The following is a 115,343-nucleotide window of genomic DNA, read 5'->3' on the forward strand; positions in this document are numbered from 1 at the left end:
GATAGTCATCCGGATCGCTGCCATTGGTGAGGCTCTTCTTTGCTTCCTCGCCCTGGGGTCGAAACGCACCAGGCAGCAGGCGGATCGCGCTCTCCTCCTTGCGCTTGTTCCAGGCCTCAAGAAGGCCGCGCGTTTCCGGAACGCCGCTTGCGCCGAAGTGGATAACTCCTCTTAATTCCGAGGTCATGCGCTGACGATTGACACCAAGGCGGTGAGCCATAGCATTGTCGAGGCTCGTGATGACCCCGGTTGATACAAAGCCGAGCGCAGGTGCGGTGCCGATTCCGCTACCCGGGACGTACCTCATGCGCGGACAGACGAGTTCCTTGGGCTGCCATTTCCGAAGTGTGTTTGCGCAGGTTATGTTGAAGTCGGTGCCGTTGTAGTTCGTTGCGAATGCCAGTGCCCAACTGCAGCACATCCGGAGTAGCGCAAAGCACCCAACGATAAGCCAAACGCAGTCGATCGTCTGAAGGAATGGATTGCCATCGGCATCATGGCCCTCCACGGAGAAGGAGGCGTCTAGTTTGTGACCGTCGTATTGGACCCAATCGCCGTACTGGAGAGCAAAGACCTCCTGTAACTGGCCCGCGCTGACAGCGTCTTCCACTTCAAAGTCTTCGTCGACGAAAGGTGTGCCGCGGCGAGAATCCTTGATGAACTCCACGATGCTACGTCGGGCACAAGTTGTGTCGTTTGCGGGGTAGCGATCACTTGGAACCTTATCGCGGATAAAGGTCCTGATCTTTTTGAAAAAGTTGTTGAAGTCCTTACTAGGAACGTTCCGCTTGGGCAGCTGCCCTGAGTAGGCTGTCAGCCGCTCTTCAAGCTCGGGGAGCAGTTTCAGCACCTTCTTGAAGGCTCCGGGGCCTGCCAACTGTGGAAAGTCTGCGGGTGGGGCGGAGATGTGGTTACGGATTTTGTGCGGCAAGCACGCACGCCAACCCCACGGCCTACCGTCGGGGGCCATCTGCAAAGCGTTTCTGATTGTGGATCCTAACGTGCCGGGATTGACCCCATGACGCCTAGCTGCGCATGCGATAGTAACGCCTGCGGCTACGGCCTGAAGGGCTTCGCATCGGGCCGTGTAGCTTCGATAGGCTTTCGGCGTCAGCTGAGATGGAGCAATCAGATCCCATGATGAAATCTCTTTCAAAGCGAGCACGCTCATTTGCCTGCGGCCTCCAGGCGCACCTGTGTGCCTGCAGTGAGGCGCTCGCTGAAATTGATGCTGAGTACGCCCCTATGGATCAGCAGGCATGTAACACACCGGACATCCCGCCAGTCGAACGTACCGTTTAGACTGGTCTCAATGCCGTAGAAAGAACTCAGGGGGTTGGCGTTCATGTGAAGGCAAACAGCCTCAATGAACACATCCACGGCCTTGAGGTCGGCAGCAGACTGGACATACGGTAGGAGTTCAAGCCGTGTCGCATTGGCGATCCGGGCCGTGAGCAGTGATTGCGGCTTGCGGATGGTCAGGGCGATTCCAGCGGCTTTCGCTGCTTCCATGAGCTTGGCGCAAGCCGCATTCTCAGCCCGTTCTGCGTTGGTAGTGGGCTTAGTCTGCCGTCGGAACGCGATGAAGCTCTCCGCGCCATCCGTCTTGGCAAGCCAGAAGCACAGCTGGATCTCACAACCTTCGATAGCGAGAGTGCGAGGACGCTCCACGTAGCTCGCCACCGACAAGTCAAACTCTAGCTCCAAGGCTAAGGCCAGCCGGCAGGGCTCGACAACGGTAATGGTTCGGCCGCCGTTCTTCGGCGAGAGGAAGTGATAAGCGTCAAGCCTGATCTGCTCCCTGGGCGTGAGGCTCCTCGCTGAATAGGGAAGGTGAGACGGTGCCTGCGTGGCGTCAAAACGAGGGCTAGTCATGATGCACCCGATCTAGCCGGCGACCAGGCCCCGCAGATTCAGTTACACCCTTATGAGATGCTTCCGATTTCGTAGACATTCTCCTACTCCTGTCAGCTCTTTCCCGCACCCGCACTTTCCGAAAGAAAGGGGTGGACGAAGGGGCGAAATGGGAGTAATTTCGGGCTTGGGACGCAAGCCTTAGAGCTACTCCACGCCCGGTTGCCGCCGGGCGTTTTCATTTCTGGCGTCTGCCGCTACAACGTGCTCTTGGGGCGCCCATATTAGGCCGGCGCCTTCACCTGTTTCGATCATGGGCGCGGCGGGCCATGGATCGCAGACGTGCTCTCAATGAGCTTTAGGTTGGTAATGCTTGGTCAGGGGCCATGAACTGAGAGGCGAGCCAGTGGGCCACATCCCGGGACAGTGCGAACTTCCCCCGCCGCCTCTCTAAGCTGAATACGTGGACTGGAACAGTTCCTCGGGCCTGCGCCTGGCGCAGGCCGTCCAAGGACATGTAACCCAAGGCGCGCCAAAGCTCGTCTTGACCGAGTAGTGGGCCATAGCGATAAAGCAAGTCGCGGGCCAGGATCTCTTCGAGGTCCTCTTTGGAGAACGACTGACTCGCTGATAGCGCACCGCTCACTGACCACCTCCAGGCAGGTTCGTCTAGACAACGGTAGCCCACCTTTGACTGGAAGGGTTAGAGTAAAGTTGAGCGCCAACTTTACTCTGGTACTACTGGGCCACTCATTGGAGGCGCCCTGATGTCCGATGACGGTTATGCAACATATGACTTCAAACGCGCGGCCGTGCTCCTGAACCGCGTCGAGCGCGGGAACCCTGTTCGCTTTGTAGACAGGCAAGTACGTGTGCTTCAGACCGGCGCTTGGTTTGAGGCCGTTCGACTGAGCTTGGGCGGCAACGAATGTGGGCGCCCGCTTACCGCGTACGCCGTGGGAAAGAACTTGGAGCCCATGACTTACATCTCAGGGAAGGATGGCTATACATCGAACAAATGGTCCAGATATGCCGCCGGCATACATCGACCAACTCCCCGGACGCTCGATCAGGTTGAGGCGCTGGCTCCTGGCGCAAGAGATTGGATTGACGCGCCTCATTGGCGATTGCTCAACTGCTCTCGAGCATTACACGCTGATGACGATGCGCTGAGGCAGCTGGCACCACCTATTTTCGACACATTGTTCGACCGTGCCGCTAGCGATCGTAGGCACCTTAAGACCAAGGCATTACAAGACTTTTGCCTTGATGAACTAGCTGCCTGCATCAACGGCATTGAGGCGCTCTGCGCAGCAGTGTGGGTGCTACGTGAAGCTCGCGAAAATGGTGATCAGTGGACTTGCCTGGAGGTTGGCGCCCACCTTCACCGGATCCTACTCATGACGGTTTCGTTTGGCGTTCCATTCCTCATGCGATCCTCCCTCATCGCATTTTTTCATAGGAATATCTTTCCGCTGGCCAGCTCAACTGACGTGATCATCAACCCATCGCTGATGGATTTGCTGGCCGCAGCGGATGATTTCCTTATTCATCTCACGCGGCTGGAAGATGAGGAGGACCTTGGTGATCAGCAGCTTGGGGACACCTCAGGATGGCGAAAGATGTTGGACGGCACCCTGGGCGATGATCTCCTCCACGGGCTCTCGCCCGGTTACCAGCTCAGACCAAGCGCCACATCAGTTGACGCAGCAAGGTTTGTTGTCACCCGCACAGCGCTAAAGGTGTGGGGCAAAAGGATCCTCGATGGCCGAAGTCGACAGCGGATTGTTCCCAAGGCGGTGTGGCGTCAGGTGCGCGGCTTGGCGATTGAATAGTTACCACTCGGTCACGCTAATGGGGGGGCTTGGGGACCTAAGGGCTGGAAGATAGCTAGGCTCCGCCCATAGTCGATCAACTGACGCTGGAAAGACTGGCACGCACAGGAGGATACTTCCCCTATTCATCAGGGGGGGGGGGGAGTATGAGGCACCAAGAATTCCGGATGACCGGCGCATTGCTTGCGTTGTCTGTCGCGCTAAGTGCACAGTCACAGGCAAGTGGCGCGCCCGGCGATGGCGCTCAGCCAAGGAACACTCAAGGGGTAGCTGTCCAGGGCCATCCGCTGGCCAGCCAGGCTGAGCGGCCTACGCCCTTGCTGACGGCATCGGCATTGGCAGCAAGTGCCGGTGCAGCCCGCACTTCAAACGACGCGAAGATCGAACTGATGCTTCGCCGGCAGGAAGACCTGATCAGGAGCATAAAGGATCTCAAAGGCTCGCCTCTGAAAGAGCTGGCACCGGCAATATTGAGCGTGTTGGGCGTACTCCTTGGTGCTGCCTTGGCAAACTGGTCAACCTCTCGACTGCAGAAGAGGCGCTTGGAGAATGAGAACAAGGCATCGCGGGCAACGGCAGGAATCACTGCCGCGTCCAAGCTCATGGACTTCAAAAGCCGTCAGCTCTATGAGCTGTACGCTCCGCTTGAGGCGCTGCTGCGTCAAAACGTGACGGTGCGAGGCGAGCTCTATCGGATGCTGATTGAGAGCGCGTGCACAGACCGCAAGTACGAGATGAGGACCGATCCGAAGAGCCGCAAGGGGCGGTCACTTTTTGTCGTTCCCGCCGATGGTTCTGATGCACTACCGTTTAGACTCATTGAGCAAATGGCCTATCTGCAGGCAAACCATAGGAATGTCATGGGGCCGGTCAAAGAGATCGTGTCGGTTAACGAGCGCATCGTGGCGCTTCTTCACCAGAAAATTGGCTTGGTCCGGAGCGAGAATCGGAAGCTGAGCAAGCGCTTGGGTAGATTCTTGGCGCATCAGGGCGTGCTGCAGGCCGCCGTGAACCCGGCAACGGGCGTCTCCGCGCCCCTGCCGTCCTACACAACCACTTTCCCACGACGACTGGACAAGCTGGTCAAAATTGATGCAGACATACTTCGAGAGGAGATCAAGGGCTGGCAGGCCCGGACAGCTACATGGGCGGCGCCTCTTGAGCCCAGTTCCAGGGGAGAGCACCAGTGATGGGTGACATCTTCATGGACTATCAATCGACGACCCCGATCGATCCGCGGGTTCTAGAGGCGATGCTCCCGTATTTCACTCAGACGTTTGGCAATCCTCACTCATCTGAGCATCGGTTCGGTATCACCGCTCAACTGGCCGTTGACCAGGCCCTGAAAGATGTCGGGCGGGTCATTGGGGCAACGGCACATGAGATTGTCCTCACCTCTGGCGCCACTGAGTCAAACAATCTGGCACTTCGCGGGACGCTCCCCAAGCGGGGCAAGTCTCACCTCATCAGCTGTGTCACTGAGCACAGCAGTGTGCTCAACACGCTGTCAGCTCTTCAGGACAGCAGTTGCTCAACAACACTCTTGCCGGTGGGTGATGATGGCCTGATCGACCTGGAGGTGCTGGCAGCCAGCATCACGCCGTCCACCCGGATCGTGTCGCTGATGGCGGTAAACAGCGAAATTGGGGTGATACAACCCTTCGCCGACGCCGGTGCGATCTGCCGGGACCGGGGCGTGCTGTTCCATGTCGATGCAGCGCAAGGGTACGGCCGGATTCCGATTGACGTTCATCGTCAGCACATCGATCTTTTGAGTGTCTCCGCCCATAAGATCTACGGACCGAAGGGCATTGGCGCGCTGTTTGTTGGCGAACGCGCTCGTAAGGTGCTTCGACCCCTTATCACCGGAGGAAAGCAGCAGGATGGATTGAGGGCCGGGACCATCCCCGTTCCACTTGCTGTTGGATTTGCCGCAGCGGCGCGACTGATGCTGGAAGAGGGGAGCGCCGAAGGGCGTCGGATCTCAATACTTGCTGGCAAGCTTTTGACAGGCCTGACGAGCAAGCTCGCGGGTGTCCACCTCAATGGCAGTGCCATAAGCAGGTACTCAGGCAACCTGAACCTGCGGATTGAAGGGGCTGATGCTGATAGCCTGCTGCTCATGCTCCCGGAAATTGCGATGTCGACTGGGTCTGCGTGTAGCTCTGGTACTCCAGAGCCATCGCCTGTGTTGACAGCCCTGGGGCTGTCTAAGGAAGAGGCATCCCAGTGCCTGCGAATTGGTTTGGGCAGAATGACCACTGAAGTCGAAGTGGACTATGTAATAGAACGGCTATCGTCGGCAGCTGGGCAACTGCGGGGCTAGTCGACCTCGGGACGGTGTCAAGATTGACCCCGAGGAGCAGCCGCCTATACTCAGCATAGGCGGCAAGCCATAGGGGCAGGATGCCGCACCAAAAAGGCTTAAAAATCAAATGCTTGATGCCGCAACTGCGAATCTTGCCGAACGGACCTCGGGAGATCGCTTCTCTGGCCACGAGTCCTTCCCATGCCGATATGGGTGGCTGCCGAAGTTCTATGACCTGCTGATCCGCCGCCCTGAGGCCGTTCGTGAAGATGAGCAGGTCATGGTGGCTCTTGGTATTGGCCGAAACATGGTCAAGTCCGTACGCTTTTGGATGCAAGCGTTTGGCTTGATGGTGGATCAGCCCAGGATGGAACCGGTAGCAACTCCTTTCGCTACCTGGCTGTTGGACCAGCAGAGCGGAGCCGACCCCTACTTGGAGGATGTTGGCAGCCTTTGGCTGCTGCATTGGCGCTTGGCCGCCAAAGCCGACTTGGCTGCTTGGCATGTCGCATTCTTCCAGCTGCCAGAGAAGGAGGTTCTCAAGCGCTACCTTCTTCAGCGACTGGAACGGCACGCGGTGTCGCTGGACAAGAAGCTGTCTGCCAGCACCGTCAGACAGCACCTAGACATCTTCCTCAGCACCTATGCCGCCTCCCCGAACGCAGAGCGTGCCAGCGTGGAGGAACGCTTGGGTAGTCCTCTTCAGGAGCTGGGCTTGGCCCGCATCGCACCTGCGGGCGAGAAGGAGGAGCTGATCGAGTTCTCACGGGGACCTTGGAAGCATCTCTCGCTGGAGACCTTCATTTGCGTGTTACTGGATTACTGGGAGTTGGCCGCCCCAAATGACAAGACCATCTCGCTTCGATCACTTCAAACTGGGTTTGGCAGTCCAGGCCTGACGCTGCGCTTGGACGAGCGCGCGCTCTTGCAGCTGCTCGCCGACGCGTGTGCGTTGAGGCCGGACCTTTTCCACCTGTCTGATAGCGCAGAGCTTCAAACAGTCACCCTGCTGTCCGCAGACGTGCGCAAGGCCAAAACTGAAGTGGGGTATGTATGAGCAATCGCAAGATGACTATCAGGGACGTCCTTGGCGTGCGCAGCCGATACGTGCGCGCCGTCAACATCTCGCGTGATCTGGACGATGCCGGGGCGCTCGATGGCTATCTAATCACTGACGGAGTTCGTCAAGCGCTCGCGCGGCTATCCAAGGGTCTGTCCGCCGCGTCTACGCAGCGAGCGTGGCGGGTAACCGGAAGCTATGGTAGCGGCAAGTCAGCGTTTGGCCTGTTGCTTGCGAACATCTTCAGCCAGCCATTGACCAAAAAGGGCGCCGCAGGCGCTGTTCTTGACGAGCAGGCCAAGGACCTGCTGCCGGACCTGCGCAAGTTGCCGCGCTATGAGGTGCTCGTCATCACAGGTGCCAAGGAGGATGCGAGCATTGCGCTCGCTCGAGCACTTGATGAGCTCTTGGCCAAGCGCCGAACCAGCCCGACTCAAAAACAGTTGCGTAGCCGGCTGGGTGACTTCATTCAAGCCCGGCAGACCGCGAAGGTGCCGGCGGGTGATGTGCTGCAGCTTTTGGGAGATGTCCGGGCACTGATCGCTTCTGCCACGCTGGCGTCCGAAGGCCTGCTGATCCTTGTCGATGAGATGGGACGGTGGCTCGAGTATGCCGCTGGATCTGATTCCAGCATCGACGCCTCTTTCTTCCAGGCGCTGGCCGAGCAGTGCGGTGGTCGTGTTGATGACATCCCAGTAGCAATTATCGGCTTCCTGCACCAGCGTTTTGAAGACTACGCCGGCGGCCGCCGGGATCGCCGAGCAGGATTGGAATGGGCCAAGGTTGCCGAGAGATTTGAGGACATCTCGTTTGTCCAGTCCTTTGAAAGCACTGCCAAGCTAGTTGCTCGCGCACTGGAGCCCGATCGGGCAGCCTACAAGCGTGCCGGCGTTGCAACGCGCGCCAAAGATCTGTACCAGCAGGCGAGCAAGATGGGGCTGCTGGACTCAGGTCTGCTGAAGGGGGAGGGCGCGAGCGGTGAGGGTCTCTACCCGCTCCATCCCACCGCACTGCTTTCTGCTGTATCCATGTTTAGGCGCTTTGGCCAGAACGAGCGCTCTACCTTCTCGTTCCTGCTGGCCTCTGAGCCTTTTGCGTTCCAAGACTACATCGGTCGGCGCAACCTGGATCCGGGTGAGTGGTATCGAATCACTGATCTGTGCGACTGGCTACTTGCCCAAGGGACATTGCGCACGCTTGATGAGGAGCGCTTGAAGCGCTGGTCGCTTCTGCAGGAGACACTTCGTTCTGCGCCAGTCTATGAGGCCGAAGAGCTGATGTGCCTCAAGGCGGTCGGCCTAATGAATCTCCTGGAGCCCCAGCCTGGACTTCCTGTAACTCTGGCAAATCTTTCGTTTGCCCTACATGACCGAATCGACTCACCGCCCATCGCTGAGGCAGTTGAGAAACTGATCCAGAAGTCTCTGCTTTATGTACGTCCTGCAACTCAGGAGCTGTGTCTGTGGCCGCAAAGCAGTGTCGATGTAGCAAGCGAGTACTCGCGCATCCGCAAGAGTTTACAGCCTGCGGAGCGACTTGGCTCGTTGCTGCACCACCTTCCCGATGCGCGGCCGATGGTCGCCCATCGGCACTACTTTGAAACCGGCACGCTTCGCACGGCCCAAATTCACCTGCTTGACGAGATCGAGCAGGCCCATGCCGGGGCAGGTAAGGGCATCCTGGGGGATGCCGAGATTGTGATTGTGCCGTGCTACCCCGGCCAAGACGTTGCATCCCTGAGCCGACAGCTTCAGGAGATGAGTGCATCGTCGGTGCCTGGCCGCCTTTTCGCTCTGAGAGGGGTGAGCGAAGACGACCTTGAACTAGCCGATGACCTGGCCGCCTGGACCCAGCTGGAAAGTGAGTGCACGGACTTGCGCGTGGATACCTACGCCCGAAATGAAGTCAAGCAGTCCATTCATCGCGTAACGGCCAACATCTCGTTGCGCCTGGCGGATCTGCGCGCCCCCGGGCAGGGGGCTGACGTGGTCACTTGGTGGCATATGGGCAAGCGGCTTGAGGTCCGCTCGGGTCGGCAGCTCAACCAACAGCTTTCCACCATTTTCGATGAGCTCTACGGTCGGGCACCGCGGGTCCGCAACGAGCTGATCAATCGTACGGCGATCTCCAGCGCAGCTGCTGCGGCCCGTCAACGACTGCTGGAGCGGATGTTTGCCAATACTGCCGAGCGTGATCTGGGTATTCAGCAAACGCCTCCGGAAATGGCGATCTACTTGTCATTGTTCAAGGACACTGGACTGCATCGCAATGACGGTGCCGGCTGGCGCTTCTTTGCGCCGTCGGCAGGGAGCGACTGGCTGCCCGCCTGGGAAGCGCTTGGCGAGCTGCTTGAAACCCAGGGCCTGGTCTCCGTCAGGCAAGTTATGGACCATCTTGGAGCAGCGCCGTTTGGCATGCGAGACAGCGTCTCCCTGCTCCTGATTGCCGCCTTCCTGCGCGTCAATCGTGATGCAATCATCCTGCGTGAGCGAGGCAGCTATCTTACGGCATTGGAAGACAGCCACCTGGGGCGTCTGGTGAAGAAGCCCGAGGCTTTTGAACTTCACATGATCCACGCCCAGTCCTCTACAGCTTCGGTGCTGGCCATGTACCAGACTGTGCTGCAGAAGCACCTCGGCTCCTCCGGGGTCGGCGCGACGGTCGCGGAGATCACTCGCTCGATCTACGACTGGTACTTGACCCTCCCGGAGCACACCCTCAACTCCACAAAGCTTGACCCCTCGTACCGCGCTGTACTTGCCCTGCTGAACAAGGCATCTGATCCGATCGAGCTTCTCACAGTCACAATTCCGTTCGCCTTGGGCGCGATCAAGGTCCGTGAGCCGATCAATGGACAGAGCAAGGTGGCCGTTGAGGTTCTTCGCGCTCGCTTTGAGGGACTGTTGCGCGCAGGCTCCGAGCGTCTCAACGAACTCCGCTCGGAGATCACCTTGGTACTGGCACAAGAAGTGGGCGTGCGGGATTCCGTAGCTGTGCGGCCTCACATCATTGCACTGTCACAGGGGGCCGCCGGCGAAGTTGTCGACTATGCGCTCAGAGCCTTCATGCAGCGATCGATGGATGGACAGCGCGATGATCGCCAGTGGATCGATTCGCTGGCGAGTCTCCTAGGGGGGCGGAGCATCGATACTTGGCACGATGAAACGATTGTTCGATTCCGCGGCGAAGTTCGTCGGGTTTACACCCTGCTGACGCGCGTAGTGGCGTTGAACAAGTTGACCGGGACTTCGAAGTCACCGGATCACGCCGCCGTTGCCGTGCATGTCGTGGATCAGAAGGGCAAGGAGCGATTTGTCGCTGTACCAGCCGATGCCGAGGGAATGCTGGCCTCAGAGGATATGGCTGACCTCCGGGAGGCACTCTCCCGCCTGCCCGTGCCGGCGTATGCGTTGGCTCGCCTGCTTCTGGAATTCTCATCAGACCTACCCGCAACCCAGCCGGAGAGCGCGGCATGACCGAACCTCGACACATTCTGAGCCTATCGGGCGGCAAGGACAGTGCCGCCCTGGCACTGTACTTGCGTGATCGAATCCCAAACATGGAGTACATCTTCAATGACACAGGCAAGGAGTTGCCCGAGACGTACGAGTACCTCGATCGAATTGGCGACTACCTGGGCCGGCCTGTAATTCGCCTCAATGCTGACAAGGGCTTTGACCATTGGTATGAGATGTATGGCGGGATGATTCCCTCCAATCATCGCCGCTGGTGCACCAAGATGCTCAAGCTCAAGCCCTTTGAGGCCTATATCGGCGAGGAGCCGGTACTGAACTACGTTGGCATCCGCGCTGACGAAGATCGCCAAGGCTATGTGAGCACCAAGCAGAACATCACTCCGGTCTACCCGTTCATCGAGGATGGTTTGGTCTACGCGGACATCGTGCGAATTCTGCATCAATCCGGCGTTGGCATGCCCCCTTACACCAAGTGGGGCCGCACGCGTTCCGGTTGCTTCTTCTGCTTCTACCAGCAGAAGATCGAGTGGGTAAATCTCTTAGAAACCTACCCCGACCTCTTTGACAAGGCTGAGGAGTACGAGCGGGAGTACGTCCCGACCGGAAATCTCTTCACCTGGTCGCAGGGGGAGCCGCTTGCGGAGCTGCGCAAGCCCGAACGAGTGGCTCAGATCAAGCAAGACGCACTAAAGCGACCGGCTAGAGCGTCCTCTAAAGACAATCAATCCTTGGCCGATATCTTCCGCGCGCAGCGAGAGGTAGTCGAGGACGATGGCTGCGTGGTGTGCACCGTCTGATTAAGCGCGTAAAGCAAACTGCTAAGGAGACCAGGGGATGGCATTTCATATCAGTGCAAGGACGATTCTTCAACTCGGCGCGGAGTTGATCTCTTCCGATGCAGTTGCGCTCTATGAGCTGATAAAGAACTCAGTTGATGCCAAGTCCAAGAAGGGCGTGTCGATAGAGTTCGACATTGTCATAAAGGATTCGGACTATCGATCTGCAATCGAACTCGCAGATCGAGACGGGACACCAGCCCAACGGCGCGACGCTGTTCGTAGCGCGCTGCTAGCCTCAATTCTGGGAACTGCGCCCGATCCTCAGGCGTCGAAATTTCGCCAAGCGATCGAAGCTCCTTCCACCTTGGCCCAGCTGTTGGACGTCGCAGAGCAGGCTTATCGCCAGTTCAATACCATCACCGTTCGCGACTGGGGACATGGAATGTCTCTCGCCGACCTGAAGACGATCTACCTGACGATCGGCACGACAAGTCGCGCGGCCGAGGTTAGAAAGGCCTTAAAGGGCGGGGCGACGTCGACACCGTATCTGGGCGAGAAGGGTGTCGGGCGGCTCTCAGTGATGCGTCTGGGCCACCGACTTCGCGTTGAAACAGCAACAGCATCGGACGAGGCAGTCAACGTCCTTGACATTGACTGGCGCAAGTTCGAAGAGGCAGATGACCTTCCGGCTACATCGGTAATTGTCGAGCCCAAAAAGGGCGGCCCGAAGGGCTCTGACGAGTCCTTCACGAGGCTCTTCATCTCAGACCTTCGCTCAACTTGGACGGCAGAAGCAGTCGAAGCCGTGATGGCCAAGCAAGTCGTCCGCATGATGGACCCATTCTCCTGGACCGGTCGTAGATTCCCCGTCCGATTCCTGTTCAACGGTGAGCCTGTCGCGAAAGAGCGGTCCGTATCCACAGAGCTTCTAAAGAATGCGCACGCTAAGTGCTCAGGCACGTTCAAAGTCACCGAGGAAGGCGCCATATCGCTAACGATTGAGATGGAGTCACTCTTGTATGACGGACCGAAGCAGACCCTAACATTCGATAAGACGGATCTGTATCCAATGGCCGGCCTAAAGGATGCGGGGCAACCGTTCTCGGTTCTGTCTAGTATTGGCGACTTTTCCTTTGAGTTTTACTGGTTCAACCGTCAAAGGATTAAGGCGATTCCCGGCTTTGACCGCGCGGAGGTTCTCAGCCTGGTGAATGCCTGGACGGGCATTCTCTTGTTCCGTGATGGCTATCGTGTCATTCCGTATGGCGACGAGGGAGACGATTGGCTTGGTTTGGATCGAGTAGCATTGTCATCATCTGGCTACAAGCTCAATACAAAGCAGATCATTGGGCGCGTTCGAATTGGCCGTCTATCGAATCCCAAATTGTTGGACCAGACCAATCGCCAAGGATTGATCGAAAATCCAACAAAGCTTGCCCTTACTGCGCTGCTGAACCACCTTATCCAAAAATGGTGGCGCGGCTACCTGACCGAAGCAACGCGCGCGAAGAAGAGTGGCGATAAGGCCAGCTATGATAGTCAAGGTGAATCCGGCGGCGTCAAGGAGCTTCAGAAGCGTGCTGAGGCGTCGCTGAAGTCAATCGGAAAGGGATACTCGGGCGATGCATCCCATTTGCAGGAGGTTCAAGACGCCTTCCTGGAAATCAAAGATGCCCATCGTCGCGCCATCCAGCACATTGAAGAGATCGAGGATCAGAAGGAACGACTCACTCAGTTGGCTGGCATCGGACTAATGACCGAAGTGGTGGCTCATGAATTGACTCGCGCCACAGAAGATACATTGAAAACGATCAAGGCAGTTCCGGCTGGCTCGTTGGATGCTGGCACCGCTTCCGCGCTGAAGACGCTTTCCAAGCAGGTCGGCGTGATCAAGAAGCGGCTTCGCGCCCTGGAACCCCTCTCCATACCCTCAAGGCAGCGCCGAAGTGTTCAGGACATAAGCCGCATTGTTTCGTATGTCCTTGAGGGGCATACATCTCAGTTCGAGCGTCATGGCGTAACCGTAGTCACAAATTGTGACGATGTAGGAATAGTCAACGCCTTCGTAGCCGAGGGCAACATCGTTCAAATACTTGAAAATTTGATCAACAATTCAATCTTTTGGCTCGATGTATGGCGTGAAGAATGGCCGAATCACAATAGCGCGATAACCCTTGAAGTGCTTAGCAATCCGCCGCGCATCGCCTTTTCGGACAACGGGCCCGGCATTCCAGTAGAAAGGGAACGGATCGTTTTTGAGCCATTCTTCTCGACAAAACCGGATTCCGATCTGAGGCGAAAGGGCCTTGGCCTTTACATAGCCAGGCAGAGCGCCGAAATGCAAGGTGGCAGCCTTAGGCTATCTGGCGAGGGGGAGACGCGCCCCGGTCGATTCAATGGATTTGAACTAGAGCTCAAGGAAGGAGCTGAGCAATGACTCTGCGGGATGTTTTTGAGGGGGCGGAAATTCGCCATGCCATCATCGTCGATGATGCTTATGATAAAACTCCAAATACACCGTTAAGCCGTGATGAAGCGCAGCAGGTCATCGACGGCATAGGGGAGGCATTTGACGATCTCCTGGAAAAGCTGAAGCTCGCCGTCACTATTGATGATGGCGAAAGCATTGACGATATGGATGACGATCAGCTCCTGATCGAATACCTCACGACACTGCCTGGTACCGCCACTCTCTACCTGGAAAAAGCCAATTACCCAGGAGTTATAGATCTCTTCAAGCCCTACGATGATCAGAAGGGAAGCCGCCGGCGAGAGGTGGACGTCCTTGAAGCCAAACTGGTGGCTGCCGGGTTGGAAGTTCAGTGCTATGGGGCTGGTGATGAAATTGATGATAGCAATCCGCCTCACTTGCTATTCCTTGACCTTCAAATGCACGATGCCGCGGGCGGTGCGGTCAGCACTGATGCCGCCGTTGGTGCCTACAACCGGATTCAAGGCAAGCATGGCGGACATCCGTTCGTGTTTTTAATGTCTACGCTCTCAGGCGCGCTTCCTGCGTCATCCGAAATCTTTCGTAATTCGGCGGATATCTACCACTCTCAGTTTGAAGCACTGGACAAGAATCTATTTTCTCAGGATCAGATGTTTGAAGAGGTGCTCGATAGCTATGCGCGATCGTACTCACACCTGACGCGCATGCGCCTGGCGATTGATGGCGTAGTAGAAGCCATTGGTGAAGCGGCCACTTCACTGCGGCGATCGCTCCTCGATCTGGATATCGCGGACTATCGAATCCTCCAGTCGAACACTGCGGGGATCGAAAAGATGCCAATGGGCGTTTACGTTACAGAGCTATCTCTCGAGTACTTGTCGTATCTAATCGAGTCCGATTCAAAGCTTTGGAGTTTGGCCGCCGAGATTGATGCGTGGAAGAGAGAGAATATTCCGCGATCACGCTTCGCTTTGCGCCCGTCTGTGCGTGATCTATATACAGGAAATGTGATCCACGCCCCGTCCCGGCTGGAGCAGGAGGCGAAGCTCCGTCGTGGGCCGAAGGATGGATTCTTCTACCTTGGCGACATCTTCTTTCGTGCTGAAGACTGCGTTAGGGGGAAGATTCCGCGGATCGCGATGGCTATCGCTACGCCTGCTTGCGACCTTGCACGCCCCGACAAGGTGATTGAGGGAAGAACGATCTTGCTCTGCTGCGGAAAGGTGTCCAAGACAAGTTCGCAAGCCCCGATTCCCACAACGCGCGGCGGCCTGCCTGTGACCTTGCTAAGCCATCCAGCAGAAAGCGCCCAGAAGTTGCATGTCGAATGGGACATCAAAAAGCTGGTCACTTGGGATTCGACCATCGTCAAACGCTTCATGAGGGGTGCCGGTGACTGGACTCGGGTCGGACGACTGCGCCCGTTGTACGCCCTCCAGCTACAGCACGCCATCACTTCTGATTTGAGCCGCGTGGGCACCCAGCGCCCGCCGAGCGAGCCGGTACCTCACGGCGTCGAATTACTTGTTCGACTGGGCGGAAAATGGAAGTCAATCGACGCCAAGGACATCGGCTCGTCTGTTGCTGCGGCAGTCTATCGATCAACGGACGGTGCTGATCGGTACTCGTTTGTGTTGGCCGATCCTACGCTGTCCCGCCTTCGTCGCATGATCTATACGTACCATAACTCGACGGATCGAGATGTAAGAAAGGTCGCGAAATGGCTGATGGGCCTAAAGGACCTGGACAAAAAACTGATCTATCTCGACTTCCCGGTGAAGAAGGACGACCCTAGCCAACCCATTTACCCTCTTTCACAAGGAAGGCGAAAGCTCGCTCATCCAAATTCGATCGTTTTCATTGATAAGCGAATTAAGTGTGCCTACGCCAAGGTGGGCGGCGGCGTTGTCCAGGACGACACCCATCACACGGCACATTTTGCGATTCGATTCGTGAGTTTGAATAAATAGCAGGGATGAGCCGGAGACGGGGCGGGTCTTGTCTGCGTGCCCCGTCTAGCCTCTGGATCTTCCAAGGACTTACGGTGCGAAAGATGCTCCGATTAGGTGTCACTGCTCCCGATTAACGCGATCGACGGAGCCCTGCCTTGCACTAAGGCTCGCCCCTCAACATGTTTCAGCGAGGACGCAACAGAGATGGCGGCGTGGAGACCATGCAACTACCGGCGTCTCCCTGTAAATCTAACGTTTGCCGGTCGAGATCGCGCCAGAGGGAGTTGTGTCCAGAAGGTTGGCGGCGGGATTGGATTGGGATGAGCCGGCTTGGAAGTAGCCAATGACGCTTGCTACTGAGCGATGATCGGTCATGGCCATCAGTGCTGGCAGTGCAATCCCTCTCCGAGCCCCTTCTGTGACGAAGCCTGATCGAAGGCTGTGGCCACCGAAGTCTCCTTCCAGCCCGGCCAGCCGGGCCCGGTCCTTGACGATCGTCGCTACGGCCTTCCCGCTCAAAGCGCCCCCGATGGTGCGTGGCCACACCCGCCGGAAAATTGGCCCGTCCACGATGTTGGCGACTTGAAGCCAGTCCTGCAGGGCTTGCGCGGCCTCGCCCATGATGGGCTTTTCAGGGCTGCCACCCGCGGCCGGTCCGGTTTGCAAGGTCTTGCCGCTGTCCAGCAGATAGGTGAAGCCGCCCTCCGGGAGGCGACTGAGATTGGCCAACGTAGCATCGGCGACCTCGCTTCGCCGGCGTCCACCACTAGCAAAGGCAAAGTAGAGCAGGGCGCGATCACGCTTGCCTTTAAGTGAGTCATCACAGGTAGCGGCCATGGCCCGTACATCCGCAGCCAGCAACGCGGCCTTCTTCGCTGGACGCTCACCCCGCTTGTGGGAGGCCCGACGCCCTTTGGACAGCAACGTCCGAATGGCGCGATCTTCGCACGGATTCAGCTGACGAGCCTGTTTGTGCGCGGCCGACAGTACCGCTACCCGGTGCACCAAGCTGGACAGCGCCAGCGGACCAGGCTTCTTCTTCAGGCCAGCCGCCACGAGGGCGCAATCCAGATCTGCCGGCAGATCCCAGCGAAGCCCCGCATCACCTGATCGCCCCATGTGATCCACGATGAACTGAACCACCGCGGCGGGCGGGACGGGCAGGGTGATGGCCCTGCCATAGCGACCTACGAACCAGCCCGCCCAATAGCGCAGGGCGCCGGCGTAGCTGCGGGTAGTGTTAGCCGCTTCGGCCTCCTGCAGGATGTCCCGCGCCGCCTCTGCCGCAGAGGCGGCGAGCCGCTCTGGAGCCAGCCCCGAAACGAGATCACTCGGCACAGAAATGATATTATTCATATGCACTATGTATCGCTCACTATGAATTCATCGAGGTACGTCTGATAAATATGCCTTATCAGACGTACGCCGCCAAGTTGCGCTTTTTTGGACGAGGATGCCGCAATGCCCAAAGGAATCACCGAACTGGAAGTCCACCACGCTGCGGACGACATCGTCGCCATGGGCGAGCGGCCAACTGTGGAGCGCATCCGTTCCCACTTGGGCACTGGATCACCCAACACCGTGACCCGCTGGCTGGAGACTTGGTGGCAGACCCTCGGCGGCCGCTTGCGCCAACGCGCCATCGAAGCGGCCCAGCCTGGTGTGCCTGAGCGGGTGGCGAGCTTGAGCCAGCGGCTATGGCAGACCGCTCTGCAGGAGGCCGACGAGCACGCCAAGGCCCAGTTGTTGGCAGACCGCCACGCCTTGGAAGATCGCGAGCTGGTTATGTCCAACGGGCGAGTGGCACTGGCTCGGGAAGTTGAAGTAGCCCGCGAGCTTCAGCGTGAAGCCGAGTCGCGGGCAGCGGCGACGGCCGCGACCGGAGAGCTGTTGGCCACCCAGGTGTCGCAGCTGACTGACCAGGTGCAGGACCTGTTGCGCCAACGAGACAGTGCCTATGTACGGGCCGAACGACTGGAGCAGGATTTGGAAGCGGCGCGCCGCAGCCTCGATGAAGCCGGCGTCTCCCATGAGCAGGAGCGCAAGGTGCTCGAGGCGCATGTGAGGGCGGTGGAAGATCGGACCCACGCGGAGGTTGATCGCCACCGAGTGGCGCACCGCGCCGCAGAGCAGGAATGGGCGCGCGAACGCTCTATGTGGGCTCACGAACGGAAAGAGAGCGAGAAGCAGGCCCTAGCGGCGACCGAACGTGAGCGGGATGCCGGGCGCCGCGCCGACAGAGCGAGCGCCCGGGCCGACGGGTTGGAGGCGCAACTGACCTCGCTCAAGGAGGCTACCAAGCGCTTCACCGAAGCGCTCCGTCGTAACCCACCGGTCTCGCCGGTTCGTAAGGAAAACAAGGCCAGGAGAACGGCCAAAAAGGCAAGCATCGCTCCCAAGTGATCCATTCACCGGCCCTGAGCAGGATCCAATGGACGACTTGTCGTAGTTCCAGCTACGGACAGTGCGATGAATTTGATGAGTTTGGGACAATGCGCCCCTTTATTGGCAACGACGGCCAACGTGCCTGTTTCGGCCAGACCTAGGACAGTGCCCCCAATTTCCATGGGTCAGGCCTGCATGAAGGCTCGATGGCGGTGGCCGGTAGCGCTCTGCGCCCCTAGGGCCGAGACACATTGCGCCGCGGGCCAGGAACTCAGCCTCCCTACCAGGATCCTTCAGGCTAAGGGCCTGGGCGCCCGGCGAAACGCAGGCAGAGTAGACAGCCGCTAGATCCGCATACGCTTGCGTTGCTCGCCCTTGCAGAAGGACCGGATGGGGGAGGGCGACAGAAGAGTCCGCGTTTTAGAAGGGCAATGCGCCTGAGCGCCATAGATGCCGAGAACAGGCGGCACTTCTCCGCGGGTGGGTATGCGGGCTGGCCGTCAAGCCATAGGGAAGCTCGGTGCAACTGCCCGGCCCACATTCGGACCCGATGCCGGTGCCTTATGAGCCGCGCGAAACGACCGACGGTCGCCGACGCAGCGCGTAATTAGAACTTCCAGCGGCTGGCCGGCCAAGCCCAGTACGCGTTCCCAATCGGCAGGAAGGTCGCCAACGCCACATCGAGTATCAGGGGGCGACGCCATTCTGGGCTGGGGAAGAAGCAATAGTCAGTATGGGCAAGTCCTCCAGCCTGCTCTCGCTGCAGAAGCCACTTGCACTTTGATTCAATCTGGCGGTCCAGGGCAGCGACCGCTCGCATTTCACTCATGCCGGTTCGGAGGAGCTCCGACGCAGCGCCGCGCATGCTTGACCAGAGAACATAACGCTTCCGACCGAGACTGAGCCGCTCCCAGTCACTGCCAGCGAGCGAGCGGAGTCGCTTCCCCGACTCAGGGTCCATTCGGTGCTTGCGCAGGAGGCTCGTAAGGTAGGCGTTGGCCTCACCTTCGGCGAGTGTCTCCCAGAGCCGTCGCTTCGAATCGACCGAGCATTCTCGAGCCCATGCCAGCAGAATGGTGGTCAAGCTGTAGCCAAGATCAATCTCTGGGCGACTCCATGGGGCGCGGTATGACCACGCAAGCGGTTCATACCGCGATCGCGCAGCATTGCCAGCAAAAGGGAGTGAGACTGGATCTAAAACTCTGAGAGTTGAGAGAGTCTCAAGAGCTTGAGCCGCGAGCCCTTCACTAGCGACCGGACTACTCTCATTCCTCGATCTCTCAAGGGCGCACCACGCGCACGCCAAGAGAGGGCCAATCGAACGAACAAATGTGTCCAGTTCTGGCCAGGTTGCGAGGAGGGTCGGTTGGTTAACGACATAGGCCACTTCGCCCCTCGAATCGCTCGCCAGTGCGCAAGCATATCAACCTGATCACGCAGCGTCTATCTGATCTTCCGATATCCCAGAGAACGATTACGGCAACCCGTATGGCGCATTCCAATGCCCTGGTTCGGCCATCGGATTTTGCAACACGTCGCTCGCACTCCCTTTCACGCAGCTCCAGCACCAGGAACGCGTCTTCCCTCGCTTGAACATGGCTCCGATTCCCGTGGCGGGGCCGACAGGCCCCTACCACGGTCCCCCCAAGCTGGCCGGATGGTGGCTACGGCCTACGCCAAGAGTCGCAGCTCGGTGCCGGCTGTGACCCACCCACTGGAAGGTGGCATGGCTTCTCCAGGCGAGCCACTGCAGGGCAGAGCCGATAGCTTCTTACCAAAGGCGGTGCTGCATGCGAGCCAAATCCAAGCGGCTTGGCTCAACAAGGCGGTAGGACGAGAAGTCGCGGGCGGCCACGCACTGACTGCCGTTCTTCGGCAGGGCCAAGCCTTCATACAGGACCTGGGTCCTATCTAAGTCGCGAGCGCAGCACTTGATCTTGCACCCCGAATACTGGCTGCTGGCGGCGATCAAAACTTCCGACCCCAACTGACCGCAATGGACTGGGTTGACCAACGTAACGAAATGTCAGGTCATCATTCCATCGGTTCAGCGGTGACGACCCGGTCTCTACCTGAGGGAGCTCATCGCGAGCACCAGCACACCAACACACACGCCCGTTGACAGTAGGGAGGCTATCAGCGCCCTTTTCGGGCCTCCGTATAGTTTGCGGCGGACCGCCTTGCGATTCCTCTCAATATGGCGGTGCACTAGCAGCCAAAGGACGCCGGGCAGCAGAATCAGCGGTGAGTTCATCACCCAATGAAACACGGGCTCAGCGAAGCTGCGATGGTTCATTGACCATGTAAGCCATTGGGTGAGCAGGCCAAGGTACAACGCGACCGAGCTAATCTGGACCACATGGAATCGGTAGCCGACTCGCGGCCGCGCCCTTATGTTCCACTGAGTGACTACGATTTCAAAGCGGTGCATGAGCATCGCTATCGCCGCGATAGAGCTGATGAGGACACATCCAAAGGCCGGGATCAGAGCGCTGCTGAGTTCAAGCATCGTCTTCAGTTGGTCAAATGCGACTTGGCCGGACTTCGCCACGACTATGGCTTCATTCATGTCAACGAACATGGACTGGAGCTGGCCGTAGGCGACCGCCCATGGCCCAGTCGCAACGCTGATAAGCGCCAGACCGCCCAGGAACTGTGTCCACAGGGACGTTCTGGGCGTCACCGGGAATGATCGCGGATTGCCCCAGAGCGGGAAGACTGCCAAGAGCATGTAGGGATGACCTGCGGCCCATCGCCTCGCTTGCCGCTGCCTCCGGTGGGCGATTGCCTTCAGCGTGCGAATCTTCTGGATCGCCGCTGCCTCGAGCAAGGCCACAAGTGCCGATGTTCTATAAGCCGCGCGAACTGCCCACAGTGCACGGCGAGGATTTCGCTTCAGCACTTTGCGAAGCATACTTGGGGTGGGGTGATTAAATGATCTCACGTCGACAACTGTAAGGGACCTAGTCGATGGCCGACGACGACGACTGCGGATCTCTTGGTTCCAACAATTGCTCTAAAGATTCGGCTATCCCGGTCGCCGAACAACCACGTTGCTAGTGCCCACAGGACGTTGACTGCGCACAACGAGATCGGAAGCAGCAATTGACTACTTCTAGACGAGCTCGAGCGCAGACGAGCTGGGCCGCGTAGCCAGCCGGATCGGTACAGACGTGCTCAGCCGGCGGCGACGACGGAACCTGCCGGCCTCGACAGGACAAAGGGGAGGTCGCAGGTGTGAGCCTACTGGTACGCAGCTAGACGATGATGCGCCGCGCGTGATAGCACACGTCAGCCCTTAAGTCGCCTCTCAAAATCAGCGATGAGCTTGCCAAGCGAGAGTCCGGACAGGTGCGCGATGTCTCTCAGCTCCACGACATCTATCCTACGCTTGCCAGTCTCAACGTCGCTAATGAACGACTGACTGCGTCCGAGCTTATGTGACACTTGGGCTTGGGTAAGGCCGGCTGCCACCCGCGCGTCCCTGACTGCTTCAATCAGGGCAGCGTACTCCTTGCGATGGATGGACTTCGACACGGCCGCACCTTTGTTGAGCGGCTTCAGAAGCTATATCCAGTTCTCCGATATCTAAAAACCCGATATTCTGTGCTCTCTACAGACAGAGGTAGCAGATGAGGCGCAAGCGACAACAACACGATACGGGGACAAGCGGCCGACTGAGCTTCGTACTTGCATTGACAGGCCTACTTGCTGCCTGTGGCGGCCCGGCCGACAAGTAGATGGTCACAGATGGCACCCACCAGCAGTACCGCGCCTCTATTGACGCAATTGACAGGGAATTGAGTGCCCTTGAAAGGGAGGCCTTCAACTGGGCTGTCGCCGGCCTAGACCTCGATAAGCTGAACCAAACGTACCCAAACGCCACCGTTAGACAGGTGGTAAGAGGGCAGGTAAGGCACATCAAAGCCAGCAGTCCAAATGAGATCCGCTCACTCCAAGAGCAGGCCAAAGCACAGTTGCCGACAATGGCTGAGCTTGGGAAGGTTCGCACCAGTGGCGAGAGGCTGGACATTGAGGACAGCTTTTTTGGCCCCAAGCCGGTCATTGAGGCCCGCATCGCCAATGGTTCATCCTTGCCGCTTAGCCAAATCAGCTGGTCGGCGACGCTCTTCATCAATGGCAACCCACAGCCTGTAGCCAAGTCCCAGGTGCGCAGTGACTTCCGCTCAATTGATGGTTTGAAGCCTGGTCACGAGATCACTGCTCGCTTCAATGTTGGCGTCGTCAAGGGTGACGAGACGTGGTCGACGTTGGCGATACGGCAAGCGTCGTCCACGCGCGTCGAACTTTCGGCAATCCCCGAGACAGCGATGGACTTCGGTGACAAGCCGTACTTGACCGCCGGCTACCAGAAGAGAGTTGAACTATTGGAACACCAACTCAAACAAGCCGAGGAATTTGCGGACACCTGAGGCTTCAAGGTCCAGCCATTGCAGGCAGCCTGCGTTGGCTGGACCGCTCAGCCCTAATGCAAGTCCCTCCCATCCACAAGGATAGCGACCAATGCGACCCACCATCCTTGCCATGGATCTTGAAGGCACCCTGATCTCAAACGCAGTAAGCCAGATCCCACGCCCAGGACTCCATCTATTTCTTGATGCTGTAAACGAACTCTTTGAGCGCCTGGTCATCTATACCACGGTCCCGGAGCCCGTCTTTCGAAGAATTGCTGAGCTGCTGGTCGCCGAGCAGTGTGCACCTCCCTGGTTCGCTCAACTGCCTTACACAGCCTGGCATGGAATTACGAAGGATCTACAGAACGTGTCGCCAAGTGCGGGCTCAGCCCTCCTGCTGGACGACCACAAGGCTTATGTGCATTCAGGGCAAGAAGACTTTTGGATTGAAGCTCCTTTGTTCAGCGCTCCTTACCACGTGAATGACTGCGGACTGGAAATCGCCCTTGGCAGGATCAGAGAGCGATTGGAGTCGACCAGGCAATCTGGTCGCAAGTGATTGGGAATCGGCGGCATGCGTGGGAATGCAGCGATGGCAGAGGGACAGAACCAGCTCAAGGTTCAAGGAGAATAGATGATGCGTACCAGCTTGACTCACCCACTAGTCATCGCAGAAGTACCCGTTGGAGAAGCGGGAGGGGCCATCGGCGTCACCTTCGCGCCTGGCAAGTACCAAGAGCTCGCCATGACTGGCGCATGGGCGAGAGATCTTGATGTGGACATTTCTGCGATTTACACGTGGGGCGCTAGGCACCTAATTTCCCTACTAGAACCTTGGGAGTTCAATGAACTTCGGATCGAAAATTTACCCAAGGTGGCAGCGGGGAAGGGCATCTCTTGGTACGGACTGCCGATCACCGATGGCGCTGCACCAGATTGGAGGCTGCTCCGACAATGGTCAGCGCTGAGTCCTAAGCTTCTCGATGGCCTGCTTCGCGGGGATCGAGTTGTAGTCCACTGCAAAGGAGGACTGGGACGTGCAGGTACTGTTGCGGCCATGCTTCTGCTGCAGACAGACGCAACGCTAACAGCTTCAGAGGCCATCGCCACCGTTCGTCGTGTCAGGTCCGGCGCCATTGAAACCCAGGCTCAGGAGGCGTTTCTTCGCTACTGGGCGAAATGCCGTCACCCATAGGTTAGCTGGAGGCGAATGGGGATGATCATGACGTTGAACAAGACCGGACTTGCAGATCGGAAGGCTTACGGGTGATTACCGGTCAGGGTCTAGGCGGCGCTGCGCTGCGATGAAGGCTGGTCGGCAATCACCTAGCCCACGCTGCACCGACAGGCTCCATTGTCGATAAAGCGCACACGCTGGAAGGATGGAACACGATTGACAGCGATGCGTGGCCCTCCTTCGCCTATACGCTTTATTTCGCTTGGCTGACTGCAGGCGCCCTAGACTTGCACTGGGTAGACGAGCCGAACTCGCGAGTACATCAAGAGTCCGCGAGATGCCTTGCATGGTGCGCAGTTCGCACGCATGTGCGTTAGCGAGCTTGTGTGGCTATCTCTCTACCCGAATCTCCTCGTTGGCGCGTTGATGCTCGCCTTGGCGGGTTTGCTATTGGGATACGTGTGCCGCCGATGGCGTGCGTCGTATATCGCTACTAGAGCAGCATGCCGGCAGCGTTCTGGATACTTGCCCGTGATCTTTGCGGTGACCATCTGCGGGTCAGCCGAGGCTGGCTGGCAAGGGGGCTTGAACCCTAGACCCACTTCTACCTGGGTCATCTGGGCCGCGCCAGCCTTCGCGTTGGTAGTCGTCCTTGGCTTGTCGGTTCTTTGCTGCCTTGCGCTACTGCAGAAGACGGTCGTTGTGAATTCGTGGGCAATGGGTTTTCACGGAAGTGCCACATAAGGGGGGCTACAAACGGGACTACCTCCCGCGGAGTGGCGCCTTCATGAGCGACGACAAGAAAAAGACCGGTTCCCGGATCGTGATCGCATCAACGTGAACGAGGACTACGAGCTTCAGTATTGGACCAAGGCATTAGGTGTCACCGCGGCCCAGCTTAAGGAAGCGGTGAAGGCCGTCGGCCCGACGTCGGCGGCGGTTCGTAAGCACCTGGGCAAGTGACGAGCGCGCGGCATGTCCCTCACCGAATATCGCCGCAAGCGCAGCTTTAGCAAAACCAAAGAGCCCGAACCCGGCAAGGCACTACCCGTCGGGCAGCGGGCCATCTTTGTCGTTCAGTTGCATCATGCCAGCCGTCGTCACTACGACTTCCGCCTCCAGATCGGTGACGCGCTGAAGAGTTGGGCCGTGCCCAAAGGGCCAAGCTACGACCCGAAGGTCAAGCGGATGGCCGTTGAGGTGGAAGATCATCCCGTCGACTACGCCAGCTCCGAAGGCGAGATCCCCAAGGGCGAATATGGCGGCGGGCATGTCGCCCAGTTCGATCACGGGGTATGGGCCACCGAAGGGGATCCCGAGGCCCAACTCGCCAAGGGGCATCTGCGCTTTGAACTGTTCGGGTCCAAGCTCAAAGGCGGATGGCACCTGGTCCGCTCCGGCAAGCCGGCCCGCCAACCGCAGTGGCTTCTCTTCAAGGAGGACGATGCCTACGCCAGTCAGGTCGAGGCCGATGACCTGTTGGGGGATGTCGCCGCGCCCCCTGCCGCAGACCTCAAACGGGCCGGTAGCGGGATGCCTAATAAGAAGCGGCTCAAGGCGGTCCCCGTCGCAAAATCCGTCCGACGTGTGGATTGGGCCAAGAGGGCGTTAGCGCTCACCAGTAGTAGAAGGGCCGAGGTCCCCCAGGGCCCGTTCGAGCCCCAGTTGGCCAAGCTGGGCGAATCGCCACCCAAGGGCGACAAGTGGGTTCACGAGATCAAATGGGACGGCTACCGGATCCTCGCCGCGGTGGCGGAAGGCGAGGTTCGCCTGTGGTCGCGCAATGCGTTGGAATGGACCGGCAAGATTCCGGAGATCCTCGACGCCATCGCTGCATTGGGATTGAAGTCAGGTGCGCTGGACGGGGAGCTGATTGCGGGGCGCGGGACAAAGGAAGACTTCAACCTGCTCCAAGCCACCCTGACTGGCGAGCGCCAGGGTGCGCTGTCCTATGCGCTCTTTGACCTTCTGCATATCAATGGCGTGGACATCGCCGATGCTCCGCTGCTGGAACGAAAGGCGCTCTTGGAGGAAGTCCTGAAGGGAGCCCCGACCCATTTGGCCATGAGCTCACACATCGCCGGCGATGGGGAGGCGGCCTACCGTTTGGCGGGTGAGCAGCATTTCGAGGGCATCATCTCCAAGCGCGCCGATCGCGGCTACCAGGGCGGCCGAGGCGAGGATTGGAAGAAGACCAAGCAGTTGGCCAGCGACGAGTTCGCCGTGGTCGGCTACACGGCACCCAAAGGAAGCCGCACCGGTTTCGGATCGTTGCTGCTAGCCAAGCCCGACCCTAAGCATGGATGGCTCTACGTGGGTCGCGTCGGCTCGGGGTTTTCGGACACCTTGATTGGGGAGCTGACGGCGCTGATCGGCACCGCCGGCGGGAAGAAGCCCACCGCACATGTCCCAACGACAGAGACCGACTTGCGGGCCGCCACCTGGTTTGCGCCCCGGTTTGTCGTCGAGGTCTCCTACCGAGGCATTGGCGGACAACAATTGCTGCGCCAAGCGTCGCTGAAAGCGGTGCGGCCCGACAAAGACGTGGCCGATCTAACAGACTCGGATCAGAGCAACGATTCCGGCGGCGGTGCTACATCTGCCGAGCCGAACAAACGTGAGAAGCAAGCCGTCACCAAATCCGAGCGCGGTGTCGCCGTCTAACCCACGAACAGCAAGGGCAGGGCGGATGCAGGAGAGCGAGTTCCCCCAAAGCTCACCAGCCCGTCCAAGTTGATCTTCCCCGACATCAAGGCCACGAAGCAGGATGTGTGGGACTACTACAGCGCGGTCATGGACCATCTTCTGCCTGAGATCGTTGGGCGTCCACTGTCGATCATCCGCTGTCCAGCTGGGACCGGCCGGCCGTGCTTCTTCCAGAAGCACCACACTGCGGGTCTGGAGTTGGTCAGTTCGGTGAAGCTCAAGGAAGACAGTGGAATCAATGCCCACTACCTGGTGGTTGAAGACGCTGCCAGTCTCTTGGAGCTTGTCCAGTTCAATGCCTTGGAGTTCCACCCTTGGGGCAGCCGCGCCGATTCGCCCGACCGCGCCGATCGTGTGGTGTTCGATCTTGACCCGGGCCCAGACGTGCCGTTTTCCGAGGTCAAGAAGGCTGCAACCGACATTCGGAAGCTCCTTCAGAAGTTGGAGCTGGAGTCCTTCCTGCGCGTTTCCGGGGGCAAGGGCTTGCACGTGGTCATGCCGTTGAATCCGGGATGCGATTGGGATCTGACCAAGCGGTTCGCCCATGGGTTCGCAGACGCTTTGGCACAGTCTGAGCCGCAGCGATTTTTAGCGACGTCGACCAAAAGCCTGCGCGACAAACGCATCTTCGTCGACTACCTGCGCAACGGCCGAGGGGCAACCGCTGTTGCGTCGTATTCCTTGCGAGGTCGGCCGGGCGCGCCCGTGGCAATGCCCATTGCATGGAGCGATCTGTCGAATCACCCGCGCAGATGCCTTCATCATGAAGGACGTGCCTGCCAAGCTCAAACGCAGGCGCAAGGACCCTTGGGAAGGCATTGAATCAATCCAACAGAACCTGGCACGATGGGCGTAGGACGACTGATCCCCCTTACCAGGTGCCGTCGCTTTTCAGGAGGAATCACTATGCGTCGATCCATCGTTTGCGCCGCCGTCGCGTTTGTCCTGTCTGCGTGCGGAAGCGGGAACACAGAGTCCAGCGTCCATGCCCCCGGGGCCGAAGAAACCGCGAAGACCAAAGCGCTCGAGACCGCGGCGGCCGTGCTGCAGGACCGGCCTCCGGTCGACGCCATCAACGCCTATCTGGACGGGTTCCATTTCTACAACGGCCAGATGAAGGTCCAAATGGAGGCTCACCACTACTGCTCCATCCTCAACGAGGATGTCATCCAGTGCACGATCTACGACGGCAATGTGAAAGACGCCAAGTTGATGGGGGTGGAATACATCATCAGTGAGAAGCTGTTTGCAGGCCTTCCTGAGCAGGAAAAAGCGCTGTGGCACAGCCATGTTCAAGAGGTGAAATCGGGTCAGCTCATTGCGCCAGGGATTCCCGAGGTGGCCGAGCATGCGCTGATGGAGAAGCTCATCCAAACGTATGGCAAGACATGGCACACCTGGCACACGGACTTGGACAAGGACCTGCCCCGAGGCATGCCGCAGCTGATGATGGGGTTCACCGCAGACGGCCAAGCGGACCCAGCCATGGTCGCTGCCCGTGACGCCCGGCTCGGGGTCAGTAGTGAGGACAAGCGGAAGCGTCGTGCCGATATCGCCGCGCCCCCCATCGATGCAGGGGCGGATGCGTGGCAGAAGGGGAATGTCATCCAGATCGAGGATCCGACCGACGGGCATGCTCACGCACGGAAAGAAGAACCTGACGCGCCGTCCGACGGGGACAAGAACGCGACGTCCAAGGGCAGCTCAGAAGTGTGAGGGCGGGCGTCGAGGTCAAGACCACGACCAAGACGTCCGTGGACTGTTACTTGGTTTCGATGACCAGAGCCCCATGGAACACCGGCAGCATTGGGCTGAGCGGCATTCTCGGTGCCAAAGGGTGCGCGGAACGCTTGAAAGGCTCTCCAAAAGCCGAGAGCCGCGCGTTGCTGACGGCGTGATGCGAGCCACGCTGGCCGCAGCGGAAAAGCGCGCCGCCCGGAAGCTCTCTCAGGGAGCCACGGGTTGACGCGGTGGTCGTGCTGCAATGGCTGGAGCCACCGGTCACGGCAGCAGCATACCGCCGGTGGCGCCGATCACCTCACCGGTGATGTAGCTCGACTCTTGGGTGGCCAGCAGCACGTAGGCCGACGCCATTTCCACCGGCTGGCCCGCACGCTTCAGCGGTGTCTGCGAGCCGAATTCCGGGATGGCCTCGGGCGGCTGGCCGCCAGCGGGCTGCAACGGGGTCCAGATTGGACCTGGAGCCACGGCGTTGACGCGGATGCCGCGCTCGGCCACCTGGTGCGCCAAGGCCTTGGTGAAATTCACGATGGCGGCCTTGGTGGGGGCGTAGTCCAGCAGGTTTGGCGACGGTTGGTCGGCCTGAATGGACGCGGTGTTGATGATGGTGCCGCCGGCGGGCAGATGCGGCAGGGCAGCCTTGCATACCCAGAACAACGCGTGCACGTTGGTGCGGAAGGTAGCGTCGAACTGCTCGGTGGTGAGGTCTTCGATCTTCTCCACGGCCAACTGCTTGCCAGCGATGTTGGCCAGCACGTCCAGCCCGCCTAGCTCCTTGACCGCCTGCGCCACCAAGTCGCCGCAGAACTGCTCATCTTGGAGATCACCCGGGATGGCGATCGCCTTGCGGCCTTCGGCTTCAATCAGCGCCACCACTTCGGTAGCGTCGTCTTCTTCTTCGGGTAGGTAGTTCAGCGCCACGTCGGCGCCCTCGCGCGCGAAGGCAATGGCTACTGCGCGGCCGATGCCGGAGTCGGCGCCGGTCACCAGCGCCTTGCGACCGTTCATGCGGCCCAGGCCCACGTAGCTCTTCTCGCCATGGTCGGCCGCCGGCGAGAGCTCATGAACGCTGCCGGGCGGGGTTTGCACCTGGGCCGGGTAGGCCGGCTGGGGAAACTGGGTCAGCGGGTTCTGCATGTCGTATTGGTTGCGAGAAGTCATTGGAATCCTTGGAGGGAAGAGGGAGATGCAGGCTTTACAGGGTGACCGCGCCGCCGGAGACGGTGAGCAGTGCGCCGGAGGTGTAGCTCGCGCTGTCGGCAGCGAGCATCACGTAGGCGGAAGCGAGCTCGGCCGGCTGGCCGGGACGACCGAGCGGGGTCTGGCTGCCGAACTGCTCAACCTCCTCTGCGGCCATGCCGGCGGGAATAAAGGCCGTCCAGATCGGGCCAGGCAATACAGCGTTGACACGGATGCCTTTCTCGGCGAGAAGACCGGCCAGGCCGATGGTGAGGTTGGCCACCGCGCCCTTGGTGGCGGAGTAGGGCAGGATATTGGGGGTCGGCTTCTTGGAGGCAGTGTTGATGATCGAGCCGCCGTCCTGCAGGTGCGGCACGCACAGACGGGTCAGGTTGAAAACGGCATGCACATTGGTATCGAACGTTTTTCGCCAGTCGTCCAGGGTGATGTCGTCGAACGATTCGAAGTAGCGCTGATACGCCGCGTTGTTGACAAGGATGTCCAGCCCCCCAAGTTCGCGGGTTACCTGCTCAATGAGTGCTTCAGCTTGGGCGTCGTCGCTGATGTCGCAGGGGCACAGGACGGCCTTCTGGCCCGCCGCTTCGATAAGGGTGGAATGCTGGCGGCATCCTTCTCCTCGCCCTCAAGGAACGCGATAGCCACATCGGCGCCCTCCCGGGCGTAGGCAATCGCTACTGCCGCGCCAATGCCACTGTCCCCGCCGGTAATCAGGGCCTTCTTGCCCTTCAACAGGCCGTGACCAATGTAGCTTTTCTCACCGTGATCCGGCCGAGGGTCCAGCGCGTCGGTCTTGCCGGGAAACGACTGCTGCTGCGCCCTGAACGGAGGCTTCGGGTAGTTAGTTACGGGCATCGACTGAGCCTCTATCGGGGTGAGGAAAGCTCAGTGTGTGGACGCCCTAGTAAACGTCGCGGCCCAGTGGTGTGGATGTGATGTGCAGGGGCAGGATCGACCGGAGTGGTCAGAGCGGGTGGGCGATGGTCGTCATGATGCTGTTCTCGGCTTGGCGCGAATCAAGCCGCGTGTGCTGAACGACGACCGGAACGTCGGATCCTATGACGCACGAATAACCCATAGCACAGGGCATCGGGGCAGGCACCTGAAGATTCTTGAAGCGCTTGTGACACGTGCGCCTGGCGGGGACGGTGAAACGCTAAGGGCCCTGCGGGTGGCGATCCTTGAAATGCAGCGTCAGGGTGATCGCCGCATCGGTGAAACCCGCGTTGAGGATGCAGCAGGTTTCATGGCTCTGCAGCTGATGTAGCCCTCGGCAATCGCCCAGCATCGCCGACCGAGGGACGCCGGCTCATTGGGGCTCATCCGCGACGTCCTCTCGGCTTGCTCTCGGCTTGCCACCCCCGGCAGCCCATTGTGTGATGAGGGCTGCACTGCCGACAGCAATCGCGTCCTCAACTGCGCCCGTGCTGCTTTGGCCGAAGCGGGCGATCGCGCGCATCCGCAGGTGAAGGTCACGTAGGCCATACCAACCGCAGCGCCAGCGCCTAGAAGCGCGCCCAGCTTTCGCTGCCGATGGGGAGCAAGCGCTGCGCCCGCAATCATCCCCGTAGCGAGCCGCGCCACCATGCCTGCCGGAACGATGCGGTCGGGGGCCGTTTTCATCTTGTCACCGACGAGCTCACCGCCTGCCAATGCGAGCACTCCTACGGAGGCGAGCTTGTTGGCCAGAAGACGAGGCGCACCGTTGTCCACCGGCAGTTACCGCTCCGTGCGGCGCTGGTCACCGCGGCCAGAGGGGTCATCGCCCGCATGCCAGCGACTGCTCCCATCAATATCGAATGGATCAAGGCCATCAGGTTCTCCTGAACGGGGTGAAATCGCTGGAGTCGGTCCTCGGGGCTTTGCGGGACGCTCGCAATCTTCCGGTTTGGCGGTGCGTCCGCCTCCGGCATGTCCTTGACCCACCAGGTAGCGTCATTGTTCCGGAGCTTGTCCGGGGTGTGCACTCTGTCCTGGTTATCCACGTCGCTGCCGGGATTGAGGGGCAGTCGGCACATGGGTCGCCCCATGTTTGGTATCGTCCCCCATGCTGCTCCTGCCGCCATGAGCACGGCGTTTGGGCGGGCTCCACACCTTCACCACGCTCTAGCGAAGTGGTGAGGGAATCTGATGCAGAACTCTGAGGATTAAGACGGCCTAAGCCGCAAGCCTTTCGCTAGCGACCGGTTCGCTTTCGGCCCCTAAGCTCTCAGAGGCACAGCTAGCACACGCTAGAAGGGATAAAGTGAGCGGACAAGAGTGTCTCGCTCGGGCCAGGGCCCTATGAGGATAGATTTACTAACCGCACAGCCGCGAAGTCCTGTGTTCGGCTTTCCGAACGAAAGAGCAAGTCGTCAAGGAGGCGCCACATCTGGCAAGGCTCCTCAACCAGACGACTGCAATGCTTGGGTCACTAAAGAGCGTTGACGCACTCACTGAGAGCGCCATGAGCTACCGTGACGACTTCGGTCACTTGGATGCGTTCAAATCGATAAATAACTAGTGGAGTTTCACATGCGGTGTCGCGGTTCTGCGAATTGCATCGGAACAGGTTAGCGTCAGAGTCCTACGCCATCCGAATAGAGCTGCCCTATGCATAATCTGCAGCATAAAATAGCCAAGCTTGGGTAGAAGTCCATTGAAGGTAAGTGGTCTTCCGCTTAGCAATGGCAGCTCACCAGTAGCCTTCTCGGTGCCGAGATTCACAAGTGAGCCCTTATCCCGATACTTGAAAGGCTTGCTGCTTGCAGCCGAGTTTGGTCGAGAAATTCTTTCAAGCAAGTACATCGCCTGCTGATGCGCTACTTGTGCTGTGCTAGGCAAGGTGCGCTTGCTGCTTGCATCCACGACGGACGCGCAGTCACCGATTGCATAGATGGAGTCAGGCTGGGAGGTCCTTAGGAATTCATCGCAGACAAAACGCCGTGACCGATCTAGCGCTAGACCCAAGCGGGATGCAACGGATCGCCCAGCGACACCAGATGCCCAGACTCTAATGTCGCATGGGACCGAGTCTCCATCTTTGAGGAAGAATCCTTCAGATGTCACGCTTTGCACCGCCGCGTTGAGGCGGACGGTAACGCCGAGACGCTTGAGTGCGCTCGCGGCGAAGAGTGACACAGGCTCTGCGCTATTGGCGAGAACACGCGGAGCCATGTCAATAAGCGTGATATCGAACTTGGAAGCCGTCAATAGACCAGCAGACCGCTCCATCGCGCCCAGCGAGTGGCAAAGCTCCGCAGCCAGCTCCACCCCCGTCGCGCCCGCTCCGACGATCCCGATTTTTAGGCGCTCAACCCTACCGGCCGAGACGAGGACAGCTGCCTCGAGGAGTTCCCGTTGGAAAGCAATTGCCAGGTCAGGGTCGTCCAGCATGAGGCAGTACTCCTTCGCCCCAGGCGTCCCGAAGTCGTTGACCTCAGAGCCAAAAGCGAGCACCAGCGTATCGTAGCTAATGGTTCGTGCATCGAGAAACGCTCCCCCTTTCGCGCTTGCAACTGGTCCGAGTGCAACTTCCTTCCTATTTCGATCCAATCCAGTCAGTGGACCGAGAAGGAAGCGAAAGCCATTCTTTTGAGCCAACGCTAGGTAGGGAACGCCTACGTCACTCTCACGATGTAGTCCCGCTGCCAGTTCATGGAGGCGCGGCTTCCAGAAATGAAGAGGAGCGCAATCGACTAACCCAACCTCCAGATCCGCCTTCTTGGATACGCGGCCCAGCGCACAAGCCAGTTCGGCGCCGCCTGCGCCTCCGCCAATGATCAGAACCTTATGCGTCATGCGAATCCTCCTCGTGAGGTAGTGATGCATCTGACCTTGGCACAGCCGCCCCATTCTCAAGCTTGGAGACTGGACAGCGCTCAAGAGCGCTGCGAAGCGGAGCTTCAAGGCCAATGCAGCGTTCGTACTCAAGGGGCTTACAGAATCGTAGGTCAAGCGCAGCCGCATGTGATTGTGCGAATACTCAACGAGAATTGTCATATACCCCAATGACCCTTGCGGCGGGCATGCCTAGGATCGTTCCTGAGCAACGATTCAGACAATCCAGAATGACGGCATCGCAGATCGATCACTTCCTCACGGCCTTGATGCCTTTTGCGACGGGGCAAAGAGCGAGTACCGCGGCCCCGCTCCCTGCGTGAGTCGTTGGAACTTGTCGCAAAGTGGAGTACCCAATGATGACAGGCGTTGAGGACAGGGTGACTCTTCCCAATGGTGCCCACCCAAGCACAGAGAACTTTCTCCCCTGCAATTGCTGCGAAGAAGATGTGGGAAATTGAGCAAAATTGATCCTCACGATTCTCGCCAAGATGACTAACTCGCTACGGGACTCTGAGTGCAGCCTCCTAGCTGAATCTCGCATCCTCCGGGAGTTTGCGTATGGATGCCGCGCGGTCTCGCGACGAAAGGATACTTGCAGTCCACACGATCTCTCCTCGGTGAGGGGCCTCGAAGTTGGCCATACGGCGGTCGGAGATGGGATAGCTAATGAATGCGCCTGATGAAGTATTGGAACGGATAACACCTGATATGCGAATTTCACCTGCTATGCGTACTTCAGCACCAAGTCGAGGAATTGGATGGTTGCGTAGACACCGGTCCATTCCGCCTTGTGCCATCTACCTGCTTTGCTCTTCATTTGCTTCCAATGCGCAGCCAACTCTTTCCACAGGGATGACGTACGAGCAAGCAAATGCGCGCCTTGCCGCTGTGTCGGACGCGCTCGCTGCAGCTAACGCGGCGACAGAGGGCAACCGGGATCTCGCAGAGGCTAGCAATAGCTTACGTCTGCCTGACATCTCGCTTGACGTCAGGCAGCTGAAGCTGCAGAAGACCTTGGATGTGCCGCTAGGCCCCTTGGCGGGGATCGCAGAGTCCGCTGGGTTGGCCGATTCTTTTAGCTTCGTTGACCGCGATTGGCACCTCCGTCCGATTGCAAGTGTCACGATGCCTCTCTACACCGGAGGAAAGATCCCGGCCGTACAACGGGCTGCCGCCGCGAGAGTACGTCAGGCTCAGGCGGAAGAGCAGGGCGTCAGGCAATCTGAAAGTGTACAGCTGATCCAGACCTACTTTGGCCAGCAGCTCACGTCTCACGTTCAAACTGTCAGGCGCACCGTAAGAGACGGGCTTCAGCACCATCTTGATGACGCCGAAGCCCTCGAAAGCGAAGGAATGGCTACCAAGGCTCAGCGGCTTCAGGCCGCGGTAGCTCGTGACCAAGCTGAGCGCGACCTCCAGTTGGCCATCAACGACCGAGCAACAATGGGAGCCACGCTGAGTCAGCTTCTCCGAGCGGGACAGGCCATCGAGACACTTACTCCGTTGTTCGTAATCACGACCCCGCTGCCGGAGATTGAAAGGCTCCGACAGTCAGCATTAAGGCGACAACCGCAGATCCTCAAACTCCAGGCGCTTGTCGATCAAGCCGAGCAGGCTGTCGCCGTGAAGCAGGCAGAGCTAAAGCCGCAAATCTTTCTCTTTGGACAGAAGGATCTCAAAAGATCGGATGCCCTAGCTACTGAACCCGATTGGGTGTTCGGAATTGGACTTAAGTACTCACTCCTTTCGTCCAATAACCGACCCCGGCAAATCAGTGCTGCTCGCAATCAGGTTGAGCAAGCGCGGGCAAGCCTGCGGGAAGTTCAGAACCAGATCGAGATTGCGGTTACCAGGACTGCAAATGCACTCGACAGCGCGAGACGGCAGTTCCTACTACTCGATAGCTCCTTGGAGCAGGCCGAAGAAAATCTCCGTTTGCAGGATCTCTCCTTCAGAGAAGGGCAAGCCAGCTCGCTCGATGTCATTGACGCTCGTTTGAGGCTGGGCAGCGTCTCTGCTCAGAGAGCAAGTGCGGCCTATCAGTATGACGTGGCATTAGCACAGTTGCTCGATGTGGCCGGGCAGACTGACCAGTTCCCCACATACATCCAGAAAGCTGACAGAGTAATCTCGCCATGAGTGTTCAATCGAAAGCTCCCAAAGCGCGCGCCAGGAAGTTGCTGCCAGTAGCAGCTGCAGTAGTCATAGTGGCAGGCGGGCTTTTTCTTGCCTTACGAAAGCCAGACGACGTCGTACAGGGCATGGTGGACGCAGATTCGATCAAAGTATCCGCAAAGATCACAGCTCGCGTGGCAGTTCTAGAGGCGCATGAGGGCGACGCTGTCAAGGCGGGCCAGGTGCTCTTTCAGCTTGACAGTCCTGAAGTGGAGGCAAAGCACCGTCAAGTCTCCGCGGTACTGGAGGCGGCGAGAGCGCAAGAATCAAAGGCCGATGAAGGCGCACGCAGTGAAGACATTCGTGCCGCTCGTGCCAACTGGTCCAGGGCCGAGGCTGGAACAGTTCTGGCGCGAGCGACCTATCAACGCATCGAGAGGCTCTATTCTCAAGGGGTAGCTACCCTGCAGAAGAGAGACGAGGCTCTTGCTCAATTTCGGAGCGCTGAGCAGGCATCGGCTGCGACGCGAGCACAGTATGATCTTGCGCTCGCGGGGACAAGAAGCCAAGACAAACTTGCTGCCCAAGCCCAAGTCATGCAAGCCGAAGGCGGCGTGGCCGAGGTAGAGGCATCGCGGATTGAGGTGCAGGGCATTGCGCCAAGCTCTGGCGAAATCAGCCGAAGGCTTGCCGACGTCGGAGAACTCGTTCCTGCAGGCTATCCGGTGTTCACGTTGATCGATATCAACCGTCAGTGGGTGTCATTCTTTATTCGCGAAGACCAGTTCAACGCAGTGAAGATTGGACAGCATCTTCAAGGACAGATTCCTGCTTTGAAGCTTGAAAACGCGGAGTTTGAAGTGTACTTCATCAATCCCGCCGGAGACTTTGCAACTTGGCGCGCGACTCGCCAGTCCTCCGGTTACGACGTGAAAAGCTTCGAGGTACGGGTAAGACCGGTGAAGCGCTACGCTGGCCTACGCCCTGGTATGACTGTGCTCTTCTCCTGGCCGCAGGGATCAGAGTGAACGTCTCCTCGGCCATCCTTGCGTCCGCAAGAAGAGAACTGCTATTCCTTAGATCAGACCGCTGGTCAGCTGCGATGGTGACATGGTTTCCTGCACTGCTCCTCGTCATTATCGCGATGGTTTTCAGCCAGGGGGTCATTAAGAGCGTACCCGTCGTCGTCGTTGATCATGATCGGAGCGGCCTAAGTCGAGACCTGATCCGCCGGGCAGGCGCCGTTCAAGGCGTCCAAGTGGCGTTTAGGCCTGGCGATCTGGAGGAGGCATGGTCACTGGTACGTAGTCGAAAAGCATATGCAATTCTGTTTATCCCTAGGGGATTCTCCAAGGATATCGATCGAGGTGATAGCTCCAAGGCATTCGTCTTCTACAACGCCAGCTTTCTGCTAACCGGTCAGTCAGCCATGCGCGACCTCACCAACGTGGTTCAAAGTGAGAACGCGAATCTGTCTTTGATCAGAGCTTCATTCCTGAAGGGGCGAACCCCACCGGAGTCTGCTCCTGCGAGGGTGCAGGCGACAATAATGTTCAATCCTGAGAAGAGCTACGAGCACTTCCTCCTGTCCCTACTCTTCCCAGCCATTCTGCTGCTTGCCTTCAGTCTGGCGGTAGCAGTGGCCTTCGGACGGGAGCTGCGTGATGGGACGGGACCTAGCTGGATGCGGGAGGCTGGAGGGAGCTTTGCGGTAGCGTTGATTGGAAAGCTAGTTCCCTACCTGTGCCTGTTCCTCGCATATGCAGCCTTGGCTTCCGCCTGGCTAGCTCATCGATCGGGCGGGATAGCAGGCAATCCGCTGACGCTAATGGCGGGCTACTTGGCACTGTACTGCGCCTACGCCAGCATAGGGGTCCTCTTCGTGGGACTAACGAAAAGCATGATCGTGGCTCTGTCGCTCACTGGCATCTACGCTGGTGTTGCAATGGCCTTCTCGGGAGGTCCATTCCCCACCATCGAGGGCCCGATATTCACGCGCGTCTGGAGCGAGCTGATGCCCTTCACGACATTCGTTCACATTCAATCCCAGCAGCTTGACATCGGTTCCCACTGGCCTTCGTCCATGAGGCACTTCACAATCCTAATGTTGTTCGTTGTCGTAGCAGGCGGGACCGGCTCCGTGCTGTATCGTCGCGCGCTCAAAGATCCTTCTACCTGGGGCCGCCGATGAGCACGTTTGGCGATTCCTTCATGGCAACCATTAGGCATGTGCTCAAAGATCGAGCGGCTGTCACGATGATGATCGCGGCCTCGATCATCTACGCGTTCTACTACCCTGCGGCATATCAGCACCAGGTCGCGACGAGACTACCTATCGTGATTGCTGACTTGGACCACAGCACGTCAAGCAGAGACCTGATCCGCAAGGTTGGCGCTGTTCGTGACGTAGAGAGCAGGGGTGTTGTTGGATCGGTGTCGGAAGGACAGGCAGAGGTTGAGGCCGGAAATGCTGAGGGAATACTTGTTATCGATGAGAAGTTTGAGCGGGACATTATGCGTGGCGAACAGGGTCGTGTAACGTTCCTGGCCTCAGGTGCGCTACTGGGGCGAGCCAATACTGTTTCGCAGGGGCTGTCACTGGCCGTTGCAGGATTCTCAAGCGACGCCGCGCTCGAACAGGCCCAGTTCGCTGGCCCGCCCGGGCGGGGCGCCATAGATGTGATCCAGCGTCCCCTGTTCAATACTCGCGAGGGCTACGCGAGCGCCGTCGTGACCGGGGTTTCTGCCCTGATTGTCCACCAGACACTACTGACGGGGATGGTTCTAGTTCTTGGAAGTCTGCGCGAGAAACTAAACAGACGTATTCGTTTCTCGGGAGTTGAACTTGCTGGAACCTTGAGTGCGTTCTGGGTCTTAGGCGTGACTAACATGCTCTTTTATTCCGGATTCGTTTTCTGGCTTCAGGACTTTCCGCGAGGCGGGAACATGCTAGGCATGCTGCTGGGGATCTCCTTATACATTGGCGCAACAGTGGCTTTCAGCGCCTTTGTTGGCAGCTTCTTCCGAGTTCGAGAGCACGCTGCTCAACTTCTCCTAATGACCTCTATGCCCTTGTACTTCGTATGTGGTCTCTCTTGGCCACGCTCATCCATCCCGGAACCCTTAAGATCGATTGCAGATTTGCTTCCGTCTACATCCGGCATCATAGCGATGGTAAAGTTCAATCAAATGGGAGCAACGGTTCAGGAGTCGCTGCCTGAGCTTCTGAAGCTGTTTGGGTTGATCGTTGTTTACGGTGCATTGGCCTATTTCCGCTATAGGTCTACTGAGGGTGGCGAGTCCGGTCGAACGAAGAAGGGCTTGGTACGATGCTTCCCTTGAAATGGTGCGAAGGGGAGGCACCCTCACTATACGCCGAGACCGAGTCTATAATTTCCGTCGCGTTGCGGGCGCCGGCCGAGCACAATTCGCGACACCCGAGAGGACACACTCTCCGGGCGTCTGGCGATTTCAATGACGTTGTTCGCAGAGGGGCGGGGCGCCCGCGCTGTCTAAGCAAGGCCGCTGCAATTCTGGACGCAGCATGTCGCGACTTCTGGCGCCATGGCTTCACTAGTGCGAGGGTTGCAAGAATCGCCCAGGACGCCGGCGTGACAAAGGCGACCATCTACGCTTGGTTTGGCAGCAAGAAGGGGCTATTCATGAGTGCACTGGTGAGGTCGCTGGAGTTGCTTCCCACTATTAGTGCTCCTGCCAGCGGCGGTTCAGCTGGTGCCCACGCCGCGCTAGGCGAGACGGCCCTCCAGCTTTGGAACTGCGCGGGCCAGGAAGTGTCGGCGGGGCTGTACCGTATGCTTACCGATCCTGGTGTCCCAAGTGATGTTGATCGTTCGGCAATTTGGGAGCAAGCGCTACGGCACTTCTGCGCGCCTGTCGAGGAAGCAATTGAATGCGTTTTTCCAGGCCAGACAGCTATGCCGCTAGGGAGTCGTCTGATCGCATCACATTTCCTCTCACTGGTTATCGGCCTCCGCGTGACGTGCCCTGATTCCGCGAAGAGTGAGGCGGAGGCTGCAGATGCGCAGCTTCGCCTCAGGGGCGCGGTGGCGATGGTGGTGGGGGTCTGCGGTGCGTAAGCGCATGCAAGGCTCACCAAACATGATGTTTCAATTGTCGACGCACCCATCACTTTTGCCCCAAAGCCGACTGGATTGGCGCGGGTCCAGAATAGAAGCGAACACGAGAGCAATTTGTCGAATCCAACAGACGCATTGGTGTCTTCTAACAGTATGATTGGCAGCATGGGATGAGTAGTATTCCTCCCCTAGAGGGCAGGGGTCCCAGAGCGTCGGTAGTGGGCGAGGCCCGAATTGCCGTTTGTCCTAGGCAGGGAGACTGCAGCTGATTCGGTCAAGTTAGGGCGCACCCTAGATTGCTCTGCCGTGAACTTCACGCGTCCGTGACAGGCTGCCGGTCAATCGTTAGCCCAGGCTTAGAAGTACTCGTTTGCCAAGGTGGAGACGCCAGCTACAGGTCGTGCTCTCTCGGCAAGAGTGGGCTGGGACGACGAGACCGCATCCTGTTCGAAAGCTCCTTCCTGAGGTGAATAGATGGACCTCCCGTTTCCAGCAGTCTCCCCCCAGTTGAAGAGTCGCATCGATGCGGTTGTAGCACGGCCGAACGACATGGCGGAGCGCACCTATGCCCAACTGTTGCAGGCCGATCAAGAGTATGGCTCGCTGCCAGCAGATATCAAAAGAGACGTTCGCGAGTCCGTTCGATACTTCACCACTTTGTGGTTCAGGTGCGTCTCTGAAAATCGCCCCCTCTCAGAGGAGGACCTGGAAGCACTACGGGTCATAGGGCGGCGGAGAGTGCATCAAGGAATAAGTCTCGGCGCGCTCTTGAGTGTATTCCGTCTCGGATCTCGGCAGATGCTTAACGTAGCGTTGGACATGGCGCGTGATGACAATAGTATTCGCGACGAGTTGCTTTTTAACCTGTCCCCGTCGCTGCTTGAGTACGCGGATATCATGTCTCAGACGATCGCCGGCGCCTTCCTGGAGGAGCAATTTAAGGGGGGGCGCTGGAGAGACGCGGTTCGCTACCAGCTATGCAGCATCATTCTGAACACGCCTGAAGAGGTCCGTGGCTTCGTGAAGGCAGCCGAGTCGCTCGGCTTGGATCCTCACGGGGCCCGGGTTGCCGTTGCGCTTGAACTTGACCTAAGTAATGTGAGCAAGATCCGTGTCGAGGATGCCTTAGATGAGATCACTCGGATCGTCGGTCGGCACTTGCATGTAGATGCTAATGATCTCCTGCGTATCATGCTTCTTGGCAAATTAGTGATCTGGATCCCATGTGAGCGCGCCGAGTCAACCATTCGCGCAGATGCGAGGATTCTCGCTGCGATGCGTCCGCTGTCGCGAGCAGTGCCTAAGCTGCAGCTAGGAGCGATAGGTCTGCAGGGCGTTGGTCCAGCCGGCTGGGGGGACTCTGCACGACAGGCGATCAAGGCACTTCAAGCCGACGGCGTGCCAGCGATCGCTGGCGTCTTCCATTCGTACTCCGCGTTCGCATTGAGAGAGTCTACGAAGAGAGATCCCGCCGCGCTCCAGTACCTGCAATCCATCCTAGAGCGTCTAAGTCACGAGCAAGAGCTTGTGCCGACGCTTCGAGCCTATTTTGACAACTCGATGGGCAGGAAGTCTACAGCCGGTGCCTTGGGGATTCATCCGAACACGCTTGGTTATCGGCTCGACAGAGTCGAGACGCTGTTGGGAATGCATCTATCAGATGTAGATAGTTTGTCTAAGCTGTATATGGCAATTGACCTAGGGCGAAGGGCACCCCTTCCGAGTTTGGGGGGCGAAGACTGAACAGGCCAATGCCATGGCCCGGAGTTGGTTGGCCTGATCTGCTGCCGGGGTGGCGAATGTGCTCTGCTCGAGGAGAAGCAACATCCTTGCAGGCGAAGTGGTTAGCTCAGGCGAAATGGTTAGCTGCAGCGACGCGGCATCTAATGCTGACTGGGTTGCTCATCATTGCCCCTATGGAAGCCTCCGCTCAGTTAAGGGAGCCGCCAAACTATGCTTTCATTCCATCTTCCGTGAGGGTGGACAATGACATCGTGGGCGGCACGGATCAAGGCTACACCAGCGGAATACAGCTGGCATGGATGCATGGACCCACCGAATCGGCTGCCGCCCCCTTGCAGGACCTGCGAGCCGATGCTTCTGAGCTTCCCCTGGCGGATGCTTGGGAGACCTCAAGATTTGTCTCGGTCAGTCATGCGATCTACACCCCGGCCTTTTCCGAATGTACTTGCAGTACGAGTACCGACCGTCCTTATGCTGGAATCCTTCTGGTTGGGTTGGGCAATGCCAAGCTGCGGGAGCATTCGGCGAGCTATACCCAATTCACATTAGGGCTTGTCGGACCGCACGCTTACGGCAGACAAGCTCAGTCAGTGATCCATCAGTTGACAGGCAGCAAGCGCTTTCAGGGCTGGAGTGACCAGCTGCACGACGAACCATTAGTGGGGGTCAGATACGACAGGCTCAGGCGCTTGATCGGCTCAGACTCGAAGAACAACTGGCCCGGTGATGTCGTGCTCGGCGTCGGCATTTCAGTCGGCAATCTGCGTACAGAAGCCGGCGGAACCCTAACTGTGCGACTCGGGAGGCGCACCTCAGGCTCCTTAGGCGCGCATTCGCTTTCCAAGGGGGTTCTTGGCGGAGTTCCCAACCTGGGCTCGGATAGGAGTAATAGCGCGAGAGAGCGCTATGCCTATGCAACTGTCGGCGCCCAGTGGATCCTGTGGGACGTCAGCCTAGATGGAAACACATGGAGGCAAAGCCCCTCCGTTGTGCGGCGACCGTTCGTTGCTAGCGCAGGAGTCGGAGCGGTTTACCACATCTCAAGGTGGAAGTTCCACATCGCTAACTATTTCGTCGGCAAGGAATTTGAAGGACAACGGCGATTCTCCAGCTTCGGGACGATATCAGTGGCTTATGCCATGTGATGCGATCAAGTTTCAATACATTTGAAATGCCGCAGCAAAAGCGGCAGGGGAGGGCGGCATGAATGGCTTCAGAACTCTGCTTCGCCGTACATCAAGTCCTGTCATGGCGCTCCTATTCTCAGGATGCGCCGTGGTGTCGGTTCATAAGGGCGGCTCTTCTCCTGGCTCCAAAGACACGCTTTCGCAAGAGGTGCTCTTCGAAGGGTTGACAACAGACACTCGCGCGCTTCTGAGCACAATTGGAAGGCCTCCCAAACAATGTTATGAAAATCTATTCCAGTGTCGTGAGGCACTACTGAAAGCAAGCGTCTCCGATCGGGACCAGGTCAGCGCGGGACTCTCTGAGCTACACCTCTATCGCGCGATCAATAGCACCTGCAGCACTACTGACCTTGCCTGCGAGAAGGCGGTCTCAATGGACTTGGTTAGCTCTGCAAGGCATGCCTATGCCTATCTGTTTTTCGGAAGACGACCGCCAGAGAAACGGGTTTTTGAGCGCCGGCAGGAGCAGGTCAGGCAGTTCTACAACCGGTCGCTCGAGGAGTTGGTACCACGCTTGGTGAAGATGAGCTCACACGAGTATCGACTTCCCAAGGGATTCGCGCTGAGCGACGATACTGAAATTGCTCTAGACGTTCCCGAGACAGGCGTAGATCGGTGGCCAGCAGAGCTTGTGACGGCCAGTGGACTTCAGTTCAAGGGCATACGCAACATCTACAGGCGAGACGGATTTGGCGCTGAGTTCGTATCCGTGCACGCGCTAAGGGATCGACGGGTCGAGGAGGAGGAAGCGTTGCCCGCCTCCTTTGAGCAGCTTGGATACACATCGGTGACAATTGTCATTAGATTCGATGGCGAGACGATCGAGCAGATACTCCAGGACAACTCTCCTACCCTAGAGGTCAAAGACATCTATCAAAGCAAGGAAGTCCATCTTGGCAGAACAACTGTGCCCCTCGCAGCAAATTATTCTGCCGCGTATGGACTATGGATGTCTAGGCAAAAGCTGCGCAGGGTCGGTCTTGCGGGATTGCTTGCCAGGGGTCATTCCGTCTCTTTCGCGCCCAAAGTGCTCATGCTTGAGCCATTCGATCCAAACAGACGAGTAGTGATACTCGTGCATGGTCTGGCAAGCAGCCAAGAGGCCTGGGTAAATGTAGCAAATGAAATTCTCGGCGACTCGGGACTGCGAGAGGGGCTGCAGGTATGGCAGGTCATCTATCCGACGAGAATGCCCATTCTGATATCTCGAGAGCGAGTCGAGCTAGCGATTAGGCGTACTTTCACCTACTGGGATCCCTCTGGTAGTGCGACAGCAAGCCATGACGCCGCACTGATCGGACACAGTATGGGTGGTGTCATCTCTCGGTTGCTGGTGAGCAAGCCGGACGACGACATGCTCCGTCGATTTCTGCCTGATCACATGAAGCTGAGCGAGGAACAGTATCGCTCCTTGGCCAGCCAAGAGATGACAAGACGCTACATGAACTGGACGTCCCTGCCACAAGTCACCACCGCGATATTTCTCGCCGCACCACACTGTGGTACCGAAGCATCCGAGAAGCACATCCCACGTTTGCTCTCAAAATTGATTAGCCTTCCCGTCGACACGATTACTGACTTCAAGGGTGTCGTAGCCCATACGGGAGCTAGTAAGCGCGAGTTGAAGCAGGTAGGGCTCGAACGAATGAACACTGGCGTGGATGACTTGGGAGAGCATTCTCGATTTGTGAACTCCACCTGCCACCTGCAAATTGATGACCGAGTAAGGTTCCACAGCATCATTGCTCGAAAGGACCCCTTGACGCCCTTGCCCAATTCAACCGATGGGTACGTACCCTATCGCAGCTCGCATCTGGATGCGGCTGAGTCAGAGATTGTGGTGACTTCTGGGCATAGCGTACAGGACACTCCTGAGGCAATCATCGAGATCCGTAGAATCTTGAAAGAGGCGGCATCGGGAAATCCATGATTTGTCCTCCTAGAGCATTCTCCATCGAGTGCTATATCTGGGAGTGTAGATGGGAGAAGAGCCGCTGCAGTGCGGCTCTTCTTTGAGATAGAGATTCTGTTCTCGACCCCCTACTGCACCCTACAGTGAAGTATGAGACCAGAAAGCTCTAGAGGGTCAACCATTCGGGCTTGCTGGCACCCTTAGGCTCGAGCACGGTTCTGAACTCGCCCGGCGACTTAGTCAGTACAACTTGATCTGTCATTCCTTGGTACGTACCCAAGGGAGTCTCAGCAGTAAACAGGTCCGGATCCACCACGGAGTGTTCGTCCGAAGAGCCGGCGGTTGCCTTGGCGAATTCCTTGTCGAACGTGCCCAAAGACATCAGCCAAAGCACGGTCCTGGTCAGAGAAACTGTGACGCGATAACTGCCACCGCTTTCCGCTCGCTGGCGAAGCGCCGCCAGGATTCCCACCGTCCCGAGCCATCCCACGATGTTGTCGACAATTGGGATGATTGGGGGTGATTTCGGATTGGTCGGAGTTCCTTCGATTGCGAACACACCTGCCACGGCAGCACCAATCTCGTCAAAGCCCGGGCGGTTCTTCCACGGACCATGATCGCCATGCAGCAGCACGCTGGCATGAATGATTCCCGGCTTTTTCGCCGCGAGGGAGTGCGCGTCCATGCCATGCCTTTCAAGGAATCCCGGGCGCTTGTTTGCAAAGAAAATGTCAGTGTCCTTGAGCAGCATATCGAAGGCATGCTTATCCTCCATGGAGTCCCCGAGTACCGCTTGGCGCATACCGACCTGAGCATCCAGGATGAACGCCTCAATCTCCGTGTCCCCCGGCCGCCAGATGTTCAGGACATCTGCGCCATGAAGTGCCAGGTCACGGCCGATTGCTGCACCGGCAATGACGTGACCCATTCCGAGCACTCGGATGCCGTCTAGCGCATTCCTTGCACCCTCCGAGAATGGCACAGGGTCACTTTCACCAATCTTCTCCACCGTGATAAGAGGCATCTTCGCGAGTACTTCGGTGTACTGCGGCTCGGACTTGAACTCGTCAAAGGTCCGAACTTTTGCCATTACGATGCCCAGATCTGCTGCCGCTTCTTCTAGTTCATCGGCTCGCCACTGCAGAATCGCATTGCTCACCGCTTCCGGACTAACTCCGCAGCGCAGGAGGCCGAGCGCCTTAGCTGCCAGCCTCGGGTAAATGTTCAGCGGTACCACATGACGCCCGTCACGCGTTTCACGGAAGAGGTGGGGATCCAGGAACGGATTCAATGGGTCGACCAAGTGAGGGGCCCGACCATTGAGGGTCTCCCACTTGAGGTCAAAGAAGCCACAGAAGCGCTTCAGAGCTTTGCGTACGTCGACTTGGATGTCCTGAGACTCGCCAGTCCGCTGGCGCCAAATCGCTGCCACGGCTACAGCCTTGGCAGCCAATCCGATAGCCGACATCCCGCCGAAACGAAGTGCGCTAGGGACAATGGGATCCTTGCCGTAGAACTCGATCGAACCACCGCTATCTTTTGCGGAGAGGCCCACTTCCTGAAGAACGGCCTCCAGTTCGGAGTGCAAATCGAAGTCGGCGTGCTTGACCGGGTTAGAGATGGAGTCGGTGATCGCCTTGGTAAGTGCAGCCGTAGAGTCGCCGAGACTGCTCGAGTTATCCGCGTTCATACTATTTCTTCTCCTTAAACTTACTGCTGGGTCAACATGCGTCAGACCTACTTAGTACCCAGACGAAGCTGGATAAGGCCAAGAAGAAGCTCGTCACGCTCCGCTTCCAGATCTGAGATTGAGCGGGAACCGACTTCCTTCTTCACACTATCAACGAGCTTCTTCTGCACTTGCTCATTGAGCTCTGGAGAGCCAAGTTCCTTCCACGAAGCAGTTACCGGACCGGCAAACTGATGCAGGAAGTGCTCAATGCCACCCGGACCGCCGCCCAGATGGTTCAGCATCATGTTTCCCATGATCCCCCAGCGCAGCCCTGGCCCCCAGGACAATGCCGTGTCGACGTCCTCGGCGCTCAGAACATCTTCCGCGACTAGGTAGTAGACTTCGCGCCCCAACGCCGCCTGCAAACGGTTGGCAACATGACCGCGTAGCTCCTTGTTCAGACGAACGGTCTTCTTGCCGATTGAGTTGTAGAACTCGACTGCGCGATTGATAACGTCTTCCGAAGTCTTGCTGCCACCTACAATCTCCACGAGCGGAATCAAATGAGGAGGATTGAATGGATGCCCAATGACACAGCGCTCCGGGTGCCGCTTCGCACCTTGCTGAATATCGGACATAGGCAGTGTCGATGAGCTTGATGCGATAATGACCTCGGGCGGCAGAATTTCATCCAACTGCGCATATAGGTCTTGCTTGAAGTCCAGTCTTTCGGGTCCGTTCTCCTGCACCAGATCCGCCCCCTGAAGCGCCTCAGCAAGATCTGCCGTGAACCTCAGGCGATTCCTATCGGCAGTCGTCGCTAGGCCAAGACGCTCAAGCGCCGGCCACGCGGAGTCGACGAACTCACGGAGGAGCTTCTCGGCGTTTGGGGCAATGTCTGTCGCGACGACGTCGAGACCTTTCGCCAAATAAAGAGCGGCCCAACTAGCACCGATTACGCCGGTGCCAATAATCGCAACGCGTTCAATCTTCCGATTCTTGCTCATTATTACATCTCCATATGTGCGTGGTTGCACAGATATTGGCCTTCGAGATCTAGCTTTAGCACTACCGGGGGAATGCGATTCCTGTCACTGGTCCAGGGAACGTATAGAGCGTTTCGAACTCCCCACCATCCATCGAAACAACTCTGACTGCGCCACTAAGATCGGCAACAAATGCTTTGCGCCTCTCAAGATCAAGAGCCAGGCCAATGCCTTCCTTCAAGCCCCGGGCAATGATCTGATGATTCTTCAGGCCATCGGCCGAGATGTCACCGCGATTCAGGCTGTTTCCACCCTCGCTGTCGAGGCCGCGATCTGTCCAATAGAGCTGCTGGGCCTCCTCATCGATCTCAAGATCGATTGGCTCGGGCAAATCTCCAATGAGCAGCTCAATGTCACTTCGGTTGGCGGCTGATTGACCAGGCGGGACGTCGAGCGGCATTCTGAAAATTCTGCCCTGACCTCCGTCTGGCGGGCCCTTCTGCGTCCAGTACAGGTGGCCGTTCGCAGCATCTATGGCGATGCCTACGCAGTGTCTAAGTACGTCAGAGCTGTCTTGTGGCCAGTCGCCTGTACGGAATAGCTCTGTCAATTCGTCACCGCTAAGGGAGCTTCGATAGATCGCCATCCCTTCGCGGTCGCACCAATAGAGATGGCCCGCGTGAGGATCGAGCTGAAGCTGCTTGGGCGTCACGATGGCGCCCCCTCCGACCAGCTTGCGATGCTCGCCGCTATTCAAGCTGCAGCTCTCGATCGCACCGTCGGCAAGGAGGAAATCCTCACCTTGTGCAGGCATCATTCCCATGTTGGTCCAAAACAAGGTCCGCGTTCCAACATCAACTTGCACACCATCCGGGGTGCCAGATTCGATCTCCAATACTGTTTCGACGGAACCCGTGGCGACATCCAAAGAAGCAATCCGGGCGGGGTAGGCTTGCAGGACAAAGAGCCTGCCGTTGACTAACGCAGGTGTAGACCTAGAGTCACTCATCTCGCTGCTCTCGTGCTATTGGGTTGATTGTGCTGGCCGTGGCTACCCATGCATGAAATGGTCTGCCCAGTTCGCCGCACGCGAATGATTGTAGGGAATGCAGTCGGGGTTGGGATTGTGCAAAAGCACAAGTAACGATATCCAGAATGACAGTGCATTTTTGACTCGCTCTCGTATAGCGGTCGTCGCTGTCCGCTGCCACCTTTCGCATCTGCATCAGAAGCCGGGAACGGAGCCTCAGCAGAGGCTCATCGGGAGGAGAATCGATCTGCGTTGTGCACCTTCATAGCGCTACATGTGCATTCACACGGTCCCATTCTTGATGCTCGCAACTTACGCTAGGCGCGCTAGCACTGCCGGCAACGACTCAGCAGCCGCTCTGCGCAAGTCGGTGTACGCCTGTTTCAGCGAGAGGCTGATTATTGAATGCTCAAACCGGAGTGGCCATGAAGAAAATAACAATTGCTCCTGCTACATTCCCCTCATTGGATCCTTTGCTTGTTCACCGCATCCTCCGTTGCGGACTTATCGGCATCGCAACTTCAGCTGGAATCGTCTCCTATAGTTCGGACGCCAGAGCGGATGATCAGTCAATCCTCAATCGTTCAGAGGATAGGTGGTTCTCCCGCGTCGGAGTGCTCGGCGTAACTTATGACTCCAGCGCACGAATCAGCTTGGGCGGAAGTGAGCTTCCCGGCGCTACTGCACGTGCTCGTGGAAACGTGACCGTGATTTTCGATGTCGGTTACGATCTAACGGACAATGTCTCACTCATGGTTATGGGAGGAGTACCTCCCCGAACAGCCGTCGACGGAAGAGGGGCCGTCGCTCCACTGGGAAATCTCGGCGCTGTGCGTTATGGCCCCATCTTTCTTACGGCAGTTCGCCGCCTCCCTGAATTCAACGGCTTCCAGCCATACATTGGCGCGGGGCTCGCTCATGCCTTCATTCTTAGCAACTTTGATGGAGCCGTCGCTGACCTGAAAGTTCATGACAACAGTGGGTTCGCGGCTCAAGTTGGCTTTGAGTACAGGCTGGATGACAGAAGGTCGGTGTTTGTCGACTACAAACATCTCTGGCTATATCTGAAAGCCAAGGGAAGTATCGAAGACAGCCCAGTTAAGGCCAAGATCACCCTTGATCCAACCTTGGTTTCCGTCGGGTTGAAGCTGCGCTTCTAGGGACCAATGGCTTTGCCGACAGTTCTGAGGACGTTGATCTAAGAGGTCAACTGGACGTCCCCCATACTTAGCGCTCACGAAAGCCACGACTGACTCAGCTTCAGGTCTTGATCGGAAACAGTGCTGGTCAAGCGTGCGCTGTTACGCCGGGCCCCTATGCTGACGCGACCCCGGAAGATGGCAAAGTCTAGTGATAGCCGGAACCTTCCCGGATCTTCCCCCTGAAGATCCGATACGACCATACCGTATAGCCGAGAATCACTGGCAGCATGATGATCAGCCCCACCAAGCCGAATCCGAGTGATGCAATAGGTGCCGCTGCAGTCCAAATGGTTAGGGAAGGAGGGAGCAGATAAGGCCACATCCCGAGCAAGAGTCCGAGGAACCCGAGGACGAACAGAGTCAGCGAAAGAAGGAAAGGTGCAAGGTCGCGATCAGAGCGCCCTCCAGAGCGCCAAAGAGCAACTGCCACTGATATGGTCAGAATAGGGACGGGCGAAAGCCACCAGAAGTTGCCGTTACTAAACCAACGGACCATCAGCCTGGAGTCCAGGAAAGGCATCCAGCTGCTGACCAATGCCATCGCAACAATAACGGCCGCCACCAGCGGACGGGTGAACTTTCTAGCCAGAATTTGAGTTCGACCTTCAGTCTTGAGAATCAACCAGGTCGCGCCTAGTAGTCCGTAGCCTGCTACCAACGCAGCCCCCGTCAGCATGGAAAACGGGCTAAACCAAAGGAACGGGCCGCCAGAGTACGTGCCCTCCACGATTGGAATACCTTGCACCAGAGTGCCCAGTATTAGCCCTTGGGATAACGTAGCAAGCAAAGAGCCCATCCCGAATGCCAGCCCCCAAAGTCGCTTTGACCGTTGTGCTTTGAAGCGAAACTCGAAAGCTACACCGCGAAAGACTAGTGATACGAGCAGGAGAAGGACGGGCAGGTACAGTGCCGATAGGAGCGCGCCGTAGACAGCTGGGAAGGCAGCCAGCAATCCCGCTCCGCCGAGTACAAGCCAGGTCTCGTTGCCGTCCCAGATCGGCGCAGCAGTGTTCATCATCAAATCCAGCTGATCTTCATCTGCGGCAAACGGCGACAGAATTCCTATGCCGAGCACAAATCCGTCTAAAACAACATACATCAGGATGCCGAAGCCGATCACGGCAAACCACGCTACAGGCAACCATGTGCTCAGATCCATTACGGCGGTCCTCAGAGAGATTGATCTACAGCGGATATGGGGCGCGCAGGCGTGCGATTCCCCTCGGCCAAAGAAGGGGCAACTTCATGCGGTTCCGGCCCTCTGCGGAGAATCTTGAATAGGTACCAAGAGCCCCATCCAAAGACGAAGCTGTAGCTCCCCGCGTAGACAATCAATGACAGGATAGTCATCCAGAGTGCCTGAGGGCCTATTGCGTCGGCAGTGCGCAGCACCTCATAAACCACCCAGGGTTGCCGTCCCATCTCTGTGACAAACCACCCAGCAACTAGAGCAAGGAACCCGCTGGGCACCATGACGGTCCATGCCCTAAGAAGCATTACAGAGCCGAAAAGCCTTCCACGCAGGAGTGTCAGCATAGAAGCCCAGCTGACAAGGAGCATGAGTGTTCCGAGTCCTACCATTACTCGGAACGCAAAAAAGACTGGGAGAACCGGAGGTCTATCGCTGGCCGGGACGCTAGTTAGCGGCTCAAAGGTTCCATCGACCGAGTGAGTCAGTATTAGACTTCCTAGGCGCGGAATCGCGATCTCGTACCTGTTCCGTTCTTCCTTTTGATTGGGAATCGCGAATAGAACCAAGGGTATGCCTTCACCCATGTTCGCTCGATTCCAGTGCGCTTCTACTGCGGCGATCTTCATCGGCTGATGTTTCAGTGTGTTCAGACCATGCATATCGCCGACAAAAATTTGAAGCGGCACGGCTACCGCCGCGAAGATCACCGCACAGCGGAGCATCTTGTGCCCAGCTTCGATATGTCGCTGCCGGCGTATGTACAGGGCACCGATCCCGCCTATAACGAAACAGGTGGTGATGAACGACCCCAGGGCCATGTGTGCTAAGCGGTAAGGGAATGAGGGATTGAAGATGATCTGGAGCCAATTGGCGGGCCGCACAATTCCATTGACCACTTCGTGCCCAGCGGGCGTTTGCAGCCAGCTGTTTGAGGCGAGGATCCAGAACGTCGAGCAAAGTGTCCCGAGCGCCACCATACATGTGGAAAGGAAGTGCAGTCGGGGTGACACTCTCCCCCAGCCAAACATCATGACACCTAGGAAGCTTGCCTCGAGAAAGAAGGCGGTTAAGACTTCGTAGGTAAGAAGCGGCCCTATCACGGCTCCCGCTACTTGACTGAGACGCGGCCAGTTGGTCCCGAACTGAAATGCCATGACGATGCCACTGACGACACCCATTCCAAACGAAACTGCGAAGATCTTTTGCCAAAAGAAGTAGATGTCTCGCCACAGAGCATTGCTCGTTCTAAGCCAGCGCCATTCCACGAAAGCGAGCCAACTGGCCAGCCCAATGGTAAAAGCAGGAAAGAGAACGTGAAAGCTGATCAGGAAGCCAAATTGAATCCGGGACAGGAGTAGAGCGTCCATCGCGTCCTCGTCGTTGCCTTAGTGGTTCGTGGCGAGAGATGTAGCTGTCCGATAGATGGGATCGAACTGTATCGGGCCATCTACCCCAACTGAATCCTACGCGTCGCGACGGGTCTGCTCGGTTGCGTAAACTTGAGAGACGGTCGCAACCTAGAATGGCTGCATGTGAGGGTAGCCCGTGCGCGTCGATGGTACTCGCAGTCATGCCTGCCCACCTTTGGGCTCAACAACAATTCGAACTGTGTTGATGCACAACAACGGTTCGGATCAACTGCAAGGTGCGGTTCCTGTCTTCTTTGATTGCGTTTGGGGCAAGTGTTGAGAATCGACTGTTCGCCATTTGCTCATTCTTTGGAGAACATGCAGAGCACCGAGCTCTGCGTTCGGATCTGGTAGACATCCAGCGTGTCAATCTATCGTTCATGACTTTAAGCAAGTTGCATTATCAGAGCAGTCACGAAGCGATAATCTCGCCTGCCGCTGTTTCGGCGATGACCTCGCAACCAGCCCCCAACTGGTTTCGCAAGCGGCGTCACATTCGATCTCCGCATCACGATAGAAGTGGCATAGCTGCTATCACGTAGCCATACAGCTCCGGTGGCACAGACGTTCTCGACAGCCGTGCCGCCTGGTGGTGTGCAATCTGAGTTCAGCCACCTATGAAGTGGTGCGGCCGCAGGCCAGTACACAAATAGGCCAGCAGAAGTTCCACTACATTGCGCAGACGTTGGAAGTAGATGCGCCGCATTCGTTCAGCCTTGAAAGGCACCTGAAAAGATCTTCTACAAGCGCAGCCCCTGCGCCCAAGATAGAGAATATGCCCGACAACAGCGGCGCTGAGACCTCATCTGCCGAGGTTGTAAATCCACGTTGCTCCACCCGCATCCCGGAAAGCGCCAGACACCTGCCAACATGGCGCCAAAACCAGCTCCTCCCTGAGACGGCCGCGTCTTTCCGATTCAATCGGGATTCTCTGGTTCTGGCAAAAGTCGCTGGGCCCTTCCTTGCTTCCAGCGCTTGACGTAATCGATAAATGCCCGAAACGCGGCAGAAGGAAGTCGCATGCGCGGGTAGTAGAGCGCCTCGCCTTCAAAGGGCGGCGTCCATTCTCGCAAGACCTGCACCAGAGTTCCGTCGTCTAGATGTCGCTGGGCCTCGCGTTGCTCGACGTAGGCCAAACCTGCGCCTGCTGCTGCGGCCTTGGCAGCAAGTACCGTCGTGCCCAGGATCAAGCGGCCTTTGACATCAATCTCTGGAGTTGCGCCTCCCTTTGGGAACTCCCAGCGCATGATGGCGTTGCTGGGAAGCCTTGCCCGTATGCACTCATGATTGAGTAGGTCGCCCGGGGTGCCCGGCGTGCCGCGTTCATCCAGATATGCCCTTGAGGCCACGATGATCAACGCCTCGTCGATCCCAAGTGGCAGCGCGATCATGTCCTGGGGAACGACGTCCAACAGGCGCAGGCCTGCGTCGAAGCCTTCCGCGATGATGTCAACCAGCCGCCCCTCGGTCACCATATCCACGCGGACATCCGGATACTCACGCATGAAGCCGACGATGATCGGCAACAGGCGCTCGGCGCCCCAGCTCGACGCATTGACTCGGATCAACCCGGTAGGGCGATCGCGCAGGTCGTGGACGTCTTCAATCGCGTGGGTAATCTGATCCAGCGCCGGTCGCACCCTTCGCAAGAACGAATCTCCAGCCTCGGTCAACGACACGCTGCGCGTATTGCGGAGAAATAGCCGAATGCCCAGGCGGCTCTCCAAGGAAGCGATGATATGGCTGACCGACGACGGCGACATATCCAGCTCAAGCGCCGCAGCGCGGAAGCTTTCGTGCACGGCTACGGCGTTGGCGACTTTGAGCGCACGCAACCCTAGGTCTTCCATTGTACGGTTTCCTTCATCATGGTGTACGGCATTGAGCCACTTACCGGAACAATAATTCTCTCATAGAGTAGAGAAACCGTACAAACAGCGTGAGATAAAACATGAAAACCGTATTGATTACCGGGGCTTCGTCTGGGTTCGGAGAATCCGTTGCAGTCCATTTCGCTGCCGAAGGCTGGAACGTGATTGCCACGATGCGCAATCCAGAAGCGGCTCCCAATGAACTCATTCATCGCCCCAACGTACTGGTGACCCGTCTGGACGTCCAGGATAGCGACTCCATCCGGCAGGCGATCGCCGCAGGGATCGCGCGTTTTGGTGACATCGACGCGGTCGTGAACAATGCGGGATACGGCCTGTTCGGCGTCTTTGAGGGGCTGACGCCCGACGCCATCCAGGCGCAGTTCGACGTCAATGTGTTCGGCGCAATGGATGTTGTCCGTCAGATCCTCCCGCACTTCCGCACCAAGGGCGCGGGCACGATCGTCAACGTGAGCTCCGGTGCCGGAACCATCGGGTTCCCGATGGCCTCCATCTACTGCGCTTCGAAGTTCGCTCTGGAAGGTTGGTCCGAAGGCCTCTCCTATGAGCTGCGCTCTATCGGGATCAAGGTCAAGATCGTGGAGCCGGGCGGGGCGATGAAGACCAACTTCATGGCGCGGGTCGGCGGTGAGACCGCCGGTCAGCGGGCTATCCCTGAGTATGAGCCCTTCCTTGGCCACGTCTGGCAGATGTACGCTGGCATGGGCGAAAACGCGGATCCGGACGCCGTCGAGAAGGTTGTTGCGTCGATCTTCACCGCAGCAACCGATGGCACCGACCAGTTGCGTTACGCGCCCACCAACGACATTGCCCCGATTCTGACCGCTCGTCGCAGCACCTCCGAAGAGAACTACCGCTCCTTCACTTTGGGGATCTTCGCACCCCAGGGCTGAAGCGATCTGCCGGACTAGACCTGCGTAACACGGCTGCTTCCACCGCCCCGCACAGCTGCCGCGCCCGATAGGGCGCCGGCGCGGCAGCGAGTGCTCCTGTAGGTGAAGGCAGGGCACGCACGCCAGCGACACCGCTTCGCCTCGCCTTCGCCTCGCCTTCGCCACCGCTCTGGTCAACGTTCACCAGACACACCGCGTCGCTGGGTCATCCAGTGCCTGGCTGTATGCATGACGTGGCCCGTGCCTCCATTCTCGCCGCGTACCGTTGCGACGCCTGGCTCGCACATCTATAGAGTGGCGAGGAAATCCATCACGGCGGTCACGCTCGGTAGTCGGCCAGTTCTGGAAGACGTAAGGATCGTTGTGTGGAAAGGGCCAGCGGTCCAGTTGGGTAGCACCTGGCGCAGGCGCCCGCTGGCCAGTTCCCCCTTGCAGTAACTCATCGGCAGGATGGTAACCCCCAAGCCCGCTACAGCCGCGTTGACAAGGGCGAAAGCTTCATCGACGGTGATCCTGGCTTTGGGAACCACCAATACAGTCCGCTCGCCATTGCTCAGGTGCCAGGTGCTGCACGTCAGGCCGCCAGGCAGTCCGTGATGCTGCGACAACGCCTCCGCGCTGCGGGGCTCTCCGAAACGTGCAAGGTAATCGCTGGATGCCACTAAGATCAGGGGCTCGGATCTGATGGTCCGCTGCACCAGTTCGGAATCCTGCAGGGGCGCAAAATGGCTGCGAACCGCAATGTCGAAACCCTCATTGGATACGTCGACAAAACGATCCGTTGCATGCACGGAGATCTGCAGTTTCGGATACCGCGCCAGTAGCAGGGGAAGGCTATGTGCGAGTTCGAAATGAAGCATGGCGACCGGAACAGTCATCCGTACGGTGCCAGTCGGCTCAGCCATACGTTGCTGTACCGCCACGCCGGCCAGGTCGACCTGCGTAGCGGCAGCCTTGGCGTGCTCGTAGACGTCTTTGCCGATATCGGTAAGGGAAAAGCTGCGGGAAGAACGGTTGAGCAGCCTGACGCCCAAATCCGATTCGAGCTGCGCCACTCGCTTGCTGAGGGTGGACTTTGGCAGGCCCAGCTTTTTCCCTGCGGCTGCAAACCCACCAGCATCCACGGCGCTGGCGAAGAGGAGAAGGTCATTCGCACTGTGCATCGTCCATGCCTGTGGACTTGAAGTTCGAGCCGCGACTCTAGCACCTGCGCTCGCCGCAACTCCACAATTCAGCGGCGGGAATTTCCACCATCTGATGAGATGAACACGATGCAAAGGACACTTTTCTTTGGCGCGCCAGGCGCCTGCTCGCTGGGGGCCATCGTTGCGCTTGAGTGGTCGGGTCTTGCCTACCACCTCTGCCGTGTTCAACTTGGCGACCCTGACAGCAGTCGACGTTACCGCCTGATCAATCCACTCGGGCAAACGCCCGGGATGAGGGTTGGCTACCACTTCCTGGGCCAAAGCCTGGCCATCCTGCAGCACGTGGCCAGGGCCTCCAACGATCCGCGGATGGGTGCCAAGAGTGGGTTTGAGCTCGATCGCCAGAACATGGTGCTCGGCTTCCTGCATACGACCTTCTTTGGTGCCTTCGCGCCTCTATGGATCGCCATGCACGGTGCCACCGAAGAGGACAAGCCAGCGCTATCGAGGATGGGCGCAGAGCGAGTCCGACTGGCTCACCAACAACTGGAGCAGCTGCTGGGGCAGCGTGAGTGGCTGGTAGGCGATGGTCCAACGATTGCCGATGCCTACTTCGCTGGACTCGGGCGCTGGAACGACCTGCATAACGCGATCGATCAGAGCGAGTTCAAGAACATCGTCGCCCTGAGGGCGCGCCTGGATCAACTGGACGCCACCCAGTTCGGCTACGACGTCGAAGCCGGAAAGACGCCAACCGGACAAGGCCGGTTCGCTGGGTATGTCGACTTCGACACGGCTGGGTACGGTCTGCAGGAGTTGCGCTAGCGCGCTCTGGCTTATGTGCAGCCCGCTATGCATCGCGGGCCACGACCGGCGTGCTCGCTCCAACCCGACAATGGCCGGCTTCTCACGGAGAGGTGTCCTGCCTCGCTTCGCATGCGGGTGGGATCTGCCAGGTAAGTGAGCAGGATTGGCGGCGCGCTTACTCGCCGCCATTCAATCAACCACCATACCTGCGCATCTATGTGAGCCGTCGACCGGCATTGGGCTCAATCACCACGCCATCGCTCTCCAATCGCGGAAGGGCCGCACCAGTGCGGCCCTTTCCACCTCAGCTCGGTAGCCGTACGCCTGAGATCTCCTCGAGAATTGCAATCAGTTCGTCCTGAAGTCCCGTATCCAGCGCTTGGGGATTGGGATGCATCTGCTTGAGGTATCGGAAGTAGCGCCCGCTGACGTTTGCCTTCTCATCGGTGCTGGTCGCCAGCCAGGCCTGGGTAACATGGGCCTTCTGCATGTCATCGGGCGCTGCGGAGCCTCCCATGCGTGTGGGTACCCAGCCGGGTTCAAGCGCGTTGGAGAGAACACCCTGCCAGCGCCTTGCCATCGCCGACGCCAGCATTGCGTCGTGAAGCTTGCTTTCCGCGTAGGCATTTGATCCGTCCCATGCCCGCCTGCGCCACAGGATGTCACCGAGGTTGGCATCGACATGGTGATGCATGCCGGAGCTGAGGTAGATCAGCCTTGACGGCTTGGAAATGAGCCCGGTCAGAATGTAGGGAGCCAGGGTGTTGATGGCAAATACGTGCGGCAAGCCATCAGCTGTGAGCTGAAAGCGCTCGCGGTACCCGACGGCAGCGTTGTGAATAACGGCATCGAAGTGCCCGAGCGCGTTGACTTGGGCCGCCACCTCCTTCGAGCCCTGGATGCTGCCAAGATCACCAACGACGATCGCTTCAGCCTTGGGCAGTGCCTGGCGGGTGTCTTCGGCCCGCTCTTCGTTTCGTGCATGCAGTACGACCTTGTGCCCTTGGCTCTGTAGGAGCTCTGCGGCCATCAGGCCAAGGCCGGTGGACGAGCCAGAGATGAAAACTCGGGACATTTTCGTTATTCCTCAAAAAGGGGGAGATTGGGATACCAGCAATGACCGGGTCACGGGCCGCTGCGGGATGTTGCGGCCAGTAGTGCGCCAGCCAGCGCACTACAGGCGCCGAAGAGATACACCGCCCCATAACCCAAGCTGCCCGCGATGAGCCCGGCCGCCGGACCAGAGACTCCATAGGCAATATCCAGGAAGGCCACGAACGCGCCCATCGCGCTTCCCCGGTTGGCAGGCGGGACACGTTTGAGCGCTTCTACGCCAAAGGCAGGAAACACCAGCGCGCATCCCAGGCCAGTCACCAGGGCGCCACCAAGGGCAACCCATTCATTTGGCGCAAGCCACAGCATTGCCTGGCCGACCGCCTCCACAAGCAGGGATGCCACGGCTACGCGATAGCCGCCGATACGATCGGGCAGGTGTCCAAAAACCAGTCGAACAAGAATGAAGCCGACACCAAAGGACGTCATCACCCATCCCGCGTTGCCCCAGTGATGCGAGGCAAAGAAGAGCGAGGCAAATGCAGTCAGACCAGAGAGGCCAACACCTTGGAGCATCAAACCGAGTCCGTCACGCCAGATGAGTCCGATGACCTTGTGGAAGGGCAAGCGAACTCCACCAGGTGACGTGTACGATGTCGCCAACATACCAATCAGCCCGGCCACGGCGGGGGCAACAATGCACGCCACCATTGCCGCCCAGAAGCCGTAGCTCTGGAACAGCAGCATGCCCAGCGGCGCGCCGATGGAAAGCGCTGCGAACATCGCAATACCTGTCCATGACATTGACATGCCAGCGCGCTGCGGTCCCACCGAGGCAATGGACCAGGAAACACAGCCGGTAACGAACTGGCTCTCGCCAAACCCGGCGACCAACCGTCCCACCACGATGATGGCCAGGCTGGTGGCTGGTGAGAGCGCGGGGGTGGCCGCGATCAGGTAGATTGCACCAGCCAGTGCACACACCAAAGCCCCCTGCAACGCCGAGCGCTTGCCGCCGTGCTGATCGGTGAGCTTGCCTGCATAGCCGCGCGTGAGCACCGTCGCCAGGAACTGGATGCCGATGACCACTCCCACCACGATGCTGTTGAAGCCCAGTCGCTCATGAATGAAGAGCGGCAGGACCGGCAGCGGAAGACCCACGGCGAGATAGCCGCAGAAAAGTGCGGCAATCACTCCTGATGCGGGCCGCGCAAGAAGCTCTGCCGGCGCACCACCCGTGGTGGAGCGCGCTTGTAAGGAAGTAGTCATGTTCAGTTCCTGGCGTCTCAAAGAGCGCGGAAGGGGGGACGGGCAGGGTCAGGACTGCGCAAAGATGTCGGCGTTGTAGCCACTTGCCTGGCAGAGGTAGTCGCGAGAGGCCATGATCTCGGCATTAAGCTTTTCGATGTCCACGTCGATCAGCTTTCCTGAGCGCTTACGCAACGTACCGGCGACCATCACGGTGTCAACGTCTGCACGCTCGACCGCCTGGACGATGGTTGCGATTGCATTATTGACCGGGAATACGGCAACGCCGTTGGTGCGCACCATGATGATGTCAGCCTGCTTGCCTGGCGTGAGCGTGCCAACCTTAGCCTCCAAGCCAGCGGCACGGGCGCCATTGACCGTCGCAGCACGCAGGACGGCCTCCACCGATATGGGCGCCGGCGCATCGGCTTCACCACGGAACCGCCGATACCGCATTGCGGCTCGTTGCTGGCCGAACAGAGCATGCATCTCACCGAACATGTCGCTCCCGAAGGCGGTATCCAGATCGACACCAAGCGCCGGTGCCAAGCCATGATTGACGGCAACCTGATAGGCGAAGCTGTCATCATCAAAGCCAAACAGCGCATCGGATCTGGGATTGATCGTGATGTTGACGCCTGCATCGGCAAGGAGCTTCCACGTCTGTTCCGGCACGCGGGTACAGTGATTGAAGATGTTGTGCGGTCCCAGCACTCCGGGAGCAGCAAACTCAGGGCCCAATTTGGCGAGGTCACCGATGAACTCAGTGAGGATATGCATATCCAGCTCGCGCGCAACCTTCCACCAGTCAAGGTTCAACTGACCGAAGAGGCCGACTTTCACCATGCTGTCGTCGTGGTTCCACTTTGCAGCCAAGCGGTGCAGGTCCTGGGGCAGATGGCTGCTGGATGCCTGTTTGTCCATCGCCGCGCCGACCATGTGCAGAGCGCGGATCCCACTGTTGTCCAGCGCTGCAAGTGCGGCGTCGGTATGCAGCGAGCTTCGCGAGTTATGGCATGCATCCACGATGGTGGTAATACCCGAGTCCAGAGCGGCAACCGCCGTCAGCTGCGTGCTCAGGTACATATCTTCAGGTCGGTAGTGAGACCCCAAGGTCTCACCGACGAAATCGATGTACGCAAACAGGTCGTCCACATTCGGCATCATGCGGCGCATGACACCCAGCCACATATGGTGATGGGCGTCGACCAGACCTGGCATGACAATGTAGCCAGCGGCGTCGATGACCTGCGCATCTTCCACCTGCAACGACGGGCCGATCGCCTCGATACGATCGCCGGTGACAAGGACATCGCCCGTCACAAGACTGGGGGACTGCTCATCCAGGGTAAGGACGGTGCCTCCCTTGAACAGGGTGCGGTTGATTGACATGGCGTGCTCCACGGGAAGAAGGATTTGGGGTGACGGCCTGGCTGGCTTGAGGGCTGCCCGGCTGGCACGGGGGGCACTATAGGTTGCGCCCGGGTATTGAAAAAGGTAGATTCCGACAAATCAGATTTGACTAAATGCAAGGATCAACCGTGGGCTCGGACGGTCGTCTTCTTTCAGGATTAAGCGTGTTGGCTGCCGTCGTTGAGGCAGGAAGCTTCGGCAGGGCAGGGGAGGCCTTGGGCATGTCCACGTCCGGGGTGAGCAGAGCCATCACCCGGCTGGAGGAGCGCTTGGGCGTTCGGCTGCTGGACCGGTCGACGCGATCTCTACATCTGACCGGGGAAGGGGCCAGCCTTTATGAACGGGCTGCGCCGCATCTGGAGGGAATTGAGGAGGCGGCAAGCTATGTTTCCAGCGCCGCGGTCGCAGTGCGCGGCAATCTGCGTGTCAGCCTGAACCGGATCTTCGCCAGATATGTCCTGGCCCCAAAGCTAGACGAACTTCGCCGGCGCTATCCGGGACTCAGCCTGACCACGATGCACCAAGCCGACAGTGGAGATCTGGTAGGCGAGGGGATTGATGTGTCGGTACGCTTCGGACCGCAACCTTCATCAACCATGACCTCCCGCCTGCTTTTGAAGACACGCGTGATCACAGTGGCCTCGCCCCGGTATCTGGAGCGTCGCGGGCGACCAAGCCGGCCGGAGGAGCTGAAGGACCATGACTGCATCGAGTACATCGATCCCCAACGCGGCCGGCCGTTTGCGTGGGAGTTCCACCGCGGCGGGCAGGTACTGCCCGTGGAGACTGGGGGCCATATAACCACCGAGGACGTCGACCTGATGGTCCAAGCCTGTCTGCACGGCGCCGGCATCGCACAGACCTTGGAGCTAAATGTGCGGGAGCTAATTGATCAGGGAAAGCTGATAGATCTGTTTCCCGACTGGCCAGATGAGGTATATCCACTCTACGCCGTTCGGCCCTCCCGACGTCTGGCGCCAGCAGCGGTTGAAGCGTTCTTGGAATTTTGTGTAGAGATCTGCCAAGCGGTTGTTGATGAAGGCTGATTACTTGATCTGCCGGAATGACGATCACCGGCGCAGGCATGAGCTCTCATGTACTGAACGTCTCCGCTGCTGGCGGCCTTTCGCTATCGAGCAGGGTTAGGTCCATCACCAGACGAATGAATGCCTCACGCATAACCTGCTCTATGCACTGGTCTATGCACTCGGCAGCTGGATGAGCAGTGATCGTCCTCAGGTCAGTATGCGATAGAACTCGCGCAGGGCTCCCAATTGAACGGCATCGCCCTCAACCGTCCGCACCAACGGGTACGGAGGTTGATAGAGGATGGCTCCAACTCAGGCCGTCATCCAGACCCGGATCAGCGAGACGAGCTTGTCCACGTCCAGTGGCTTGGCGACGTAGTCGTTTGCACCAGCTTGAATACACTGCTTCTGGTCGTCGGGCATAGCCTTGGCTGTGAGGGCGATGATCGGCAACTTGCCGAAGCGCCCGTCCTGCCGAATCTCACGCATGGCGGTTAGGCCATCCTTGACAGGCATCATTGTGCTCGAGCCGATAGATGTAGCCCGTCTCTCCAATGCGAAGCAGGCCCCGTAGATCCGCCGCGGCGATCTCGCTCCGCCGGCTCCCACCGCTTCAGAATCCGAAGCAAAGCAGGGCGCGATCACCACTCCCTTCCAGGTTGTCGTCGCAGAACGCCATGGCGTACGGTGGACAAGGTCCACGGGCCGAGCTTGGCCTTGAAGCCCGCGGCCCCCTGGGTACGTGATCGACCACAAACGCGGCATGGCCTCCGGCAGAGGCAACTTTCTAGCCTCCGAGAACTCTCAATGCAGCTAGAGAAAGCACTTAAACGATCCGAAGCGGTACCCTTAGGACTAGTCCTGAAACTCCACGCATGCGGCCCGCAGAACACGGCAGGGATCCGTGGCCAACATTTCGGACGGAGTTGTGCCATTGAGCATCGCGTGGGGCGACAGGAACCACTCAACTTCTCCCCAATAGGTGCCTCGCCGTAGTCCGCCTGACTCATGCTCAAAAGGAGCGAACTCGCGCAGCACAACCAAAATTTCCGCTAGGTGGTCCACAGGCTGGCCGCTCGGGAGGAACTGCCAAGTCGGATAGCGGTAGCTGGGCGACGGATGGGTGACGTAGACCCCCAAGAACTTGCCAGCGCGGCGCAATTGGCTGACAAGGCGGCTACCGTTCGGCGCATGAAAGCCAAGCCCGTGACTGACCTGCGCGGCACTTAGCCATTGCGCAGCAAGTGCTTGGCGCGCAGCAGCCGCATCGCGGAGGATCCGTTGAGCGGGCGTAAGAGTGTCGAAGTGCATTCAGCCGTCTCGAACTATGAATGCCACACAGGACGCGAGTCTAGCAAGCCGGAAGAAGTGTGGGCGAGCCGTGGGGAGAACGCCCCGAGCCTCATGGGTTACGCGTCAATACTTTCTACCTTGCGGCAACCAACAACCAAAATTATCTGCAATGGTTCGTCTTGTACTGAAATTGTCTGCCTCAAAAGCTAAAAAGTCTGCAATGGCACGCTAAAAATGACCGCAATGAACAATTGCCACGCGGAGCCGACAAAGGCCCAGATCCGGCGGATATTCAATTTCGCATAATGTATATTATGTTCTAGCCAGACTGGCCCGGGCGACCGCCGCCCGGGCCCAACCCGCGCTGCAGGCTCCCCCTTCAAATGGCCGCCCCAACACCGGCAGAACCGCGCCCCACAGGCCGAGCATTTCTCACCCCGTATCCAAACGCCCTCGTGTAGGCTCGGCGCACCACTTAAGGACGGGTTTGGCGATGCGCCTGGCTGATTTTATCGAACGGAATGCGCGGGAAATCCTCGACGACGCGGTGGCATTCGCCGAAACGCAGGCGCCCGATACCGTCGAGTTCAGCGCAAAGCAACTTCGGAATCATCTTCCCCAGATTCTTCAGGCGGTCATAGACGATCTCAGATCGCCGCAGACAGACTCCCAGCAGCTCGCAAAGTCCCACGGGCTTGCACCGTTGAAACCCGGCCCCGAGTCCGCCGCGTCCTATCATGGCCGAACCCGCGCCATCGCCGGCTTTGGCCTCAACCAGATGGTGGCTGAGTATCGAGCGCTTCGGGCTTCGGTACTTCGGCGATGGGCATCCGACCAGCAGCTGGTCACTTCATCGATCGATGACATCCTTCGTTTCAATGAGGCCATCGACCAGGCGGTGGCCGAATCCCTTGCTCAGTTCTCTGCCGAGGTCGAATCCTGGCGGCAGATCTTCCTCGCGGCGCTCGGGCATGATCTCCGAGGCCCCTTGGCAGCGATCATCTTCTCGGCAGACACCCTGGCCAGTGGGCTGCAGGACCCAGCTTTGGCCAAGCAGGCCGAGCGGATCATCAACGGCAGCATGCGCATGAAAAAGCTGCTGGACGACCTGCTGGCTTACAGCCGCAGCAAGCTGGGCGATGGGATGGCCATTCATCCGGTGGACTGCGATCTTGCCCAATCGCTTGGCGAGGAAGTCGAATTGCTTCGCGCTGCCCTGCCCCACGTCCCTATCACGTATGAGGTTGAAGGCGATACCCGCGGTTGCTTCGATGCCTCTTCGTTGCGCGAGGCGGTTCACAACCTCACGACCAACGCCGCAAAGTACGGCGAACACGGCACCGATGTGCGGATCAGCCTTGAGAGCCTCGCCGACCAGACCCTGATCACGGTGAGCAACGCGGGGGCCGAACTGTCGGACGAAGCGTTCAACAGCCTGTTCGATCCCTTGCGCCGAGGCTCGCACAACGCGTCACAGGGAGAACACGCGAGCCTTGGCCTCGGCCTGTTCCTGGTGCGGGAAATCTGCCACGCGCACCGCGGCACTGTTCGTGGACGATGGCGTGATGGCCGCACCTCATTCGTCATCACACTCCCGAAGAATGCTGATTGATGCGGCCGACCTGGCGACGGCACTACAGGAACCTGTGCATTACGAAGACATCGACCAACCCGCGCCTGCCATGCCGGAAGGCCTCTGGCAGCGTTCCAACCACCGCAAACCCCAGCTTCCGGTACAGCGCCACCGCCGGGCCGTTGGTGCTGACCACGTAATTGAACTGCATGGCCAGGAACCCTTCCGCCCTCGCCAGCTCCAGGCTGTGTTCCACCAGGGCTCGGCCCACGCCCCGCCCCTGTGTCGCGGCGTCGACCACATACGTGGCGCTGGCCACATGCGCCCCAAGGTCAGGGAAATTCGGGCCCATCTTGTACATGCCCACAACCCGGCCCTCCAGCACAGCTACATGAGGTGCCTGGGCCTGGAACCAATGCGCGCGAAACGTCTCGACGGCGAAAGAGCCAGCAAAGGGCAGCGCATCCTGCGTCGCAATGGCTTGCTCGAACATGCCCCACATCACGTCGAAATCGCCTGCACGTGCGGGCCGGATATCCATGCGACTCCTGCAGATCTGTGGTGGTGACCAGGCCGGACACTACCAGAATCCAACGCCTGCTCCGTAGCTGCTTCACGCGCCACCGCCATCGGCTCGGCAATAGTTGCAGATATTCCGGCCTTCAGAGCAGTAGATGCCCCCTGTTTCCGCGCACATCCCGCACCGGCTTCGACGGTGGCGTGTTCCTGCCTGCGTCCTGCTGGGCATCTACCTGCTGTACCTGCTGGCCGGCAACATCTTCCTCAACACACCGCTGTTTGACCAGGTCACCAACCGCAAGCCGCACAAGTTCGTGATGACTACTGGGCCGGCCATTACCGTGCTGCCAGGCCACGTGATCGCCTGGAATGTACACATGCGCGGCCATGTGAACCACACGGTCTACGTGCTGCACGCCGACCGCGCCAGCGCTCGTCTGGCGGTGCTGCCCCTGTTCCAGCGCGAGGTGCGGGTGCCCCGGCTGCAGGCCACAGGGGTTTCGGCCGAGATCAGCCGCGTGGAAGAGGCCATCCCGCCACCGCCGCGCAGCGACCGCGGCTGGACCCTGCGCTTCGATGCCATCCACAGCGACAGTATCCGCAGCGCACGTTTCGGCAAGCTGCTGATCATCGGCCAGGGCCAGGGCACGGTGGGCTTCCTCAAGCAGCTGCGCGGCGGGCCGTCGGAACTGTTCGAATCCGAGGTTGCATTCAGCGATGCGGACACCAGTTTTGACGGCGTGCAGCTGTTGGGCGACATGGATCTCACCGCGCGCTTCAGCTATCCGCGCCATTATCGGGACCAAGCGCCCGGCCTGGCCAAGTTGAAGCTGCTGCATGCCCAGCTCGAGGTCGATGCCCGCAGCCAGGGCCTGCGCATGGACACCAATGCCACAACGCCGAAGATCTCCAGCGCACCAGTGCCCGGACGGCTGCAGGCCGCACTCCACCTGATCGATGGCCAACTGCAGCCCGGCGACCACGCGCTGTGGCAGGTGCCGCTCTACCTGGGCGACGGCGCCCCCGATCGCGGCATGCTGGCGCTGCAACTCAATGTGGCCAGGGACGTGCGCCTGCAGGCCCGCTTGCCGCCAAAGTCCGGTTCAGGCAGCGAGGTGGATGCCGATCTGCATATCAGTGGCCGGGACATTCCCTTCCAACAGCCCGCACAGCTGCTGGAACGCAGTTCTGGCACAGTGCGCGGCGAATGGACGTTCACCTCGCTCAACTGGATCCCTGCCCTGTTCGTGCGCAAGCCGTGGCTGCAGCTGGATGGCGGCGGCACGCTGAAGGCGGACCTGCGCCTTCGCAACGGCGAGCTGACCGAAGGCAGCACCGTGGACATTCCTGCAGCCGAAGCCGTGGCCGAGGTGGCGGGTGTGCGCTTGGCGGGCACGGCCAGTGCCCACGGCGAACTGAAGGCCGGCACGCCCAGCCAGGCGCGGCTGGCCGTCCGGTTGCCCCGCTTCACCGCGCGGCCAGGCGATGCCAAGGACGTACGCCTGTTCGACGGCCGGGATCTGGCCCTGGACCTGACCGGCGATGGCCGCCTGCAGGAACTGCGCAAAGGCGTCCGCGCGCAGCTGCGCTTCAGTGAAGCCACCATCCCTGATCTGACCGCCTACAACCGCTACCTGGGTTCGCCCCAGGTGCGACTACTCCGTGGCACCGGCACCGTGAGTGGTGATGCGACCCTCGATACCGACGGGCGCGTCGGCCATGGCACGGCCCGGCTGTTGGGGCGCAACGCCAGTGCAAAGGTGGCAGGGCTGGACATGGGCGGCGATATCGACGTGAACGCAACACTGCGCCGGGGAGACTTCAACCAGCGTCATTTCGATCTGTCCGGCACCACGGTCGAGCTGCGCAACGTGCAGGTGGCGGGCACGCAGGGCTCGACGGCATGGAAAGGCCGCGCGGCCTTCAGGCGTGGGCGCATCGATGCGCAGTCGCCGTTCCAAGTGGATGCCACCACGGACCTCGATCTCAGCGATGCGCGACCGTTGCTGGCGCTGTTCGCAGAGCGCACCGACTACCCACGCTGGACCTTGTCCCTGCTGGATTCCGGACAGGTACAGGCGCAGGCGACGCTGCGCTGGCGCCCTGGCCATCTGGTCATCGATGGCCTGCAGGCCGAGAACGACCGCCTGTCGGTACGCGCGCGGCTGGATCTGCTGGAACAGCGCAAGCGCGGTGATCTCTATCTACGGTGGGGGCTGCTGGGTGCGGGCATCGAGCTGGACGGCGACCAGCGCCAATGGCATCTGGTCAAGGCACGCGAGTGGTTTGACCAGCGGCCTTCGCTGCTGCCAGCGGGCCAGGGCACGGGAGCTGCAGGCTCGTCGCACTGAAGGCAAGCGGCTGCATCCATTGCCGGCCCCGGTGCGTATACACCGACGCCCCAATTGACGAGTTGCACGCAATGAACAAGCGCACACAGGCCTATGGCCTTCTGGGATGGGTGGCGATCACCTTCGCCGCCGCCGCACTGGGCGCGTGGGCCTCGACGTCCGCCGCCAGCTTCTATGCCACCCTCGTCCTGCCTGCATGGGCGCCGCCTGCCGGTGTGTTTGGCCCGGCATGGACCCTGCTGTACGCCATGATGGCGATTGCGGCGTGGCTGGTCTGGCGGGAGCGCGGCTGGCGCGGCGCGCGGCCTGCGCTGTGGCTCTATCTGGTGCAGCTGGCCATCAATGCACTGTGGAGCTGGCTGTTCTTCGGCTGGAAGCTGGGCGCCCTCGCCTTCGCCGACATCCTGGTGCTGGTGGCGCTGGTGTGCGCGACGATGCTCGCGTTCGTGCGCGTCCGCACGATGGCAGCCGTACTGCTGCTGCCCTATCTGGCCTGGATTTGCTTCGCCTCGGCGCTCAACTTCGCAGTCTGGCGTGCCAACCCCGGGCTGCTGTGATAGCGCGCCGCATCGCTTACGCCTGGGCCACGACCTGTGGGCGCCAGTTCCTCAACAGTGCCGGCTTGAACGCCTGCTGCCCGCAGCCGGTGGGGCAACGCACCACACGCGCCGACGAATGGCTGACCAGGCCTTGTCCTTCTTCGGCCTTGAACACCGTCTCGCAGGACAGGCAACGGGCCACCAGCGAATACAGGTGCAGCAACCGGCCACTGGCGGGGTCCTGCAGGGCATCCACATCCAGCAGTTCGAAATGGCAACTGTCAGCCAGCATGCGGTACGGCGTAGAAGGCAGGGTCTGCAGGTTCACGGGCGTGGTATCCGACGGAAGTCGAGCCACCCTAGGGCAGCCGCTGTCGAGCCGGCGTGCAGCGCAGATGCACTGGCCGCGAAGCCGGCAGAGACGCCTGCCGCATGCGCATCGCTGCTTGTATGAAGAATTCAGTTTCAGATGGAGGACACGCCACATGCACAGGGAGGTAGGCGGACACGCTCTTTTGCTTCACCATCCATGGTTACCGGATACACCGCTGGGTCGTTCCTGCCCTTCACGAATCATGAGTCCCGCCCTTGATGCCTTCTGCTGAGCCCTCGCACGACGCTGCCCTGTCGCGTTGCGCGCGCGAACCGATCCATACCCCCGGCGCGATCCAGCCGTACGGTGTGCTTCTGGTGGTGGAACCGCACTCGCTGCAGGTGCGTGAGCGCGCCATCAGCCACCCCGCCCTGCTGCAGCAGTTCGGCGAGCCGTTGATGCAACACGTCGCCGAGGTGATGGGTGGCGTGCTGGCGCCGTTCCAGGCGGTGTTGCAGCAGGCCACGGTTGGCAGCAGCGCACACGTGGGCGCGGTGCATCTGGATGGCCATGGCCGCCACCAGCTGCTCGTGCACCGGTCTGCAACCGACCTTCTGGTTGAACTGGAGGCGCCGGTTCCGGGCCAGCCCGGTTCGCTGGAAGAGCTGTACCCGGCGATCCGCGAGCTGATGTCCGGCATCGAGACCGCCACGACGGTGGAAGACCTGTGCAGGCTGGCCGCCGCGCATGTGCGACGCCTCACCGGCTTCGACCGCACCCTGGTCTACCAGTTCGATGCAGGCTGGAATGGCACGGTGGTGGCCGAGGACGGCAACGGCCTGCTGCCATCCTATCTGGACCTGCGCTTCCCCGAATCGGACATCCCCGCCCAGGCGCGTGAGCTGTACCGCCGCAACCGGGTGCGCCTGATTGCGGACAGCGATTACACCCCTGCACCGCTGCTGCGCGCGGAAGCGCATCGCGACGCGCCTCCCACCGACCTTAGCCTGGCCGTGCTGCGCAGCGTCTCGCCCGTGCACCTGCAGTACATGCGCAACATGGGCACCGGGGCATCAATGTCGGTGTCGCTGGTGCACGAAGGGCGGCTGTGGGGCCTGGTGTCCTGCCACGCGGTGCAGCCGCGCCGCCTGCCGTACCACGTGCGTACGGCCTGTGAGTTCATGGGCCAGATCCTGTCGCTGCAGATCGCGCTGAAGGAGCGCGCGCGCGCGATCGAGGAACGCGTGGCCCGTCGCTCGGTGCTGGTCAAGCTGCTGGCACGCATGGCCGGGGACGAAGAGTTCATGGCGGCGCTGCGCCACGATGAGGCCAGCCTGCTGTCGCTGACCGGCGCGGCCGGCGCGGCCATCGTGCACAAGGGGGACTGCATGCGCGTGGGGCAGTGCCCGCCCCCCAGCGAGGTGCTGGCCCTGGCCGACTGGCTGGCCAACCAGCACGCCGGGCAGGAAATGTACTGCACCGATCATCTCGCCGCCGACTGGTCGCCTGCCGCGTGCCTGACCGACGTGGCCAGTGGCCTGCTGGCGGTGTCGATCTCGCAGCTCCATCACAGCTACCTGATGTGGTTCCGGCCGGAGGTCGTGCGCACCGTGCGCTGGGGGGGCGACCCGCGCAAGACCGATGCGCCCGGCGTGGCCCTGTCGCCGCGCAACTCGTTCGAGGCGTGGAAGGAGACCGTGCAGCAGCGCAGCCTGCCGTGGAGTGATGCCGACTGCGATGCCGCGCACGAAATGCGCACCGCCATTGTCGACATCGTGCTGCGCAAGGCCGAGGAAATGGCGGAGCTGAACGAACAGCTGGTGCGCAGCAACAAGGAACTGGAAGCGTTCTCCTATTCGGTCAGCCACGACCTGCGCGCTCCCTTCCGCCACATCGTCGGCTACTCGGAGCTGCTGGGCAGCTCTGCGGGCGAGCGCCTCAACGACACCGAACGCCGCTTCCTCGACACCATCGTGGAATCGGCGAAATCGGCCGGCACGTTGGTGGATGACCTGCTCAGCTTCTCGCAGATGGGCCGCTCGACGGTGGGCCGGGTGCGGCTGGACATGGCTGCGCTGGCCGAGGACGTACGCAGGACGTTGGCCCTGGACTATGCCGGCCGCGAGGTGCAGTGGACGCTGGCGCCGCTGCCGGAAGTCGAGGCCGATCCGACCATGCTGCGCCTGGTCTGGCAGAACCTGCTGGGCAACGCGATCAAGTTCACCCGCGAGCGCGAGCAGGCGGTTATCGAGGTCGGCCACGAACGCAACGACGACGAAGACCATTTCTTCGTGCGCGACAACGGCTGCGGCTTCGACATGCGCTACGTGGACAAGCTGTTCGGCGTGTTCCAGCGCCTGCATCACGTCGAGGAATTCGAAGGCACCGGCATCGGCCTGGCCAATGTGCGCCGCATCATCGGCCGCCACGGCGGCCGCACCTGGGCCGAGGGCGAACCCGGCAAGGGCGCCACGATCCATTTCACCCTACCCCGTTCCACAGGAGATCACCCATGAGGGACCTGCGGCCGATCCTCCTGGTCGAGGACAGCCCCAAAGACGCCGAGCTGACGATGGCCGCGTTGTCACGCTGCCAGCTGCTGAACGACGTCATCCACGTGCGCGATGGCGCCGAGGCGCTGGACTACCTGCGCTGCGAAGGCAAGTTCGCCGGCGCCATGCACGGCGGCCCGGTCGTGGTGCTGCTGGACCTGAAGCTGCCCAAGGTCAATGGCCTGGAAGTGCTCGAACAGGTCCGTGGCGACGCGCAGCTGAGCAGCACCCCGATCGTGATGCTGACCTCCTCGCGCGAGGAACAGGATCTGGTGCGGAGCTACGAACTGGGCGTCAATGCATTCGTGGTCAAGCCGGTCGATTTCAAGGAATTCTTCGATGCCATCCAGGGGCTGGGCATGTTCTGGGGCATCACCAACCAGCCACCGCCGCACCGGCCCAACGGTTCGGGGCAGCACCATGCGTGATGGATCGCGCCGCAGTGAGCGCCTGCGCATCCTCATGCTGGAGGACAGCGCGCTTGACGCGGAGCTGATCAGCGCACAGCTGCAGCGCGCAGGCCTCGACTTCGAGGCCGAGCGGCTGTGGACCCGCAATGCGTTCATCGAGGCGATCGACAATCGCCCCTTCGACATCATCCTGGCCGACCATGTACTGCCCGGATTCGATGGCGATGCCGCCCTTGCGCTGGCGCGCGAGCGCATCCCGCACACGCCTTTCATCTTCGTCTCCGGCACCCTGACCGAAGAGCTGGCCGTGCAGGCCTTGACCCGCGGCGCACGCGACTATGTGGTGAAGCAGCGCCTGCAGCGCTTGCCGGATGCCATCCGTCGCGCACGGCAGGAAGCCCACGAGCGCAACCAGCTGGTGCAGGCGCAGGCTGCGCTCAATGAGAGCCAGGCGCAGCTGCAGCAGGTGACCGACGCCGTTCCGGCGCTGATCGCCCGGCTCGACAAGGACCACCGCTACCGCTTCGCGAACAAGGCGTTCCTGGATTGGCATGGCGTGAGCCAGGCCGAATTGCTGGGACGCCTTGCCCGCGATGTCAGCGGCATCAGCGCCTTCGAACGTGCCCTCCCCAGCCTGGAACGCGTGCTGCAGGGCGAGCGCACCAGCTTCCAGGTCGAGCTCGTGCATCGCAGCGGCCAGTCACGATTCGTGCAGATGGACTGCGTGCCGGAGCATGCCGCCGATGGCAGCGTGGCCGGCTACATCTGCATGGGCAGCGACGTATCGGTGTTGAAGCAGGCCGAACTGGCCCTGCGTGAGGACAACCAGGCCCTGGAGCAGCAGGTGCAGGCGCGCACCGCCGAACTGCGGGCCAGCAAACGGCGGCTGCAGGCAATCTTTGAATCCAGCTTCCAGCATCAGGTGCTGCTGGATCTGTCCGGGCGCGTGGTCGATGCCAATGACGCTTCATTGGCCGCCGTGCTGGCGGACAAGAAGGACATTGTCGGCCAGCGCTTCGGCGAATCCCTGTGGTTCGCCAACACCGACGGCGTCGGCGCGGTGGTTGACCAGGCCGTCGCCGCGGCGGCGCAGGGTCGCAACTCGCTGCATTCCCTCGAGCTGGAACTGCCCACCGGCCGGCGCAGCTTCGACGTCTCGCTGCGCCCGCTGCTGGACGCCGACGGCGTGGTCACCGCCGTGGTATCGGAGGCGGTGGAAACCACTGCGCGGCGGCAGGCCGAGCATGCGCTTCGCCAGTCGCAGAAGATCGAGGCGGTCGGCCAGCTCACCGGCGGCATCGCGCATGATTTCAACAACATCCTGACGGTGATCTCGGGCAACATCGAGCACGCCATGCTGCTCAGCGAACGGGCCGGCGAAGCCGGCGCGATGGCCAGCCGTGCCCTGGACAATGCCCTGAAGGGGGTTGGCCGTGCCGCCAGCCTCACCCAGCGCCTGCTCGCCTTTGCCCGGCGCCAGCCGCTGCACAGCCAGGCAGCCAACCTCAATGAGTGCCTGCTGGACATGCAGGACATGCTGCGGCGGGCGCTGGGCGAACTGGTGCAACTGGACATCCGCACCGCCGAGGACATCTGGTGCGTGGAGATCGACATCAGCCAACTGGAAGCGTCGGTGCTGAACCTGGCGGTCAATGCGCGCGACGCGATGCCGCACGGCGGCCGCCTGGTGATCGAAGTCGACAACAGCCACCTCGACCACGACTACGCCGCATTGTTCCCGGATGCTTCCCCCGGCGAGTATGTGATGCTGCGGGTGCGCGACAACGGCCACGGCATGGACGCGGCCACCCTGGCGCGCGTGTTCGAGCCGTTCTTCACCACCAAGCAGGTCGGCCGCGGCACCGGGCTCGGCCTGTCGATGGTGCACGGCTTCGTGAAGCAGTCCGGTGGCCACGTGCTGATCGATTCGGTGGAAGGCGGCGGTACCAGCATCACCATGATGTTCCCGCGCTCGCCTCTGGCGCTGCCTTGCGAGGCTCGCGTCCCGCAGACGGGCCTGGCCGGCTACTCGCCACGCGAGGAAACCGTGCTGGTGGCCGAGGACAACGACGATGTCCGTGCGCATACAGTCGATGCGCTGCGCCTGCTGGGCTACCGCGTGCTGGAAGCGCACGACGGCCCCTCGGCGTTGCGGCTGCTGGAACGGCCGGACACCAAGGTCGACCTGCTGTTCTCGGACGTGGTGATGCCGGGCATGTCCGGCTGGGAGCTGGTGCGTGAGGTGCGTGAACGCTGGCCGGCAATCGCGGTCCTGTTCACGTCAGGCTATCCACGCGACCACGATGCGGTTGGCGCGCAGGGGCGTGCAGCCGCCCTGCTGCCAAAGCCATTTACCCGCAGTGACCTTGCGCTGGCAGTGCGCACCGCGCTGGAGGCTGCGCCGCGCTGAGGTCAGGCGGACGCATCGCGCATGCCTGCCGCGATCCGGTTGATATCCGCGCACTCGATCGTGGCCGGCGGGTTTTCTCTTCCGGCCAGGGCGATCATGGCCATGCCCAGCGCCAGGTTGCTGGTCATCAGCGAGGGCGCGAGCGCACCGGCCAGTTTCATCAACGGCGCGCCGCCCCAGTACAGGGGTTTCAACAGGGCATGCCGGGTACCTGTCCCCGGCACCGGCCGGACCCCGCCCGGACGCAGCATCACCGCGCGCAGCGGCAGCGCCTGCAACGCCCGCTCGGTCTCGCCCTTCACCCGCAGCGGCATCAGCCGGCTTTGCGGGTCCGCGCCTGCGCCGGAGACATACAGGAAGGACCCCTGCGGATTCACCGCAGCCCAGGCGCGGGCCACTGCCAGTGTGGTGTCCAGGGTCACGCGCCGGTACTCGGCCTCGGCAGTGCCAACCGGTGGCGCGCCGGCACAGTAGAAGCATGCGTCGTACCCGGCCAGTTCATCACGCTGCGCGTCGATGTGCAGGAAGTCCGGGACCACCCGTTCGCTGCCGGGTCCGCGCAGGCTGCCCGGGCGCCGCACCAGCGCGGTCAAGCCGGCAACCTGCGGCGAGCGCTGGCAGGCCAGGGCAACGCCCTGCCCCAACAGGCCTGCAGCGCCGGTCAGGAGAATCCGCAATGTCCGTGCCTGAGCCATGGCCAGGGCCGCGCTAGAGTTTCACGAACCGCTGGATCTTGCGCGCCAGCCACCCGCTGAACACCAGCGGTGCATCCAGCGCCGACACACAGATGCACGGCACCCCCGGCGCGGTCACCGGCTGATGCTCCACGTCTTCATCCAGGTCCGCCACGTCGCCGGGTGCGAACAGCCCCAGCGCATCGTTGTAGGAACCGCGCAGGATCTGGGTCAGCTCGCTGCGGCCATGGCTGTGCATGGGCAGGCATTTGCCCGGGGCGATCTTCAGCATGATCAGCGAAGGCATCTGCTCGGCACGGATGCAGTGCACGCCGGGTGCCATCCAGCGCCAACGCAACCCACTGAGCGATGCCCCGAAGTAGGGGTGCAGCGAGGCAGGCAGATGGTCCGGGTCGGCCTCGGGCCGCTCCTTCGGCACGGGACGCGCGGCCTGGTCCATGGCAATCGGCATTTCCGCAGCCAGCTGCATCAGCATGGCCTCGCGCAGCTGTTCGCGGCGTGGATCAGGCGCGGGCGGCTGGGTCTGCTCGAGCAGCACCGAGCCGATTGCCTCGGCCTCGCGCAGGCGCTGGCGGCAGTGCGGGCACTGCTCCAGATGCGTACCAGCGACCACGCTCAGTGGCGTGGGCAGCGCGCCTGCGGCATAGCTCATCAACGTCGATTCGTGCAGGTGGTGGCGCGGGTTCACAGCGCACCTCCCACTTTGGCCTGCAGCTGCAGGAACGCGCGCCGCAGATGCGACTTGACCGTGCCCAAGGGCATGCCGATCGCCTCGGCGATCTCGCTGTGGCTCTTGGCCTCGAAATAGGACATGCGCACCAAGCGCGCCTGCACGGCGGGCAGTTCGTTGATGCGCTGGCGCAGCCGGGCCTGGTCGGCAAACTGTTCGGCGCTGCTGCGTTCGATCACATCCAGGGTTGCTGCGTCCTCGACGGCTGCCTGCACCTGCATCCAGCTGCGCTCGCGGCGGATGCGGTCAATGTGCAGGTTACGGGCGATGCGATACAGCCATGTGCTCAGCGCACCCTGCGCGGGATCGAAGTCGGCCGCGCGCAGCCATAGCCGCAGCAGGCTCTCCTGCGCCAGTTCCTCGGCCACCGCGTCAGGCACGCCCAGGCCCCGCAGGTATACGCACAGCCGCGGCATGAAGTAATCATAGATCCGCATGAAACAGTCGCGGTCACGAAGCCGTGCCACGCCGTCCATGTCACCGGCCCAGTTCGTCGGCTCGCTGCTCGGCTGCTGGGAACTGGACACGATGCGTGCGGTATCGAAGTTGAGGGGGTTGCTGGCGGCGTCAGGGTACATCGGCGTTCGCGGCGGGCGGGTGAAGGTCTGTCCTCTGTACGCGCAGGGGCCGTGATTGGATGCAGCCGCTGCAGACGCATCCAACCGCCCATCCCCGCCGTATGACCTCAGCCCTCCTTTCCTGGATGAACGCGATGCGTACCGCCTGGCTGCTGCTGTGCCTGCCCCATATCGCGCTGGCCGCGCCCTGGCTGCGAAGCGAGGGGGTAGCAACGTCGTCGCGCGGCGACCTGCTCTACCGCGAGGTGCACTGGCGACGCGATGCGGCCGAGGGTGCCGAGCGCTGGGTGCTGTACCAATGCGCGGACGGGCGGCCTTTCGCCCGCAAGCACCTGCCGGCCAGCGCGGACCCACAGGCGCGCGGCTATACCCTGGAGGACCGGCGCAGCGGCCAGAAGGCCGACGTCGAGGCCGCCAGCGGCAGGGTCTCGATCGCGTGGAAGGAGGATGCCGGCAGCCCACCGGTGCAGCGCGAGCTCGACCTGCCGACCGGCGCGGTCATCGACGCAGGGTTCGACGCGGCGGTGCGCCTGCATTGGCAGGCGCTCATGCGCGGCGAGCGTGTGACCCTGCCCTTCCTGGTCCCAGCGCGGCAGCGCTACTTCCCGGTGCAGGTAAGGCGCATCGGCCCGCAGCGCTGGCAGGGGATCGATGCGCAGTCGATCGAGGTCAGCCTGGACACCTGGTACGGCGGCATCGCGCCACGCCTTGCGCTGGTATATGCCAGCGCTGACCAGCGCCTGCTGGAGTTCCGTGGCACCAGCAACCTGCGCGATCAACGCGGTGCCTATCCACAGGTGACGGTGCGCTTCATCGCCGCAGCGGCTGGTCGCCCCGCCAGCGAATGGCAGCAGGCCTGGGCGCAGCCGCTGACAGATCGCTGCACCGTTATGGCCAGGTGAAATCTAAATTTCCTGCCGCGCTCCGCATCCAGTGGGCCTTCTGCCGCGTAGAGGAAGACACGAAACCCGCCGAGATCCGCCATGGCCTCTGTAGCGCCCCTCCCCCGTCGACGCTGGCGCCTGCTGCGCACGCTGCAGCGCTGGTTCGATACCGGCAACGCCGCAGAGGCCACCGGCGAGCGGCCGGGGCGGATCGACTGGGTGCGCGCCGTGCCCTTCGTGCTGATGCACCTGGCCTGCATCGCAGTGATCTGGGTGGGCATCTCGTGGACAGCGGTGATCGTGGCTGCAGCACTCTATGCGGTGCGCATGTTCGCCATCACGGCGTTCTACCACCGCTACTTCTCGCATCGCACCTTCCAGGCATCGCGGCCGGTGCAGTTCGTGTTCGCGGTGATAGGCGCCTCCAGCGTACAGCGCGGGCCGCTGTGGTGGGCCGCCCACCATCGCCACCACCACCGTCACGCCGACCAGCCGCTGGACCCGCACTCCCCCCGTGAGGGCGGCTTCTGGCGCAGCCACATGGGCTGGTTCCTGACCCGCGAGGCCTTTGCCACCGACCTGTCGCGGGTGCCCGACCTGGCGCGCTACCCGGAGCTGCGCTGGCTGGACCGCTTCGATACGGCTGTGCCGGTACTGCTGGCCGCAGCGCTGTATGCACTGGGCGCCGGGTTGGAGCGCTGGGCGCCAGGCTTGCATACCTCCGGCTCGCAATTGCTGGTGTGGGGCTTCTTCATCTCCACGATCGTGCTGTTCCACGCCACGGTCACCATCAATTCGCTGGCCCATCGCTTCGGTCGCCGCCGCTTCGAGACCCGCGATGACAGCCGCAACAATCTCTGGCTGGCGCTGCTCACCTTCGGCGAAGGCTGGCACAACAACCACCACTTCTTCCCGGGCACCGTCCGCCAGGGCTTCCGCTGGTGGGAAGTGGACCTGACCTGGTATGGACTGCGCGCGATGGCGGCGCTTGGGCTGGTCAAAGGGCTCAAGCCGATTCCCGAGTGGGTGCTGGCCAAGGCGAGGTACTGACATGCGCATCGCGATCATCGGTTCGGGCATTGCCGGACTGGCCAGCGCCTGGTGGCTGGACGGCGAACACGACGTCACGCTGTTCGAGGCCAACGACTATCTGGGCGGCCATACCCACACCCACGACGTGCAGGTGGATGGCGTCCGCATGGCGGTGGACACCGGCTTCATCGTGTTCAATCCCCAGCACTACCCGCTGCTGACCGCACTGTTCGACGAGCTGGGCGTAGCCTCGCAGCCGACCACGATGAGCTTCTCGATGCACAGCGAGCGCAGCGGCGTGGAGTACAACGCCACCTCGCTGGATGGCCTGTTCTGCCAGCGCCGCAACCTGGTGTCGCCGCGGTTCTGGGGCATGCTGGCCGACCTGCGCCGGTTCTACCGCGATGCCCCCCTGTTGCTGGCAGAAGACGAGGGCCCAACGTTGGGGCAGTACCTGCGCAGCCAGCGCTACGGCGATGCCTTCATCGACGAGCACCTGCTGCCGATGGCCTCCGCGCTGTGGTCGTCCCCGACGGCCACGGTGATGGACTTCCCGGCGCGCTATCTGGCCCAGTTCATGGCCAACCACCAGATGCTGCAGATGACCGGGCGTGCACCCTGGCGGGTGGTGAGCGGTGGATCGGCCCGCTATGTCGACGCCCTGCGCGCCCGCTGGCGGGTGCATGAGCGGCTGGAGTGCCCGGTACAGTCGGTCGAGCGCATGCCGTGGGGCGCTCGCGTGCACAGCGCGGCCGGCGTGGAAGGCTTCGATGAGGTCATCCTGGCCTGCCACAGCGACCAGGCCCTGGCGCTGCTGCGTGACGCCGACCCCATCGAACGCGACGTGCTCGGCGCCATCCGCTACCAGGCCAACGAAGCGGTGCTGCACACCGACGCGTCATTGCTGCCGCGCAACCGCAAGGCGTGGGCGGCATGGAATGCCCATGTGCCCCGCGACCCTGCTGCGCCCTGCACGGTCAGCTACTGCATGAACCAGCTGCAGGGCCTGCCCGGCAGCACGCCCCTGGTGGTAACGCTCAACCGCAGCGAGGCAATCGACCCGGGCAAGGTGCTGCGCACCCTGCATTATGCGCACCCGGTGCACGACCATGCCGCAGTGCGCGCGCAACAGCGCTGGGCCGAGCTGCAGGGCCGCCGCCACACCTGGTTCGCAGGCGCCTATTGGGGCTGGGGCTTCCATGAGGACGGCATCCGCAGCGCCCGCCGCGTGGTCGATGCACTGCGCACCTGTGAACCGCACCACGTCATGGCGGCTCCCGGCGAGGTGGCCGCATGAGCGCCAGTGCGCTCTACTTCGGGCAGGTGGCGCACCGCAGGCACCTGCCACACCCGCATGCGTTCCGCTATCCGATCGCACAGCTGCTGCTCGACCTGGATGAACTCGACAGCGTGTTCGCCGGGCGCTGGCTGTGGTCGATCAATCGCCGCAATCTCGCCGAGTTCCGTCGCAGCGACTACTTCGGCGATCCCGCGCGGCCCTTGGCCGATGCAGTGCGCGACCACGCTGCATCAACCCTGGGCTACCGGCCCACCGGCCCGGTCCGCCTGCTCACCCATCTGCGCTTCGCCGGTCACGTGTTCAACCCGGTCAGCTTCTACTACTGCTACCGGGCCGATGGCAGCACGCTGGACTGCATCGTCGCCGAGATCACCAACACACCCTGGAAGGAACGGCACGCCTACGTGCTGCCGGTCGCAACGGCCACGCAGGAAGGCACCTCGCTGCGCTGGCGGTTCGACAAGTGCTTCCATGTCTCGCCCTTCATGCCGATGGATTGTCATTACGACTGGCGGTTCAACTGCCCTGATGAGGACCTGCGCGTGCACATGCAGGTCTGGCGCGACGGCGCGCGCCAGTTTGATGCCACCCAGGTCATGCAACGACACCCCCTGGATGGCCGCGGGCTGGCCCGCGTCCTGGCCTGCTATCCACTGATGACCACCCAGGTGGTGGCCGCCATCCACTGGCATGCGTTGCGGCTGTGGCTGAAACGCAATCCCGTACACGACCACCCTACCCTTGCCGAGAAACCGCGATGAATTCGATGATTCCTTCGGTCGCGCTGCCGCGCCCCGGCGCATTGGATGCCTTCCTGCGCCGCCGCCTGCTGGCCCAGCTCGCCCCGATGCGCGACGGCCGCCTGTGCGTGCGCGACGCGCTGGGCGAAGTCTGGTTGGGCGATGCCCGCGGTGAGCTGCATGTCACCGTCACCATCGAGGACCCGGCGTTCTATCGCAAGGTGGCGGCCCAAGGCAGCGTCGGCGCCGGCGAAAGCTACATCCATGGCGAATGGCGCTGTGACGACCTGGTCGCCCTGATACGGCTGCTGGTGCGCAACCGCGATCTGCTCGACAGCATGGAACACGGCCCGGCGCGCGTGGGAGGCTGGCTGCTGCGCGGCTGGAACCGCCTGCGCCGCAACAGCCGCGAAGGCAGCCGCCGCAACATCGCCGCGCACTACGACCTCGGCAACGACTTCTTCGCCCTGTTCCTGTCACCGGACCTGATGTACTCCTCGGCCCTGTTCGCCGAAGAGGGCGAGTCGCTGGAATCCGCCTCGCGGCGCAAGCTGGACCGCATCTGCCAGCAGTTGCAGCTCAAGCCGGGCGACCGCGTGGTGGAGATCGGTACCGGCTGGGGTGGTTTTGCGCTGCACGCGGCGCAGCACTACGGCTGCCACGTCACCACCACCACGATCTCCGCCGAGCAGCATGCACTGGCCGGCGAGCGCGTCCGCGTCGCCGGGCTGCAGGACAAGGTCACGCTGTTGATGCAGGACTACCGCGACCTGCAGGGCCAGTTCGACAAGCTGGTATCGATCGAGATGATCGAAGCCATCGGCGCCGAATACCTGGACACCTACATGGCAACGCTGCAGCGCCTGCTCAAGCCCGATGGTGTCGCCCTGCTGCAGGCCATCACCATCGAAGATCACCGCTACGAGCAGGCACGGCGCAGCGTCGACTACATCAAGCGCTATGTGTTTCCGGGCAGCTTCATTCCGTCGATCAACGCGATGGTGGCGGCCAAGACCCGATCCAGTGACCTGCAGCTGGTCGCCCAGCAGGATTTCGGCCACTCCTACGCACTGACCCTGCGCGCCTGGCGCCAACGCTTCCTTGCCCAGCTGCCCGCTGTGCAGGCACAGGGCTTTGATACGCGCTTCTGCCGGATGTGGGAGTTCTACCTGGCCTATTGCGAGGGCGGCTTCCTGGAGCGTTCGATCGGCGTTTCGCATCTGCTGCTGGCGCGCCCCGGGCATCGTCCCGCTGGCGCATCGGGTCAAGGCGGCTGAGGTGCGCCGGTTCTGGGCCAATCTGCTTGGCAACCAGCTGGTCTGGCTGTGCGCCGTGGCCGGCGCCGGGCGCGGCTGGCAATGGCCGGCGCTGCTGGCAGCGTCGCTCTACATCGGCAGCCAGCTGCTGACCTCGCCGCAACCTCGGCTGGATCTTCGGCTGATGCTGTTGGCGCTGGCCTGCGCGTGGCTGGTCGACGCCAGTGCCGCCGCCAGCGGCACCGTACGCTACGCCGCGGCCCCGCTGGGCTGGACGCCACCCCTTTGGATCATGGCGTTGTGGGCCGCGTTTGCGATGACGCTGACCACTTCGATGCGCTTCCTGCTTCGCCACCCTGCCCTGCCAGCCGCGTTCGGCCTGCTGCTGGCCCCGCTGGCCTATCTCTCCGCAGCGCGCGGTTTCGATGCGGTTCGATTCACTACGCCGCTGTGGCAAGGCCTGCTGGTACTGGGGGTGGGCTGGAGCATCGCGCTTTCGCTGCTGTGCATGGCCGCTCGTCGCGGCTCCCGCACCATCCCGCCGCCCTTGGCCGGAGCGCCGTCATGATCAATCTGGTGTGGGTACTGCTGTATGCCGTGCTGGTGATGAGCTGGGGCTGGGCCTGGCAGCGGCGCCACCGCAACATCGGCGTGGTCGATGTGCTCTGGGCCAAGGGCGTGGGTGCTTCGGCCCTGTTGCTGGCGTGGCTCGGCGATGGTGCGGCGGCGCCACGCATTGCACTGGGCGTGCTCGGTGGCCTGTGGGGCAGCCGACTGGCACTGCACCTGTGGCATCGGGTCCGCCACGAACAGGAAGACGGTCGCTACCGTTATCTGCGCGATTACTGGCAAGGGCATCAAGCCAAGATCTTCGGCTTCTTCATGGCCCAGGCACTGCTGGTCGTGCTGTTCGCCCTGCCCTTCGTCGCGGTGGCTGCCAATCCACAGACCAGCATGACGTTGTGGGTCGTGGCCGCCGCACTCGTCTGGCTGCTGAGCGTCGGCGGCGAGAGCCTGGCCGACCATCAGCTGGCCCGGTTCCGCGCGAATCCGGCAAACCAGGGTCGCACCTGCCGCGCCGGGCTCTGGCGTTACTCCCGCCACCCCAACTACTTCTTCGAGTGGCTGCACTGGTTCAGCTATGTCCTGCTCGCGGTCGGCTCGCCGCTGTGGTGGCTGGCGTGGTCCGGCCCGCTGCTGATGTATGTGTTCCTGCGCTACCTGAGCGGCATTCCGTTCACCGAAAAGCAGGCGCTGCGCAGCCGCGGCGACGATTACCGCGCCTACCAGCGCAGCACGCCGATGTTCTTCCCCTGGTTCCCTCGTCCTTCCAAGGAGCATTCCGCATGAGCGCGATTCCGTCACTGACCCCGGCCGACGACGCGGAAACCGGGCTGATCGCCTGGGCCGAACGCGGCCTGGTTCCCGATGCCGCGCTGCGCGCCGGCATCCGTCGCCTGTGCGCGCAACGCCTGCACGAGGAAATGCTGGGCGGTATCGAAGCACAGTCCGCACGCTTCGGCCGTCGCATCGCCGAGCTGGCCGACAGCCCGCTCGCGCTGCATACCGACGCGGCCAACCGCCAGCACTATGAGGTTCCGGCGGCCTTCTTCCAGGCCTGCCTGGGCAGGCGCCTGAAGTACAGCAGCTGCTACTACCCCACCGGGCGCGAAACGCTGGACCAGGCGGAGGACGCCATGCTGGAGCTGTACGGCCAGCGCGCCGGACTGGCCGATGGCCAGCAGATCCTCGAACTGGGCTGCGGCTGGGGTTCGCTGACCCTGTGGATGGCCGAGCGCTATCCCGCCGCCGCGATCACCGCCGTGTCCAATTCGCACAGCCAGCGCCAGCACATCATGGCGCAGTGCCAGGCCCGGGGGCTGCACAACGTCGAGGTGATCACCCGCGACGTCAACCAGCTCGAGCTGCCAACCGCACGCTTCGACCGCTGCGTCTCGGTGGAAATGTTCGAGCATGTGCGCAACTACGAGCGCCTGCTGGCGCGCATCAGCCAGTGGCTGAAGCCCGACGGCGCGCTGTTCGTGCACATCTTCGCCCACCGCACGCTGATGTACCCGTTCGAGACCGAGGGCGGCGACAACTGGATGGGCCGCCATTTCTTCACTGGTGGCCTGATGCCGGCGGCCGACACGCTGCTGCATTTCCAGCGCGACCTGCGGCTTGACCAGCGCTGGTTGCTGGACGGCACCCACTACCAGCGCACGGCCGACCACTGGCTGGCCAACCAGGATGCAGCACGCGAGGCGGTGATGCCGGTGCTGGTCGCGACCTACGGCCAGGCCGCCGCGAAGATCTGGTGGCAGCGCTGGCGCATGTTCTGGATGGCATGCGCCGAGCTGTTCGGCTACGACGACGGCCAGCAGTGGCTGGTCGCCCACTATCTGTTCCGCCCCCGTTGAGGTGTGACATGCGCATGCGCTCGCTGCTTCCCCTGCTGGCATTGAGCCTGTTTGGTTCCGGCTGCAGTTCCACCGATACCCGTCCCCTGCCCCGCCCGCCCTCAGTGGACGTGCCACGCTTCATGGGCGACTGGTATGTGATCGCCCACATCCCCTCATGGCCGGAGCGCGAAGCTTTCGACGCGGTGGAGAGCTACGCATTGAAGCCCGACGGGCGCATCCAGACCACGTTCACCTATCGCAAGGGCAGCTTCGACGCCCCCCAGAAGTCGATGCACCCTGTTGGACGGGTCGAGAAGGACGGCAACGGCGCCCTCTGGGGCATGCAGTTCATCTGGCCGATCCAGGCCGAGTATGTGATTGCCTGGCTGCGCGATGACTACGGCCAGACCATCGTCGCGCGCAGCAAGCGCGACTACGTGTGGTACATGGCACGCACGCCACAGGTGTCCGAGAGCGACTACCAGCAGGCCGTGCAGCGCATCGCGGCCATGGGTTACGACACCGCAAGGCTGAGGCGCGTGCCGCAGTCGGTGCGCTGAGCCATCGGTCATCCCCACGCAGCACCTGCTGACGGCAGGGCGTGTCGACATCTGCTTGCGCCGGATGTCGCATTCATCACCGCTGCGGCATTGTTCATCCGGCACGCGCGCAGCCGCTGCCGGACCCGTGCGTACAGCGACGCCGCCCCTGCCCTGCCTGCAGTAGCTGGCGCCGGGGCCGCGAACACTCAAGACTCGACCGCGGCGGCCGCTAATGGCCAATGCAGGGCTGTGCGCGCCGGCCACAATGGCCGACGAAGGGTGCATTCCGGTCGTGGCCGATTTCACAATGGAAGGAACAGGCAGTTGAAGGAAGAACGACGCAACACGTTGCAGGCCAGTCATCGCGCGATCCTCAGCTTCTGGCACAGGGTTGAGTTCTTCATACCCTACGATCTGCAGGGCCAGGTCCTTGAGTCGAAGGACGCGGACTGGAGCGTACGGCAGCTGTCCAGGGATCAGCTCGAGCGATTGGACCCAAAGGATCTGTGGTCCCCACCCCTGCCATTCGGTCGCAGGCTGAGCGGATTCGATGTCTACCTCGGCATATTCGACAAAGCCCAGCTGGCCGATATCACCCAGCGGGTACTGGCTGAGACGCCAAGCGGAGACGAGTCGCTGGAACAGGATGAACGGGCCGAACTGGAAGGCCTGACCTGCGCGGCCAGCCTGCGGGCAAGCGCCGAGGGCGTGCTGCAGTTGGGTGAAATCTCGGTATCGACCGTTCCGTGGGCACTGGGCACGATCTCCAGGCGTGGCTTGCAGGGCCTGGACTTCGACGCCTTCCAGGCAAGCCTTGAAGCACTCAAGCGCGACGTAGCAACGTTCCGCAGCGCCGCTGCCACCCCCGCCGGAGAGGGTGAGGGCCCAACGCCCTGCAGCCCCGACGACCTGTTGCGCCTGCTCGACATCCTGTGCAACTGGTCGGGTCATGACTCTTCCGCGGGCGACGCGTCCGCTCCGCTGCTGGTCATCCGGGCGAAAAGCGTTGAAGACAAGCCGAAGCCGGAACGGGCAGCAAAAGCCACACCCCCAGGGCCGGACAACGAGCCAACGGCGGAAGCGGACGACGCCGAGGACGACGAGGCCCAGCCCGAAGAGGACGCGGAGATCAGCATCCTCAACAGTTTCTTCGTCGAGGATATCGCGCGGGCCATCGGCGCACTCGACCAGGGCAAGGCCAGTGCGCCGCTACGTACCTACCTGAGCCCATTGCCTGAAAGCCGACGCGAAGACCTTTACACCCCAGAAGGCCATGCGCTGATTGCCGACCGGCTGCGCCCGCGCCACATCAATCGGGGCCACTGGCCCGGCGATCCTGCACACACGATGAGCCTGATGCAGCAGTTCGCTGTGAACAGCATCTTCGAGCAGGTGCGCGATTCAGGCATCTTCTCGGTCAATGGCCCGCCCGGAACAGGGAAGACCACGCTGTTGCGTGAGGTCTTCGCTGAGAACATCGTGCGGCGTGCACGTGCATTGTCACAGTACGCGACGCCAGCCGCTGCGCTCGGCCCAGCCCGCGAAGTGAACTTCGAAGGTGAGAAGCCGTGCAGGGTCTCGCCACTGAAGGCCGACCTGGCCGGCTTCGAGATGGTGGTCGCATCGTCGAACAATGCCGCCGTGGAGAATATTTCGCGTGACCTGCCGAAGAGCCGGTCACTGGGCAAGCCCGGAGGGTCGCGCTGGCGCAACAGCACAGGGGATGTGACCTTCGACTACCTGCGGCCACTGGCCCGCAACCTGCTCGAATGGAACGGCAGGGGCGCCTATGAACGACCGGCGGCAGACAGCGATGCCTGGGGGTTGATCAGCTGCGCGCTGGGCAGGAAGGCCAACCGCGAGGCACTTGTGCGGGCCATCAGCAGGAGCGCCCCAAAAGATGGCAAAACCCCCGCACCGAAGGGCTACGACCGCGCCCGCCACCAGTCGCTCTGGGAGTGGCGGGACAACCCAGCAGCCATGAGCTTCCAGCAGGCCAGGCAGGCGTTCGGCAAGGCCGATGCGATCGTCAATGGCCTGGTCGAAAAGCTTGATCGGCTCGCCTCGCTCAGCCGTGAGATCAGCGGCAACGATGAGGAGAGCTTCTGCCGGCAAACGACTTCTCAGCTTCGCGATGCACAGCGCGCGCATGAGGAAGCTGCACAGCAGTGCCGTGCACTCGAGGGCCAGCGCAGCAGATCCGATGAACAGCTCGCCCTGCTCAAGGCGCAACGCATCCTGCTCAGGGAAGAGAAGCCTGGCTGGTGGGCCCGCATCTTCGACCGGCAGCGCGCGCACAGCCATGCGGCCGCAATGGTGCAGAACGCAGATCATCAGCACCGATGGACCCAGCGCGGGCTCGAACTCGGGACGCAATGTGATACGGCGCAACAGCACCTGGGCCGAACCGCGAGCACCCAGGCCGAGGCATCGGCCGCCGCGCAGGCACGGGCGCAGCAATGGGCTGGAATGACGCAACAGCTCGAACAACTGAAAGCCGAATTCGGCACCGCGTCCCATCCCGCCGACGCGGCCGAACTGGAAGATCAGGACTGGCAGATCAAGGGAGTCTGGAACAGCGAGCAGCTCAACGAGCAGCGCGCCAATCTCTTCGTGGCGGCACTGCAGCTTCACCAGGCCTGGCTGCACGAAGTGGTGCAGAAGGGCGGCGGCTTCGCCCAGAACGTCATTGCACTGTGCCACCTGCTGAGTGGCAAGCGGCTGCAGGAGCCACGCGATGCGCTGGCCATCTGGCAGAGCCTGTTCATGATCGTGCCGGTTGTCTCCAGCACGTTCGCCTCGGTCGCACGCCAGTTCCGACATCTGGGGCCGGACTCGATCGGCTGGCTGTTCATCGATGAAGCTGGCCAGGCCGTGCCGCAGGCGGCAGTCGGTGCACTGCTGCGCTCCAGGCGCGCGGTCGTGGTGGGTGATCCGCTGCAGATCGAGCCGGTGTTCACCGTGCCGGTCAAGCTGCTGCAGGCGCTGGGCCGAACCAGCGCACTGCCCGCAGGCGTGAACGTCTCGCCCGACAAGACCTCCGTACAGGTACTGGCCGACGAGGCCAACCCGCTCGGTGCCCGCATGGAGTCCGGCGGCTCGCCGCTCTGGATCGGCAGTCCGCTGCGCGTGCATCGTCGCTGCGTCGAACCGATGTTCTCCATTGCCAACACGATTGCCTACGAGGGGAAGATGATCTTCTCCAACCCCTGGGAACCCAGTGCGGCGCGGCCACCCGCCGACAGCCTGGACATCGGCAGCAGCGCCTGGGTACACGCCCCCGGCCGCACCAGCGACAAGCAGGTCGTGCCGTGCCAGATCGACCTGGTGCAGCAGGCGTTGGCCGCGCTCTACCACAGCACCGGAAGCCTTCCCCCGGTCTACATCATTTCGCCCTTCAAGCGCATCAAGAATGCCCTGCTCGAGCGACTGCGGAGCCAGGACGCCTGGCTTGGCCCGGATGCCCCACCCGGCACGCAGGCGCCACGCACCACCGAACTGCGCACGTGGTGCAGGGAGCGCGTCGGCACCGTGCACACCTTCCAGGGCAAGGAGGAAAGCATTGTCTGGATGGTCCTGGGCTGCGACACGGACACGGTGGGCGCGGCGCACTGGGCCTCCAGCAAGCCCAATCTGCTCAACGTCGCCGTCACCCGTGCCCAGCACCGCTGCTTCCTGATCGGAGACACCGCACTCTGGGGCGGCCTGCGCCACTTCTCAGACGCCCATGCCAAACAGTTGCCCCGCATCACCCCGGCGCAGTTCCTGGGTCGCATGTCGATCCCCCGCGTGCAGACTCGATAGCCCTGCCCTGACGGCGTCAACGACTCAGGTCAGGGGCGCAGGGTCACGCCAGCGTGACGCGTCACATTAATGGTTCCGGCAGCCACGACGGGACGCCTGCAGCACCCCATCCATTTACGTCACGAATGCGTAAGCCCCGGCCGATCAACTGCATCCATCGATCTTTAGGAATAGTCGTAAAAACGCAACGAATTCGATGTTCGACGCGACAGCGGCGCCAGAATGGCGGCCACGCCCATGGGCGCCGACCACCTCCCGCGCATGAATGGATTTCCTGCACCGCGTCGGCTTCGCCTGGCGCTCCTGGACGATCACGAAGTCGTCCGTCGCGGCACCGCCCTGCACCTGTCAGGCGATCTCCGCTTCGACATCGTCGCCAGCCACAGTTGCAGCAACGAACTGCTCTGCAGCCTGCAACGCACACCAGTGGATGTGGCCATCATCGATCTCACGCTTGCCCGTGACGACCTGGGTAGCCTCGAGCTGGTTGCGCTGCTCCGCCGGGAATTCCCGCGCACGCCATTGCTGGCCTTCGCCACGCTCTGCCCCACCACCAACCTCAACAGCCTGATCGATGCCGGACTCAACGGATTCGTCAGCAAGGCCGAACCGCTTGCTGCATTGTCCGACGCCATCGTACGTGTTTCCCAGGGCCTGACCCGGGTTCCACCGGACGTCAGGCTGGCCGGCGACCGCGGCGAGCTCAGCCGCAACGAGCGCGAAGTGCTGGGCCTGCTGCTGGAAGGCTTGACGGTCTCCGAGATCGCATTGCGGCGGCACCGCAGCATCAAGACTGTCAGCACGCAGAAGGTTGCTGTGCTGCGCAAGCTGGGATTGCGCAGCGACGTGGAAATCTACGCACTGCGCGAACGACTGGAGACACCGTGAGGCGCCAGCCGCCGTTGCGCCGCCGCTTCCTGTCCACGGGCTGCTGGCGCTCCTTCTCCTGCCGGCTGCCTCGGCCGAAGATATCCGCTCGCCACGCTGGCTGCCGGGCAGCACTGTACGGGTCGCCACGACTCCCTCCCTGCGCCCCCTGCCCGCGGCCCTGGCCGATCCGTCATCACCGCCAACGCTCGCCCATGGCTATGCCAACCTGGTGGCGCGGCACGCCCAATTCCGTTTCCTGGAACACCCCTACCCGACAACCGCCGCATCGATCCTCGCTGTATGCCATCACGAGGCTGACCTGGTCATGGTGTTTGGCGGCGCAAGGCACCAGGCGCTGCCCTGCCCCGGCCTTGCCGCGTCCACCCCGTTCCGTGGCGGCGCCACCCTGTTGGCCGGACGCGCCGGCGAGTGGCTGCCACGGGAGATGCGCGAACTCGACGGCCGGGTCATCGCCGTCGTTGAAGGCGGGCCCTACGCCAGCTGGCTGCACGCGCATCACCCGCAGGTCCGGCTGCGGCAGCTGCCAGACCGGCATGCAGCACTGGCGGCAGTCGAAGCCGGCCTGGCGGACGTGGCGATTGGCCTGGAGCCCACGCTGCGCCCCCTGGTTCGACGCCATTTCAATGGCAGCCTGCGCCTGCAGCCGTTCGATAGCGGTTTCTCCACCGACCTTTACCTGCTGGTTCGCCGGGAAGACCAGCAACTGCTTGGGCGCATCGAACAGGCATTGCGGGAGATCACACTGGAAGAGCACGCAGGCCTGCTCCACCTATGGGCAGGCCAGACCCTGCCTGCCGCGGCCGGGAATGCACTGGACTGGATGCAGGCGTCGCCCCCGCGCGGGTGGCTGCTGCTGGCCCCACTGCTGATTGCCCTGCCGCTGCTGTGGCTCGCAATGCGCCACCTGCGGGCGCGCGGTGACCGAAGCAGCGCGCATGCCATCGGCGTGATCAGCCACGAGATGCGCAACTCGGCGCAGGCCGTGCTGACCTCGATCGAGCTGCTGGGGCAATCGACATTGCCCAAGGGCGAGCGTGACCTGCTCGCCGCTGCCAGCAGCGCCAGCCAATCCCTGCGCAGCCTGTTGAATCGCGCACTGGATTTTTCGCGCCTTGCGAGCGGCGCTTTCAAGCCGCATGCGCAACCCTGCGATGCAACCCAGCTGTGCCGGCAGGCTCTGGAGGCGATCCGGCCACAGGCCCAGCGGAAAGGCCTGCAGCTGCATCTCGATGCCCAGGGCGCATCCCCGTCGAACATCCTGGTGGACGCCGATGCGCTACGCCAGATTGCCAGCAATCTATTGGCGAACGCAGTGAAGTTCAGCGATTCCGGCCGCATCGAGCTGCGCCTGCAACTGATGCCGGCGGCGCGTCCGCGGGCGCTGCTGCTGGAGGTGATCGACAGCGGCATCGGCATCGCGCCGGCGCAGGTAGCCACCCTGTTCCAGCCTTTCCAGCAAGGCAGCAGCGGACAGCGGCGTGGCGGAAGTGGGCTGGGGCTTTCCATCGCGCGCGAGCTGGCCCGCGCAATGGGCGGCGACCTCACCGTGCACAGCGTGCTGGGCCGTGGCAGTCGCTTCATCCTGCGCCTGCCGGTGTGCCCGGCTGGCACCGGCGTGGATGCCCAGGACATGCCCGTGGGCGATACGCCACTGGCCGGACTGCACCTGCTGCTGGTCGAGGACCACGAGCTCAATCGCCACGTGATCGCCGAACAGCTGCGGCGCTGGGGCGCAGAAGTATGCGCCGTGAAAGATGCGGCCAGTGCCCTGGCCGAACAGGCACGGCAGCCCCGCTCCGTTGCTCTGATCGACATTGGGTTGCCTGGCGCCGATGGTCACGTGCTGGCGCGCGAGCTGCGCGGGTCTGCCGGGCGCACCGTTCGCCTGATCGCATTGTCTGCCCGCACCGGACGGCGTCATCGCGCACGCTGCCACCGCTCGGGCTTCGACGCGGTGCTGGCCAAGCCGCTGCGCGCCGCCCAGCTGCTGCCTGCGCTCGGCATTGCGCGACCAGAGGGCCCGTGCGCAGCCGCGCAGACGATTGACATGGACGCGGCCTACATCGCCGACATCCACGATGAGCTCGGCAACATGGAGCGGGTTATTGATCGAGCGGATGCATCGGCACTGGGCCATCACGCGCACCGATTGCAGGGCACGCTGCAGATGCTGGGCCAATGCGAGCATGCGGCCATCGCGGCGGAGCTGGTCGACCTGGCGCATGACGCCGCGCCGGACTGGGCCGATGCGCGGCGCCTGCTGGACGTGCTGAAGGCCGGACAGGGCTCCCGCCCAGCGGGAACCCTGCCAATGCCTTGATCAGGCGGCCAGGCGCTCGACCTGGCGACGGGTCAGGTCATTGAAGCGACCCAGCGACATCAGGTGCTGGTGGATCAGTGCCAGCCAGCCGCTGCGGTGCCACTCGACCACGGTGGCTTCCGGCAGCGCAACGAACTTCTCGACGTCCACCACCAGGAAGCCATTGAGGTTGAACTCGCGGCCATCCGGGGTACGCACGGTGGCGTTGCGCTCGACCAGCAGGCCGTTGTCGGTCAGGGCCTTGGAGAAGGCCAAGGTCTGTTCGTGCTCGCGGGTGTACTGGCCGCAGAACTCCAGCGCCTGCTGCACCATTTCGGTGGCCTTGCCGTCAACGAACAGCGGCTGGCCTTCCTCGCCGCCCTTGACCACGCGCGGGCTTTCTTCGTCGATGCCCAGCAGGAAGTCATTCTCCGCGCCGGTGTCGATGAAGATGAAGGGGTGGCGGCGCAGGTAGGCCGGAATATAGGCCTCGTCTTCCCACAGGCCGTCCTTGATGAACAGGTTCTGGTCGGACACGCCGACGGCAGCCATCGGAACCGCACCGGGGCCGGCGAACAGGATCGGGAAATGATGCAGCGCCAGCGAGAACTCGCCCAGCACCAGCGGAATGGCGTTGTTGCCGGCGGCGAACTCGAGCTTGCCCGGCAGGATGCGCAGATCGGCGTGCACATCGGCCTGCAGCGGCACCGGACGGGTATAGAACAGGGGAGCGCCGCTCGGCGCCGCTTCGGTGGTGGTGTCGCTGGTGGTGGTCATCTTGGGAACCGTTCGATCATGCGCGCCTGCCATCCCGGGCACGCCAGCGGGAACAACCTGAATCCCGCATTATCAACAAGCTCGATGACAACGGCCACCCCGCCAGCGAACTATTTCAGCTGCAGGGGGTAGCGCTGCCAGAGCACGTGGACCAGGAACCCGGCCAGTTCGGTGTCGCGCGCGCTCACCGCTGCACGGATCTTGTCCAGCAGCACCATGTCGCTGCAGGAGCGCACATCGGCGTGGTTGGCCTGCCCTGCCCGGCGCGCACGATAGCGTGCGGCCCGCTGCGCATCGCTCATCGCATACCCGAACTTGGGCGGACGACCGCGCTTGCGCGGCAGGGTCAGCTCCAGGGTTCCGGGGTCTTTGTCATCACGCATGAGAGGGGTGCGGGCGGCGGCGAGCAACGGGGGGTGCGCAATTTATCGTGAGGCATCACTTTAATCCAGCTTTTTCTGCAGTTTTGTTGCATCGCAATGCAAAAAAACGCATCGCGAGGGCCCCATCCACGCATGGCGTGGATCTAGTGCAGCGCTCGCGACCCGATCACCCGGTAGATCCACGCCATGCATGGATGCGGCAACCCGAACCCACAAGAAAGGGAGCCCGCGAACGGGCTCCCCTCACCTTCTTCATGCAGCGCGCACCGGCTCGTAGCCATGCAGGTGCGCCTCGCTGCTGGCCCGCCCCTGGCTGAGCGAACGCAGCGAGGTGGTATAGCCCACCAGCTGCGCCAGCGGTGCGAAGCCACTGACCTCGGCGCGACCATCCTGATCGTCGATGCGGGCAATGCGACCATGGCGGCGGTTGAGGTCGCCGACCACATCACCCACCGACGCTGACGGCGAATGCACCGTCACCGCCATCACCGGCTCCAGCAGCTGCGTGCCGCCTTCGGCCAGCGCCGCCTTGATCGCCTCGGCGCCTGCGCGATGGAACGCCATCTCCGAGGAGTCCTTGGCATGGGTCTGGCCATCGACAAGACTGACCTCGATGCCGACCACCGGATGGCCCTGGGGGCCTTCCGACAGCGCAGCACGCACGCCCTTCTCCACCGCCGCGATGAAGCTGCGCGGCACCACGCCACCGACGATGCGGTCGTTGAATACGACCTGGTCGTCCTCGCGCGGCGATACATCCAGCACCACGTGCGCGAACTGGCCCTGGCCGCCGGTCTGCTTGACCAGCCGCCCGACGACGCCGGTCATCGCACGCGTCGGCGTCTCCTGGTAGGCCACGCGCGGCGCACCTACGCCTACGTCGACCTTCCATTCGCTGCGCAGGCGCTCGACCATCACCTCCAGGTGCAGTTCGCCCATGCCCCAGACCAGGGTCTCCGCCGTGTCGCGATCGGTTTCGACGCGGAACGAGGGATCTTCCTGGGCCAGGCTGGCCAAACCCTGTGCCATCCGGATCAGGTCGGCCGCACGCGCCGGCTCCAACCGCCACGCCAGCACCGGTGCCTGTGCCTGGATGTTCTCCAGGCGCAGCGGCTGCGCACGACCGCTCAGCGTTTCACCACTGACCGCATCCTTCCAGCCCAGCACTGCAACGATGTCACCGGCCACGGCCTGTTCGATGTCGTGGGTCTGGTCGGCCTGCACCCGCACCAGGCGACTGACACGCCGCCCCTGCGGATGCTGCGAACTGGCCACCGCATCACCCACCTTCAAGGTGCCCGAGTACAGCCGCACGAAGCTCAACGCGCCGTGCTGCTGGTGGGTGATCTTGAACAGCAGGCCGGCCAGCGGACCGTCCGGGTCCGGCGGCAGCACGACCTCGCCCTCATCGCTTTCGGCGCTAACGGCAGGGCGATCCAGCGGCGACGGCAGGTAATCGACCACGGCGTCCAGCAGCGTCTCGATACCCTTGTCCTTGAACGCAGCACCGGCCAGCACGGGCACGCCCGCACCCGCCAGCGTCGCCCGGCGGATCGCCGCGCGCAGCTGCCCGGCATCGATCACGCGACCTTCCAGCCAGGCATCGGCCAGTTGCTCATCGTGATCGGCCACGGCCTCGACCAGCGCATCGCGTTGGGCTTGCCACTGGGCCCGCGCCGCTTGGTCCCACGGGGTCACCGTGGTTGCGGCACCATCCTGCCACTGCAGCACGCGCTCATCGACCAGATCGACCCAGCCGTGGAAGCCACTTTCGCTGCCCAACGGCACGCCCAGCGCCCAGGGCCGCGCCCGCAGTTTGTCCTGCAGCTGCTCCAGCACGCGCTCGAATGAAGCGCCGACGCGGTCCATCTTGTTGACGAAAGCGATCAGCGGCACGCGATGGCGACGCGCCTGGCGCCACACCGTCTCGGACTGCGGCTGCACGCCGTCCACGGCCGAGAACACGGCCACGGCGCCGTCGAGCACCCGCAGCGAACGCTCGACCTCGATGGCGAAGTCGATGTGGCCAGGGGTGTCGATCAGGGTCAGCCGATGCGGCGGCAGGTCGCGCGGCGCCCACTGCGCCTGCACGGCGGCCGCGCCAATGGTGATGCCACGTTCGCGCTCGATCGCCGAGAAGTCGGTGGTCGCGTTGCCGTCGTGTACTTCGCCGACGCGGTGGATCTCGCCGCTTTTCCACAGCAGGCGTTCGGTCAGCGTGGTCTTGCCGGCGTCGATGTGGGCAATGATGCCAAGGTTGCGACGGCGGGAAAGGACTTGGGTGTTCATGAGAAAGGTTCCTGCAAAGCCAACTTCGGGGGCCGCGCCCCCCGGTTGGCGACAGGGTGCGCGGCTAGCGTTCGGTCTCGGCGATCTGGTGCATGGCACGTTCTCCTTTGCAGTACTGGGTAGCGTCGGCTGGGTAGAGTCGACTGGGTAGAGTCGACTGTTAGTCGACTAACAAAAACAAAAAGAGCGCCCCGGAGGGCGCTCTGTCGAAGGTCCAGCGATGGCCGCTTCAACGGCCTCGTGGGGCTCCAGGCAGACACGCCCGTTCCGCGCTTGCGCGGGTCAGGGTGAAAAACTTCAGGAGCGGCATCCGGTTCATGGGGCGCATTGTAGACCTGCCAATCTGGTGCGCAAGTGAATATTGCACACACAGATGGAACGATGAGGCCGGCGGGCATCAGGGTCGGATCCCTTTGCAACGGCAAAGGGATCTGACCCCTCTCAGCCTTTACTTGCAGCCGTGCAGCGTGCGCGCCTCGGCCACGGTCGCCGCCTGGTCATCACCCATCGACATCCACCCCTTCAGCGACGTCGCCGGGTCAATGTGCGGCAGCTGCGGGCCACCATGGATCAGCACCTCGGTCCAGCTCCCCACCGGCGCCAGTTCGGACAGGCGTGCCGCCTGGTCATCCTCGGTGCTGAACGTGTCGTCCGGGCTCGCCGGGGGCGTCGTGTTCACGGTCTCGGTCTTGCGGGAATGCACACGCAGCGCGCCGCCCGGCATGCGCTGGGTGGTGACGTCGTAGCGCTCGATACCGTACGCCCAATGGCTTTCGCCAATGCTGCGGGTCTCGCTTCCGTCATCCGCCACAGCCACCATCTCGCCCGCCGGCCCGACCACGCCCGCGACAGCACCCAGGCCGGACATCAGCGCCTGGTAGACGATCATCTGCCGCTGCTCGGTGCTCAACGCAGCGGCCTTGAGCTTGGCAGGGGGAATCTGCAGGTATGCCGCCTCCTTGCAAAGCACCAGCACCCGCTGGTCATCCCAACTCACGGACATTTCCTCGCTGGCGAAGTACTGCGTCCGGATGGACGCAACAGGGGAACCCGCGCCAGCGGAATGCCGTATCTCGATCAGCGAGGCATTCTCCGCCGCATCGGTCAGCGAAACCGGAGAGGTGGAAGCCGCAGTCGCAGCGCCTGAGAAGCCAACCAACACGGCCAGCAGCGTGCCGCGCGAAATGCTACAGATCATTGCATCAGTCCATTGAGGGAATACCGGTCAGACATGATACGCGGCGACGGCAGCAGATCCGGACTACGTCACCACCACCAACGGCACCCCGCGCCGCGGATGCTCCAACACCACCACATCCTGCTGATAGACCCGCTGCAGGTTGTCTTCGGTGAGTACCTGCAGCGGCGTGCCATCGGCCGCCACCCTGCCCTGCTCCAGCAGCACGATGCGGTCGGCATAGCCGGCGGCCAGGTTCAGATCGTGCAGCACCACGATCACGCACGCACCGGCTTCGGCACAGGCACGCACACTGCGCAACGTACGCTCCTGGTGGCGAAGATCCAGCGCCGCGGTCGGTTCATCAAGCAACAGCAGCGGCGTGTCCTGCGCCAGCACGCGCGCGAACGTGGTCCGGGCGGACTCGCCACCGGACAGCTGCTGCACTTCGCGCAGGCGTAGCGCCTGCAGTTCGGCGGCATCGATGGCAGCTTCCACCCGTGCATCGTCCACACGCGGATCCGGCGGATGCGGCAACCGTCCCATCGCCACCACTTCCTCCACGCTGAAGGCGAAGCGCACGCCATGCTCCTGCGGCATCACCGCGCGCTCGCGTGCCAGCGGCCCGGCCTTGTAGCTGGCCAGCGGTTTGTCCAACAGGCTCACCTCGCCCGCATCGGCGCGCAGGTCACCGGCCGCCACCGCCAGCAACGTAGACTTGCCCGCGCCGTTCGGGCCAACCAGCGCGGTAACCGTGCCCGGCTCGAACGCCAGCGAGATGCCATGCAGGATCTCGCGCTGCTGGCGGCGCACCACCACCTGGTGCAGTTTCAGCAGCACGCTCATGGCGCCGCCTTGCGGCGCTGCTGCAGCACCAGCCAGAGGAAGAACGGCGCACCCAGCGCGGCCGAGAACAGGCCCAGCGGAATCTCCGCAGGTGGATCGAGCGTGCGTGCGGCGGTGTCGGCCACCACGATCAGCAGCGCACCGAGCAGCCCGGACAACGGCAGCAGCCAGCGATGACCCGGGCCGACCAGCAGTCGCGCCACGTGCGGCACCACCAGGCCGACGAAGCTGATCGAGCCCGCGAACGCCACCGCTGCGCCCACCAGCAGCGCACTGAACGCGACCAGGCGACGCCGCGTACGGGTCACGTCCAGCCCCAGGTGCTGCGCCTGGCGTTCACCCAGCGCCAGCATGTCCAGCGGCGTGGCCAGTCGCTGCAGCGCAAACACGCCGAGCGCAAACAGCGGCACCACCGCGGCCACGTCGGCCCAGTTGGCGCGCGCCAGCGAGCCCATCTGCCAGAACACCAGCGACTGAAGCTCGCTTTCGCTGGCGATGTAAGTAAGGAAACCGATCAGCGCCGAGCAGAACGCGGCCATCGCGATGCCGACCAGCAGCAGCGTGGCATTCCCACTGCCTTTGCCGGGCCGGGCCAGCGCATAGGTCAGGCCGATCGCCAGCGCGCCGCCGACGAAGGCTGCCACCGGCACCAGCCAGCCGGCCGCACCGGCAGCGCCGAGAACAATGGCAGCCACCGCACCCAGCGCAGCACCCTGGCTGACACCGACGATGCCGGGGTCGGCCAGCGGATTGCCAAACAGGCCCTGCAGGCTGGCACCGGCCATCGCCAGCGACGCACCGACCATCGCGCCCAACAGGGCGCGCGGAATGCGCAGCTGCCAGACCACGGCCAGATCACGGCTGCTGACTGCCCCTGGGTCAAGCAGGCCCAGCTTCACCGCAAGCGCCTGCATCACCTCCAGCGGCGGCAACCGCAACGGACCCACGGCGAACGACGCCAGCACTGCCCCCAGCAGCGCCAGCAACGCCACCATCAACATCGTCCGCCCGCGACGGCGGCGCCGATCCGCCGGACTCATGCCTTCGGCAAGGCTGCCAGGGCCTTGGCCAGCGCCAGCGCGCCCGCACCAGAACCCACGCTGGTGTACTTCAGCTGCACATCCGGCATCACCCAGACCCGATTGGCCTGCCCGGCCGGCGTCTGCTTCAGCGTCGGGTACGCCTTCCACAGGCCTTCGGCACCGCCGAACAGCCGCAGGTCATGCTCGGTCACCAGGATCACCTCCGGTGCCGCGGCGACCACCCCCTCGTTGCTCAGCTGCGAGTAGTTCTTCACCCCGGCCTCGGTGCCGATGTTGATGCCGCCGGCCAGCGCGATCAGCTGCGCTGACGCGCTGTCGGCACCGGCAACAGTGGGCGAGCCGCCAGCGCCGGTGGCCGATACGTGGATCAGTCGTGGCGCATGGCCCAGGCCCTTGCCAATCGCTGCAGCCTCGTCGAGCTGGCGCTGCACCTGCGTGGCCAGTGTTTGCCCCGCTTCGGCCAGCCCTAGTGCGGCGGCGACCTTGCGCACCTTGTCCGGGGCCGGCTGCAGATCATCGATGACCACCGCCGGCTCACCGACTTCGCGCAGCTTTTTGGCCAGCTCGGTGTGGCGGCGCAGGCTGTTGCCGAGGAACAGCGAGCCCTGCAGGCTCAGCACGCCCTCCACGCCGGTGGTGCGGTTGAACAGGAACTGGTGCGGCGCCGCCAGGCCGGCCTGGGTGGTGGTGTTGGTCGGCGCGGCGAATACCTGCGTGCCCAGCCCCAGTGCTTCGATCACCGCGATGACGTCGTCGCCACCGGCAATGATCCGGCTGGTATCGGTCACCTCGATATCGGCGCCGTCATCGGAATGCACCTTGGCCGGCAGCACCGCCTTCTGGTCATGCACGGCCGGCAGCTCGGCACCGGCCACGCGCTGCCAGCCTGCCGGCAACGCGGTTTCGGCAGCGGCCGGTGCGGCGGGCGGCTCGGCGGCCTTCTGGCCATCAGGCGGTGTCGACGCGCCGCCACAGGCGGCCAGTACCAGCGAAACAGCCAACGGAAGCGCACACAGGCGCAGACGGGACGCGATGTTCATGCTCGTTCTCCTTGCTGGCAGGGCGGCGCGCACGCCGCCCCACCGTGTGACTTACTGCTTCGGGGTGATGCGGGTGATGCGGTCACCCTTCGGGTCCTCAGCGCCGCGCGACTTGTTCACCGCGAACACGTTGCCCTTGCCATCGGCGCGGACGTGGTTCGGCAGCGTGCCGCCATCAAGATTGGCGACCACCTTGCCGTCACCATTCACCACGGTGACCGTGCCAGCGCCACGGTTGCTGACATAGGCCAGGCCGGAGGCATCATCGAAGGCGACGTTCAGCGCACCGGCGCCGACCGGCACGTCATGCAGCACCTTGCCGGCAGCCACGTCGACGATCAGCAGGTTGTCGGTGCCCTGCGAGGCGACGTACAGGCGGTTGCGTGCCGCATCGAAGGCCACGCCCGAGGCACTGATCGAATTACCCAGATCGATGACCTTCTCGACCTTGCCGCTGGCCACATCGATCACCGCCGCTTCCGGGGTGCCGATGCTGACGGTGAACAGCTTGCCGCCCTTCTCGTCCAGCACCAGGCTCATCGGTGTGAACGTGCCGTCGTCCACGCCGGATTCCAGCGTCACCGGCGACAGCTCCTTGAAGGTCCTGGCGTCGAACACCGACAGGTGGTCCTCGCCCGTCGCCGAGGCGAACACCTTGCCGCGGGTGCCATCGACCACCACGTCGCGCGCGTGCGGCACAGTGTCGGCCGGGAACTGGTGGACCAGCGACAGGTCCTTCTGCCGGTAGACCGCGATCGAGTTCTGGCGGGTGTTGGTGACCCAGACGTTGCCGTTGGTGTCATCCACGCCCACGCCGTAGACCGCATAGACCGCGCCATTGGTGCTGCCCGGTACCTGCGCCGGGGTGATCGCCCTGGTCACCTTCAGCGACGTCGGGTCCAGCTTCAGCAGCTGCGACTGGGTCACCGGCGGGCGGCCCACGGCCGAGGTCACGAACACCGCATCGCTGGCGGCGCTGTAGGCGGACTGGTACAGGCCCGGCACCAGCTTGCTGGACCGGGTGGCGAACTGCGCCTGGCCGGACAGCGGCAGCTGCGGCGACACGCGCAGCTTCAGCACCGTGGCCGCAGCCGGCTGGCTGGCGCGCACCACCACCGGGTGGGTGCCCGGTACCGCGTCGGTCGGAATGCTCAGCTGGGTCTTGAAGTTGCCATCGGCATCGACCACCACCGGCTGCGTGTTGAGCACGCTGTCGCCACGCAGCAGGCTGACCTTCTGGCCCGGCACGAAACCACGGCCGACCACGTCGGCGGTGCTGCCGGGAACCACGTTCTCACCGCGTGAGACGACCTCACCCTTGAAGGTGGCGTTGGCCGGCTGGTCGAACACCGGCTGCGCGGTGGCGGTCACTGCCAGCAGCAGGCCGGCAGCGAGAGAGGTAAGACGGAGAGACGGACGGAACGACATGGCAGGCTCCTTGCACACGTAGGCCGCGCCACGTGGCGCGGGGGTCATCGGTTGCCTGGGCCGCTGCACGTCGGCAGCCTCGCCTGGGTAGTGGGGTCGCACGGCAGCGCGTGCGAAGGGATTCATTCGGCGGCGTTGTCACCGCCATTGGGCGCGCCATCGCCGGCGCTGCGATCGGTCACGCCGTACAGCTCATGCAGCGCCGCATGGAAGGACGCCGGCAGCATCGGGCCGTGGCCAAGGCCGGGGAACTCGCGGTACTGCACGCTCAGGCCCGGCACCTTGCCCAAGCGCTCGGACAGCTGCATCGCCGCATCCGGGGTGGCGCCACCGATGCGGCGCAGGTGCGCGACCACGCGCGGATTGTTCATGTCGCGCTTGCCGCGATCACCGACACGCTCGGCACCGCCCAGCATCAGCCAGAGCCTTGCCGGTTGGCCGTGCACGTTCTGCACGAACTGTTGTTCCGGATCCCCCAGCGCCGCACCCTGGCTCCACCACAGCGACGGGCTGGCGGCCAGATAGGACTGGAAGGCGGCCGGACGCGTGTACAGCGCATTGAGCACGAACAATCCACCCAGTGAGTGGCCCCACAGCGCTTGCTGCTGCGTGTCGATGCGTGCGCGACGCTCCACTTCCGGCTTGATGCGGCGCTCGATCACATCCAGGAACGCGGCAGCCCCACCGCCGACCGCCTGGGTCGTACCGCTCTCATCGTCGGCGCGGTCGATCCACGCGGTGTAGTCGCGGGTGCGCGCCTTGGAATCGATGCGCAGGTCGTTGTCGTAGCCGATCAGCACCAGCACCGGCGGCGCCTTGCGCGCGGCCAGCTCGGCCAGCAACGGCTGATCCAGGACCATCGCGACGGCGTTGCCGTCCAGCGCGTACAGCACCGGAGAGGACACCTTGCCGGCCTTGGCCGGGATCGCCAGGTTCACCCGCCAACGGCGCTGCTGGTCCGGGCTGTCCACCACGAAATGCTCGAAGCGATAGCTGGCCGCAGGCTCGTCGAGCACGGTGCGGCCGATCTTCTGCAGCGGGTTGCGCTGCTGTGCATGGGCATATGGGGTGGCCAGGAGCAGACCCATCATCAAGGCGGCCAAGCCGCGGGCCAGCGGACCACGGCGCGAAGGCGGAACAAAGTGCTTCATCAGCGGCGGCAGAAGCGGCCCAGGGCCGCCGGTTCACAAGGGACCGCAGTCTACCTTAAACGCGAATGATTATCACATCGATCAAACGTCACGCTGTGTATCACGCGCGCGCATGCCCGGGTTGCGCAAGGGGCAGCAATTCCCCTATTTTGCCGCCCATCGGGGCATTGGATCGCCCCGCTTCCAGCGCAGCCATGGATGGCGGGCACTTGCCGCCATCCGGGTCGCGTTCATCTGCACACAACCGGCATGGGATTGGATCCCATGATTGTGAGACTCCCTTGAAGCACACCACCCTGATCGCCCTCTCCCTCGGCCTGCTTGCGCCGCTGGCCGCCCATGCCGCACAGGACCTGTCAACGCTCTACCAGGCCTTTGAAGAAGCCGGCAATTCGTCACTGGGCATGGACCAACTCAACCAGACGGTGACATTCACTGCCGTAGCCCTGAGCGTTTCCAGCAACCTGGCGGGCGAGCCGCTGATCGAGGCCGGCGACGACCAGGGCAATGTCCTGGCCCGACTGACCAGCGACGACGAACAGCAGGCGGCCAAGCTGGGCGCACTGGAAGAAGGCGCGACGTTCACCGCCAGCTGCACGCTGCAGTTCAGTTCCGGCACGGACTACCTGTCCTTCGGCGACTGCACCATCAAGTAAAGACGAAGCCGGCGAAATGCCGGCTTCTTTTCTTTGCCTCTTGTCGAGTCGAGCCATGCCCGACTCGCGAAATGTCACGGCCCCGAAGGCACCGGACCATAAGCATTTTCCTGCGGCGTGCCCGGCAGCAGCGCGAATACGAAGATCACCAGGCCGCCGAACGGAACGAAGGCCAGCAGGTACATCCAGCCCGACTGGTTGCAGTCGTGCAGGCGGCGCACGGTGACGGCGATGACCGGCACGAACGTGGCCAGCCAGAACACGACAAACAGGATGATCGACGCGATGCCCAGGACGTCGGACTGCATCACCAGCCCGGCAACGAGCGGCACCATCAGGACGGCGGAGACGATCAGCATGAACAGCTGGAACATCCAGTACTCACGACGGTTGGCACGCCCCTCGAACTGGGCGTAGCGCTTCAACGGCAGAATCATTTCCTGCACGGCATCAATCCTTGAAAAAGTGGCCGCGCAGTGTGCCAAAGACCGCCGCCGGGAACAATGTGGAGCCGAGCCATGCTCGGCTGCCATTGGCCCTGTAGAGCCGAGCCCATGCTCGGCTGCCGTTGGCCCTGTAGAGCCGAGCCCATGCTCGGCTGCCGTTGCCGCAGGCGCTGCTGGCTCGGTCCAGAGCGGAGTCGAGCGCGGCTCGACGCTACATAAACCGGGTCAGCGACCCTTTGCCGCCCTCGCCGCTTCGCGCTCGGCACGCAGCCGGTCCAGCTTTTCCTTCAGCTTGATTTCCAGGCCACGCGGCACGGGGTTGTAGTACACCCGTTCGCCCATCGCATCCGGGAAACCCGTCTGGTCCAGCGCGATGCCACCCTCGGCGTCATGGTCGTACTGGTACTCGGCGCCGTAGCCGAGCTCCTTCATCAGCTTGGTCGGTGCATTGCGCAGGTGCAGCGGCACTTCTTCGGTACCACTCTCGCGCACGTCGGCCTTGGCCTGGTTGAAGGCGGCATAGCCGGCGTTCGACTTGGCGGTGCTGGCCAGGTAGAGCACCAGCTGGGCGAACGCCAGCTCGCCTTCCGGGCTGCCCAGCCGCTCGTAGATGTCCCAGGCTTCCAGCGCCATGCTCTGCGCGCGCGGATCGGCCAGGCCGATATCCTCGATGGCCATGCGGGTCAACCGGCGCGCCAGGTAGGACGGGTCGCAGCCACCATCAAGCATGCGGGTCAGCCAGTACAGCGCGGCATCCGGGTTGGAGCTGCGTACCGACTTGTGCAGCGCCGAGATCTGGTCGTAGAACTGCTCGCCACCCTTGTCGAAGCGACGGGTGCGATCGGCCAGCACCTGGGCCAGGGTCTGTGGGGTGATGCGCCCCCCCTCCCCGCCCGCCAGTTCCGCAGCGATCTCCAACAGGGTCAGCGCACGGCGCACGTCGCCATCGGCGGCGGTGGCGATTTCCAGCAGCAGTTCGGGGGCGACCTCGATACCCTCTTCGCCCAGGCCGCGCTCGCGATCAGCCAGCGCACGTTCCAGCGCCTCGACGATATCGGTCGGCGAAACACCTTCCAGCACATGCACGCGGCAACGCGACAGCAATGCGGAATTCAACTCGAACGACGGATTCTCGGTGGTGGCACCGACGAACAGGATCGTGCCGCGCTCGATATGCGGCAGGAACGCATCCTGCTGCGCCTTGTTGAAGCGGTGCACCTCATCCACGAACAGCACGGTGCGGCGGCCTTCGGCGAAACGCTGCGCGGCCTCGGCCAACACCTGGCGCACCTCCGGCAGGCCGGAGAGCACGGCGGAGATGGCACGGAATTCTGCGTCGGAGTATTCGGCCAGCAACAGCGCCAGCGTGGTCTTGCCACACCCTGGCGGCCCCCACAGGATCATTGAATGCACGCGACCGGATTCGACCGCGCGACGCAGCGCGCTGTCCGGCGCCAGCAGGCGCTTCTGCCCAACCATTTCGTCGAGAGTGCGCGGACGCATGCGCTCGGCCAGCGGGCGCAGGTGTTCCCGATCGACGCTCAGCAGATCGGGACCAGGGAAGGAAGTTGAACGATGTCTTGCCACCCGGTCATTGTACCGCGCCGCCCAACGGTAGCGCCGGGCCGTGCCCGGCGGGCGGGACGCGATGTCTGGTAGTGCCGGCCGCTGGCCGGCAGATCAAAGGCATGTCAACCAAGGTTGACACCCACCAAGGCGGTCCCGGTTGAAACCCACCAGAGCAGAAAGCGCCGGGCCATGCCGGCGATCAGGCCGCACGGGTGGTAGTGCCGGCCGCTGGCCGGCAGATCAAGAGCGTGTCAACCAAGGTTGACACCCAACATGACGGTGCCGGTTGACACCCGCCAGAGCAGACAGCACCGAACCCTGCCCGGCAGATCAGGCCACAGGATCGGTAGTGCCGGCCGCTGGCCGGCAGATCAAAAGCGTGTCAACCAAGGTTGACACCCACCAAAGCGCCTCCGCCCACAGGTCAATTACCGATGACGTCGGTGCCCTTCGGCGGGGTGAAGCTGAAGGTACCGGCGGCAAAGCCCGGGTTGCGCTTCCAGCCGCTGAAGCTGATCACAGTGCGCTGGCCAACCGCATCGGTGATTTCCATCTTGGCCAGGCCCTGGGCATTGAAGCCCAGCGCGGCGTACTGGAAGCTGGCTTCGGTCTCGCGCTTCGGCGACAGCGACAGCCACTGCAGGCCGTCGCGCTGCGCAGCCTCTTCACTGACGTCGTACTGCTGTTCCAGCAGCGCCGGGTTGATCAGCGCGGTCAGCGGACTGTTCTGCTCTTCCTTGCCCTGCTCGCGCACGGTGGCCTGCTCCAGGTCCGGTTCGTACATCCAGACCTTCTTGCCGTCGGCCACGATCAACTGCTCGTGCGGGCGCACGTATTCCCAGCGGAACAGGCGCGGCGCCGACAGGGCCACGCGGCCACTGGTCGATTCCTTCACCTTGCCGCGGCTGTCGAACACCTGCTGGCTGAACTGGCCATCCAGGCCCTTCAGGCCACTGGTGAAGGTCTTCAGGTCATCGCGGGCGCCTGCCCAGGCGCTGCCGGCGGCGGCGCAGGCCACGGCCAGGGTGGTGGTGGCAAGGAAACGGCGGAAGCGGAAGTTCATGCGGGAATCCTGTGGGCGCGGGCGCCAGGAAAGGTGGTTGCCAGTGTGCCCGGGGAAAGATGAATGGGCGATCAGGGCGACATTATGCCGCCCTGAACGTCCATCGGCGATTCAGCCGCCCGAGCCCGGCAGCTTGCCGTACAGCACCTGGCCACGGAAGCCACGCCGCACTTCGCGATACAACGCGCGGAATGCGGTGTAGTCCTGCGGCTGGCACAGCGCCTCCGGGCCACGCACCGCGTTCTGCTGCAGGCGATGGCGCACGATCACGTCCTGCCCCTCGCGGCTCCAGTCCACGCGGTACTCGCCAGCGGCGTTGGTGAAACGCTGGTTGGCCGGGATGGCGATGATCGGCGCATTGGCAGGGAACTGCAGGCGATAGGTTTCCTCGCGCAGGCTGGCATTGCAGTAGAACGGCGTCTCGTTGGCCGGCGCCGAGGCGGTGGCGTACAGGCCACGCACCGACTCGCCGCCCGGCGGATCCGGCACGGCCATGCCGCCGGCCACGCTGAAGTCGGCGTAGTCCTCGGCCTGGAAGGCCATGCGATAGCCGAACGGCCGGGTCAGGTCGACCGGCACGCCCTGGATCTGCAGCTGCCCTCGCCCGTCGAAACCGGACGCGGCCATGATCTGCTCCTCGGCGCGCGCACGGTTCTGCGCGTTGAGCTGGGAGAACTGGGCGCGCATGCCGATCTCGGCGTTCTCGCCCAGCTTCGGAATGGTCTCGCCGCGCAGGTTGCCGTTGGCGTCGAAGGTGAAACGCACTTCCATCGAGGTGGCATTGCGCTGCGGCGTGTTGGCCGGGGTACGCGCCAACGAGGCGTCGCGGGTACGCATCACCGGCGCACCCAGGTCACCTTCCGGCAGCTGCCCGAAGCGGGCCCACGCGGTGGTCGAATCAAGGTACAGATCGAATTCCGGGATGTAGGTGATGGCGTGGTTGAAGCGGCCCAGCACCGGAATCTTCGGCAGCGTCGGGCCACCGCCGGCACCGATCAGCACCGGCGAGCTGGCGATGCCCTTGGCTGCCAGCAGTGCCTCGAGGATCGTCACATGGTCCTTGCAGTCACCATAGTGGTTGTCGAGGATGCTCTGCGCGCTGTTCGGCTCCAGGCCGCCATTGCCCAGGTACACCGCCACATAGCGGATGTTCTGCGCCACCCAGCGGTACAGCGCATCGGCCTGCTCGCGCCGGTCGCTGATGCCAGCGGTGATCTCATCAGCCAGCGCCTGCAGCGCCGGGGTCACGTCGGCCGCCGGGCCGGCCTTGAGCTGGTAGGCGCGTCCCATCTGCGACCAGTCACGATAGGTGCTGGCCATGATGTTCGGGCCGAACTCCCAGCCCGCCGCCGACCAGTTCTGTGCCGGCATGGCTTCGCGCCGCTGGTAGCGCCAGCGCCACTGCGCCTGGCCGTTCTTCACCGTCGGGCGATCGCTGCCCTGCACGCCGCGGCTGTCGACGAACATCGGCAGGTTGGCCGGCGCAGTCAGGGTGACCTCGGCGTCTTCGTACTCGGTGAAGACGTTGAAGGTCTCCCACAGGCCGAAATAGCCCGGGAAGTACGGCGTGGCCTGGGTGCGGCGCACCTGGTAGTACAGGCGCGTGCCCGGGGCCAGGTTCGGGAACACGATCACCCGCACCTTGCGGTCGGCATACATCGCCGCCGAGGCGCTGGAGTAACTCTCCTGGGTGTAGATGCGATCGGCCGGCACGTCGCGCCGCTGGCCATCGGCGGTGATGGTGTAGGCACCGAGCACTTCCAGCGTCTCCATCTTTTCGCTGTAGCTCAGCCGCACCTGGCTGAACTGCTCGACGGAGGCCTTGGTCTTGAGCAGGACTTCGTAGGTTTCGGTCTGCACATTGCCCGCATCCGGCCGCACCTGGTAGTCGGCGCGGTAACGGACAATGCTGAAATTATTGCTGGCTTCGGTATCGCCGCTGGTGGAAGGCGGCGCCGTGGCGGGCGCGGAGGTGGCGGTTTCTGCCAGTGCCGGGCCGGCAGCCAGGAAGGCTGCCAGCGCCAGCGCCAGCGCGCTTGGTACGGGGTGAAGCATGCGTCGGTTCCTTGGACGTCGTGGGGGATACGTCGGGCCTTACTTCGGCGGCGGCGGTGCCAGCACCGTGCGGTCGCCGTTGTGCTCGGGCGGGCTGACCACGCCGGCCGCTTCCATGGCCTCGATCAGTCGCGCTGCACGGTTGTAGCCGATCTTCAGCCGGCGCTGCACGCCGGAAATCGAGGCGCGGCGGGTCTCGGTGACCACCCGCAGCGCTTCGTCATACAGCGGGTCGGACTCGTCGCCGGCCGCACTGGTCTCGGGCAGGCCGGTGGCACCGACGACCACGCCGTCGCCCATCGTCTGCACCTCGTCCAACACCCCGTCGACATAGTCGGCCGGGCCCATCGCCTTGAGGTGCTCGACCACGCGATGCACTTCGTCATCGGACACGAACGCACCATGCACGCGCTCGGGCAGCGCGGTGCCCGGCGGCAGGTACAGCATGTCGCCGTGGCCCAGCAGGGTCTCCGCGCCGGACTGGTCGAGGATGGTGCGCGAGTCGATCTTGGAGCTGACCTGGAACGCGATACGCGTCGGGATGTTGGCCTTGATCAGGCCGGTGATCACGTCCACCGACGGGCGCTGCGTGGCCAGGATCAGGTGGATGCCGGCCGCACGCGCCTTCTGTGCCAGGCGCGCGATCAGCTCTTCCACCTTCTTGCCGACGATCATCATCATGTCGGCGAATTCGTCGATGAAGATGACGATGAACGGCAGCGTCTCCAATGGACGCGGCGCCTCGCCCAGCTCCGGGTTCGGCTTGAACAGCGGGTCCATCAGCGGCTGGCCGGCATCCTGCGCTTCCTTCACCTTCTTGTTGAAGCCGGCCAGGTTGCGCACGCCCACCGCGCTCATCAGCTTGTAGCGGCGCTCCATCTCGGCCACGCACCAGCGCAGGCCGTTGGCAGCCTCCTTCATGTCGGTGACCACCGGCGCCAGCAGGTGCGGGATGCCCTGGTAGACGCTCAGCTCGAGCATCTTCGGGTCGATCATCAGCATCCGCAGGTCTTTCGGCGAGGCCTTGAACAGCAGGCTCAGCACCATCGCGTTGACCGCCACCGACTTGCCCGAACCTGTGGTACCGGCCACCAGCAGGTGCGGCATGCGCGCCAGATCGGCCACGGTCGAGCGCCCGGCAATGTCCTTGCCCAGCGCCAGGGTCAGCACGCTGGCCGACTTGTCGTATTCCTTCGAGCGCAACAGCTCGGACAGGTAGATCATCTCGCGGGTGACGTTGGGGATTTCCAGGCCGATCACCGACTTGCCCGGAATCACGTCGACCACGCGCACCGACTTCACCGACAGGCCGCGCGCGATGTCCTTGTCCAGCGAACTGATCTGGCTGACCTTGATGCCCGGCGCGGGCTCGATCTCGAAGCGGGTGATGACCGGGCCGGGGTTGGCGCCGACCACCTGGGCGTCGATGCGGAAATCCTTCAGCTTGAACTCGATCTGCCGTGACAGCGCGTCCAGGGTTTCCTTGTCGTAGCCCACCGGCTGCGGCTTGGGGTCGTCCAGCAGGGCCAACGGCGGCAGGTCCGAGCCGTCGCCGTTGACGCCACGGAACATCGGGATCTGCGTGTCGCGCTTGGCCCGGTCACTCTTCTCGATCACCGGTTCCGGGCGCGGCTCGATCTTCACCGGCTCGCGCTTGGCGCGGACCTCGGCATCGGCCTTGCGCACTTCCTGGCGCTCCTCGCGCATCACCCGGGTCTGCTGCCACTCGGTGACTTCTTCCTTCTTGCGCGCCAGCAACGGTGCCAGCGACATCACGCCACGGCCGATCTTTTCCATCACCGTGAACCAGGACAGCCCGGTGGCCAGGGTAATCGAGGCCAGCAGCAGCACCAGCACGAACAGGTTCGCGCCCAGCGCACCGAAGCCCACCGTGAGCGAATTGCCAACCAGCTTGCCGAGAATGCCGCCGGCGCTGGAGACATCGCCACTGAACAGGCGTACATGCAGGAAGCCGGTGCCAGCAATCAGGAAACCGACCAGGCCGACCAGGCGCAGCGCCGGGTCCAGGTCGTTCTCGCCCTTGCTCTCGCGCTTGAGGCCGAACATGGCAATCCACGACAGCGCACCGAGCACCACCGGCAGCAGGAAGGCGATGTAGCCGAACAACTGCAGCAGCACGTCGGCGATCCAGGCGCCCGCGCGACCACCGAGGTTGTGCACCGGCGCGACCACGCTGCCGGTATGCGACCAGCCCGGATCCGTCGCTGAATAGGTGAAAAGACTCGCCGCCAGATAGAGCAGGGCCGGCGCGATCGCGATCAGGCCCAGGTCGCGCCAGAGGCGCTGGCGGCGTGGATTGTCGGTCGTCGCCGCCGCGGCCGTGCGACGTGACGCCTTGCTGTCGTCCGACTTGGAGCGTTCAGGGACCTGCTTCGCCACCTTAGACCATACCTTTGGAATGCGCTGTTAGTGATTGATAATAAATGAGACGGCGTCAGTTTTCAGTTATGCGACTTCTGACCGGGCCCGGACAGGGCCGAAACCACCGCTGGATGACGGCGTTCTGTTCATCGGCTTGAATCGCCCTGCCCCAGCCGCCACTCTATGACCAGCCACGGATGCTGCGCAAACATCGCCAGCGCCTTGTCCCATCTACCTTTTCGCGAGTCTACATGAGCACCAGCCTGCCCTCCCGCCACCAGCGCCTCGTCATCCTCGGTTCCGGACCGGCCGGCTGGACCGCCGCCGTCTACGCCGCCCGTGCCAACCTGAAGCCGGTCGTCATCACCGGCCTGCAGCAGGGCGGCCAGCTGATGACCACCACCGAGGTGGACAACTGGCCGGGTGACGCCCACGGCCTGATGGGCCCGGACCTCATGGCGCGCATGCAGTCCCACGCCGAGCGCTTCGAGACCGAGGTCATCTTCGACCACATCCACACCGCCGACCTGTCGCAGCGCCCGTTCAAGCTGATCGGCGACAGCCACGAGTACACCTGCGACGCGCTGATCATCGCCACCGGCGCCACCGCCAAGTACCTGGGCATCCCGACCGAAGACGAGTTCAAGGGCCGCGGCGTGTCCGCCTGTGCCACCTGTGACGGCTTCTTCTACCGCGACCAGGACGTGGTCGTGGTCGGCGGCGGCAACACCGCCGTGGAAGAGGCCCTGTACCTGTCCAACATCGCCCGCAAGGTCTACCTGGTCCACCGCCGCGACACCCTGAAGGCGGAGAAGATCATGCAGGACAAGCTGTTCAGGAAGGTGGCCGAAGGCAAGATCGAGACCGTCTGGCACCACCAGGTGGAGGAAGTGCTGGGCAACGACGCCGGCGTGACCGGCGTGCGCGTGAAGTCCACCCTGGACGGCGGCACCCGCGACATCGATGCCCACGGCTTCTTCGTGGCCATCGGCCACCACCCGAACACCACCCTGTTCGACGGCCAGCTGGCGATGAACAACGGCTACCTGGAAATCCGTTCGGGCCTGGGCGGCAACGCTACCCAGACCTCGGTGGAAGGCGTGTTCGCCGCCGGCGACGTGGCCGATCAACACTACCGCCAGGCGATCACCTCGGCCGGCTTCGGCTGCATGGCCGCACTGGACGCCGAGCGCTACCTGGACGCGCAGGGCAAGGCCAGCTGACCGGTGGTTTGTAGAGTCGAGCTATGCTCGACTAAGGAAAACGGGCGCGCAAGCGCCCGTTTTCGCAACCCTTCTACCCGCTCCAGGCACCACTCAGGCCCGGACGCAGGACTGGGTGAACGCCACCGGTGCCGCGACGACATCGTCCGCATCGCGCAACAGGACATTCCAGCGGACTGAGCCGGGCTCCGTGGAGGAGCAGCTCACTTCGAACTTCACCGGCGCATCCGGATCTTCAAAGCGGCCCTTCCACGGCGTGCAGTATCCGGGCCGGTCGCAATCTGCCACGGCCACTTCAAGTTCCAAGGGGTACTGGGGATTGCCCGCGAAACCCACTGTCAGCTCGCGCACCGCCTGCAGCGGAACCTCGACATCGGGAAGGGGGTGAAGCGTCAAAGGCTCACAGGCCTTGCCCTGTGCCCACAGGCGATAGCCCTTCTCAACGCCTTTCATCGACGCCGAGCGGAAGACGGGGTCCTGCAAGGCGGCCACATCGTCAGGATTGGAGTGGTAGGCGGTTTCGATGATCACCGAGGGCATCTTCCCAATGCGGTTCTCGCCGTGCCTGGCCGAGGTCGAACTCTCGCGAATCGGGAAATCCCGATAGCCCGGTTGCGCTCGGATGATTTCACGCATCCCACAGAGAATGCTATCCGCCAGCGCCTTGTCCTGCGGTTTGTCCTGATGATAGTAGACCTCGGTTCCACGCAGACTGGCTGAATCGCTGCCATTGGTGTGCAGGCTCAGCATCACATCCACACCCAGATGGTTTGCATAGTTTGGCCGAGCCCGTATGTCCTCTTCCTTTTCGCGAGCAGACTCTGGGCTGTTCGGAAACTCATTCCACATGTCGGTGCGTTCGGGGAAAAGCGCCTTGAGGTGGTAGCGGGATGACATGTGCTCCCATGGCTTCCCGGACTCCGGATGGAGTTCCGTGGAGCGGCTCCGTGCCCGGTGCACCGTCAGGCCGCTACGTTGTTCCATCAATACTTGCAGTTCGTCACCAAACAGTGGACTCAGCGTGTCTTCCTGAATGCCGAGAGGCGCTGGGCGCTGAAACTTCCATTCCCTGCTGGGATGCAAGCTGATGTAGCCATGGCTTGCTGACACCAAAGCTGATGTATGCGTCAACTTCTCTTTCGTCTTCGGCGGGACGGCCAGATCCTCGGGGTAGTATTCCTCAAGTGTTTTTCCGTCAAACAGGAAGTCAATATCATTCACATCCAGTCCTGACTTCTCGGCGTAGAACCTCAACGTAGATGCCATCGGAATCAGGAAGAGCTCGTCATAACCGCGATCCGGGCCGGGAAGGTATCCAGGCCCAAAGCTGATCACCATCGATCTTGCCTTCACATCAAGACTGATGCTGACGCTGATTTGTCGCAGCTCACCCCTCTCCTGCAAATGACGCGTCAGCTGGTTCGCAGCTTCACGCTCCAACAGCGCAACTACTTCCGCGTAGGCACCTGGATCCTCAAGCACTTTTGCCGGCTGATCTCCAGAAGCCAACACGGGTGGTACAAAGATCAGGCCGCACGCGACCACGGCAGTTGCAAGCTTCAGTCCCTTCATTGTTGATTTCTCCATGTGGTGGGATGCGCGCCGCTCGTGCAGCGCCCTGCCACCCTGCCGAGCCGTGCGCCGGTGATTCCGCACCAAGCGCACACGGATGGACAATTCAAACTTTCCTCACCCCCAACCGGAACAAACCAACCCAGCCCCGCCAGCCCCGTTCGCTATCCACCTGGCCTATCCTTGCCAACCATGCTCTCCCCCCGCTTCCTCGACTCCCTGCAGTTCATTCCCGCCACCGACTGGGATGCCCTGCACGACGGCCAGAATCCGTTCGTCAGCCACGCCTTCCTCTCAGGCCTGGAACAGCACGGCTGCCTGCGCGAGGACTGGGGCTGGCAGCCCCGGCACTTCACGCTGTGGGAGGGCGAGCGCCTGATCGGCGCAATTCCGGGCTACCTGAAGACCAACTCCCACGGTGAATTCGTGTTTGACCATGCCTGGGCCAACGCCTATGCCCGCCATGGCCGCGACTACTACCCGAAGTGGCTGGGCGCAGTGCCGTACTCGCCGGTCACCGGGCCGCGCCTGCTGGCCCGTCACGATTCAGAGCGCACCACGCTGCTGTCGGCGTTGCGCGATGCACTGCCGGCACTGGCCGTGTCATCGGCCCATATCAACTTCCACGCCGCAGCGGACGAGGCGCTGTTCGGCGATGACTGGCTGCTGCGCGAGGACGTGCAGTTCCAGTGGCAGAACCCGGGTGACTGGGCGACATTCGACCAGTTCCTCGGCGCGATGAACCACAAGCACCGCAAGAACATCCGCCAGGAACGGGCCAAGGTCACCCGCCAGGGCATCAGCTTCCGCGTGGTGCACGGCGACGAGGCCAGTCGCGCCGACCTGCAGGCGATGTACCGTTTCTACCTGCAGACCTTCCTGGAATACGGCAATGCCCCGGCGCTGACCGAGCCCTTCCTGCGCCATCTGGCCATTTCATTGGGACGCGGGCTGGTGCTGTTCCTGGCCGAGCAGGAAGACCAGCCGATTGCCGGCGCGCTGTGCCTGCGCGGCGGTGACACGCTGTACGGCCGCTACTGGGGCGGCGCCACCCTGCCCGGCCTGCACTTCGAAGCCTGTTACTACCAGGGCATCGAGTACTGCCTGCGCGAAGGCCTGAGCCGTTTCGAACCCGGCGCACAGGGCGAGCACAAGCTGGCGCGCGGTTTCCTGCCGACGCTGGTGCGCAGCCGGCACTGGGTGGCTGATGCGGAGTTCGCCGAGGCGTTGCAGGAGTGGTGCCGGCAGGAGCGACGGGATGTGCGGCGCTACCAACAGGAGCTGCTGGGGCACAGCCCATTCCGCGCGGACGGGTGACCTGCCAACCAAGGTTGGCATCTACCGCAGCATTCACGCGGGGCCGCGACGAATACAATGCCGGCATGACCCGCCAGCTGCCCTGGCGCCTGGCCGACGCGCCGGACGCCCCCTTCCCGCCGGCCGAGACCGCCCTGCGCCAGCCCGACGGCCTGCTCGCCGTGGGCGGCGACCTGCACCCGGCGCGCCTGCTCAACGCGTATGCGGGCGGCATCTTTCCATGGTTCAGCGAGGGCGAGCCGATCCTGTGGTGGTCGCCCGACCCGCGCATGGTGTTCCGTACCGATGGCGTGCATCTGTCCAGCCGCTTCCGCCGCCAGTTGCGCGGCAGCACATGGGAGGTCACCGCCGACACCGCCTTCAGCCGGGTGATGCGCGCCTGTGCGGCGGCACCGCGGCCCGGCCAGGACGGCACCTGGATCAGCCCCGACATGGTCGAGGCCTACAGCCAGCTGCATGACCTCGGCTTTGCCCACTCCTTCGAGGTCTGGGACCGGCAGACGCTGGTCGGCGGCATCTACGGGGTGGCGATCGGGACGATGTTCTTCGGCGAGAGCATGTTCAGTGGCGCCAGCGGCGGCTCCAAGATCGCCCTGGCCGCGCTGGCATCCACGCTTCACGGCTGGGGCTGGGCGCTGATCGATGCCCAGGTGGAGAATCCGCACCTGCTGCGGATGGGCGCCGAGCACCTGCCGCGCGCGGCGTTCCTGCAGCACGTCCGCCACGCGGTGCGCCATGACGGCCGTGAAGGCCCGTGGACGCAGGCGGTCGGACGCCTGCCGGCACAGCGTTTGGCCGGGGGTTAACACAAACTTTGCAAGCTGGGCCGGTCACGCGTAAAATACTGCGCCTTAGGCCCAGCGTGGCCGTTTTCTGAACCGCACAGGACTACATGTCGAAAGACGATTCCATCGAGTTCGAGGGCACCGTCAGCGAGACGCTGCCGAACACCACTTTCCGCGTTCGCCTGGAAAATGGGCACGAAATCATCGCCCACATTTCCGGCCGCATGCGCAAGAACTACATCCGCATCCTCACCGGTGACCGGGTCAAGGTTGAAATGACCCCGTACGACCTGACCAAGGGTCGTATCACCTACCGCATGAAGTAAGCGGTCGGCGCGTTGCGCCACTTCGACAAGGCCAGCCCTGGTTGCTGGCCTTTTGTCATGCCTGCAATCCGGCCCTGCCGGAGGTCATCGTGACCGAACGCACCGTGGCGTCGGTCAGCCCTGCTTGCGGCAGATTCGCATCTTCATCCGTGGCGGCATCGTGGGACCCGATCCAGTCCGGATCGCCATTCCCCTGCCCCGCCATGAACATGCTCACGTTGACCGCCCTGCTCGTCGCCGTTGCCGCGTCCGCCAGCGCATCGCCTGTGCGCGCCGCCGAGCCCCCCTCCACGGCCAGTGACTGCATCCAGCTGGGCAGCGACCAGCAGATCGTGCGCGCCGGCGTTTCGCGAAACATCCTGCTGCGCAATGGCCAGGACCACTATGTCGTGCACTTCCAGAACGACTGCTCCACTGCCGGCTACTCGCGGAAACTGAGCTTCATCACCGAAGGCCAGCAGGGCCTGCTGTGCAGCGCCGGCCGCAGCCAGCTGCGCACCGATGCCGACCACTGCCCGGTGGCGCAGATCGAACCGATCGACGCGGCCACCTTCCAGAAGAAGGCCCGCCAGCGCGGCCGCTGATGGCACACATGGCAAGGGCGGCCGAAGCCGCCCTTGCCATGAGGGGCGTCACCGCACAGGCGCAACCAGTGGAAGCACCCGCGGCTGCTCGTGCTGCCGCGCCAGCCAGAGATCGTAGCTGGATTGCAGTCCCATCCAGAAAGCCGCCGTACTGACCCCGGCCATTTCCAAGCGAATGGCCAGATCGGGGCTGATGCCCGCCTTCCCGTTCAACACCCGCGACAATGCCACCCGCGACATTGCCAAGCGCTCGGCCGCTTCGGTCACCGAGAGATCCATCGGATCGAAAACCATTGCGTTGATCGTCTCCCCCGGGTGTGGATGGTGATGAATCATGCGCGGCCTCAGTGATAGTCCGGGTAGTCCAGCAGCTCCACGTCGCCACCGGTGAAACGGAAGGTGATCCGCCAGTTCCCATTGACCCACACAGACCAATGCCCCTTCAGGTCGCCGCGCAGCTTGTGGAGGCGCAATCCAGGCATGGCGAGATCCTCGGGACCTGACGCCACATCCAGGATCGACAGGATCATCAGCACTCTGCTGGTGTGACTGTGCCGGACCCCGCTGCTGCTACCGGAACGGTAGAGCCGCTCGAGGCGCTTCTGGCGAAAACCGATGATCATCACTGTATCCCGTATCGTTGCGCGATACAAATGAAGCAATGCCCCATCGCGCTCACGGAACAGCATTGATGCCTCCGTACCCTCTCAGCAAGGCCGCAGGCGACAGGCCCAAAACAACCAAGGGCGGCCGAAGCCGCCCTTGTCATTTCAGGTCCGCCGGGCCAGGCCCGGCGTCAGCTCACTCCACGGTGACCGGCAGCAGGCGCTCCGGCTCGGCCTGGGTCTCGACGACCAGCTCGTCGTCGCGGACATCGATGTTCACCTTGCCGCCGTTGACCAGTTTGCCGAACAGCAGCTCGTCGGCCAGAGGACG

At 62.2% G+C, this 115,343-nt stretch carries 91 protein-coding genes and 7 pseudogenes (2 of these 98 only partly in view); 52 read left to right on the forward strand and 46 right to left on the reverse strand.

Going from position 1 to position 115,343, the window contains the following annotated elements; translation table 11 throughout:
• Together AC5QAB_RS07655 and AC5QAB_RS07660 are read right to left on the reverse strand one after the other, a co-directional pair.
• On the reverse strand, positions 1–1,171 hold the 5' portion of the coding sequence (locus AC5QAB_RS07655) for a hypothetical protein (protein ID WP_495233274.1). It extends 719 nt beyond the left edge of the window; 1,171 of the gene's 1,890 nt are visible here — the first part of the coding sequence; the start codon lies at positions 1,169–1,171; its stop codon lies off the left edge, out of view.
• Positions 1,168–1,875, reverse strand: a complete 708-nt coding sequence (locus tag AC5QAB_RS07660) for a hypothetical protein (protein ID WP_495233275.1) — start codon at positions 1,873–1,875, stop codon at positions 1,168–1,170. Before AC5QAB_RS07660 ends, AC5QAB_RS07655 begins: the two co-directional genes overlap by 4 nt.
• 746 nt (positions 1,876–2,621) lie before the next feature.
• Here AC5QAB_RS07660 and AC5QAB_RS07665 point away from each other — a divergent pair.
• The 8 genes from AC5QAB_RS07665 (at position 2,622) to AC5QAB_RS07700 (ending at position 15,734) form a co-directional block, all read left to right on the forward strand.
• Positions 2,622–3,689: a hypothetical protein gene (locus AC5QAB_RS07665; protein ID WP_495233276.1), complete on the forward strand. Its 1,068-nt coding sequence runs from the start codon at positions 2,622–2,624 to the stop codon at positions 3,687–3,689.
• A gap of 167 nt (positions 3,690–3,856) precedes the next feature.
• Positions 3,857–4,879: a hypothetical protein gene (locus tag AC5QAB_RS07670; RefSeq protein ID WP_495233277.1), complete on the forward strand. Its 1,023-nt coding sequence runs from the start codon at positions 3,857–3,859 to the stop codon at positions 4,877–4,879.
• Complete coding sequence (locus AC5QAB_RS07675; protein ID WP_495233278.1) at positions 4,879–6,015, forward strand: cysteine desulfurase family protein; 1,137 nt, start codon at positions 4,879–4,881, stop codon at positions 6,013–6,015. Before AC5QAB_RS07670 ends, AC5QAB_RS07675 begins: the two co-directional genes overlap by 1 nt.
• A gap of 109 nt (positions 6,016–6,124) precedes the next feature.
• Complete coding sequence (locus AC5QAB_RS07680; RefSeq protein ID WP_495233279.1) at positions 6,125–7,054, forward strand: DUF4007 family protein; 930 nt, start codon at positions 6,125–6,127, stop codon at positions 7,052–7,054.
• A complete protein-coding gene (locus AC5QAB_RS07685) occupies positions 7,051–10,533 on the forward strand; it encodes a hypothetical protein (RefSeq protein WP_495233280.1) in 3,483 nt (1,160 codons plus the stop codon). The genes AC5QAB_RS07680 and AC5QAB_RS07685 overlap by 4 nt, the downstream gene beginning before the upstream one ends.
• Entirely contained in the window at positions 10,530–11,330 is an 801-nt protein-coding gene (locus AC5QAB_RS07690; RefSeq protein ID WP_495233281.1) for a phosphoadenosine phosphosulfate reductase family protein, read from the forward strand. The genes AC5QAB_RS07685 and AC5QAB_RS07690 overlap by 4 nt, the downstream gene beginning before the upstream one ends.
• Before the next feature lie 37 nt (positions 11,331–11,367).
• Entirely contained in the window at positions 11,368–13,749 is a 2,382-nt protein-coding gene (locus AC5QAB_RS07695) for an ATP-binding protein (RefSeq protein WP_495233282.1), read from the forward strand.
• Positions 13,746–15,734 (forward strand): hypothetical protein, encoded by a 1,989-nt coding sequence (locus AC5QAB_RS07700; protein WP_495233283.1) that lies wholly within the window; start codon positions 13,746–13,748, stop codon positions 15,732–15,734. Before AC5QAB_RS07695 ends, AC5QAB_RS07700 begins: the two co-directional genes overlap by 4 nt.
• A gap of 231 nt (positions 15,735–15,965) precedes the next feature.
• Here the strand turns inward: AC5QAB_RS07700 and AC5QAB_RS07705 are convergent, their stop codons facing one another.
• Positions 15,966–17,072 carry a site-specific integrase gene (locus tag AC5QAB_RS07705; RefSeq protein ID WP_495233284.1) on the reverse strand — a complete coding sequence of 369 codons (1,107 nt, stop codon included), beginning with the start codon at positions 17,070–17,072 and terminating at the stop codon, positions 15,966–15,968.
• A 105-nt stretch (positions 17,073–17,177) separates the two neighbouring features.
• On the opposite strand from AC5QAB_RS07705, the gene AC5QAB_RS07710 reads away from it, so the two are divergent.
• A complete protein-coding gene (locus tag AC5QAB_RS07710) occupies positions 17,178–18,119 on the forward strand; it encodes a DNA-binding protein (RefSeq protein WP_495233285.1) in 942 nt (313 codons plus the stop codon).
• Positions 18,120–20,169: 2,050 nt separating this feature from the next.
• Here AC5QAB_RS07710 and AC5QAB_RS07715 read toward each other — a convergent pair.
• Both AC5QAB_RS07715 and AC5QAB_RS07720 read right to left on the reverse strand, forming a co-directional pair.
• Positions 20,170–20,937, reverse strand: a complete 768-nt coding sequence (locus AC5QAB_RS07715; RefSeq protein WP_495233286.1) for a hypothetical protein — start codon at positions 20,935–20,937, stop codon at positions 20,170–20,172.
• A gap of 455 nt (positions 20,938–21,392) precedes the next feature.
• Entirely contained in the window at positions 21,393–21,638 is a 246-nt protein-coding gene (locus AC5QAB_RS07720) for a helix-turn-helix domain-containing protein (RefSeq protein WP_495233287.1), read from the reverse strand.
• A 203-nt stretch (positions 21,639–21,841) separates the two neighbouring features.
• On the opposite strand from AC5QAB_RS07720, the gene AC5QAB_RS07725 reads away from it, so the two are divergent.
• The 7 genes and pseudogenes from AC5QAB_RS07725 to AC5QAB_RS07755 all read left to right on the forward strand — a co-directional run bounded on the left by AC5QAB_RS07725 (position 21,842) and on the right by AC5QAB_RS07755 (position 28,115).
• Positions 21,842–22,534, forward strand: a complete 693-nt coding sequence (locus AC5QAB_RS07725) for a hypothetical protein (protein ID WP_495233288.1) — start codon at positions 21,842–21,844, stop codon at positions 22,532–22,534.
• Between the two features lie 91 nt (positions 22,535–22,625).
• The gene (locus AC5QAB_RS07730) at positions 22,626–23,075 is read left to right on the forward strand and encodes an NIF family HAD-type phosphatase (RefSeq protein WP_495233289.1); all 450 of its coding nucleotides are present in this window, start codon (positions 22,626–22,628) and stop codon (positions 23,073–23,075) included.
• Positions 23,076–23,261: 186 nt separating this feature from the next.
• Positions 23,262–23,711: a cyclin-dependent kinase inhibitor 3 family protein gene (locus tag AC5QAB_RS07735; protein ID WP_495233333.1), complete on the forward strand. Its 450-nt coding sequence runs from the start codon at positions 23,262–23,264 to the stop codon at positions 23,709–23,711.
• Positions 23,712–24,480: 769 nt separating this feature from the next.
• Positions 24,481–24,656 (forward strand): annotated as a pseudogene (locus tag AC5QAB_RS07740) (DUF3606 domain-containing protein).
• A gap of 12 nt (positions 24,657–24,668) precedes the next feature.
• Positions 24,669–26,264: pseudogene (gene ligD / locus AC5QAB_RS07745) on the forward strand (non-homologous end-joining DNA ligase); the annotation flags it as partial.
• 138 nt (positions 26,265–26,402) lie between these two features.
• Positions 26,403–27,255: pseudogene (ligD, locus tag AC5QAB_RS07750) on the forward strand (non-homologous end-joining DNA ligase); the annotation flags it as partial.
• Between the two features lie 50 nt (positions 27,256–27,305).
• Positions 27,306–28,115, forward strand: coding sequence for an OBAP family protein (locus AC5QAB_RS07755; protein ID WP_495233290.1), 810 nt, complete (start codon positions 27,306–27,308; stop codon positions 28,113–28,115).
• Positions 28,116–28,400: 285 nt separating this feature from the next.
• On the opposite strand, the gene AC5QAB_RS07760 is transcribed toward AC5QAB_RS07755, so the two are convergent.
• The 5 genes and pseudogenes from AC5QAB_RS07760 to AC5QAB_RS07780 form a co-directional block, all read right to left on the reverse strand.
• The gene (locus AC5QAB_RS07760) at positions 28,401–29,300 is read right to left on the reverse strand and encodes an SDR family oxidoreductase (RefSeq protein ID WP_495233291.1); all 900 of its coding nucleotides are present in this window, start codon (positions 29,298–29,300) and stop codon (positions 28,401–28,403) included.
• A 34-nt stretch (positions 29,301–29,334) separates the two neighbouring features.
• Positions 29,335–30,191: pseudogene (locus AC5QAB_RS07765) on the reverse strand (SDR family oxidoreductase).
• Positions 30,192–30,300: 109 nt separating this feature from the next.
• Positions 30,301–30,624 (reverse strand): annotated as a pseudogene (locus tag AC5QAB_RS07770) (sensory rhodopsin transducer).
• A 21-nt stretch (positions 30,625–30,645) separates the two neighbouring features.
• Positions 30,646–31,150, reverse strand: a pseudogene (locus AC5QAB_RS07775) (DUF4126 domain-containing protein).
• A gap of 685 nt (positions 31,151–31,835) precedes the next feature.
• Complete coding sequence (locus tag AC5QAB_RS07780; protein ID WP_495233292.1) at positions 31,836–33,116, reverse strand: NAD(P)/FAD-dependent oxidoreductase; 1,281 nt, start codon at positions 33,114–33,116, stop codon at positions 31,836–31,838.
• Positions 33,117–33,824: 708 nt separating this feature from the next.
• Between AC5QAB_RS07780 and AC5QAB_RS07785 the strand changes: the two genes are divergently transcribed.
• From AC5QAB_RS07785 to AC5QAB_RS07820, 8 genes are all read left to right on the forward strand, one after another.
• Positions 33,825–35,297: a TolC family protein gene (locus AC5QAB_RS07785; RefSeq protein ID WP_495233293.1), complete on the forward strand. Its 1,473-nt coding sequence runs from the start codon at positions 33,825–33,827 to the stop codon at positions 35,295–35,297.
• Complete coding sequence (locus tag AC5QAB_RS07790; RefSeq protein ID WP_495233294.1) at positions 35,294–36,301, forward strand: HlyD family secretion protein; 1,008 nt, start codon at positions 35,294–35,296, stop codon at positions 36,299–36,301. Before AC5QAB_RS07785 ends, AC5QAB_RS07790 begins: the two co-directional genes overlap by 4 nt.
• Positions 36,298–37,464 carry an ABC transporter permease gene (locus AC5QAB_RS07795; protein ID WP_495233295.1) on the forward strand — a complete coding sequence of 389 codons (1,167 nt, stop codon included), beginning with the start codon at positions 36,298–36,300 and terminating at the stop codon, positions 37,462–37,464. The genes AC5QAB_RS07790 and AC5QAB_RS07795 overlap by 4 nt, the downstream gene beginning before the upstream one ends.
• Complete coding sequence (locus AC5QAB_RS07800) at positions 37,461–38,615, forward strand: ABC transporter permease (protein ID WP_495233296.1); 1,155 nt, start codon at positions 37,461–37,463, stop codon at positions 38,613–38,615. The genes AC5QAB_RS07795 and AC5QAB_RS07800 overlap by 4 nt, the downstream gene beginning before the upstream one ends.
• Positions 38,603–39,370: a TetR/AcrR family transcriptional regulator gene (locus AC5QAB_RS07805; protein ID WP_495233297.1), complete on the forward strand. Its 768-nt coding sequence runs from the start codon at positions 38,603–38,605 to the stop codon at positions 39,368–39,370. The genes AC5QAB_RS07800 and AC5QAB_RS07805 overlap by 13 nt, the downstream gene beginning before the upstream one ends.
• 507 nt (positions 39,371–39,877) lie before the next feature.
• Positions 39,878–41,113: a PucR family transcriptional regulator gene (locus AC5QAB_RS07810; protein ID WP_495233298.1), complete on the forward strand. Its 1,236-nt coding sequence runs from the start codon at positions 39,878–39,880 to the stop codon at positions 41,111–41,113.
• A gap of 143 nt (positions 41,114–41,256) precedes the next feature.
• Positions 41,257–42,258 (forward strand): lipid A deacylase LpxR family protein, encoded by a 1,002-nt coding sequence (locus AC5QAB_RS07815; protein WP_495233334.1) that lies wholly within the window; start codon positions 41,257–41,259, stop codon positions 42,256–42,258.
• Between the two features lie 133 nt (positions 42,259–42,391).
• Positions 42,392–44,230: an esterase/lipase family protein gene (locus AC5QAB_RS07820; RefSeq protein WP_495233299.1), complete on the forward strand. Its 1,839-nt coding sequence runs from the start codon at positions 42,392–42,394 to the stop codon at positions 44,228–44,230.
• Positions 44,231–44,378: 148 nt separating this feature from the next.
• On the opposite strand, the gene AC5QAB_RS07825 is transcribed toward AC5QAB_RS07820, so the two are convergent.
• The 3 genes from AC5QAB_RS07825 to AC5QAB_RS07835 all read right to left on the reverse strand — a co-directional run bounded on the left by AC5QAB_RS07825 (position 44,379) and on the right by AC5QAB_RS07835 (position 47,879).
• Positions 44,379–45,902 carry a CoA transferase gene (locus AC5QAB_RS07825; RefSeq protein WP_495233300.1) on the reverse strand — a complete coding sequence of 508 codons (1,524 nt, stop codon included), beginning with the start codon at positions 45,900–45,902 and terminating at the stop codon, positions 44,379–44,381.
• Between the two features lie 47 nt (positions 45,903–45,949).
• Positions 45,950–46,891 (reverse strand): 3-hydroxyacyl-CoA dehydrogenase NAD-binding domain-containing protein, encoded by a 942-nt coding sequence (locus AC5QAB_RS07830; protein ID WP_495233301.1) that lies wholly within the window; start codon positions 46,889–46,891, stop codon positions 45,950–45,952.
• A gap of 61 nt (positions 46,892–46,952) precedes the next feature.
• Positions 46,953–47,879 (reverse strand): hypothetical protein, encoded by a 927-nt coding sequence (locus tag AC5QAB_RS07835; RefSeq protein ID WP_495233302.1) that lies wholly within the window; start codon positions 47,877–47,879, stop codon positions 46,953–46,955.
• A gap of 446 nt (positions 47,880–48,325) precedes the next feature.
• On the opposite strand from AC5QAB_RS07835, the gene AC5QAB_RS07840 reads away from it, so the two are divergent.
• Positions 48,326–49,060, forward strand: a complete 735-nt coding sequence (locus AC5QAB_RS07840; protein ID WP_495233303.1) for an OmpW/AlkL family protein — start codon at positions 48,326–48,328, stop codon at positions 49,058–49,060.
• Positions 49,061–49,247: 187 nt separating this feature from the next.
• On the opposite strand, the gene cydB is transcribed toward AC5QAB_RS07840, so the two are convergent.
• From cydB to AC5QAB_RS07855, 3 genes are all read right to left on the reverse strand, one after another.
• The gene (gene cydB / locus AC5QAB_RS07845; protein ID WP_495233304.1) at positions 49,248–50,261 is read right to left on the reverse strand and encodes a cytochrome d ubiquinol oxidase subunit II; all 1,014 of its coding nucleotides are present in this window, start codon (positions 50,259–50,261) and stop codon (positions 49,248–49,250) included.
• Positions 50,262–50,272: 11 nt separating this feature from the next.
• Positions 50,273–51,661, reverse strand: a complete 1,389-nt coding sequence (locus AC5QAB_RS07850; RefSeq protein WP_495233305.1) for a cytochrome ubiquinol oxidase subunit I — start codon at positions 51,659–51,661, stop codon at positions 50,273–50,275.
• 959 nt (positions 51,662–52,620) lie between these two features.
• Entirely contained in the window at positions 52,621–53,553 is a 933-nt protein-coding gene (locus tag AC5QAB_RS07855; RefSeq protein ID WP_495233306.1) for a LysR substrate-binding domain-containing protein, read from the reverse strand.
• Between the two features lie 101 nt (positions 53,554–53,654).
• On the opposite strand from AC5QAB_RS07855, the gene AC5QAB_RS07860 reads away from it, so the two are divergent.
• Positions 53,655–54,488, forward strand: a complete 834-nt coding sequence (locus AC5QAB_RS07860) for an SDR family oxidoreductase (RefSeq protein WP_495233307.1) — start codon at positions 53,655–53,657, stop codon at positions 54,486–54,488.
• 287 nt (positions 54,489–54,775) lie between these two features.
• Here AC5QAB_RS07860 and AC5QAB_RS07865 read toward each other — a convergent pair whose 3' ends face one another.
• Complete coding sequence (locus AC5QAB_RS07865; RefSeq protein WP_495233308.1) at positions 54,776–55,651, reverse strand: LysR substrate-binding domain-containing protein; 876 nt, start codon at positions 55,649–55,651, stop codon at positions 54,776–54,778.
• Positions 55,652–55,750: 99 nt separating this feature from the next.
• On the opposite strand from AC5QAB_RS07865, the gene AC5QAB_RS07870 reads away from it, so the two are divergent.
• Positions 55,751–56,458 carry a glutathione S-transferase family protein gene (locus AC5QAB_RS07870; protein ID WP_495233309.1) on the forward strand — a complete coding sequence of 236 codons (708 nt, stop codon included), beginning with the start codon at positions 55,751–55,753 and terminating at the stop codon, positions 56,456–56,458.
• A gap of 286 nt (positions 56,459–56,744) precedes the next feature.
• Here the strand turns inward: AC5QAB_RS07870 and AC5QAB_RS07875 are convergent, their stop codons facing one another.
• Genes AC5QAB_RS07875 through AC5QAB_RS07885 form a run of 3 tightly spaced genes read right to left on the reverse strand, consistent with a single transcriptional unit; the run spans position 56,745 to position 60,133 of the window.
• Positions 56,745–57,515, reverse strand: coding sequence for an SDR family NAD(P)-dependent oxidoreductase (locus tag AC5QAB_RS07875; RefSeq protein ID WP_495233310.1), 771 nt, complete (start codon positions 57,513–57,515; stop codon positions 56,745–56,747).
• 50 nt (positions 57,516–57,565) lie between these two features.
• A complete protein-coding gene (locus tag AC5QAB_RS07880; RefSeq protein WP_495233311.1) occupies positions 57,566–58,762 on the reverse strand; it encodes an arabinose transporter in 1,197 nt (398 codons plus the stop codon).
• Between the two features lie 48 nt (positions 58,763–58,810).
• Positions 58,811–60,133 carry an amidohydrolase family protein gene (locus tag AC5QAB_RS07885; RefSeq protein WP_495233312.1) on the reverse strand — a complete coding sequence of 441 codons (1,323 nt, stop codon included), beginning with the start codon at positions 60,131–60,133 and terminating at the stop codon, positions 58,811–58,813.
• A 185-nt stretch (positions 60,134–60,318) separates the two neighbouring features.
• Between AC5QAB_RS07885 and AC5QAB_RS07890 the strand changes: the two genes are divergently transcribed.
• On the forward strand, positions 60,319–61,200 hold the full coding sequence (locus AC5QAB_RS07890) for a LysR family transcriptional regulator (protein ID WP_495233313.1): 882 nt from the start codon (positions 60,319–60,321) through the stop codon (positions 61,198–61,200).
• A 294-nt stretch (positions 61,201–61,494) separates the two neighbouring features.
• Here the strand turns inward: AC5QAB_RS07890 and AC5QAB_RS07895 are convergent.
• Both AC5QAB_RS07895 and AC5QAB_RS07900 read right to left on the reverse strand, forming a co-directional pair.
• A pseudogene (locus AC5QAB_RS07895) lies at positions 61,495–61,704 on the reverse strand (response regulator); the annotation flags it as partial.
• A gap of 333 nt (positions 61,705–62,037) precedes the next feature.
• A complete protein-coding gene (locus tag AC5QAB_RS07900) occupies positions 62,038–62,493 on the reverse strand; it encodes a hypothetical protein (RefSeq protein ID WP_495233314.1) in 456 nt (151 codons plus the stop codon).
• A 475-nt stretch (positions 62,494–62,968) separates the two neighbouring features.
• Here AC5QAB_RS07900 and AC5QAB_RS07905 point away from each other — a divergent pair, with 475 nt between their 5' ends.
• Positions 62,969–64,087 carry an ATP-binding protein gene (locus AC5QAB_RS07905; RefSeq protein WP_495233315.1) on the forward strand — a complete coding sequence of 373 codons (1,119 nt, stop codon included), beginning with the start codon at positions 62,969–62,971 and terminating at the stop codon, positions 64,085–64,087.
• 22 nt (positions 64,088–64,109) lie between these two features.
• On the opposite strand, the gene AC5QAB_RS07910 is transcribed toward AC5QAB_RS07905, so the two are convergent.
• Positions 64,110–64,589: a GNAT family N-acetyltransferase gene (locus AC5QAB_RS07910; RefSeq protein ID WP_164109231.1), complete on the reverse strand. Its 480-nt coding sequence runs from the start codon at positions 64,587–64,589 to the stop codon at positions 64,110–64,112.
• Between the two features lie 133 nt (positions 64,590–64,722).
• On the opposite strand from AC5QAB_RS07910, the gene AC5QAB_RS07915 reads away from it, so the two are divergent.
• A complete protein-coding gene (locus AC5QAB_RS07915) occupies positions 64,723–66,918 on the forward strand; it encodes an AsmA family protein (protein WP_495233316.1) in 2,196 nt (731 codons plus the stop codon).
• Between the two features lie 71 nt (positions 66,919–66,989).
• Positions 66,990–67,475 (forward strand): TspO/MBR family protein, encoded by a 486-nt coding sequence (locus tag AC5QAB_RS07920; protein ID WP_049439841.1) that lies wholly within the window; start codon positions 66,990–66,992, stop codon positions 67,473–67,475.
• A gap of 16 nt (positions 67,476–67,491) precedes the next feature.
• On the opposite strand, the gene AC5QAB_RS07925 is transcribed toward AC5QAB_RS07920, so the two are convergent.
• Positions 67,492–67,785, reverse strand: a complete 294-nt coding sequence (locus tag AC5QAB_RS07925) for a hypothetical protein (protein WP_495233317.1) — start codon at positions 67,783–67,785, stop codon at positions 67,492–67,494.
• Positions 67,786–68,048: 263 nt separating this feature from the next.
• Between AC5QAB_RS07925 and AC5QAB_RS07930 the strand changes: the two genes are divergently transcribed.
• Genes AC5QAB_RS07930 through AC5QAB_RS07940 form a run of 3 tightly spaced genes read left to right on the forward strand, consistent with a single transcriptional unit; the run spans position 68,049 to position 73,142 of the window.
• A complete protein-coding gene (locus AC5QAB_RS07930) occupies positions 68,049–70,286 on the forward strand; it encodes an ATP-binding protein (RefSeq protein WP_495233318.1) in 2,238 nt (745 codons plus the stop codon).
• Complete coding sequence (locus tag AC5QAB_RS07935) at positions 70,283–70,750, forward strand: response regulator (RefSeq protein WP_014647135.1); 468 nt, start codon at positions 70,283–70,285, stop codon at positions 70,748–70,750. The genes AC5QAB_RS07930 and AC5QAB_RS07935 overlap by 4 nt, the downstream gene beginning before the upstream one ends.
• Positions 70,743–73,142 (forward strand): PAS domain-containing protein, encoded by a 2,400-nt coding sequence (locus AC5QAB_RS07940; protein ID WP_423179283.1) that lies wholly within the window; start codon positions 70,743–70,745, stop codon positions 73,140–73,142. The genes AC5QAB_RS07935 and AC5QAB_RS07940 overlap by 8 nt, the downstream gene beginning before the upstream one ends.
• A 2-nt stretch (positions 73,143–73,144) precedes the next feature.
• Here the strand turns inward: AC5QAB_RS07940 and AC5QAB_RS07945 are convergent, their stop codons facing one another.
• Genes AC5QAB_RS07945 through AC5QAB_RS07955 form a run of 3 tightly spaced genes read right to left on the reverse strand, consistent with a single transcriptional unit; the run spans position 73,145 to position 75,145 of the window.
• Complete coding sequence (locus tag AC5QAB_RS07945; protein ID WP_495233319.1) at positions 73,145–73,837, reverse strand: Rossmann-fold NAD(P)-binding domain-containing protein; 693 nt, start codon at positions 73,835–73,837, stop codon at positions 73,145–73,147.
• Between the two features lie 13 nt (positions 73,838–73,850).
• Positions 73,851–74,525, reverse strand: a complete 675-nt coding sequence (locus AC5QAB_RS07950; RefSeq protein ID WP_049405290.1) for a ChrR family anti-sigma-E factor — start codon at positions 74,523–74,525, stop codon at positions 73,851–73,853.
• A complete protein-coding gene (locus AC5QAB_RS07955; RefSeq protein ID WP_014647131.1) occupies positions 74,522–75,145 on the reverse strand; it encodes a sigma-70 family RNA polymerase sigma factor in 624 nt (207 codons plus the stop codon). Before AC5QAB_RS07955 ends, AC5QAB_RS07950 begins: the two co-directional genes overlap by 4 nt.
• 134 nt (positions 75,146–75,279) lie before the next feature.
• Here AC5QAB_RS07955 and AC5QAB_RS07960 point away from each other — a divergent pair, with 134 nt between their 5' ends.
• The 12 genes from AC5QAB_RS07960 to AC5QAB_RS08015 all read left to right on the forward strand — a co-directional run bounded on the left by AC5QAB_RS07960 (position 75,280) and on the right by AC5QAB_RS08015 (position 90,316).
• Positions 75,280–76,047 (forward strand): hypothetical protein, encoded by a 768-nt coding sequence (locus tag AC5QAB_RS07960; protein WP_495233320.1) that lies wholly within the window; start codon positions 75,280–75,282, stop codon positions 76,045–76,047.
• Between the two features lie 81 nt (positions 76,048–76,128).
• Positions 76,129–77,079, forward strand: coding sequence for an acyl-CoA desaturase (locus AC5QAB_RS07965; protein ID WP_014647129.1), 951 nt, complete (start codon positions 76,129–76,131; stop codon positions 77,077–77,079).
• Position 77,080: 1 nt separating this feature from the next.
• On the forward strand, positions 77,081–78,358 hold the full coding sequence (locus AC5QAB_RS07970) for an NAD(P)/FAD-dependent oxidoreductase (protein WP_049439856.1): 1,278 nt from the start codon (positions 77,081–77,083) through the stop codon (positions 78,356–78,358).
• A complete protein-coding gene (locus AC5QAB_RS07975) occupies positions 78,355–79,122 on the forward strand; it encodes a DUF1365 domain-containing protein (RefSeq protein WP_014647127.1) in 768 nt (255 codons plus the stop codon). The genes AC5QAB_RS07970 and AC5QAB_RS07975 overlap by 4 nt, the downstream gene beginning before the upstream one ends.
• Positions 79,119–80,378, forward strand: a complete 1,260-nt coding sequence (locus tag AC5QAB_RS07980; RefSeq protein WP_478440448.1) for a class I SAM-dependent methyltransferase — start codon at positions 79,119–79,121, stop codon at positions 80,376–80,378. The genes AC5QAB_RS07975 and AC5QAB_RS07980 overlap by 4 nt, the downstream gene beginning before the upstream one ends.
• Before the next feature lies 1 nt (position 80,379).
• Positions 80,380–80,925, forward strand: coding sequence for a DUF2878 domain-containing protein (locus tag AC5QAB_RS07985; protein WP_014647125.1), 546 nt, complete (start codon positions 80,380–80,382; stop codon positions 80,923–80,925).
• Entirely contained in the window at positions 80,922–81,707 is a 786-nt protein-coding gene (locus AC5QAB_RS07990) for a DUF1295 domain-containing protein (protein WP_100450031.1), read from the forward strand. Before AC5QAB_RS07985 ends, AC5QAB_RS07990 begins: the two co-directional genes overlap by 4 nt.
• On the forward strand, positions 81,704–82,777 hold the full coding sequence (locus AC5QAB_RS07995; RefSeq protein ID WP_241883850.1) for an SAM-dependent methyltransferase: 1,074 nt from the start codon (positions 81,704–81,706) through the stop codon (positions 82,775–82,777). Before AC5QAB_RS07990 ends, AC5QAB_RS07995 begins: the two co-directional genes overlap by 4 nt.
• 8 nt (positions 82,778–82,785) lie before the next feature.
• The gene (locus tag AC5QAB_RS08000; protein ID WP_049405275.1) at positions 82,786–83,319 is read left to right on the forward strand and encodes a lipocalin family protein; all 534 of its coding nucleotides are present in this window, start codon (positions 82,786–82,788) and stop codon (positions 83,317–83,319) included.
• Between the two features lie 306 nt (positions 83,320–83,625).
• Complete coding sequence (locus AC5QAB_RS08005; RefSeq protein WP_197561084.1) at positions 83,626–87,105, forward strand: AAA domain-containing protein; 3,480 nt, start codon at positions 83,626–83,628, stop codon at positions 87,103–87,105.
• A gap of 237 nt (positions 87,106–87,342) precedes the next feature.
• Entirely contained in the window at positions 87,343–87,993 is a 651-nt protein-coding gene (locus tag AC5QAB_RS08010; RefSeq protein WP_237760644.1) for a response regulator transcription factor, read from the forward strand.
• Complete coding sequence (locus AC5QAB_RS08015) at positions 87,917–90,316, forward strand: ATP-binding protein (protein WP_495233321.1); 2,400 nt, start codon at positions 87,917–87,919, stop codon at positions 90,314–90,316. The genes AC5QAB_RS08010 and AC5QAB_RS08015 overlap by 77 nt, the downstream gene beginning before the upstream one ends.
• On the opposite strand, the gene AC5QAB_RS08020 is transcribed toward AC5QAB_RS08015, so the two are convergent.
• The 9 genes from AC5QAB_RS08020 to AC5QAB_RS08060 form a co-directional block, all read right to left on the reverse strand.
• Entirely contained in the window at positions 90,317–91,072 is a 756-nt protein-coding gene (locus tag AC5QAB_RS08020) for a SapC family protein (RefSeq protein WP_032961063.1), read from the reverse strand.
• Positions 91,073–91,182: 110 nt separating this feature from the next.
• Positions 91,183–91,455: a hypothetical protein gene (locus AC5QAB_RS08025; RefSeq protein WP_005409616.1), complete on the reverse strand. Its 273-nt coding sequence runs from the start codon at positions 91,453–91,455 to the stop codon at positions 91,183–91,185.
• Positions 91,456–91,707: 252 nt separating this feature from the next.
• A complete protein-coding gene (fusA, locus tag AC5QAB_RS08030) occupies positions 91,708–93,744 on the reverse strand; it encodes an elongation factor G (protein WP_049403886.1) in 2,037 nt (678 codons plus the stop codon).
• Between the two features lie 448 nt (positions 93,745–94,192).
• Positions 94,193–94,942 (reverse strand): hypothetical protein, encoded by a 750-nt coding sequence (locus AC5QAB_RS08035; RefSeq protein ID WP_414934430.1) that lies wholly within the window; start codon positions 94,940–94,942, stop codon positions 94,193–94,195.
• A gap of 63 nt (positions 94,943–95,005) precedes the next feature.
• The gene (locus tag AC5QAB_RS08040; protein WP_049403890.1) at positions 95,006–95,767 is read right to left on the reverse strand and encodes a heme ABC transporter ATP-binding protein; all 762 of its coding nucleotides are present in this window, start codon (positions 95,765–95,767) and stop codon (positions 95,006–95,008) included.
• Positions 95,764–96,807 (reverse strand): FecCD family ABC transporter permease, encoded by a 1,044-nt coding sequence (locus tag AC5QAB_RS08045; RefSeq protein WP_046430486.1) that lies wholly within the window; start codon positions 96,805–96,807, stop codon positions 95,764–95,766. The genes AC5QAB_RS08040 and AC5QAB_RS08045 overlap by 4 nt, the downstream gene beginning before the upstream one ends.
• Positions 96,804–97,850 carry a heme/hemin ABC transporter substrate-binding protein gene (locus AC5QAB_RS08050; RefSeq protein ID WP_014647095.1) on the reverse strand — a complete coding sequence of 349 codons (1,047 nt, stop codon included), beginning with the start codon at positions 97,848–97,850 and terminating at the stop codon, positions 96,804–96,806. The genes AC5QAB_RS08045 and AC5QAB_RS08050 overlap by 4 nt, the downstream gene beginning before the upstream one ends.
• 51 nt (positions 97,851–97,901) lie before the next feature.
• Entirely contained in the window at positions 97,902–99,278 is a 1,377-nt protein-coding gene (locus AC5QAB_RS08055) for a YncE family protein (protein WP_495233322.1), read from the reverse strand.
• Positions 99,279–99,400: 122 nt separating this feature from the next.
• Positions 99,401–100,429 (reverse strand): alpha/beta hydrolase, encoded by a 1,029-nt coding sequence (locus tag AC5QAB_RS08060; RefSeq protein ID WP_046430481.1) that lies wholly within the window; start codon positions 100,427–100,429, stop codon positions 99,401–99,403.
• 281 nt (positions 100,430–100,710) lie between these two features.
• Here AC5QAB_RS08060 and AC5QAB_RS08065 point away from each other — a divergent pair, with 281 nt between their 5' ends.
• Positions 100,711–101,085, forward strand: coding sequence for a hypothetical protein (locus AC5QAB_RS08065; protein WP_049403897.1), 375 nt, complete (start codon positions 100,711–100,713; stop codon positions 101,083–101,085).
• Between the two features lie 74 nt (positions 101,086–101,159).
• On the opposite strand, the gene AC5QAB_RS08070 is transcribed toward AC5QAB_RS08065, so the two are convergent.
• From AC5QAB_RS08070 to AC5QAB_RS08090, 5 genes are all read right to left on the reverse strand, one after another.
• Positions 101,160–101,531, reverse strand: a complete 372-nt coding sequence (locus AC5QAB_RS08070) for a DUF805 domain-containing protein (RefSeq protein ID WP_014647091.1) — start codon at positions 101,529–101,531, stop codon at positions 101,160–101,162.
• A 225-nt stretch (positions 101,532–101,756) separates the two neighbouring features.
• Entirely contained in the window at positions 101,757–103,034 is a 1,278-nt protein-coding gene (locus AC5QAB_RS08075) for a replication-associated recombination protein A (RefSeq protein ID WP_495233323.1), read from the reverse strand.
• Positions 103,035–103,524: 490 nt separating this feature from the next.
• Positions 103,525–104,163: an outer membrane lipoprotein periplasmic chaperone LolA gene (gene lolA, locus AC5QAB_RS08080; RefSeq protein WP_005413289.1), complete on the reverse strand. Its 639-nt coding sequence runs from the start codon at positions 104,161–104,163 to the stop codon at positions 103,525–103,527.
• A gap of 111 nt (positions 104,164–104,274) precedes the next feature.
• Positions 104,275–106,218 (reverse strand): DUF3857 domain-containing protein, encoded by a 1,944-nt coding sequence (locus tag AC5QAB_RS08085; RefSeq protein WP_478426702.1) that lies wholly within the window; start codon positions 106,216–106,218, stop codon positions 104,275–104,277.
• Positions 106,219–106,257: 39 nt separating this feature from the next.
• A complete protein-coding gene (locus AC5QAB_RS08090) occupies positions 106,258–108,618 on the reverse strand; it encodes a DNA translocase FtsK (protein WP_032961873.1) in 2,361 nt (786 codons plus the stop codon).
• A 233-nt stretch (positions 108,619–108,851) separates the two neighbouring features.
• Here AC5QAB_RS08090 and trxB point away from each other — a divergent pair, with 233 nt between their 5' ends.
• Positions 108,852–109,823 carry a thioredoxin-disulfide reductase gene (gene trxB / locus AC5QAB_RS08095; RefSeq protein ID WP_140222803.1) on the forward strand — a complete coding sequence of 324 codons (972 nt, stop codon included), beginning with the start codon at positions 108,852–108,854 and terminating at the stop codon, positions 109,821–109,823.
• A 93-nt stretch (positions 109,824–109,916) separates the two neighbouring features.
• Here the strand turns inward: trxB and AC5QAB_RS08100 are convergent, their stop codons facing one another.
• On the reverse strand, positions 109,917–111,395 hold the full coding sequence (locus AC5QAB_RS08100) for an N-acetylmuramoyl-L-alanine amidase family protein (RefSeq protein WP_032961876.1): 1,479 nt from the start codon (positions 111,393–111,395) through the stop codon (positions 109,917–109,919).
• Between the two features lie 192 nt (positions 111,396–111,587).
• On the opposite strand from AC5QAB_RS08100, the gene AC5QAB_RS08105 reads away from it, so the two are divergent.
• The 3 genes from AC5QAB_RS08105 (at position 111,588) to infA (ending at position 113,823) form a co-directional block, all read left to right on the forward strand.
• A complete protein-coding gene (locus tag AC5QAB_RS08105; RefSeq protein WP_495233324.1) occupies positions 111,588–112,712 on the forward strand; it encodes a GNAT family N-acetyltransferase in 1,125 nt (374 codons plus the stop codon).
• Positions 112,713–112,777: 65 nt separating this feature from the next.
• Positions 112,778–113,518, forward strand: coding sequence for a leucyl/phenylalanyl-tRNA--protein transferase (aat, locus tag AC5QAB_RS08110; RefSeq protein WP_014647084.1), 741 nt, complete (start codon positions 112,778–112,780; stop codon positions 113,516–113,518).
• 86 nt (positions 113,519–113,604) lie between these two features.
• Positions 113,605–113,823 (forward strand): translation initiation factor IF-1, encoded by a 219-nt coding sequence (gene infA, locus AC5QAB_RS08115; RefSeq protein ID WP_005409596.1) that lies wholly within the window; start codon positions 113,605–113,607, stop codon positions 113,821–113,823.
• A 55-nt stretch (positions 113,824–113,878) separates the two neighbouring features.
• Here infA and AC5QAB_RS08120 read toward each other — a convergent pair whose 3' ends face one another.
• On the reverse strand, positions 113,879–114,040 hold the full coding sequence (locus tag AC5QAB_RS08120) for a hypothetical protein (RefSeq protein WP_153643327.1): 162 nt from the start codon (positions 114,038–114,040) through the stop codon (positions 113,879–113,881).
• Here AC5QAB_RS08120 and AC5QAB_RS08125 point away from each other — a divergent pair.
• Entirely contained in the window at positions 114,033–114,407 is a 375-nt protein-coding gene (locus AC5QAB_RS08125; protein ID WP_495233325.1) for a hypothetical protein, read from the forward strand. The genes AC5QAB_RS08120 and AC5QAB_RS08125 overlap by 8 nt on opposite strands.
• 48 nt (positions 114,408–114,455) lie before the next feature.
• Here the strand turns inward: AC5QAB_RS08125 and AC5QAB_RS08130 are convergent, their stop codons facing one another.
• The 3 genes from AC5QAB_RS08130 to clpA all read right to left on the reverse strand — a co-directional run.
• Positions 114,456–114,743: a HigA family addiction module antitoxin gene (locus tag AC5QAB_RS08130; RefSeq protein WP_197561071.1), complete on the reverse strand. Its 288-nt coding sequence runs from the start codon at positions 114,741–114,743 to the stop codon at positions 114,456–114,458.
• A gap of 8 nt (positions 114,744–114,751) precedes the next feature.
• Positions 114,752–115,096 carry a type II toxin-antitoxin system RelE/ParE family toxin gene (locus tag AC5QAB_RS08135; RefSeq protein WP_495233326.1) on the reverse strand — a complete coding sequence of 115 codons (345 nt, stop codon included), beginning with the start codon at positions 115,094–115,096 and terminating at the stop codon, positions 114,752–114,754.
• Positions 115,097–115,208: 112 nt separating this feature from the next.
• Positions 115,209–115,343, reverse strand: the 3' end of a protein-coding gene (gene clpA, locus AC5QAB_RS08140; RefSeq protein WP_032961881.1) for an ATP-dependent Clp protease ATP-binding subunit ClpA. Its footprint extends 2,151 nt past the window's final position; 135 of the gene's 2,286 nt are visible here — the last part of the coding sequence; its start codon lies off the right edge, out of view; it ends in the stop codon at positions 115,209–115,211.

Source organism: Stenotrophomonas sp. YJH_SMC_127 (assembly GCF_059372445.1).

Excerpts from the sequence above, each read along its gene's own strand:
- AC5QAB_RS07660 (WP_495233275.1), bottom strand. The coding sequence starts at position 1,875 with ATGACTAGCCCTCGTTTTGACGCCACGCAGGCACCGTCTCACCTTCCC.
- AC5QAB_RS07665 (WP_495233276.1), top strand. The coding sequence starts at position 2,622 with ATGTCCGATGACGGTTATGCAACATATGACTTCAAACGCGCGGCCGTG.
- AC5QAB_RS07670 (WP_495233277.1), top strand. The coding sequence starts at position 3,857 with ATGACCGGCGCATTGCTTGCGTTGTCTGTCGCGCTAAGTGCACAGTCA.
- AC5QAB_RS07675 (WP_495233278.1), top strand. The coding sequence starts at position 4,879 with ATGGGTGACATCTTCATGGACTATCAATCGACGACCCCGATCGATCCG.
- AC5QAB_RS07680 (WP_495233279.1), top strand. The coding sequence starts at position 6,125 with ATGCTTGATGCCGCAACTGCGAATCTTGCCGAACGGACCTCGGGAGAT.
- AC5QAB_RS07685 (WP_495233280.1), top strand. The coding sequence starts at position 7,051 with ATGAGCAATCGCAAGATGACTATCAGGGACGTCCTTGGCGTGCGCAGC.
- AC5QAB_RS07690 (WP_495233281.1), top strand. The coding sequence starts at position 10,530 with ATGACCGAACCTCGACACATTCTGAGCCTATCGGGCGGCAAGGACAGT.
- AC5QAB_RS07695 (WP_495233282.1), top strand. The coding sequence starts at position 11,368 with ATGGCATTTCATATCAGTGCAAGGACGATTCTTCAACTCGGCGCGGAG.
- AC5QAB_RS07700 (WP_495233283.1), top strand. The coding sequence starts at position 13,746 with ATGACTCTGCGGGATGTTTTTGAGGGGGCGGAAATTCGCCATGCCATC.
- AC5QAB_RS07705 (WP_495233284.1), bottom strand. The coding sequence starts at position 17,072 with ATGAATAATATCATTTCTGTGCCGAGTGATCTCGTTTCGGGGCTGGCT.
- AC5QAB_RS07710 (WP_495233285.1), top strand. The coding sequence starts at position 17,178 with ATGCCCAAAGGAATCACCGAACTGGAAGTCCACCACGCTGCGGACGAC.
- AC5QAB_RS07725 (WP_495233288.1), top strand. The coding sequence starts at position 21,842 with ATGGTCACAGATGGCACCCACCAGCAGTACCGCGCCTCTATTGACGCA.
- AC5QAB_RS07730 (WP_495233289.1), top strand. The coding sequence starts at position 22,626 with ATGCGACCCACCATCCTTGCCATGGATCTTGAAGGCACCCTGATCTCA.
- AC5QAB_RS07735 (WP_495233333.1), top strand. The coding sequence starts at position 23,262 with ATGACTGGCGCATGGGCGAGAGATCTTGATGTGGACATTTCTGCGATT.
- AC5QAB_RS07755 (WP_495233290.1), top strand. The coding sequence starts at position 27,306 with ATGCGTCGATCCATCGTTTGCGCCGCCGTCGCGTTTGTCCTGTCTGCG.
- AC5QAB_RS07760 (WP_495233291.1), bottom strand. The coding sequence starts at position 29,300 with ATGACTTCTCGCAACCAATACGACATGCAGAACCCGCTGACCCAGTTT.
- AC5QAB_RS07780 (WP_495233292.1), bottom strand. The coding sequence starts at position 33,116 with ATGACGCATAAGGTTCTGATCATTGGCGGAGGCGCAGGCGGCGCCGAA.
- AC5QAB_RS07785 (WP_495233293.1), top strand. The coding sequence starts at position 33,825 with ATGAATGCGCCTGATGAAGTATTGGAACGGATAACACCTGATATGCGA.
- AC5QAB_RS07790 (WP_495233294.1), top strand. The coding sequence starts at position 35,294 with ATGAGTGTTCAATCGAAAGCTCCCAAAGCGCGCGCCAGGAAGTTGCTG.
- AC5QAB_RS07800 (WP_495233296.1), top strand. The coding sequence starts at position 37,461 with ATGAGCACGTTTGGCGATTCCTTCATGGCAACCATTAGGCATGTGCTC.
- AC5QAB_RS07805 (WP_495233297.1), top strand. The coding sequence starts at position 38,603 with ATGCTTCCCTTGAAATGGTGCGAAGGGGAGGCACCCTCACTATACGCC.
- AC5QAB_RS07815 (WP_495233334.1), top strand. The coding sequence starts at position 41,257 with ATGCTGACTGGGTTGCTCATCATTGCCCCTATGGAAGCCTCCGCTCAG.
- AC5QAB_RS07825 (WP_495233300.1), bottom strand. The coding sequence starts at position 45,902 with ATGAACGCGGATAACTCGAGCAGTCTCGGCGACTCTACGGCTGCACTT.
- AC5QAB_RS07830 (WP_495233301.1), bottom strand. The coding sequence starts at position 46,891 with ATGAGCAAGAATCGGAAGATTGAACGCGTTGCGATTATTGGCACCGGC.
- AC5QAB_RS07835 (WP_495233302.1), bottom strand. The coding sequence starts at position 47,879 with ATGAGTGACTCTAGGTCTACACCTGCGTTAGTCAACGGCAGGCTCTTT.
- AC5QAB_RS07840 (WP_495233303.1), top strand. The coding sequence starts at position 48,326 with ATGAAGAAAATAACAATTGCTCCTGCTACATTCCCCTCATTGGATCCT.
- cydB (WP_495233304.1), bottom strand. The coding sequence starts at position 50,261 with ATGGATCTGAGCACATGGTTGCCTGTAGCGTGGTTTGCCGTGATCGGC.
- AC5QAB_RS07850 (WP_495233305.1), bottom strand. The coding sequence starts at position 51,661 with ATGGACGCTCTACTCCTGTCCCGGATTCAATTTGGCTTCCTGATCAGC.
- AC5QAB_RS07855 (WP_495233306.1), bottom strand. The coding sequence starts at position 53,553 with ATGGAAGACCTAGGGTTGCGTGCGCTCAAAGTCGCCAACGCCGTAGCC.
- AC5QAB_RS07860 (WP_495233307.1), top strand. The coding sequence starts at position 53,655 with ATGAAAACCGTATTGATTACCGGGGCTTCGTCTGGGTTCGGAGAATCC.
- AC5QAB_RS07865 (WP_495233308.1), bottom strand. The coding sequence starts at position 55,651 with ATGCACAGTGCGAATGACCTTCTCCTCTTCGCCAGCGCCGTGGATGCT.
- AC5QAB_RS07870 (WP_495233309.1), top strand. The coding sequence starts at position 55,751 with ATGAACACGATGCAAAGGACACTTTTCTTTGGCGCGCCAGGCGCCTGC.
- AC5QAB_RS07875 (WP_495233310.1), bottom strand. The coding sequence starts at position 57,515 with ATGTCCCGAGTTTTCATCTCTGGCTCGTCCACCGGCCTTGGCCTGATG.
- AC5QAB_RS07880 (WP_495233311.1), bottom strand. The coding sequence starts at position 58,762 with ATGACTACTTCCTTACAAGCGCGCTCCACCACGGGTGGTGCGCCGGCA.
- AC5QAB_RS07885 (WP_495233312.1), bottom strand. The coding sequence starts at position 60,133 with ATGTCAATCAACCGCACCCTGTTCAAGGGAGGCACCGTCCTTACCCTG.
- AC5QAB_RS07900 (WP_495233314.1), bottom strand. The coding sequence starts at position 62,493 with ATGCACTTCGACACTCTTACGCCCGCTCAACGGATCCTCCGCGATGCG.
- AC5QAB_RS07905 (WP_495233315.1), top strand. The coding sequence starts at position 62,969 with ATGCGCCTGGCTGATTTTATCGAACGGAATGCGCGGGAAATCCTCGAC.
- AC5QAB_RS07910 (WP_164109231.1), bottom strand. The coding sequence starts at position 64,589 with ATGGATATCCGGCCCGCACGTGCAGGCGATTTCGACGTGATGTGGGGC.
- AC5QAB_RS07915 (WP_495233316.1), top strand. The coding sequence starts at position 64,723 with ATGCCCCCTGTTTCCGCGCACATCCCGCACCGGCTTCGACGGTGGCGT.
- AC5QAB_RS07920 (WP_049439841.1), top strand. The coding sequence starts at position 66,990 with ATGAACAAGCGCACACAGGCCTATGGCCTTCTGGGATGGGTGGCGATC.
- AC5QAB_RS07930 (WP_495233318.1), top strand. The coding sequence starts at position 68,049 with ATGCCTTCTGCTGAGCCCTCGCACGACGCTGCCCTGTCGCGTTGCGCG.
- AC5QAB_RS07935 (WP_014647135.1), top strand. The coding sequence starts at position 70,283 with ATGAGGGACCTGCGGCCGATCCTCCTGGTCGAGGACAGCCCCAAAGAC.
- AC5QAB_RS07940 (WP_423179283.1), top strand. The coding sequence starts at position 70,743 with ATGCGTGATGGATCGCGCCGCAGTGAGCGCCTGCGCATCCTCATGCTG.
- AC5QAB_RS07945 (WP_495233319.1), bottom strand. The coding sequence starts at position 73,837 with ATGGCTCAGGCACGGACATTGCGGATTCTCCTGACCGGCGCTGCAGGC.
- AC5QAB_RS07955 (WP_014647131.1), bottom strand. The coding sequence starts at position 75,145 with ATGTACCCTGACGCCGCCAGCAACCCCCTCAACTTCGATACCGCACGC.
- AC5QAB_RS07960 (WP_495233320.1), top strand. The coding sequence starts at position 75,280 with ATGCGTACCGCCTGGCTGCTGCTGTGCCTGCCCCATATCGCGCTGGCC.
- AC5QAB_RS07965 (WP_014647129.1), top strand. The coding sequence starts at position 76,129 with ATGGCCTCTGTAGCGCCCCTCCCCCGTCGACGCTGGCGCCTGCTGCGC.
- AC5QAB_RS07970 (WP_049439856.1), top strand. The coding sequence starts at position 77,081 with ATGCGCATCGCGATCATCGGTTCGGGCATTGCCGGACTGGCCAGCGCC.
- AC5QAB_RS07975 (WP_014647127.1), top strand. The coding sequence starts at position 78,355 with ATGAGCGCCAGTGCGCTCTACTTCGGGCAGGTGGCGCACCGCAGGCAC.
- AC5QAB_RS07980 (WP_478440448.1), top strand. The coding sequence starts at position 79,119 with ATGAATTCGATGATTCCTTCGGTCGCGCTGCCGCGCCCCGGCGCATTG.
- AC5QAB_RS07990 (WP_100450031.1), top strand. The coding sequence starts at position 80,922 with ATGATCAATCTGGTGTGGGTACTGCTGTATGCCGTGCTGGTGATGAGC.
- AC5QAB_RS07995 (WP_241883850.1), top strand. The coding sequence starts at position 81,704 with ATGAGCGCGATTCCGTCACTGACCCCGGCCGACGACGCGGAAACCGGG.
- AC5QAB_RS08000 (WP_049405275.1), top strand. The coding sequence starts at position 82,786 with ATGCGCATGCGCTCGCTGCTTCCCCTGCTGGCATTGAGCCTGTTTGGT.
- AC5QAB_RS08010 (WP_237760644.1), top strand. The coding sequence starts at position 87,343 with ATGGGCGCCGACCACCTCCCGCGCATGAATGGATTTCCTGCACCGCGT.
- AC5QAB_RS08020 (WP_032961063.1), bottom strand. The coding sequence starts at position 91,072 with ATGACCACCACCAGCGACACCACCACCGAAGCGGCGCCGAGCGGCGCT.
- AC5QAB_RS08025 (WP_005409616.1), bottom strand. The coding sequence starts at position 91,455 with ATGCGTGATGACAAAGACCCCGGAACCCTGGAGCTGACCCTGCCGCGC.
- fusA (WP_049403886.1), bottom strand. The coding sequence starts at position 93,744 with ATGAACACCCAAGTCCTTTCCCGCCGTCGCAACCTTGGCATCATTGCC.
- AC5QAB_RS08035 (WP_414934430.1), bottom strand. The coding sequence starts at position 94,942 with ATGATCTGTAGCATTTCGCGCGGCACGCTGCTGGCCGTGTTGGTTGGC.
- AC5QAB_RS08040 (WP_049403890.1), bottom strand. The coding sequence starts at position 95,767 with ATGAGCGTGCTGCTGAAACTGCACCAGGTGGTGGTGCGCCGCCAGCAG.
- AC5QAB_RS08045 (WP_046430486.1), bottom strand. The coding sequence starts at position 96,807 with ATGAGTCCGGCGGATCGGCGCCGCCGTCGCGGGCGGACGATGTTGATG.
- AC5QAB_RS08050 (WP_014647095.1), bottom strand. The coding sequence starts at position 97,850 with ATGAACATCGCGTCCCGTCTGCGCCTGTGTGCGCTTCCGTTGGCTGTT.
- AC5QAB_RS08055 (WP_495233322.1), bottom strand. The coding sequence starts at position 99,278 with ATGTCGTTCCGTCCGTCTCTCCGTCTTACCTCTCTCGCTGCCGGCCTG.
- AC5QAB_RS08060 (WP_046430481.1), bottom strand. The coding sequence starts at position 100,429 with ATGAAGCACTTTGTTCCGCCTTCGCGCCGTGGTCCGCTGGCCCGCGGC.
- AC5QAB_RS08075 (WP_495233323.1), bottom strand. The coding sequence starts at position 103,034 with ATGCGTCCGCGCACTCTCGACGAAATGGTTGGGCAGAAGCGCCTGCTG.
- lolA (WP_005413289.1), bottom strand. The coding sequence starts at position 104,163 with ATGAACTTCCGCTTCCGCCGTTTCCTTGCCACCACCACCCTGGCCGTG.
- AC5QAB_RS08085 (WP_478426702.1), bottom strand. The coding sequence starts at position 106,218 with ATGCTTCACCCCGTACCAAGCGCGCTGGCGCTGGCGCTGGCAGCCTTC.
- trxB (WP_140222803.1), top strand. The coding sequence starts at position 108,852 with ATGAGCACCAGCCTGCCCTCCCGCCACCAGCGCCTCGTCATCCTCGGT.
- AC5QAB_RS08100 (WP_032961876.1), bottom strand. The coding sequence starts at position 111,395 with ATGAAGGGACTGAAGCTTGCAACTGCCGTGGTCGCGTGCGGCCTGATC.
- AC5QAB_RS08105 (WP_495233324.1), top strand. The coding sequence starts at position 111,588 with ATGCTCTCCCCCCGCTTCCTCGACTCCCTGCAGTTCATTCCCGCCACC.
- aat (WP_014647084.1), top strand. The coding sequence starts at position 112,778 with ATGACCCGCCAGCTGCCCTGGCGCCTGGCCGACGCGCCGGACGCCCCC.
- infA (WP_005409596.1), top strand. The coding sequence starts at position 113,605 with ATGTCGAAAGACGATTCCATCGAGTTCGAGGGCACCGTCAGCGAGACG.
- AC5QAB_RS08125 (WP_495233325.1), top strand. The coding sequence starts at position 114,033 with ATGCTCACGTTGACCGCCCTGCTCGTCGCCGTTGCCGCGTCCGCCAGC.
- AC5QAB_RS08130 (WP_197561071.1), bottom strand. The coding sequence starts at position 114,743 with ATGATTCATCACCATCCACACCCGGGGGAGACGATCAACGCAATGGTT.
- AC5QAB_RS08135 (WP_495233326.1), bottom strand. The coding sequence starts at position 115,096 with ATGCTGTTCCGTGAGCGCGATGGGGCATTGCTTCATTTGTATCGCGCA.